Here is a 113189-nt window from a genome sequence, read left to right on the forward strand (position 1 = left end):
GGGGACCCTGTGGGAGAGTAGGACACCGCCGAACAATTTTTATGGAAGAGGCCCGGCCTCGGATCTTAGGATCCGACGCCGGGCCTCTTTTGCGTTCTCCGCCACCCACCGGAAAACCGGTTTTCGAGTCCGCCTATCAGTCGGGCGTCGAGGACAGGAGGAGCGGGAGGGCGAGGAGGACGAGGAGGGCGCTGGTCCAGAAGGGGGCGAGGGGGCCGGCGCTTGTGCGGAGAGTGGCGGCGGCGGTCAGGGGGCCGAGGGTCGCGCCGAGGTTGAGGGCGGCGGTGGCGTATGAGCCGGACATGGTGGGGGCGGCGGCTGCTTCGTAGAGGACGCGGGTGATCAGGGTGCCGCCGAGGAGGAAGGACAGGGCGCCCTGGAGGAAGACGAGGGGGAGCAGGGCGGCCGGACGGTCGGCCAGGAGGGCCAGGGCGAGCCAGCCGAGGAGCAGCAGGGGGCCCGCGGTGGTGAGGACCAGGCCGGGGCGGTGGTCGGCGAGGCGGCCCGCGAGGGTGACTCCGGCGAAGGAACCGGCGCCGAAGAGCATCAGGGCCACCGAGATCCACAGGCGGCCGAGGCCCGCGGTGTCGGTGACGACCGGTGCGAGGAAGGTGAAGCTCGCGAAGGTGGCCGCGTTCACCAGGGCGCCGAGCAGCAGACTCGTCATCAGGCGGGGGGACGTGAGCAGTGCCAGCTCGGTGGGCAGGCCGGGTCCGGCCTTGGACGTACGGGCCGACGGCCGGGCCGGAACGCCCTTGAGGATTCCGGCGGCGGCGGGCAGGCAGAGCGCGGCGACCGCCCAGAAGGTGGCCCGCCATCCCAGCAGGGTGCCGAGCACCGCGCCCGCGGGCACCCCGGCGACCGTGGCCACTGTCGTCCCGGAGAGCAGTACGGCCAGCGCGCGCCCCTTGCGGTCGGGGGAGACGAGGGTGACGGCGGTGGTGAGGGCGACGGCGAGGAAGCCGGCGTTCGCGAGCGCGGCGACGATCCGGGTGGCGAACAGGACCGGGAAGCTGCCGGTGACGGCGCCCGCGGCGTGCGCCGCCGCGAAGGCGACGACGAAGGCGAGCAGGCTGCTGCGGGCGGGCCAGGCGCGGGCGAGGGCGGCCATCAGCGGGGCGCCGACGACCATGCCGATCGCGAAGGCCGAGGTGAGCGTGCCCGCGGTGCCGACCGTCACGTCGAGGTCGGCGGCGATGTCCGGCAGGAGGCCGGCCAGCATGAATTCGGAGGTGCCCATGGCGAAGACGGCCATGGCGAGCAGGTACAGCGGAACAGGGAGACGGAGAGGCATCGGGAAAGGCTCCGAGGTGAGGAGATGCACGAGAGGAAACGTGAAAACGTCGTCTCGTCACCGCGGTCAGCCCCCGGGGTGCGGCAGCCGTCCAGCCATGGCCGCGCGAAGAGCCGCGCGGAGAGTCGCACGAAAGCCCGGAGGGCCACGAAAGCCCGGAGGGCCGCACAAAAGCGCGGAGGGCCGCGAAAGGCCGCGCAAAAGGAGCGTGCGAAAAAGGCGGACGGTGAAAGGGAGCTACGAACTCAGTGGTTCAGGGGGCTGACGGCGTGACCGAAAGCCCCCGCCTTGGATGCCTCGGGGCTCGACATGGCCCGTACGCTACCGGATGCGTGCCCCCAACTACAGTGGCCGTATGCGGTATGACCTGGTCATCTTCGACAACGACGGCGTCCTTGTGGACAGCGAGCCGATATCCAACCGGATTCTCGCCGGGCACCTGACGGAGGTGGGGCATCCGACGACGTACGAGGACTCGATCCGGGACTACATGGGCGCGGCGGTGCACCGGGTGCACGACGTGGTGTGGGAGCGGTCGGGGCGGCGGCTGCCCGAGGGGTTCGACGAGGAGCTGCACGCGCGGGTCTTCGCGGCCTTCGAGCGGGAGCTGGAGCCGGTGGCGGGGGCGGCCGGGGTGCTGGACCGGCTGGTGGCGGAGGGGGTGCCGTACTGCCTGGCGTCGTCGGGGAGCCATGAGCGGATCAGGGTGGCGCTGCGCAGGACCGGGCTGTACGAGCGGTTCGGGGAGGAGCGGATCTTCTCGTCGCAGGACGTGGGGCGGGGGAAGCCGGCGCCGGATCTGTTCCTGCACGCGGCGGCCGTGATGGGGGTGGCCCCCGAGCGGTGCGCGGTGGTCGAGGACAGTCCGTTGGGGGTGCGGGCGGCGGTCGCGGCGGGGATGGACGTGTACGCGTTCACGGCGATGACCCCGGCGGAGAAGGTGGCCGACGCGACGGCCCTGTTCGGTGCGATGGAAGGGCTGCCCGACCTGCTGCTGAGGTGAGCGGGAGCGGTCCGGGGAGCCGTCCGGCGCGGGTTGATCACAATTGTGACCCCCGCCACCTACTCATCCGTAGCTTCCGCGTTTACGCTGCTCGCTCATGGACGAAGCCGCGCAGAGCGCCCCCGGGGGGCCCGCCGCCCCCGTGAAGTACCGGCAGCCGGACGACCGGCTGCGGCACGGGCGGGCCGCGCTCGCGATCAGCTTCTTCGCGCAGGGCGCGCTGTTCGCGCTGCTGGTCACCCGGATTCCGGCGATCCAGGACCGGTACGGCATCAGCGACGGGCTGCTGCCGGTGTTCCTGGCGGCGGTGCCGATCCTCGCGGGCCTGGGCAGCGTGGCGACCGAGTACGTCGTGAAGCGGATCAGGCCGAGTGCGGTGCTGCGCTGGGTGCAGCCGGTGGTGGCCCTGGTCCTGCTGCTGCTCGGCGCGGGCGACCAGTTGTGGATGGCGGCGGTGACGCTGGCGCTGTTCGGGGTGTGCGTCGGCGGTCTGGACGCGTCGATGAACATGCTCGGGGTGAGCCTCCAGCACACCTACGGCCGCAGCATCATGCTCGGCTTCCACGCCTCGTACAGCCTGGGCGGGATCGTCGGGGCGTGTCTGGCGTGGTCGGGGGCGCACTGGCACATCTCGCTGGTGGCGCTGTACGGGCCGGTGGTGGCGCTGCTGATCCCGCTGACGCTGGTGGCGAGCCGCTGGTACGCCGACCAGGAGCAGCCGTCCGTCACCGAGCTGGGGGGCGAGAAGCAGGCCGTCGTGATGCGGCTGCTGATGCCGCTCTGTCTGGTGATGGCCTTCGCGTACATCGGTGACTCGACGGTCTCCAACTGGAGCGCGAAGTACCTCCAGGACACCTTGCACAGCTCGGAGCAGCTCTCCACCGTGCCGTACGCCGTCTACATGGTGACGACGCTGATCGGCCGTTCGGTGGGTGACTTCGGGGTGCGGCGGTACGGTGCCGCGTCCGTCGTCCGGCTGGGGACGGTGCTGGCGATGGCGGGCTTCGCGGTGGTGGCGGTGGCGCCGGGGGCGTGGGTGGGCATGCTGGGCTTCACGCTGCTGGGGCTCGGGCTGTGCGTGATCGTGCCGCAGACGTTCGCGGCGGCCGGGCGGATGTTCCCCGGTGCCTCGGACTCGGCCATCGCGCGGCTGAACATCTTCAACTACGTGGGTTTCCTGGTCGGCTCGCCGCTGGTGGGCGCGCTGGGCGATGTGTGGAGCTACCGCGGGGCGATGCTCGTGCCGATGGTGCTGGTGGGGGCCACGCTGTTGTACGCCAAGTCCTTCGAGGCCGGGCCCGCCGGGTACGGTGTCGGCCATGAGCGGCCGAGCACAGTTGATGTGGGATGAGCGGGTAACCAAGTACGACTTCGGTCCGGGCCACCCGATGGACCCGGTGCGGCTGTCGCTCACGCGCGGGTTGGTGCGGGCCTTCGGGCTCGACCGGGAGCTGTCGGTGGTGGCGGCGCCCGCGGCCGGCGACTCGACGCTGGCGCTGGTGCACCGGGCGGATTACGTGGCGGCGGTGCGGGCGGCGTCCGCCGATCCGGCCGCGGCGGATCTGTCGTACGGGCTCGGTACCGAGGACAATCCGGCGTTCGCGGGGATGCACGAGGCGTCCGCGCTGATCGCGGGGCAGTCGGTGGGCGCGGCCGAGGCGGTGTGGCAGGGCGATGTGCTGCACGCGGTGAACTTCGCGGGCGGGCTGCACCACGCGATGCCGGGCGCGGCGGCGGGTTTCTGCGTCTACAACGACGCGGCGCTCGCGGTGGCCCGGCTGCTGGAGCTGGGCGCGGAGCGGGTGGTGTACGTGGACGTGGACGTACACCACGGCGACGGTGTGCAGACGGCGTTCTGGGACGACCCGCGGGTGCTGACGATCTCGCTGCACGAGCATCCGCGGACGCTGTTCCCGCAGACGGGGTGGCCGGAGGAGACGGGCGGGCCGTCCGCGGAGGGCGGCGCGGTCAATGTGGCGCTTCCCGCGGGGACGGGTGACGCGGGCTGGCTGCGGGCCTTCCACGCGGTGGTGCCGGAGCTGGTGGCGGCGTTCCGGCCGCAGGTGGTCGTCTCGCAGCACGGCGCGGACACCCACTTCGAGGATCCGCTGGCGCATCTGGCGGTGTCGCTGGACGCGCAGCGGCTGGTCGCGGAGGCGTGTCACGCGCTGGCGCACGACCACGCGGAGGGCCGCTGGGTCGCGCTGGGCGGCGGGGGTTACGCGGTGGCCGATGTGGTGCCGCGTACGTGGACGCATCTGGTGGGGATCGCGGCGGGCGCGCCGGTGGCGCCGAAGACGCCGGTTCCCGAGGAGTGGCGGCACGAGGTCTACGCCCGGACCCGGCAGCAGGGGCCGCTGCGGATGACGGACGGCCGTGATCCGCGCTGGGCGGACTTCGCCGACTCCGGTTACGACCCGGCGGACCGGCTCGACCAGGCCGTGATCGCCACCCGCCGCGCGGTCTTCCCGCTCCACGGCCTGCTGCCGTAGGGCCTGTCCGGCGGCACGCCGTAGCGCGTTGTCCCCTTTTCCGGCGAGCGTGGCGCTCCTTCTCCACGGAATCCCCCAATTTCGCACACGCCGTCACCGCGTTGTTCGGTAACCCGTTACAGCGGGACGCGTACGCGTGTGGCGTAGGTCTTCTACGTTCGGAGCGCACCCGGCGCGGGTCACCCGCACGGGGTGTTTTTGGCGGTTTCGTACCCGGCGGGCGGAGGGAGTCGGGACGATCAAGGGGTGCTGAGTGTCGGCGCGCTGCGCGCGCATCTGGTGGCGGCCGGGCTGGCGGGACGGGTCTCGACCCCGAGGGAGAAAAGTCTGCACAGTTACCGGCTCTTCGCGGCGCGGGATCCGCGCCAGACGCTGGGGCTGGATCCGGAAGGGGAGTGGGGCACGGCGGAGTTGCTGCGGCTGATGGCCGACCGCTGCGGTGTGTCGCCGGACCCGGCGGACACCTCGGGGCAGGACACGATCGACCCGGACTGCACGGTGGCGGCGCTGGACGCCTTCGCCGAGCGCCTTGGCAGGGCGGCGCAGGATCGTATCCCCGTTCTGCTGGGGACGGGCCACCCTCATCGGCTGTTGGGCTTCTACGCCTCTTTGGCCGCCGCGCTGTCGGCGGCGGGATGCGTGATTCTCACCCCTGCGTACGGCGGCTACGTCGATATGCCGACACAGTTCGGGGTACGGCGTCACAATCTTTGGTACGTGGGAGGTGTCGCCGTGGTGCGCCCCGTGCCTGGTGCGGAGGGTTCGCAGGAGGGTGCGGGGGCGGGCGAACCGGGTGCTCATACGCACTCCCCGCTGCCCGTCAGAGCGGCCCTCGCGGCTGCCGCGGAGCAGGGCGGAGTGCTGCCGCGGCTGGTGGTCGGGGACCACGGATTCGTATGCGGGGCAGGGCAGTTGGGCATCGAGGCGATCGGTCTCGCCGACTCCGACGACCCCGCGGTGTTCGTCGCGGAAGCGGAGGGCAGGGTGTCGGTCGCGGTACCGCTGGACGACACCGTGCGGTCCGATTACTACCGGCCGCTTACCCGCTACGTACTCCATCGGGCGTGGCTGTCACAGTAATCAACTATTGGCAACTCCTCTTCCCCACTTGCATCATGCGCCCCTAATCTGAGGGGGAGCGCACTTGACTGTTGGAGTCGCCGGAGGGGAAGCCGGTGGCCGTCAGGTGCGGAAAGTTCAGGTGTGTCATGGCTTCAAGCGAAACCAGGCCTCTCAACGAGGTCGTGTTCCTTACCGTGGCCGAAGTTGCCGCGGTCATGCGCGTGTCCAAGATGACGGTGTACCGGCTGGTGCACAGCGGTCATCTGCCGGCGATCCGGGTGGGGAGGTCTTTCCGGGTTCCGGAGCAGGCCGTCCACGACTACCTGCGTGAGTCCTATGTGGGGGTGGGGGTGGGGGAATCTGCCTGATCTCGCCCGCCGAGGGCCGCTGACCGCCTGCGTGGGGCTCGGTTTATGCTCGTCCGCCTCGGGCGGGTAGGCTTGGCCGACGTAGGTCGTGTGGGCTCGGACGCCCCGCACCGAGTGAAAACGAAGCGAGGGTAGTCGTGGGCTCTGTCATCAAGAAGCGGCGTAAGCGTATGGCCAAGAAGAAGCACCGCAAGCTGCTGAAGCGGACGCGCGTTCAGCGTCGCAACAAGAAGTAAGCGGGCTCGACGCAGTACGCCGCTCTTCCTGCCCCCTCCACCGCCCGTAGGCGGTGGAGGGGGCAGTGGCGTTTTCCGGGGCAGGTGTGACGGAGGGGGCAGCGGCGTGACGTCGGCGGCCCGCACAGCGGGCCGTCACTGCGGCGCAACAACGAACGGGTACGGTGCGTACAACCCCGTAGGAAGGCGCTGAACCGTGGGCAAGGTGGTGCTCGTCACCGGAGTCGCGCGACCGATCGGCGGCCGTTTCGTCCGCCGCGTCCTGCGGGAGCCGGAGGTCGACCGGGTGATCGCGGTCGACGCCGTACCGCCCGAGCACGATCTGGGCGCCGCGGAGTTCGTCCGCGCCGACATCCGGCAGCCCATGATCGCCAAGGTCCTCGCGCAGACGTCGGTCGACACCGTCGTGCACCTGGACGTCAGCGCCACCACCACGATGGGCTCCGGCGGCCGGACGCAGGTCAAGGAGACCAACGTCATCGGCACGATGCAGCTCCTGGGCGCCTGCCAGAAGGCCCCGACCGTACGGCGCCTGGTCGTGAAGTCCACCACCAGCGTCTATGGCGCCGCGCCGCGCGACCCGGCCGTCTTCACCGAGACGATGCCCGCCAAGTCGCTGCCGAGCGGCGGCTTCGCGAAGGACGCCGTCGAGGTCGAGGGGTACGTGCGGGGCTTCGCGCGCCGCCGCCCGGACGTCGCGGTCGCGGTGCTGCGGTTCGCGAACATCCTCGGCGCGCACGCCGACACCCCGCTCGCGGAGTTCTTCGCGCTGCCCGTGCTGCCCACCGTCCTCGGCTACGACCCCCGGTTGCAGTTCGTCCACGAGGACGACGTGAACGAGGTGCTGGTACTGGCCGCGCTCGACGCGCGGCGCGGGACGCTCAACAGTGGGACGTTCAACATCGCGGGCGACGGGGTGCTGCTGCTGTCGCAGACCGCGCGGCGGCTCGGCAAGCCGACCGTGCCGGTGCTGCTGCCCGCGGTCACCTGGATCGGGCGGACGCTGAAGGCCGCGGGCGTCACCGACTTCTCGCGCGAACAGATTCGGCTGTTGACGCACGGCAGGGTGGTGGACACCCGGCAGATGCGTGAGACGCTCGGTTTCGTGCCGGCGTACACGACGGCCGAGACGTTCGCCGACTTCGCGCGCAGCCGCGGGCCCGGGCTGCTGCCGCCGGACCGGATGGCGCGCGCCGTCGACCGGCTCGCCGCGGCGGCGCTGGCGCCCGACGCCGCGGACGCCACCGACGCCGACCACGCGTGACCGCACCAGGCAGAAGGAGTCGAACCATGGCAGACGCCAAGGTGATCCCGTTCGGCGACGATTCGCGGGCGCGGCGTACGGGCTCGGGTTCCGGCTCGGGTCCGGGGTCCGGCTCGGGTTCCGGCCGGTCGCGCGGCGGCCGGTCCGCGGGCGCCAGGAAGAAGGACGGCGCCGGGTCGTCCGGCGCGGGCGGGCCGGGCACGCAGCCGCTGGCGGCGGTGCCCGAGGTGCCGGAGCCCCAGGAGACGGCCGAGGCGGGCTCAGAGCCGGGCGGTACGGGCGCAGCGGTCCCCGCGCAGGCAAGCGGCGGCGGGACCGAAGCGGAATCCGCCACGGGGGCGCGTACGGGTTCCGGTTCCGGGTCCGCTTTCGGGTCCGCCTCAGGGTCCGCTTCCGGTTCCGGTTCCGCCGCGGGGGACGAGGGTCCGGGGCTGGCCGCCGCGCTCGGCGGGGTCGCCGACCGGCTGCTCGGCGGGGACTGGGAGCGGAAGGTCGCCTCCGGCCTGTCGTTCCTGCGGCGCCGGGTCACCGGCGAGTACGAGGTCGACGAATTCGGCTACGACGCCGAGTTGACCGAGCAGGTGCTGATGTCGGTGCTGCGGCCGTTCTTCGACACGTACTTCCGGGTCGAGGTGAAGGGCATCGAGAACATCCCCGCCGAGGGCGGGGCGCTGGTGGTCTCCAACCACTCCGGGACGCTGCCGGTCGACGGCCTCATGACGCAGGTCGCCGTGCACGACCACCACCCGGCGGGACGGCACTTGCGGCTGCTCGCCGCCGACCTGGTCTTCATGCTGCCGGTGGTCAACGAATTCGCCCGCAAGGCCGGGCACACGCTGGCGTGCGCGGAGGACGCCGAGGTCCTGCTGGAGCGCGGGGAGGTCGTCGGGGTCATGCCCGAGGGCTTCAAGGGACTCGGCAAGCCGTTCTCGGAGCGCTACAAGCTCCAGCGGTTCGGGCGCGGCGGATTCGTCGCGACGGCGCTGAAGACGAAGGTGCCGATCATTCCGTGCTCGGTGGTCGGCGCCGAGGAGATCTATCCGATGGTCGGCAACTCCCGCACCCTCGCGCGCGTGCTCGGCGTCCCGTACTTCCCCCTCACCCCCACCTTCCCCTGGCTGGGGCCGCTCGGACTCGTCCCCCTCCCCACCAAGTGGACGATCCAGTTCGGCGAGCCCATCCTCACCGACGCCTACCCGCCCGAGGCGGCGGAGGACCCCATGCTCGTCTTCAACCTGACCGACCAGGTCCGCGAGACGATCCAGCACACCCTGTACAAGCTGCTGGTGGACAGGCGGTCCGTCTTCTTCTGAGGGCGGCCCCGCCACGCGTCGGGCGGTGTTCTTCTGAACGTGAAAGGGCGGCCGGTTCTCCTCGCGGGGAGCCGGCCGCCCTTGTGCGTGCGGTGGTGCTAGTCGTTCGAGTCGTCCACGCCGAGGCCGAGGCCGGGGAGGAGACCGGGCAGGAGCGGGGGGAGGGTGACGGAGTGGGGCGGGGTGGCGGAGGTGGACGGGGTGTCCGTGGCGCCGTTGCCGCTGCCGGGAGTGCTGTTCGGCGGTGGCGGGAGCAGCGGGCCGCCGATCAGGCCCTCGTGCTGCGGGGTGGTGGGCGACACCGACGGGTTGCCGCTCGGCGCCTGCCCGGACTTGCTGTCCCCGGACGCGGGCGCGGACGGCGTGCCGGAGCCGGAGCCCGTACCGCTGCCCGTACCGTCGTCGCTTCCGCCGCCGGAACGCCGGTGGCCCCGGGAGCCGGAGGAACTGTCGTCCTTCGGCTTGGGGAGCACGGATTCGAGCGGCTTGACGTCATCGTCTATGGCGGCGAAGACCGACGAGACCTGGTCGGAGACATCGGTGAGCTGGCTGGGCAGCTTGCCCCGCATCTCGGTCCAGCTCTGCCGGTGCGACGCGGCGAAGGTGTTGAGCAGCGCCATCGGCTGGAGCGAGCCGTCCTTCGCGTACGCCTGGGTGAGCAGCCGGTGTCCCTCGGCGGCCTCCTGCCGCATGCCGGACAGCGCCTTGCGCACATCGCCGACGGACTCGTCGTCGAGCTGTCCGCCGCGCTGCCGGTCCATGAGCCGCCGGGCCTCCTGCATGCGCGTGGAGGCCATGTCGAGGTAGACCTTGCCGCGGGAGGCGTCACTGCCCGCCATGTCGAGCTTCAGGTCCTCCATGCCCCGCTTGAGGCCGTAGAGGGTGTCACCTGGCAGCGCGTTCGTACTGGCCGCCGCGACTCCGCCGAAGGCACCGGCGGCGACGCCGACGGACAGGCCGCCGACCGCGAGCCGCCGGGACAGCCGGGAGCGCGGGGTGAGCTTGCGCAGCCGGTGGGCCCCGTGTCCGCCGGTGCCCTCCGAGCGCTGCTCGGGAACCCGGCCGGTGACCTCGAAACTGCCGTCGGCGATGGCCTGTTCCATCGCGGCGATGAGCTGCGCGCGCTGGACGGTCTTCTTCTCGGCGTCCAGTACGGGCGCCGGCCGGTCGCCGATGGCCGCGGCGAGCGACAGCAGCGAGTCCTGTTCGGGATCCGCGTGCCGGGCCGCGGCATGGCTGCCGTGCTGCCCGCTCGCCGGTCCGGCACCGCCGCCACCGCGCTCGCCGGTGGTCTCGTCGAGGACAGCAGCGTCCTCAAGGGCCTGGGCGAAGGCGTTCGCCCGGCGGTGTGCCGTTGCCTGTCCGATCACGGGCGGCACCTCCTCTCGTCATCCACACTCGACTCCCCATGCCGCCCGGAAGGTTGCGTTCCCGGCTGCCGTCCACCCGATCGAGTGAACAGCAACAGGCAGCGCGCGGCACAGATATGTCTGCATGTGATGCAACGAGTGCCGGGCCAGTTGGGTTACGCAGGTCTGATGATCGGGTCGGCTCTGATGATCGGACTGATAGGCCGAATGACGGCCTGCCGGGGTACGGGACAACGCGGACTCACCGGGCGTCTTCCGGTAGCAGCCTGGCCAGGGTGCGGACCGCCCGGTACTGGAGGGTCTTGATCGCCCCCTCGTTCTTGCCCATGATGCGGGCGGTCTCGGCCACCGAGAGACCTTGGAGAAACCGCAGCGTCACGCACTCCTGCTGCTGCGGATTGAGCTTGCGCACGGCCTGGAGCAGCGCCTCGTTCGACAGCGACTCCAGAACGGAGTCCTCGGGGCTGCGCTCGACCTCGTTCGCGTCGAGCATTTCACCGGTGGTCACTTCCAACCGGAACCGGCTCGATTTGAAGTGGTCGGCGACCAGATTGCGGGCGATCGTGACCAGCCACGCGCCGAAGTCACGGCCCTGCCAGGTGAAGGTACCGATTCTGCGCAGGGCGCGCAGGAACGTCTCACTCGTCAGATCCTCGGCCGTGGCTTTGCTGCCGACGCGGTAATAGATGTAGCGGTAGACGGTGTCGGAGTAGTGGTCGTAGAGCCGTCCGAAGGCTTCGGTCTCGCCTTCCTGGGCCCTTTCGACCAGGTCCATCATCCGGCCGCTGTCGGTGTCGGAGGCCGGGCGGCGGGCGGTGGTCGTGGCGGTCGACTGACCGCCGCCGGAGCCGTTGCCCGCGCCGGTGGTGCTGGTGGAGCTGCTGCGGGTGCGTCTGCCTGCGGCTGTGCTGACTTCGGCCAGCGCGTAAGCGTGGCCGGGGACGGTGGGACCGGACGTGGCGAAGGCGGGCACGGCGTACGTGGGGACTGTGCGCATCAGGCGGTCAACCACCAGTGCGCGCAACGCAGCCAGGCCAGAGGTGTCAACCCCGTCGTGTGGGTACACGGGACTCCCAGAGGCAGAACTTCCATCACGTGCAGTACGGGACCGTTCACTCGTCGTGGCGACGTGTGGGTACCGGAATGCGTCTGAGGAGAATAACGCTTCGTACAGGCGACGCTACACCGAGTTGCTCAAATCGCCGTTTCCGCCACTTCCTAAGCGGAATGGTGATCGAGCAATTATCGAACAGGCGCCCTTAGTTGACCACTTCTGCTCGTGAAATGGTCGCGGAGAGAGCGTGTTGTGCTCGTGTTCACGCGTGTCGCTCCCGCCACTTCGGACGCCCCGCGGCGCGGCGGATCCGCGGCGTCACGGGGGTCACAGGCGTCCCGTGACGGCTGCGTCAGGAGTGCCGGCGGCGGCTGATCGCGACGGCGGCCAGGGCGCCGCCCGCCACCGCGCCCATCCCGGCCGCGGCGGGGATGCCGATCTTGGCGGCCTTGCGCCCGGTGCGGTAGTCGCGCAGCCGCCAGCCCTCGGCGCGGGCGTGCTTGCGCAGCCTGCTGTCGGGGTTGATGGCGTAGGGGTGGCCGACCAGGGACAGTATCGGGATGTCGTTGGAGGAGTCGCTGTACGCGGCGCACAGCGACAGGTCCAGGTCCTCGGCGGCGGCCAGGGCGCGTACGGCCTCGGCTTTCGCGGGTCCGTGCAGCGGCTCGCCGACCAGGTGCCCGGTGTAGACGCCGTCGATCGACTCGGCGACCGTGCCGAGCGCGCCGGTCAGGCCGAGGCGGCGGGCGATGATCGTGGCGGTCTCGACGGGTGCGGCGGTCACCAGCCAGACGCGCTGCCCGGCGTCCAGGTGGGCCTGGGCGAGCGCGCGGGTGCCGGGCCAGATCTTGCCCGCCATGTACTCGTCGTAGATCTCCTCGCCGATGGACATCAGTTCCTCGACGCGGTGCCCCTTGATGATGGACAGCGCGCTCTCGCGCACGTCCCGCATGTGCTCGGGGTCCTCGTTGCCCGCCATGCGGAAGTACGTCTGCTGCCAGGCGAAGCGCAGCAGGTCGCGGGTGTCGAAGAACTTCCGCTTGTACAGGCCGCGGCCGAAGTGGAATATCGCGGCGCCCTGCATCACGGTGTTGTCGAGGTCGAAGAAGGCCGCCGCGCGGGGCTGGTCGTGCGCCGGGAACTCAGGTTCGGCGGGCTCGTCCGGCTTCCCCGTCCTGGCGGATCTCGCGGACGCCGCGGATCTCGCGGACGTGACGGTTTCCTCCGGCCCGGCGGAAACCGCGTCCCGCGGCCGGGTCTTGGTGGCCAGGGCGGCCTCCGCGGCCAGTGCCGCGGCCTCGCCTGCCAGCACACTGCGCTCGGTGCCGGCCTGCCTACGGGGGGTGAGCCATCTGCGTGCGGCCATACCGCGAGCATAACCACCCGGCGCGTCAAGCCCTGTTCGCGCACGGTGCGGGGGCGTGAACGCCGCACGACCGGACAGTGACCGGCTGCGGGTCCCGGCCGGGTCAGCCCGCGGTGAGCGCCGCGCGCAGCCGCTTCTCGTCCACGCGCCAGAACGTGTGCTGCTCGCCGTCGATGAGGACGACGGGGATCTGCTCCCAGTACCGCGCGTACAGCGCCTCGTCCCGGGTGATGTCCCGTTCCTCCACGGCCGCGCCGGTCTCGCCCGCCACCTTCTCGATCACGGTGCGCGCGTCGTCGCACAGGTGGCAGCCGGGCTTGCCGATGAGCGTGACCGTGCGCACGGCCGCCGCGGTGTCGTCGTTCGTCATACGGGCCATTGTGCGCCGGACGGTCCGGGCCCCCGTACGACGGGTTCGCGTACAGGGAACGGGCTCTCGTACGACGAAGGGGCTCTCGCACGAGGAACAGGCGCCCGTACGGCGCCGGGTCGCACCACCTGTCACCCGTGACCCTCCGTGCGGCCGTACTGCACCTGTGTCACAGGCGATATGCGGGCGTTACTCGCACTCGCGCACATTCGATTACGATCGAGGTCGTTTTGTACGGCCGGGGGCGATGCGTGAGGAGTGTGACCGCGTGCTCTCGGCTCCGAGCCAGGCTTCGGCGTACGGCTTTGCCGTGGTCGACGTCGAGGCGACCGGTTCGTCGTCGCGGCGGCACCGGGTGGTGGAGCTGGCGGTCGTACTGCTGGACAAGGACCTGACTCCGCAGGGCGAGTTCACGACGCTCGTCGATCCGCACGGTCCGGTCGGCCCGACGCACATCCACGGCATCGAGGGCGGCGACCTCGGCGGGGCGCCCTCGTTCGACGGCATCGCGGCCCGGCTGCTGAGCCTGCTGCGCGGCCGGGTGCTCGTGGGGCACAACGTGGGGTGCGACCGCTCGTTCCTGGCCGCCGAGTACGCCCGCGTCGGGGTGCGGCTGCCGTCTATACCAGAACTTTGCACGATGCGGATGGCCGCCGCCCGCTTGCCCGTTCCGCACGGACTGTCACTGCGCGACTGCGCCGAGGCAGCGGGCGTCACGGAGTGGCACGCGCACACCGCGCTGGGTGACGCCCGTGCGACGGCCGAGCTGTTCTCGCACTACGTTCGGGGTGCGGAATCGGTCGAATTTGCGGAATCCGCCGTTCTGGACGAGCGGCTGGCGCAGGCCGCCGCGGTGGAATGGCCGCAGGCCACTGGCCTACCGGGGGTCGTTGACGCACTCTGGAAGCGCCGCAGCAACGATTCCGCACGGCGAATGGTGCCCAATGTCCGTAATGGGAGCGCGTGATGCCGGTCACGTCCGCCGGGCAAATCGGACACCATCTTTGTGCACGCGTTCACAAAGACATAGCCTGCTGTCCACGGGGCGGCCCCAAAGACCGTGGTCGTCTTCAGCCCAGCTCTACCCGCAGGAGCACCGTGGCAACTGGCCGATCTCACCGACCGGCGACCCGCAGCCGAGGGATTCCCGAGGCCACCGTCGCCAGACTTCCGCTGTACCTGCGGGCACTGACAGCACTCTCCGAGCGCTCGGTGCCCACCGTGTCGTCGGAGGAACTCGCCGCCGCCGCCGGGGTCAACTCGGCCAAGCTGCGCAAGGACTTCTCCTACCTCGGCTCCTACGGGACCCGCGGCGTGGGCTACGACGTCGAGTACCTCGTCTACCAGATCAGCCGTGAGCTGGGCCTCACGCAGGACTGGCCGGTCGTCATCGTCGGTATCGGCAACCTCGGCGCCGCGCTCGCCAACTACGGCGGGTTCGCCTCCCGCGGCTTCCGGGTCGCCGCGCTGCTGGACGCCGACCCCGCCCTCGCGGGCCGTCTGGTCGCCGGGCTCCCGGTCCGCCACATCGACGAGCTGGAGTCGATCGTCGACGACAACCAGGTGTCGATCGGCGTCATCGCCACGCCCGCCGGCGCCGCCCAGGAGGTCACCGACCGCCTCGTGGCCGCCGGTGTGACCTCGATCCTCAACTTCGCGCCGACCGTGCTGACCGTTCCGGACGGCGTCGACGTACGCAAGGTCGACCTCTCCATCGAGCTGCAGATCCTCGCCTTCCACGAGCAGCGCAAGGCGGGCGAGGACCGCCAGGACCCGGACGGTGACGTACCCGCCGTGATGCCCGCATGAGCGTTCTCGTCGTCGGACTCAGCCACCGCAGCGCACCCGTGAGCGTCCTGGAAAGGGCCGCGCTCACCGGGGACGCCCGCGCCAAGCTGCTCCAGGACGCGCTCGCCGCGGAGCCCGCGGCCGAGGCGGTGGTGCTCTCGACGTGCAACCGCATCGAGCTGTACGCGGACGTCGACAAGTTCCACGCCGGGGTCGCCGAACTGTCCACGCTTCTCGCCCAGCACAGCGGCGTCGGCCTCGAAGAGCTGACCCCGCACCTGTACGTGCACTACGAGGACCGGGCCGTCCACCACCTGCTCTCCGTGGCCTGCGGGCTGGACTCCATGGTCGTCGGCGAGGGCCAGATCCTCGGCCAGATCAAGGACGCGCTGGCCGCGGGGCAGGAGCTGCACACCGCGGGGCGGCTGCTCAACGACCTGTTCCAGCAGGCCCTGCGGGTCGGCAAGCGCGCCCACTCCGAGACCGGGATAGACCGGGCGGGCCAGTCCCTGGTCACCTTCGGCCTGGACCAGCTCGCCGTGACGACGGGACCGCTCGCCGGCCGCCGCGCCCTCGTCGTCGGCGCGGGCTCCATGTCCTCCCTGGCCGCCGCCACGCTCGCGCGCGCGGGTGTGCGCGAGCTGGCCATCGCCAACCGCACGGTCGACCGGGCCGAGCGCCTCGCGGCGACCCTGGCCTCCGACAACGGCGCTCTCGACAGCCGCGCGATCACCATGTCCGAGGTGTCCGCCGCGCTGCGCACCGCCGACGTCGTGGTGTCCTGCACCGGCGCGACCGGCCTGGTGCTGAGCGCGGACGACCTGCGCGCCGCCCTCGCCGAGCGCCCGGCGGGCACCGACCTCGCCGTGCTTGACCTCGCCATGCCGCGCGACATCGACTCGGCCGCGCACGCCCTGCTCGGCGTGCACCTGGTCGACATAGAGTCGCTGGCCGCCGCGTCCGCCGACGCGCCCATGGCCGCCGACGTCGACGCCGTGCGCGGCATCGTCTCCGAAGAGGTCGCCGCCTTCGGCGCGGCTCAGCGTGCCGCTCGCATCACGCCCACCGTGGTGGCGCTGCGAGCCATGGCCGCCGACGTCGTGGCGGGTGAACTTTCCCGCCTCGAAGGTAGGCTGCCCGATCTGGACGACAAGCAGCGCGCCGAGATCACCCAGACGGTGCGCCGCGTCGTCGACAAGCTCCTGCACGCGCCCACCGTGCGGGTCAAGCAGCTCGCGGGCGAACCGGGCGGCGCGGGCTACGCCGACGCCCTGCGCGAGCTCTTCGACCTCGACCCGCAGGCCGTAGCCGCCGTCCGCTCCGCGCCGACCCGCACCACCCTGGGCGTCCCAGAACCGAATCGAGGCCGCTGAATGAACGAGACGGGTGCCCCGCACGAGCCCGGGGCTGTGTCTGATCTGGGGCTGCCGCCGGGTGGGCGCGAGGTGCCGGACGCGGCTGGACGTGCCCCGCAGGGGCGCGGGCCTGTGTCTGATGTGCGGCTGCCGCCGGGTGGGCGCGAGGGGTCTGAGGCGGTGCCGGACGCGGCTGGACGTGCCCCGCAGGGGCGCGGGGAACTGCGCGGCCGGCCGGTGACGGCCGGTGGTCCGGGAACAACCGGCCGTGCCCCGCTGGACCCGGCGCAGACGAGCGGCGCCGCCGCGGCTGAGGCCGCGGTGCCCCGCGCCCCCGAGGGGGCACCCTCCGTGCGCGAGGAAGCCGTCGAGGGGGCACCCTCCTCGCACGGGGCGCAGCCCCTTCGGCTGGGGACCCGGCGGAGCAAGCTGGCGATGGCGCAGTCGGGCATGGTCGCCGCCCAGGTGACGGAACTGACCGGCCGCCCGGTCGAGTTGGTCGAGATCACCACGTACGGCGACGTCTCGCGCGAGAATCTGGCCCAGATCGGCGGCACCGGCGTCTTCGTGTCGGCCCTGAGGGACGCCCTCCTGGCCGGCGAGATCGACTTCGCGGTGCACAGCCTCAAAGACCTGCCCACCGCGGCGGCGGACGGCCTGACGCTCGCGGCGATCCCGGTACGGGAGGACCCGCGGGACGCACTCGTGGCCCGCGACGGCCTGACGTTCGAGACGCTGCCCGACGGAGCGCGGGTCGGCACGGGCTCCCCGCGACGGATGGCGCAGCTCAACGCGTGGGCACGGTCACACGGCAGGGCCGTGGAGACGGTGCCGATCCGTGGCAATGTTGACACCCGCATCGGGTACGTTACTTCCGGCACGCTCGACGCGGTCGTACTGGCCGCCGCCGGGCTGAACCGTATCGGCAGGCTCGCGGAGGCGAGCGAGCTGATCGCTGCCGACGCCGTACTGCCCGCTCCCGGCCAGGGAGCGTTGGCGGTCGAATGCGCCGCCTCCAACCAGGAGTTGGCCGCACAGCTCGCCGAGCTCGACGACCCGTTCACCCGGGTCGCCGTGACCGCCGAGCGATCCCTGCTCGCCGCCCTCGAAGCCGGCTGCTCCGCCCCTGTGGGCGCGCTCGCCGACCTCGTGGCCGACGGGCAGACTACCGAGCTGCGCCTGCGCGGTGTCGTCGGCACGACCGACGGCGCCTCACTGGTGCAGATGTCCATCACCGGCCCCGTACCGGCGTCCGACGACGAAGCGCGTGCCCTCGGGCGCGAGTTGGCCGTCGAGATGCTCGCCAAGGGTGCGGCCGGTCTTATGGGGGAGCGCGCACTTTGAACCCCGCCGCCGTCGCTGCAACGACGAACACCGCCGGGACCGCCGGTTCCAACCGACCTTCTTCCGGCCACGTCACCTTCCTCGGTGCCGGGCCCGGAGACCCCGGGCTGCTGACCTTGCGCGCTGTGGAGGCGCTGGCCCGTGCCGACCTGCTGGTCGGCGACGCGCCGGTGCTCGACGTGGTCCGCACGCACGCCCGCGCGGACGTGGGCACGGCCCAACCCGCCGCAGACGGCGAGGTGTTGGACATCTCCGCTGTCTCGGCTGCTGCCACCCAGCTTGTCATGGCGTCCGCGCGGACCGGAAAGCGGGTCGTCCGTGCGGTCGCGGGCGACCCCGGCCTCGACTCGTCCGCGGCCGAGGAGATGCTGGCCTGTGCCCACGCGGGCATCCCCTTCGAGGTCGTGCCTGGCGTGGCCGCCGCCGTCGGCGTACCCGCCTACGCGGGCGTGCACTTGAGCAGTGACGTGCGCTTCGTGGACGCGGCCACCGCGGGCGACCGCTGTTGGAACGAGGTGGGCGCGAGCGACGCGACGCTGGTGGTCTCCACCACGCTCCAGACCGTCGCGATCGCCACCGCGGAACTCATCGCCGCCGGACGCAAGCCCGACACCCCGCTGTCGGTGACCGTCGCCGGGACCACCACCCGGCAGCGCACCTGGACCGCGACGCTGGCCACCATCGCCGCGGAGCTGAAGGCGACCAAGGCGTTGCCGACGCCCGAGGGACCGATCGCCGCGATAGCCGTCGTCGGCGAACGCACCGCCCAGCGCCAGCACTTGTCGTGGTTCGAGACCAAGCCGCTGTTCGGCTGGCGGGTCCTGGTGCCGCGCACGAAGGAGCAGGCGGCGTCGCTGTCCGACCAACTCCGCTCGTACGGCGCCGTGCCGCACGAGGTGCCGACCATCGCGGTCGAACCGCCGCGCACCCCGCAGCAGATGGAGCGGGCCGTCAAGGGCCTGGTCACCGGACGCTACGAGTGGATCGCCTTCACGTCGGTGAACGCCGTCAAGGCGGTGCGCGAGAAGTTCGAGGAGTACGGGCTCGACGCGCGGGCCTTCGCCGGTATCAAGGTCGCCGCGGTCGGCGAGCAGACCGCCCAGTCGCTGGTGGAGTTCGGAGTCAAGCCGGACCTGGTGCCCAGCGGCGAGCAGTCCGCGGCCGGGCTGCTGGAGGACTGGCCGCCGTACGACCCGGTCTTCGACCCGATCGACCGCGTCTTCCTGCCGCGCGCCGACATCGCCACCGAGACGCTGGTGGCCGGACTGGTCGAGCTGGGCTGGGAGGTGGACGACGTGACGGCCTACCGGACCGTGCGCGCCTCGCCGCCGCCCGCCGACACCCGTGAGGCCATCAAGGGCGGCGGATTCGACGCGGTGCTGTTCACCTCGTCCTCGACCGTGCGCAATCTCGTCGGCATCGCGGGCAAGCCGCACAATGTCACCGTGATCGCCTGCATCGGGCCCGCCACCGCCAAGACGGCGGAGGAGCACGGGCTGCGGGTGGACGTCATGTCGCCCGAGCCGTCCGTGCTCGCCCTCGCGCAGGCCCTCGCCGACTTCGGTACGGCCCGCCGGGTCGCGGCCGAGGAGGCGGGCGACCCGGTGACCCGTCCCAGCGAGCGCCGTCCCGGCTCGCGCAGAAGGGCCCGCGTCTAGGGCCCGGATCTGAGGCCCGGATCTGAGGCCCGCGTCCAAAGCCCAGACCCAGGGCCCGGACCCAGGGCCCGCGTCGAGGACCTGGTGGGCCGCACGGGCCCACGACTACCGCAGCGCCGGGGGCAGTTGCTCCCGGTGGACGACGCCCAGGCGCTGCGTGGCGCGGGTGAGCGCCACATACAGGTCGCTCGATCCGAACCGGGCGGGCTCCACGACCAGCACATGGTCGAACTCCAGGCCCTTGGCCTGGCGCGGGGCCAGCAGCACCAACGGCCGGGTCAGGTCGGGCGCTTCGCCCGCCGTGACACCGTCCAGCGCGGCGGCGATCTCCTCGTGCAGCTCGCGCGGCGCGATCACCGCCAGGCGGCCCTGCCCCGGCAGCGGCGTCAGCTCCGCGGCGGCCTTGGCGACCGTCCCCGCCAGGTCCCCGCCCGCGTCCCGCGTCCACGGCCGCTCGCCGGTCGACCGCACCGACACCGGCAGGACGTACCGCGGGTCCTGCGCCCGTACGACCTTGGCCGCCAGCTCCATGATCTCGGCGGGCGTACGGTAGTTGACCTTCAGCGTGACGTGCTCGAAGCGGTCCCCGACGTACGGCCGCAGGATGTTCTCCCACGAGCCGACGCCCGCCGCCTCCGACGTCTGCGCCGGGTCGCCGACCAGCGTCAGCGAACGCGTCGGGGTGCGGCGCATCAGCAGCCGCCACGCCATCGGCGACAGGTCCTGCGCCTCGTCCACGATGATGTGCCCGAACGCCCAGGTGCGGTCGGCGGCGGCGCGTTCGGCCGCGCTGCGGTGGTCGTCCTCCTCGTGCCGCTCCGCCATCCGCTCGGCGTCGATGATGTCGTGCGCGGCCAGGACCTCGGACTCCTCGTCCTCGAACTCGTACGACTCCGAGCCCCGCGACAGCTCCAGCACGCCCTGCGCGTAGGCGATCCGCTCCTGCCGTACGGCCTCCTCGGCCGCCAGCCGGGCGCTGTCGTCCACGCCGAGGAGTTCGGCGGCCTCGTCCAGCAGGGGGACGTCCGCGGGCGTCCACGGGGCGTCGAGGGGGTTGTCGGGGCGCGGGCGCCGGATCGCGTCGGCGTCCTCGGCGGGCAGGTACACCGGCGCGGCCAGATAGTCGGCCAGGAACGCCTCGGGGGTCAGCGGCGGCCACAGCTCGTCGACGGCGGCGTGGACTTCCTTGCTCGCCGCGATGGCCCGGCCGAGCAGCGCGATGTCGTCGGGCCCGAGGAAGTTGGGCCCGCCGTACGGGTCGGCGCCGATGCGCTCGGCGAGCTGCGCGGTGAGCGCGTCGATCACGCGGAAGACGAAGTGCGGGCGGCCGAGGTTGTGCGGCAGCAGGGTGTCGCGGGCCGCCTGCCGGGCCTCGTACGCGATCTCCCAGTCGAGGATGAGGTCGCCGTCGTCGTGCCGGATGATCAACGGGGCGCCGGGCTCGGGCAGTTGCTGCCGGTCGCGGACGGCCGTCGCCAGCGCCTCGGCCATCTCCTCGCCGCCCTTGACGGCGGCGGCGCGCGGCGTGTCGGTGCCGGTGGCGTGGACGCCGGGGAAGAGCTCGGCCTGGGTGGCGAGCAGGACGCCGGTCTCGCCGAGAGCGGGCAGCACCTCTTCGATGTAGCGCAGGAACGCCGGGTTGGGGCCGACGATCAACACCGCGCGCTTGGAGAGCAGTTCGCGCTGCTCGTACAGCAGGAACGCGGCCCGGTGCAGGGCGACGGCGGTCTTGCCGGTGCCGGGGCCGCCCTCCACGACCAGGACGCCCCGGTGCGGGGCGCGGATGATGGTGTCCTGCTCGGCCTGGATGGTCCGCACGATGTCGCCCATCCGGCCGGTGCGCGCGGAGTTGAGCGCCGCGAGCAGCACGCTGTCGCCGTTGGGGTCCTCGAAGCCGGTGCGTTCGCCGTCGGCCAGGTCCAGGATCTCGTCGTGCAGCTCGGTGACGGTGCGGCCCTCGCTGGCGATGTGGCGGCGGCGCCGCAGGCCCATCGGGGTGTGCCCGGTGGCGAGGTAGAAGGGGCGGGCGACGGGCGCGCGCCAGTCGATGAGCAGCGGCGTACGGTCGGCGTCGTCCTCGCGGATGCCGATCCGGCCGATGTGGTGCGTGGCGCCGTCGGAGCGGTCGACGCGGCCGAAGCACAGCGAACCGTCGACCGCGTTCAGCGCCGCGAGCAGGCCGGAGCGCTCCGCGACCCGGATGTCGCGTTCGAGCCGCGCCTGGAGGCCGGTGCCGACCGGCGTCAGCGCGTCCTCGACGCCCCGCGCCGCGACACCGCGCAGCGCGTCGACCCGCGCGTGGACGCGGTCGATGAATTCCTGCTCTTCCCGCAATTCGACGCTTTCCCGATTTGACAAAACGGCTCCCCGTCGGATATGGTTCTTCTTGTTGGCCCCGTGATCGGGGCCTTTCTCATGTGCGCTGAATGCGCGCAGAAGAAACCAATATACGCGTGGCGATCCCCGGTCGGCAATTGCCCACCGGGGATTTCTCGTGCCCCGCGGCCCGTACCCGGTCGTCCTCTGCTCGCCCGGCGCGGGCGATCCGCGCTCGATGGGCACCACGCTCTACGACGACCTCGCCTCGCGCGGCTACGACCGCCCCTCGCACCGCTGCCCGGAGGCGCGCTTCTTCTCCGGGTGAGCCCGGCCCGCATCGGCAAGGCGCATGCACCAGGTTGCGACACCCCCGGGCCGTGACTTCCGCAGGCCGTGGCACCCATAGGCCATTACGCCCGCGGGCCGCGACACCGATGGCCCGTCGGCAACGCCCGAATTTCCGGTGGCCGCCTTTCCGCGGATACGGCGGCGGCCGACGAATTGCGCGGCGCGGAAGCGAACGGATCTTCTTCTCCTCCGCATTGCCGCGGGCCTTTGCGGAGCCGACTGGGCGTCGGGAAAAGCACACCGGGAGCGGGCGTACCGTGGGAGAGAGCCCTCGATCGTGAGGGTGCCTCGATCTCCACGGGTTCGGACCCACGGGAAGGCGGCGCAGCCATGAGCAGCCAATACGGCGAGTTTCCGGGCGCGCGCCCGCGACGTCTGCGGACGACCCCGGCGATGCGCCGCATGGTCGCCGAGACCCGGCTGTCCCCGGCGGAGCTGATCCTGCCGATGTTCGTCCGCGAGGGCATCAGCGCGCCGCAGGAGATCTCCTCCATGCCCGGCGTCGTCCAGCACACCCGCGACTCGCTGCGCAAGGCGGCGGCGGAAGCGGCGGCGGCCGGGGTCGGCGGCATCATGCTCTTCGGTGTGCCCGAGGTGAAGGACGCGGTCGGCAGCCAGGGCACCGAGCCCGACGGCATCCTCCAACTCGGCATCCGCGACGTCGTGTCCGAGGTCGGCGACGCGCTCGTGGTGATGTCCGACCTGTGTCTGGACGAGTACACCGACCACGGTCACTGCGGCGTGCTCGACGCCGAGGGCCGCGTCGACAACGACGCCACGCTGGAGCGCTACGCCGAGATGGCCCAGGTCCAGGCCGACGCGGGCGTCCACGTGGTCGGCCCCTCCGGCATGATGGACGGTCAGGTCGGCGTCGTACGCGACGCGTTGGACGAGATCGGCAAGCAGGACGTGGCGATCCTCGCGTACACCGCGAAGTACGCCTCCGCCTTCTACGGCCCCTTCCGCGAGGCCGTCAACTCCTCGCTCAAGGGCGACCGCAAGACGTATCAGCAGGACCCGGCCAACCTCCGTGAGGCGATGCGCGAGCTGGCGCTGGACCTGGAGGAGGGCGCCGACATGGTGATGGTCAAGCCCGCCCTGCCCTACCTGGACGTGCTGCGCCGCGTCGCCGACGAGGTGAACGTGCCCGTCGCCGCGTACCAGATCTCCGGTGAGTACTCGATGGTCGAGGCCGCCGCCGCGAACGGCTGGATCGACCGCGACCGCGCGATCATGGAGACGCTGACGTCCATCCGCCGGGCGGGCGCGAACATGATCCTCACGTACTGGGCGACCGAGGCCGCCCAGCGGCTCTAGGACCGGACAGGCCCTAGCCCGCCCCTGCCTCCGAGAAGTCCTCGAACTCGCAGTCGGACAGCGCCGCCAGGGCGTCGGCGTACCCCAACTCCTCGGCCCGCAGCAGCCGTTTGCGGTCGGTCTCCGTCCGGCTGGTCAGGACGTCCGGGTCGGACGGGGTGACGCGGTGGATCGGGACGGACCCGAACGAGCCCTGGACCATGATCTGTTCGGAGACCCGCGCCAGCGGGTTGTAGGCGAGCATCAGGCCGCGCACCGGGGCGGATATTCCGGGCGCGGTACGGATGACCAGCGCCTCCTTGCCGCTGAGGTGGTGGCCGAGCGAGCCCGCGCCGACCGTGGAGACGGCGATGACGGCGCTCGGATTGCGCGCCAGCGCGCGCAGCAGCGGCAGCGGGTCGGAGATGCCGCCGTCCACGTACGTCTGGGACCGCAGCCGGACCCGCCGGTGGTAGAGCACCGGGATGGCCATGGTGGCCCGCAGCACCTCGAAGAGTTCGGCGTCCGAGGTGCACCGGCCGAGGTCGAAGTACTCGGCGATGGACGTGACCGCGTTGGTGACGGCGACCTCGAAGGTCAGCGCGTGCTTGGTCAGGCTGGCCACCGAGAGCCCGGTCTGCTCGCGGATGACGGAGACGAGCAGGTCGACGTCGACCATCTTCGTCACGCGCCTGCTGTCGATGAAGTTCCGGCCGCTGAGGTCGTCCAGGAACGTCTTCACCAGCCCGGTGAGGTCCGGCGCGTCGTCGGCCCGCGCCTGCCCGGCGAGCACCGCCCCGGCCACGCACCCGGCGCTGGAGGAGTGCACGGAACCCACCTTGCTGTGGATGCCGAGGTCGACCATGCCGCGGACGACCCCCAGCGCGTAGATGGACCGCATCGCGCCACCTTGAACAGCGACCGAAAGCATCGGGGCTCCTTGACTACGGTGAGTACGGTGATCGCGGGGATGGCGACCACGGCCAGCGGCTACGGCTACGGCTACGGCTACGGCTTGATGAGCTTGATGACCTGGACGGCGATGGCGACCGTCGGCGCGAGGACGGACAACGCGCCCGCGAACAGCAGGCCGTTGCGGATCGGCATGGACGGCAACTTCTGTACGTCGCGCAGGCGTTGCAGCGCCACCAGGTAGCGCACCCCCGCGGACGGATCGGTCGAGTCGGGGTCCGGCATGGCGGCGATGATCTGGTCGATCTGCTCCTTGCGGTCGACCCGCACCTGCCGCCTGATGTGCGTCATCGAGCCGATGAACACATAGAGCACCATGCCCACGAAAGCCGCCAGGCACAACAGCGTCGGATAGGTGCCGATGGCCGGCTGGAGGAAGAAGAACATGGCGAAGGACGTCGCGAAGGTGCAGGTGAGTCCGCCCTGGAGGTTGGACACCGCCTGCCGCAGCTTCGCCCAGCCGTAGAAATTGTCGGGGTTGAGCGGGTTGGTGCCGAATTTGTACTCGTTCTTCAACTGCTTGAGGAATTTGACGTAGTGGATGCCGACGACGCCCTCCGCGTATGCCATGTACATCCCGACCGTGCCCATGAAGATCCACACCACACCGCCGAAGGTGACCGGCGCGGCCCGCCCCCACCACTGGTCGTACAGCGCGTCGGAGCCCAGGAAGTGGAAGAGGTGGCCCTGGAGGCGGAGGTTGATGCCGGTGACGACGGCGACGATGCCGAGCAGCACCAGCCAGGAGTATTTGCCGTGCTTGGCGTATTTGGCGTTGAGGTCGTCCACGGCCGACTTCAGGTGGGCGCGCGCCTGGTCGTCGCAGCGGATGCAGCCGGACTTGTCCAGGCTCTCGTGGAGGGTCTGGAGGCTGCGGAAGATGCCGTAGACCAGCGGGACGGACCAGGCGATCGAGAAGGTCAGGATGCAGGAGGGGTAGTCGCGCAGGAACGGTACGGCGTTCGCGTCCGGGTCCGCGCTCTCGCGCCGCGACAGGAACGACCACACGTCCGAGAGCACGCTGAGGTCCCAGTGCGGCCGGTAGAACGAGTTCATGATCAGCGCCGACCAGGACACGAGCAGGCAGGCGAGGAGCACCGCCCAGATCGCGACGACGTACGGCGACCGCTCGTCCTCGGGGCTGCCGACGGGGCCCGGCGTCACGGACCGTTTCTTCAGCAGCCGCGAGACGAGGATCGGCTCGACGAGGAAGGGCTTGATGTTCAGCGCTTCGGAGGTGATCGGGACGGGCGTGGGAGGCGGGCCAGGGGGCGGTACCGGGGTCGGCCCCCCCGCGCCTCCGGCGCCCCCGGCGGTCGGCGCGGGAATCGGTCCGGTGGTCGGTGCGGTCACAGTTTCCCCCCGTGTCCAGCGGTGTCCTGCGGTGCCGGGTTCTGTCCTGCGGAGTTCTTTCCCGCGCAGTTCTGTCCCGCGCAGTTCTGTCCCGTGCAGTTCTGTCCCGTGCCGCTCTCCGGCACGGAAAGCGCCCGGATGAGCCGGCCGTGCGATTTCACGGCCGCCCACATCGACGGATGCGTCCGTACCGCCATTTCGGTTCCGGCGAGCAGGGCGACGAGACGTTCCGTCGCCGCCGGGAGTTCGGGAAAGGTCAGCGTGGGCGCGAGGTGATGGACGCAGTGATACGTCGTGCCGCCGCTGAGCCAGTACCAGAATCCCCGGCCGCCGCCCACGTCGGTGGACCGGGAGAGCTGAGCGGAAAGCGATTCCGTTCCGTCGACGGAAGGACCGTATTCGGCCAGATCCGTATTGTGCTGCACCTGGGTGATCAGCGAGACGAAGGTCCCGGATATCAGGTGGAACAGCAGATACGTCAGCAGTGCCCGGCGCGTCGGCAGCACCAGGAAGACCGGAATCCAGACAACGGCGTGCGGCAGGTACTTGTCGGCCAGCAGAAACCACGGCCAGCCGCGCCCCCGGGGCCCGACCACCCGCCGGACGACCGCCTGCCGTGTCGTCCACAGCTCGCTCGGCTTGAGCATGTTCAGCGTGGAGAACGGCAGCAGCAGCCACATGTAGAGGTGCTGCGCGCGGTGCAGGGCGTGCCACGGCTGCTCGGCGGTCACCCGCCCGAACCAGCCGAACTGGATGTCCGGATCGAACGCGGGATTTCCCACGTACCGGTGGTGCAACCGCACGTGCTTGTGAAACCACCAGCGCGGCCCGAGGCCGATCGCCGCCGACCCCGCACGCAGTACGGCTTCCGACCTCCACCGGCCGCCGCGCACATTTCCGTGCACCGCGTCGTGGAACCAGGACCCGACCATGGAAACGGACGCCAGTGCGAAAAGCGTGATTCCGCCGAACCACGCGATACCGCCGGGCGAGACGAACGGCGACCGTGCGAAGGCGAGTACCAGAACGTATCCGGCGGACATGAGCGCGACCCGTACCGCGAAGTCCACGGCATAACGCGAAGCGGGCGGTCTGGCCCTTCGGGATAACTCCGACTGCCGAAATCCGCGCAGAAGGTGATCGGACGCAGGCGGGCCCGATTCGAGCGGGGGAGTGGAGGCTAATGGACCTGAGGAGATACGGCTCTGCATTGGTGCTCTCCGGTGCCTGTACGCCCCGAAAGCGGCGGACGATTGGCAGACCGTAGCACCGCCGGTAACCGGCGGTGCGCGGTTTCGTCCAAGGCGATACGCGGAGATACGCCCGAGTCCGGTGGGTTTTCTGGTGCTACCCGGCGGGCGCTTCCGAGTCGGCCCCGGTTGTCGGCGCGGGCACCGGCTTGGCCGGCTTCTTGGGCAGCAGCCAGTTCTTCAGCGCCTTGGCCAGCGGCGTCTCCACGTATGTGTGGACGAGCCAGGCCGCCAGCAGCATCACGGCGACCAGCGCCGGAACCAGGATGCGGGCCGGGAGCACCCCGTGCGTGTGCCGGATGATCTCCCACCCGATGTCTTCGTGCAGCAGATACAACGGATACGTCATCGCACCGGCGACCGTCAGCCAGCGCCAGTTGAAGAAGTTCAGCTTCCCGAGCGCGGCGCCCAGGACGAGACCGTAGAAGATGCTCACGACGGCCAGCGACCACCACCACGACAGATTGGTGTGGGTGGACGCCTCGGCGCTGGCCACCAGATCCGTGAGCTGGTTCTGTGCCATCAGCCAGGACGCCCCCAGCAGCAGCCACAGTATGGGCGTGGGCCCCACCCGGTGCATCAGGTAGATCACGATGCCGCTGACGAAGAAGGCCGCGTACTGGGGAACGATCATCAACTGCAGCAGATCGATCCCCGACTGCGGCGCGATTCCGGCCAGCAGCAGCCAGACGATGCAGAAGGTGACCACTCGCCTGTAGGTCAGCCCCATCATCGCCACGACCATGAACAGCAGGTAGAACCGCAGCTCCACCCAGAGCGACCAGTACACGCCGTCCACGTCCTGCGCGCCCAGCAGCTCCTGGAACATCGTGACATTCGTCAGCACGTCGCTCGCGGCAAGGGTCGTTCCCCCCGGCCGCGTCACCAGCACCGTCGTGGTCACCGCGATGGCGAACCAGTACGCCGGATAGAGCCGGACGAACCGCGACACGGCGAACTGCTTCGGCGTCCGCCCCCAGCACGACATGCAGATGACGAACCCGCTGATCAGGAAGAACAGCTCGACGCCCAGCCATCCGTACCCGGCCACCTCGTGGACGCCGGGGAACACCGCGCGCGAGGACTTCCCCCACGGGGACTCGAACCAGTCGTCGAAGCCCATGTAGTGGTAGGCCACCACCATGAGCGCGGCTATCAGCCGCAGACCGTCCAGCACGTACAGCCGCTTCTTCGGCTGCGGTGCCGCGCTCCCGGCCTTGCCTCCGGCGGCGGGCTCAGGGACCGGTGCGAGGTCGGGCAGCGGCGCGGAGCCGGTGGGGGCGGCATCTCCGCGAACAACGGTGCTCATAGGTGGGGTGTCCTAGAGGTGAACTGAGGCGAATTGGGGATTCCGCCCACCTTACCCCCGGGTAATTTTTAGGAATGTCCTAAAGAAGTGGCGTTTTATCGGTCATATCGGAACCCGGCGCCGCCGTGGCGGTGGCGGTCGCGGCGAAGGTGGCGAAGGCCGCCCATGCGGCCGGGGTGAACGTGAGGCTCGGACCCTGGGGGTCCTTGGAGTCCCGCACGTGCACGGCGGCCGGGTGAGCCGCGACCTCGATGCAGTTGCCGCCGTCGCTTCCGCTGTAACTGGACTTGCGCCAGTCGTAGGCGATCTCGACGCAGTCGCCGCCCTGGCTGCCGCTGTAGCTGGACTTGAACCACTTCAGGGGGTCGTTCATCACTCTCCTAGCAACCGGTCCAACAGACCCTTCGTGTCCTCGGGATCGAGGGCCTGAGCGCGCAGCATCGCATACTTGCGCGCAAGGATGCTCACCCCGTCGGGGTCGTGAATGAACAGGCTGCCGCGCTGAGTTTCAGCGTAGGCGAGGTGATCGTGTTCCGGTGTCTCCAAGAGAACGAAGGGGCCATCAAGGCCCGCGTGTGTGGTCCGGCCCAACTGGATGATCTGGATGCTGATGCCCGGCACATCGGCACACTCGCGGAGGTGTTGCACCTGGTTCAGCCACACGTCGTCACCGCCGATCCGGTCCATGAGCGCGGCCTCGGAGATGATGAAACTCGCGGCCGGCGGGATCTTCCCCTGCAAGATCTCCTGTCGCTTCAGGCGAGCCGTGACGCGGAACTCGATTTCCTCCTCGGTGAGAGCGGGGATGTCGTTACGGAACACCGCCCGCATGTACTCCTCCGTCTGGAGAAGGCCGGGCAGCACCTGGTTCTGGTACGAGTTGTACGTGAGTGCCTCGCGCTCAAGCTCGACGAACTCCGCCGCGAAGGTCGGGATGGCGTCGTCGACCTCCGGCAGGTGACGTACCGCCACCTCCAGTGCTCCCTTGGTGTCCAGCAAGCGGTCCAGCTCCTGTGCCAGGGAAAGAGTCAAGGGGCGACGTCCCTGTTCAATCGACTCCAACTTGGCCAGGCTCACGATAACGATTGGCGCTAACTGGGCCTGCGTGTACCCCGCCGCAGCACGGAACAGAGCCACTTGCGCGCCGAGCGAGTGGAAGGGAGACAGGTTCTTCTTTTCCTTGTTCGGCGGACGCCGTTTGCGAGGTGCCATACGACCGTAACTACCCCACTGCCACTCGACGTGTATCGGTCCTAACCCGTACACGCGGCGTGTACGAGTAACAGGTCTAGTACACCCCGAACACGCTGCGCGACGCTGAGCTTCATGAACGAAGACGTCCAGCACCTGGACCGCCGGGAGCGGTTCTACCGTCGGGAACGGCGCTCGGTCCCCGCCGCGCGGGAGTTCGCGCGGGAAGCCCTCACCGCGTGGGGGTTCGAGAGCCGGGAGGACGAAGTCCTCCTGTGTGTGAGCGAGTTGGCGACCAACGCGCTGCTGCACGGCGTGCCCCCGGGGCGCGGCTTCCTCTTACTGCTGCGCCGCGACCTCGGCACCACCTTGCGGGTCGAGGTGCACGACAGCGGCGGCGGCCGTCCGCACCTGGCCGACCGGCCGGGGCGTGAGCGCGATCAGGAGGAGTCCGGGCGCGGGCTCGTCCTGGTCGACGCGCTGGCCGACAAGTGGGACGTGGGGGAGCGGAACCCCGGCAAGATCGTGTGGTGCGAGTTCGCCGCCCGCTGACCGGGCGTCAGTCCCACCAGAAGGACCACGTGTGGACGTCGAGGACGGCCTTCTCCGCGTACTCGCGCAGCGTCTCGTAGGTGCCCTGGTCGATGTTGTCCGGGCAGAAGGCGTAGTGCTCGGCGGCGACGGCCTCGGCTTCTTCCCGGGTGCTCGGGGGCGCGGCGACGGAGACGGTGAGGCGGTCGAAGGCGAGGGCGATGACGCGTATGCCGAACCGGTCCTCCCACGAGCGGAGCACGGCGCACAGGCGGGCGGGGTCGCTCTCGTAGTTGAGCGGGCCGCTCCAGCCGATCGCTGCGGGTATGTCGGCGCTGCGGCGGGCGTGGACGAGGGCCGCGCGCGGATTCTCCAGCCAGCCGGAGCCGACCATGTCGGCGGTGACCTCGGCGGCCAGGTCGTCGGGGTCGTCCACGGCCTTCGCGGCGGGGGCCAGGCCCGGCCACGCCGCGCCGTACGGCGCGAGGACGTCGTCCTCCTCGACGTCCTCGGCGTCCTCCTCGATCAGGCCCGCCCAGAACTCGGCGAGCACTTCCTCGGCGTCGTGGTCCCCGGCGTACGACGCGTGGTCGGGCATCAACTGCCAGTCCACCGGGCCTTTCGAGTACGGCGCGCTCGCCTCTATCAGCAGCGGTTGCAGGCCCGCCGCCCGCGCGGGCAGCAGGCTCGCCCACGCGTCGTCCGCCGCGGGGCCGTCCGCCATCCACAACAGCGGCTCGTGCCAGCGGCCCTCGAACGTCGTGTCGACCAATGTGCCCGCGGGCAGCCGCAGGTCCAACTCCGCGAGTCGCGGCAGGGGGTTAGGAAGCATCGCCATGCGCCCGACTCTAGGGGCGACCACTGACAGCCGGACAGCCGTGCGTCCCGGACCGTGGGGACGGGATCCGGGACGTACGGTGCGGCCCTGCGGGCCGGGCTTTCCCGGCGGTCAGGCGCCGGGCCCCGGCCCGGCTCCGCGGGGCCTCGTCAGAGGACCGGGCCCGTGCTGTGGCGGTCGGGATACCAGTCCCAGCCGTCCGCGCAGTACCAGACGCCGTGGTGCCGGTAGCACTCGTCGGCCATCGCCGAGGGCCGCCCCTGTCGTGCGGGTCCGGCGGCCGAGGCCGGGCCTGGCACAGAGGCGAGCAAAAGTATTGCCAGCGCCGTGATCGCAGCCGTCCGACCGAGCAACTTCCGCATGCTCAAACTCCTGTTGACCTGGGGGACAGGGACGCCTGATCCCTACCACCCCGGCCTCCTCCCCTACGCGCATATGCCACCTTTCCCCCAAGTAGCCCCACGGTGCCCTTGCGCAGGGCCATGCTTTTAGGGGCGCGGCCCCTGTGCCCTCCCCTTGCGCAGGAGGTTGCCCACCGGGGGCGCGGGGAACTGCGCGCTCAGCCCGCGCGGTGGTGCGCCTTTGAGAACCGGCCCCAGCGGGGCAGACGCTGTTGTTTTCGGGCTGACAGCCCGGTGGGGGCTGGTCGCGCAGTTCCCCGCGCCCCTTAAAAGACCGGCCAGCCGTCCTGGCAGAGGAACCGCCGAGGGGCGCACCCCTGAAAAGATCGGCTAGCCGCCCCGGCAGGGGGACCGGTGAGGGGGTCAGCAGGAGAGGTTGCCGCCGCCGACGTCGGTGCCGAGGAGGCGGGTGAAATTCTTGTAGAGGTTGATGCGGTCGTTGCGCTCGTCCGGATTCTTGCCGTTGCATTCGAGGTCGCCGTTGATGCTGCGGATGGTCTCACCGAAGCCCTTGCCGTTGAGCATCGCGTTGTGCGGGGTCATCCTTCCGGCGCCGCTCTGGGTGTTCCAGAACCACAGCCCGGTCTTCCAGGACACGGCGGCGTCGCGCTGCACCAGGGACGGGTTGTGCAGCAGGTCGATGCCGAGGGCGTCACCGGCGGCCTTGTAGTTGAAGTTCCAGCTCAACTGGAGAGGGCCGCGCCCGTAGTAGGCGGCGGTGCCGGCCGGGCAGCCGTAGGGCTGGCCGCGGTCGCAGTAGTGGGAGTAGTTGGCGGTGTTCTGCTCGACCACGTACCGCAGGCCGCCGGTCTCGTGGCTCACGTTGGCCAGGAAGGCCGCCGCCTCGCGCTTGCGCGCCGAGCCGTCGCCGGAGCGGGCGAAGCCGGGGTAGGCGTCCAGCGCGCGGACCAGGCCCTGGTAGGTGTAGAAGGAGTTCCGCGCCGGGAACATCTGGCCGAACTGGGCCTCGCTGACGACGAACGAACCGGCCGCCGCGGCGGGCGCCGCCGGAACGGCGACCGCGAGCCCGCTCGCGACGGCGGCGGCGCTGAGCACCGCCAGAAGGCGGGACCGGGTGCGGGACACGGCACGGGACAGGGACATCTGCGCTCCTTGGGTGAGGCGGGCACGCGTCGCTCGCCGCCCGGACGGGACGGTCCGGGCGGGGGGAGACGGAGAGCGACGCAACGGCCGCCAGAATTACAGCCGTTCGCCCGAAATGCGCATATGACGCGCCGATATGCCGTCAAGAGTGTGGATCACAAGGCCGCGGCCGGCCGGGGTCAGCGCTCGTACACCCCGGTCAGCCGGCCGCGGGCGAGGACGGGGGAGGCGACGGCGGGCAGGACGGTACGAGGGCGCGCGCGGGTCAGGTCCTTCGTGGTCGGGGCGCCGTCGGTCACGGGGGCGGCGAGGGCGAAGAGCTGGAAGACGTAGCGGTGCGGGCCGTGGCCCTTGATCGGCGCGGGACCGTGGTAGCCGCGGCCGATGGTCGACCGCAGCACCCGTACGCCCGGGGCGGGTTGGCGCGCGGACAGGGCGCCGGTGTCCAGGCGGCCGGCCGTCGCCGGGTCGATCAGGGCGAGGCAGTGCACGGCGGGCCTGGACATGGGGACGTCGATGTCCTCGACGGACAGCAGGAGTTGGGCGGTGCCGTCCGGGAGCGGGGTCCACGCCAGGCGCGGGGAGAGGTCGGCGCCGCCGACGTTCTTCGCGCACTGCTCCAGCGGCAGGGGGCCGCCGTCCGTGAAGTCCTCGCTGGTGAGGGTCAGCAGGTCGGGGCCCTGGAGGTTGGGCAGGTGCCACGCCGCGTAGGCGTCGCCCGACTTGCGGTTGCTGAGGAGTCGGCCGAGCAGGGGCATGTGTCTCTCCTGGGGTGAGGGGCCGTCGGCGGCGTCAGGGAGCCGTGGACGGCTGGTGCTCGCGCTTCCGGCGCTCGCGGCCGGGAGCGGCGGGGTTGGCGCCGCGCAGCATCGAGGCGACGGCGGCGAGGAAGGCGAGGACGGCGCCGAAGGCGAACACGATGACCAGGCCGGAGTGGAAGGGCCCCGAGATCAGGTCGGGGAAGAACTCGTGTCCGGTCAGCGTCTGCCGCTGCGCCGCCGTCAGACGTGCCAGGGTGCCGGTGGGTTCGAGCAGGTGCTGCACCGGGTTGACGCCGAGCTGCGCGGCGAACAGGGACGAGACCGGGGGCAGGCCGCCGACCTGGGCCGCGACGTGCGCCGGTACGCCCTGCTGCTGGAGGCCGCTGGTGAGGGTGTGCGGGAGGCTGCTGGCCAGTCCGGCGATCATCAGGGAGAAGAAGACGCCGATGGACACGGCGGTGCCCGAATTCTGGAAGGTCGCCCGCATGCCGGACGCGACCCCGCGCAGCTCGTCCGGCACGCTGCCCATGATCGAGGAGGAGTTGGGGGAGGCGAACATGCCGCTCGCGATCCCGTTGAGCGCGATCAGCAGCGCGAAGATCCAGTAGCTGAAGTCGATCGGCAGGAGCATCAGGCCGAGGAAGCTGGCGCCGAACAGCAGCGCGCCGCCGGTGGCCAGGCCGCGGGAGCCGATCCGGTCCGACAGATAGCCGGAGACCGGGCCCGCGGCGAGGAAACCGGCGGTCAGCGGCAGCATGAAGATGCCCGCCCACAGGGGGGTGTCGCTGTAGTCGTAGCCGTGCAGCGGCAGCCAGATGCCCTGGAGCCAGATGATCAGCACGAACTGCATGCCGCCGCGGCCGATCGAGATGGCCAGGCCCGCCAGATTGCCGAAGGTGAAGGCCCGCAGCCGGAACAGCCCCAGTTGGATCATCGGCGAGGTGGCGCGTCTCTCGATGACGACGAACGCCGCCAGCAGGGCGAGGCCGCCGACGACCAGGGCGACGACCAGCGGATTCGTCCAGCCCATGGTGTGGCCGCCGTAGGGCTGGAGGCCGAAGGTGACCGCGATCAGCACCGCGCTCAGGCCCACCGCGAAGGTGATGTTGCCCCACCAGTCGATACGGCCGCCGCCGCGCTTTCCGGTGTCGCGCAGGGTGCGGTACGCCCACAGGGTGAAGAAGACGCCGACCGGCACGTTCACCCAGAACACCGCGCGCCAGTCCCACGCGGCGAGCAGGCCGCCCGCGACCAGGCCGATGAACATCCCGGCCAGGGCCGCGACCTGGTTGATCCCGAGCGCGAAGCCGCGCTGTTCCCTGGGGAAGGCGTCGACCAGGATCGCGGCGGAGTTGGCCGTCAGCATTGAGCCGCCCACGGCTTGCAGCACCCGCCAGCCGATCAGCCACATCGCGCCGTGGCCGCCGTCGTACGGGTCGAAGGAGAGCAGGATCGAGGCGAAGGTGAAGACGGCGAAACCGGAGTTGTAGATACGGACCCGGCCGTACATGTCGCCGAGGCGGCCGACGGTGACGACGAGGACGGCCTGGACCAGCCGGTACCCCATGATCATCCACAGCAGGTACGCGATGTTGCCCGGCGCGAGCGGGTCCAGGTGGATGCCGCGGAAGATGGCGGGGAGCGCGATCAGGACGATCGAGCCGTCGAGCGCGGACATGAAGACGGCGGCGGTGGTGTTGGTCAGCGCCGTCCACTTGTACCGGTCGCCCAGCGCCTGGGAGGGATGGGACATCGGCTCGCTTCCTGTCGCGTCCGGGGGCTTCCCGACGTGTCCTCGGGCGGGGTCCGTCGCGTCAGACGGCCTGGGCCAGCCGGTCGAGCAGGGGGGCCGCCGCCGCGAGCTGTGCCAGTTCGGCCGGGGTGAACGCGCCGCTGGTCAGGGCCCGGGTGATCTGCTCGGTGCGCGCGTTGCGCTTGTCCTCCAGCGCCCGCCGGCCCGCCTCGGTCACCGTCAGCACCACGCGCCTGCCGTCGTCCGGGTCCTGGCCGCGGTCGACCAGGCCGCGGTCCCGCAGCCCGGCGAGGGTGGTGCCCATGGCCTGGGCGGTGATCTGCACCTGCCGGGCCAGGGCGGAGGAGGTCGTGGGGCCCGAGCGGTTCAGGAGCGACAACGCCGTCCGCTCGGGCATGGTGAGGCCCCCGCCGGTGGGCACCTGCCGGGCGCGGCGCACCAGTGCGCCGACGCCGGTCAGGAGGGAGGCGGCGACGGCTGCGGGGTCCAGATCCTCGTTCATATGCTAAGGCTACCTTATCAACCTGCCTTATCTGTTTTTCGTCTCACGGAAGTGAGGGCGGGGGCGGGGTGGCGTGCGGGCGGGCGCGTCAACGGCGTCCGCGGCGCGTCAGTGGTGTTCGCCGCCGCGGCCCAGGGTCTGCTCGGCGGTCACGCCGGGACGCGTCCACTGCGGTACGGGCCGGCCAGTCGGGCCCCAGGTCGCGTTCCCGTCCACGTCCGCGCGCCAGTACCAGCACGGACCGTTCCCCTCGGGCCAGCCCTCCGGCGTGTCCTGCCACGCCTCGCGCCGCCCGTACGGCGTCATGTCCAGCAGCGCGAAGCTCCCGCTGGCCGCCTCGGTGCCGCGGCCCGTCGTGTCGTACGTGAGGAACGTACGGTCGCCGTCGCGCAGGTAGGAGGTGAGGTGGCCCATCGCCCCGCCGACCGGCGCGGCCACGTCGCGCACCGAGTACCAGGGCTCGGTGTAGCCCATGAACTCCACGAACGGCGGGACCTCCTCCCAGCGTCCCGTCGTCAGCACGGCCCACGAGATGCCGCGCGCGTTCAGATACGCGGCGTCCTTCATGTGCCACGCCGTGACCGTGCACCCCTCGCACTGGCCCTGGTGCGGCGCCCCGTCGTGCCACATGTGCTTGTAGACCAGCAGCTCGTTCCGCCCCTGGAACAGGTCCCTGAACGGCACCGGGCCCTGCGCGCCCGTCACCTCCACCGATCCGTCGAACTCCACCATCGGCAACCGGCGCCGCGCCGCCGCGATGGCGTCCCCCTCGCGCGTATGGGCCTTCTCCCTGACCAGCAGCTCGTCCCGCGCCGCCTGCCACGTCTCCATGTCCACCACCGGCGGCCGTCCGCCGCCCGCTTCGCCCCGCGTGCTCGTCACGATGTCCTCCGCGCTCTGTCGTGAGTTTTCTCGGCCGTGTCCGGCGCCGGATTTCCGGCGGCGGTCACTACAAGAGACTCGGGGCGGGCCCGGAACTCATCGCGGAGGTGAGGCGGGTCAGGAGGGCGGTGAGGTGGGCGAGGTCTTTCCGGGAGAGGGCGGAGAGGGCCGGCGGGGGGCGGTGGAGGATCGCGTCGGCGGTGGCGATGGCGTCGTGGCCCGCCGGGGTGAGGGTGACGAGCTTGCGGCGGCGGTCGGCGGGGTGGGGGAGGCGTTCGACCAGGCCGTGGGATTCGAGTTTGTCGACGATCAGGGTGGTGTAGGGGGCGTCGGCCCCGATGGACGCGGCGAGTTGGGTGAGGGTCAGGGGCGCGTCGCGCAGGAGGAAGAGGGCCTTGCCGCGTCCGGCGCCGAGCCGGAAGCCGAGGGCTTCGGCCAGCTCGCCGTGGCGGTTGTGGGCCTCGACGAAGCCGTGCATGAGGGCCCAGACGGTCTCGGCGGAGGGGGCGGCGGGTTCCGCGTCCGGGGGCGGGGTCACCATGCGACGGTTTTGCCGAGGTAGTCGACGTAGTGCAGGCCGGGGCTGTCCCGGAGGGAGTCGAGCGTCCTGACGACGTTCGGAATGCTCTCCTCGACGGTCAGCCGCCCGCCGGGTCCGCCGACGCCGATCCGCACCCAGCCGGGCGCCATCAGCACCAGCGGCCGGGACTCGCCCTCGTGCCGCGCCGCGTAGCTGCGCATGAAAGTGTTCAGCGCGGCCTTGCTGCCCCGGTACACCTCGTGCCCGCCGCGCTCGTTGTTGGCCACGCTGCCCTGGCCCGAGGACATGACCCCGATGGTGCCGGTCCCGGTCACGAGGTCCGAGAGCGTTTCGACGACCCGCAGCGGGCTCAGCGCGTTGGTCACCATGACCCGCACGAATTCCTCGGTCGACGTCTCCGCCACCGTCCCCTCGGGCTCGTTCGTGACGCCCGCGTTCACGAAGAGGAGGTCGAAGACGCGCCCCTCCAGCCGCTCGCGCACCGCCGTGACCTGCTCGGGGACCGTGACGTCCACCGTCTCGATCTCGACGCTGTCCGGGTGCGCCTCGGCGAGGTCGTGCAGCTCCGTCCGCCGGGTGCCGCGCACGGTCGCGACGACGTGCCACCCCTCGCGCCGCCACTCCCGCGCGAGGGCGAGGCCGAGGCCGCGGGAGGCGCCGATGAGCAGGACGCGCTTGCCGGATGCCGAATTGGTTGTAGTCATAACAATGATTGTGGGTCGTATAACTACCCGCGTCAAACGGAGCCGGGACTCCCCGAGCCGGGGGTTTCGCGGCGCGCGCGGCCCCGACGACGTACACCGTCAACGTGGCGTGCGCCCGTAACCTCCGGAAAACGGGGCGATCGCGCACGCAGGGGATAAGGTCGGCGGGCGCACGGCGTCCGTCGTCCGTACAACACCCGGCTGAGGGGACGCCATGCGGGTGGCCGCTCGGACAGATCAGCCGCAGGACAAAGGGTGTTGGGCGCTGAGCCGTGATCAGTGACGCGATGGCGGAAGCACTGGTGTCGCTGCGCCGGGGCGAGTGGCCGCAGCGGGCGCGTCTCGCGGCCGTGGCGCTCGGGGTGGACGGCGTGTCGACGGCTCTGGCGGGGGACACCTCGCCGCGGAAGACCCCGGGGAGCCGGGAGGCGGCCGAAGTGCTCTGGTGCTCCGGCCCGTTGAGCCGTGCCTTCGAGGACTTGCAGTACACGGTCGGCGAGGGCCCGGCCGCCGACGCCGTACGTACCGGCCACGCCGTCCTGGCACCCGACCTGCGCCGCGTGCGCGCCGACCGCTGGCCCGCGCTGCTGCCGGAGGCCGAACGGCTGCCGGTCCGCGCGGTGTTCTGCTTCCCGATCGCGCTCGGCGCCATCCGGATCGGCGTGCTGACCGCCGTACGCGCCACGGCCGGGGCGCTCGGCACCGAACAGACCGGCGACGCCCTCGTCCTCGCCGACGCGCTGGCCGCCCGCTACCTGGGGGACGAGGGCGGCGCCGAACTGCCCGGCACGCTGTACAGCGCCGTCGTCCACCAGGCGGCGGGCATGGCGAGCGTGCAACTCGGCCTCCCGCTCGCGGACGCGCTCCTGCGCCTGCGGGCGCACGCCTTCCGGAGCGGGCGGCCCATCCGCGTCGTGGCGCATGATGTGGTGGCCAGACGGCTGCGCCTCGATGTCAACGGCGACGGCACCCTCCCCTCCACCGCAGCAGACAAGGACTGATCCCCATGACGCGTGTGCAACGCCTCACCGAAGTCTTCGTGGAGGTCGCCGACTCGCTCACCGACGACTTCGACATCATCGACTTCCTCCAGCGGCTCGCCCAGCGCTGCGCGGAACTGCTGGACATCGCGACGGTCGGCATCCTGCTCGTGGACGAGCACGGCACGCTGCACCCGCTGGCCGCGTCCGACGAGAGCACCCGGCTGCTGGAACTCTTCGCGTCCCAGCACGACCAGGGCCCGTGCGTGGAGTGCTTCCGCACCGGCGACGCCCGCATCGACGTGGACCTGACCGCGCCGATCACCCGGACCCGCTGGCCGCACTTCACCACGCGGGCCACCGAGGCCGGATTCGTCCGCACCCACGCCTTCCCGATGCGGCTGCGGCAGCGGGTGGTGGGCGCGCTCAGCCTCTTCCAGCGCGAGTCGACGCCGATCAGCGAGGAGGACCGGCTGCTGGCGCAGGCGCTCGCGGACATCGCCACGATCGCGATCCTCCAGCAGCGGACCCTGGAGCGCAGCCAGGTCGAGCGCGTGCAGCTCCAGACCGCGCTGACCAACCGGATCGTGATCGAGCAGGCCAAGGGCGTGCTGGCCGAGCGCTGGGGTCTGTCGGTGGACGACGCCTTCGGCGCCTTCCGCCGCTACGCCCGCGCGCACCACCTGCGGCTCGCGGCGCTCGCCTACGACGTCGTCCAGGGGGACTTCGACACAGCGGCGATCTTCCGCGAGCCGGAGGGGCCCGAGGGGTCCTAGCTCCTAGAGGCGCTCGGGGGTACGGATACCGAGCAGCGTCAGACCCTGCCGCAGGGTGCGGGCGGTGACGTCGCAGAGGAAGAGCCGGTTCTCCACCACGGCGGGGCTGTCCGCCTTGAGGACCGGGCACTGCTCGTAGAACGTCGCGAACGCCGAGGCCACCGAGAAGAGATACGCGGCGAGCTTGTGCGGCTCGTACGTCTCCGCCGTCGAGGCCAGCGCCTCGCCGAACTCGTCGAGCAGCAGCCCCAGCGCGCGCTCGGCGGGTGCCAGCGGCAGCTCGGGGTGGGCCGCGGGCCGCGCGTCGCCCGAGCGCCGGATGATCGACTGGATCCGTGCGTACGCGTACTGGATGTACACGCTCGTGTCGCCGTTGAGCGACACCATCCGGTCCAGGTCGAAGACGTAGTCCCGGCCCAGGGACGTGGACAGGTCCGCGTACTTCACCGCGCCGATGCCGACCTCGGTGCCGCGCTCGGCGACCTCCGCGTCCGACAGCTCGCCCTTGGTGTCCTTCTCCTTGACGACGGCCGTCGCCCGCTCCACCGCCTCGTCCAGCAGGTCCTCCAGCTTGACGCTCTCGCCCGCCCGGGTCTTGAACGGCTTGCCGTCCTTGCCGAGCACCGTGCCGAACGGGATGTGCTTGACGGTGACCTCGTCGGTCAGCCAGCCCGCCCGCCGGGCGGTCTCGAAGACCATCCGGAAGTGCAGCGCCTGCCGGGCGTCCACCACGTACAGCAAGGTGGTGGCGTGCAGATTCTGCGTCCGGTCCCGCACCGCCGACAGGTCGGTGGCCGGGTAGCCGAAGCCGCCGTCGGACTTGCGGACGATGAGCGGGACCGGCTCGCCGTCCTTGCCCTTGATGTCGTCGAAGAACACGCACAGCGCGCCGTCGGACCGGACCGCGACACCGGACTTCTCCAGCAGGTCGCTGGTCTCCACCAGCATGTCGTTGTACCCGGACTCGCCGACGATGTCCTCGTCCTGGATCGCGATGTCGAGCTTGTCGTAGACGGAGTGGAAGTAGATCAGCGACTCGTCGACCAGCCACTGCCAGATCTTCAGCGTCTCCGCGTCGCCCGACTGGAGCTCGACCAGCCGCTTGCGGGACCGGTCCTTGAACGCCTCGTCGGAGTCGAAGAGCGTCCGCGACGACTTGTAGAGCCGGTCGAGCCGGGACATCGACGCCTCACCGGCCACCGCGGAGTCCGCGGTGGTCTGCGTGCTCTCCAACTCGTCCGGGTGCTCCATCAGGTACTGGACGAGCATGCCGAACTGGGTGCCCCAGTCGCCGATGTGGTGCCGCGGGATCACCGTCTCGCCGCTGAACCGCAGAATCCGCACGATCGCGTCGCCGATGACGGAGGACCGCAGGTGCCCGACGTGCATCTCCTTGGCGACATTCGGCTGCGCGTAGTCGATGACGGTGGTGCCGGGGTGCTCGGCCAGGGGTACGCCGAGCCGGTCGTCCGCGGCCCGCAGCGCGAGGTTGGCGGTGATCGCGGTGTCCGTGACCGAGATGTTGAGGAAGCCGGGTCCTGACACCTCGATCTCGCCGATCAGGCCGTCGGGGCCGTCCGCGGGCAGCCCGGCCAGCACGGCGGCGGCCAGCTCCCGGGGATTGGCCTTCGCCTTCTTGGCGAGGCCCAGCACGCCGTTGGCCTGGAAGTCGGCCCGGTCGCTTCGGCGCAGCAGCGGGTCGGCACCGTCGGCCGACGGCACGGCGGCCGCGAGGGCGGCCGAGACACGCTGCTGGAGTGAAGCGGACAGGGAGGTGACCGAGGCCATGGGTGTGCCGTTCCGTGTGTCGTGGATAGCGGACTTCGCCTCGCGGTGAGGCGAGGTCCCAGTGTCCCACGCGAGCCCCGATGGGCCGAGCCGGTTATCCACAGGTGGGGACGGAGCGGGCGAGTTATCCACAGGCCGGGTTATCCGCTGGCGATCGGGGGCCGGATGTCTGGGAGAATCGGAGCCGTCGGAACACCCCCATCGAACCCTCAGGAAGAAGAGGACCGTGGCTGAGAGCAACGAGGCCGACTGGGTCTCCCGTTTCGCGGACGACGTCATCGCCGAGTCGGAGCGCCGCGCACCCGGGAAACCCGTTGTCGTCGCGTCCGGGCTCAGCCCCTCGGGCCCGATCCACCTCGGGAATCTGCGCGAGGTCATGACCCCGCACCTGGTCGCCGACGAGGTGCGCAGGCGCGGGCACGAGGTCAGGCACCTGATCTCCTGGGACGACTACGACCGGTACCGCAAGGTCCCGGTCGGCATCCCCGGGGTCGACGAGTCGTGGGCCGAGCACATCGGCAAGCCGCTGACCTCGGTGCCCGCGCCCGCCGGGTCCTCGTATCCGAACTGGGCGGAGCACTTCAAGGCGCAGATGGCCGCGTCGCTGGCCGAGCTGGGCGTGGAGTACGACGGCATCAGCCAGACCGCCCAGTATCAGGCGGGCGCCTACCGCGTGCAGATCCTGCACGCGGTGCGGCACCGCGCCGACATCGACGCGATCCTCGACCAGTACCGGACGAAGAAGGCCCCGGCCAAGCAGCAGTCGCAGAAGCCGGTGGACGCGGCCGAGCTGGAGGCCGCCGAGGGCTCGGGCGCGGCGGGCGAGGACGACGGCAGCGGCTCCGGCGTGGGCTACTTCCCGTACAAGCCGTACTGCGCGGTCTGCGGCAAGGACCTCACCACGGTCACCGCGTACGACGACGAGACGACCGAGCTGACGTACACCTGCGCCTGCGGGCACGGGGAGACGGTCCGGCTGGAGGAGTTCGACCGCGGCAAGCTGGTGTGGAAGGTCGACTGGCCGATGCGCTGGGCGTACGAGGGCGTGATCTTCGAGCCGTCGGGCGTCGACCACTCCTCGCCGGGCTCGTCGTTCCAGGTCGGCGGGCAGATCGTCGGCCCGATCTTCGGCGGGAAGCAGCCGATCGGCCCGATGTACGCCTTCGTCGGCATCTCCGGCATGGCCAAGATGTCGTCGTCCAAGGGCGGTGTGCCCGTCCCCGCCGACGCGCTGCGGATCATGGAGCCGCAGATCCTGCGCTGGCTCTACGCCCGCCGCCGCCCCAACCAGTCCTTCAAGATCGCCTTCGACCAGGAGATCCAGCGGCTCTACGACGAGTGGGACGCGCTGGAGCGGAAGGTCGCCGAGGGCACCGCGCTCCCGGCCGACGTCGCCGCGCACAGCAGGGCCGCCCGCACCGCCGCCGGTGAGCTGCCGCGTACCGCGCGGCCGTTGCCGTACCGCACGCTGGCGTCCGTCGCCGACATCACCGCGGGCGCCGAGGCCCAGACGCTGCGCATCCTGACCGAGCTGGACCCGGACCGGCCGATCGGCTCGCTGGACGAGGTGCGGCCCCGGCTCGACCGCGCCGAGTCCTGGATCACCACCCAGGTGCCCGCCGAGCAGCGCACCGTGGTGCGCGCCGAGCCCGACACCGCCCGCCTCGCCGCCCTCGGCGACAGCGAGCGCGCCGGGCTCAAGCTCCTGGTGGACGGCCTCGACTCGCACTGGTCGCTGGACGGTCTGACGACCCTCGTCTACGCCGTGCCCAAGGTGCTGGCCGGTCTTGAGCCGGACGCCAAGCCGACTCCTGAGCTGAAGGTCGCCCAGCGGTCGTTCTTCGCCCTGCTCTACGAGCTGCTGGTCGGCCGCGACACCGGTCCGCGCCTTCCGACGCTGCTCCTCGCGGTGGGCGCCGACCGCGTCCGCACGCTGCTGGGCGCGGGCGAGGGCGCGGGCGCGTAAGGGCTCGTACGGCATCGGGGGCGGGACCGCGACCGCGGTTCCGCCCCCGTCGTATGCGTGGCCCCCGGCCTGCGGCCTGTGGTTCACGGCCCCCGGTCTACGGGATGTGCTCGGTGTCCGACTCGGACTGGAAGCGGTAGCGCAGGTCGCGCAGGGACGGGACCAGCTCGCGCTCCTCCGGCGGCGTACCGGTGTACATGTCGGAGAGGTAGCGGGCGAACTGCCGGGCGTTGGGGAAGGTGCCGAATTCGCGGACGTAGCGGCGGTAGGCGCCGAAGAACGCCTCGTCCTGCGAGATGCCGTCGGGGAATTCGAGGCCCGAGACGAATTCCGGCGCCGGAGGCTGCTCCGGCTCGGGTGCGGGCACCGCTTCCGGCTCCGGAGCGGCGTACTGCGGCTCGGGGCCCTGCTGGAAGCGCTGCTGCGCGGCGGCGGCGCTGCCGTTCAGTCCGGAACCGCCCAGCGGGCGCGACCGGTTGGGGCCGGCCGGGACCATGATCTGCGGCTGCTCCGGCTCCGGCTGCTGCTGGATCTGTTGGCCCTGCTGCCCCTGCTGTTGGCCTTGCTGCCCCTGCTGCTGGGCCTGTTGCATCTGCTGCGCCATGAACGCCTGCTGCTCGCGCTGGGCCTGGAGCTGGGCGGCGGCGAACCACGGACTGTCGTGCGCGCCCGGCGTGTCCTGCTGGGGCCACTCCTGCGGGTACGGCTGCTGGTTGTACTGCTGATACTGCTGGAACTGTTCGAACTGCCGCTGCTCGTACGCCTGTTGGTGCTCGAACTCCGACTGCGGCTGGAACTGCCGCCCGTCCTGCTGGCCCGCCTGCTGTCCGCCCGGTTGTCCGCCCGCGAGTCCGTTCTGCTGGGCGCTTTGCTGCTGCCGGGCCGCCTCCGCGAGGGCCGCGGCCGCCTCGGCCGCGAGGTCGGGAACGCCGTTCGGGAGGGCGTGGCCGTTCACATGGCCGTTCACCGCCCCGTTCACGGCTCCGCTCACCGCTCCGTTGACCGTCCCGTTCGCGGCGGCCTTCGACGGCGCCGCCGTCACCGGCTCCGCGGCCTCCGCCGCGATCGGCGCGGCCGACTCGGGCCCGGCCGTCAACTCCTTGGCGGGGCGCGTGATCTCGATGCCCGCCGCTTCGAGTCCGGCGTCGGCCGTCTCCGCCAGCGGCACCCCGTACTTCGCCAGCCGCAGCGGCATGATCGCCTCGACCGGGGCCTTGCGACGCCACGCGACGCCGTACCGCGCCCGCAGCCGCGCCCGGTAGACCAGGCGGTCCTGCTCGCGCCGGATCGTTTCCTCGTACGACCGCAGTTCCCACAGCTTCATCCGGCGCCACAGCCGGAAGGTGGGGATGGGGGCGAGGATCCAGCGCGTGATGCGCACCGACTCCATGTGCTTGTCGGCGGTGATGTCGGCGATCCGCCCGATCGCGTGCCGGGCGGCCTCCACCGAGACCACGAACAGCACCGGGATGATCGCGTGCATGCCGACGCCGAGCGGGTCGGGCCAGGCGGCGGCGCCGTTGAAGGCGATCGTCGCGGCAGTCAGCAGCCACGCGGTCTGCCGCAGCAGCGGGAACGGGATGCGCAGCCAGGTCAGCAGCAGATCGAGCGCGAGCAGGACGACGATGCCCGCGTCCACGCCGATCGGAAAGACGTTCGCGAACCAGCCGAAGCCCTTGTCCAGGGCGAGCGAGCGCACGGCCGCGTACGAACCGGCGAAGCCGATCCCCGCGATCACCACCGCTCCGGTGACGACCACGCCGATCAATATGCGGTGCGTCCGGGTCAAACGTATCGCGGCCACCCGCGACCCCTCCTACCCCTTGGCTCCAGCCTCACTGGCGGACCGGAGCCGTACCGGCTCCGGCGGGCCCCAGACTGCCATACGGGTGAGAAGGAGAGGCGCGGCGTTGACGAACGAACGCCGTACAAACGCGCGAATACCGGGGCGAGGGGAGCGGGAGTTGTTACGCGTTCGCCGCCGCGACCGCCGCGACGGCCTCCTTGGCCGCCCGTTGCGCACCGCTCTGTACGTCGCCGGCCGACGGGTTCTTCTTGCCTTCGAGGCCCGCGCCGTTGAACTCCACCAGGACCACGACATTGCCGCTGCGGACGACCACCGAGTCGTTCTGCGAGGTGACCTTCGCGACGGTGGCCTTGCTGACCACCGAGGCCGCCTGGTCGCCGAGGCCGGTGAGGGTGGCGGAGGCCGCGCCGGGGACCTGGTTCAACGTGCCGACCTGCTCGGTGTACCGCTTCTTCGCCTGGTCCTCGGCCGTGCCGAGCGCGGTGGAGGACGTGAAGCGCTGAAGGGTGACCGACAGCCAGCGGTACTGGTAGCCGTCCTTGCCGTTGCCCGTCCAGGAGCAGCCGGCGCGCGAGGTGATGTCGTCGGACTTCACCGGGGTGCCGCCGGGCGTCTTGGCCTTCGGCACCAGCGCGTTCACGGTGGCCTGCGTGATCGCCTTGCAGGACGCCGGGAGCGCGGCGAACTTCGCGGGCGCGAGGGTCGGGGTGGCCGAGCCGCCGGACGGGCCGGAACCCGTGGGGGAGGAGGCCGAGGACTTCGCGTCGGATGATCCCGAACCGGACGAGCATCCCGCGAGAGCCATCGCGGGGACGGCCGCACAGGCGAGCAGCAGAGCGAGGCGGGAGGCGGTGTGTCGACGTTCCATGGGGGTCACCCTAAAGGGCCGCGCTGTCGGCCCCCGGTCAGTCCTTGACTTTCCTCAGGAGCTGCTCCGCGACCTGCTGGGCGCCTTTTTGCAGGTCAGCACTGTCCGGTGGCGTACTGCCACGGGGTGACGACTCCGCGTAAGTGACGGTCACCAGGACGTTGGCGGTGCGGAAAACCAGTGTCACGTCGCGGCGGGGAGGCTGTGCGTGGGGCTTGAGGACGTCATTGATAAATGCGGCGTTTCCCACATCGGTGAGGCGGCGGGGGAGGAGGTCGGTGCCGCCGCCACCGGCCGTGCCGGAACTCGTCGCGGACCCCGTGCTCGTACCGTTGCCGCCGTTCGTACCGCTGCCGGTGGTGGAATTGTTGCCGCTCGTCGTACCGCCGGTCGGCGTGGCGGTCGTCTGCTGGCCGCTCGGGGTGGCGGAGGACGACAGCGGGGGGATCGAGGCGTCGGCCGCCTCGTTGGAGAAGTCGAGGTCGGCCTGGACCTCGTCGCTGACGGCCGGGTCGTACGACACGACGCGTTCGAGGTCGATCTTCAGAGTGTTCGACGTGCCGTCGGCCCGGGTGCCGCGCCAGGAGCAGCCGACCCGGCGGTCCGTGTCGTACGTGAGCGACTCCGAGCCCGCGACGTCGGGGACGGCGGGAACCAGGGACTTGAGCAGCTCCTGGCCGACGGCCGTGCAGGGGGCGGGCAGCGTCTGGTACTTGCCGGGCGGCGCGGGCGAGACCGTGCTCGCACTGCCGCCGCCCGCGAGCTGCGCCTTCTGGTCCGAGGCGGAATCCGCCGAGTCCCCGCCGCCGGTGCACGCGCCGAGCGTGGCCAGGGCCAGCGCCACCGCGGTCACGGCCGTGCCGACGGCGGCCGGGAGGCCGCGTGCCGCCGGAGCACGTCGCGTCGCCTGGGCACCTCGCGCCGCCGGGACACTTCGCGTGGACCGCACTGGGCGGGCCCCCTTCCCCTCAGGTTCTGCCGCTCCCGCGCGCTAAACCTTTGGCGTGAGCGGGTGCGCCGTGGACACAATGTCTACCGCAAGCTTCACCCAAACCACCTCTTGGGGCGGTTTTATCGCGTGAGGCATCCTTGATTTTGCCGTTTACGGGGGATTGTCATGTCTTATACCGAGGTGCCGGGTGTCCGGGTGCCGATCCGGATGTGGACGGACCCGACCACGGTCGAGGACGTCGCGATGCAGCAGCTCCGCAATGTCTCCTCGCTGCCGTGGATCAAGGGCCTGGCCGTCATGCCGGACGTCCACTACGGCAAGGGCGCCACGGTCGGTTCCGTCATCGCGATGCACGGCGCGGTCTGCCCCGCGGCGGTCGGCGTCGACATCGGGTGCGGTATGAGCGCGGTCAAGACCTCCCTGACGGCGAACGACCTGCCCGGCGACCTCTCCCGGCTGCGCTCCCAGGTGGAGCAGGCGATTCCGGTCGGACGCGGCATGCATGACGACCCGGTCGCGCCCGGCCGCTTCCACGGCATGGCGACCTCCGGCTGGGACTCCTTCTGGGACCGTTTCGACGGGCTCGCGGAGGCCGTGAGGTTCCGCGCCGACCGCGCGACCAAGCAGATGGGCACGCTCGGCGGCGGCAACCACTTCGTGGAGGTCTGCCTCGACGAGTCCGGCGCCGTATGGCTGATGCTGCACTCCGGCTCCCGCAACATCGGCAAGGAGCTGGCCGAGTTCCACATCGGCCAGGCGCAGAAGCTGCCGCACAACCAGGGCCTGGTCGACCGCGACCTCGCGGTCTTCGTCTCGGACACCCCGCAGATGGCCGCGTACCGCAACGACCTGTTCTGGGCGCAGGAGTACGCCAAGAAGAACCGCGCCATCATGATGGCGCTCCTCCAGGACGTCATCCGCAAGGAGTTCAAGAAGGCCCGGCCGACCTTCGACGAGGTCATCTCCTGCCACCACAACTATGTCTCGGAGGAGCGCTACGACGGCATGGACCTCCTGGTCACCCGCAAGGGCGCCATCCGCGCGGGCTCCGGCGACCACGGCATCATCCCCGGCTCCATGGGGACCGGTTCCTACATCGTCCGCGGCCTCGGCAACTCCGCAGCGTTCAACTCCGCCTCCCACGGCGCCGGCCGCCGCATGAGCCGGAACGCGGCCAAGCGCCGCTTCACCACCCGCGATCTGGAGGACCAGACCCGCGGCGTCGAGTGCCGCAAGGACTCCGGCGTCGTCGACGAGATCCCGGCCGCCTACAAGCCCATCGACCAGGTCATCGACCAGCAGCGCGACCTGGTCGAGGTGGTGGCCAAGCTGAAGCAGGTCGTCTGCGTCAAGGGCTGACGCGTCGGGCGCACGGCTCCTGGAGCCGTGCGCCCGTGGCGGGTTCCTTCCTACGGCTTCGGCTTCGGCTTCGGCTACGGCTTCGTGTGCGGGGGCGCGGCTCAGGCCCTGCGGGCGTGCAGGACGGTGCCGTCCAGGGGGAGGGGCGAGCGGCCGAGAAGGGTGAGGCCCGCGTCGGCGAACAGGCGGGCGTAGTGGTCGGCGCGGCGTTCGCGACCGCCGACGTTGCACATCATGTGCAGGTCCCAGGCGGTGGCCAGGGAGGCCGAGCCGTCGTCGGGCAGGACGCGTTCCACGACGAGCAGTTCGGCGGCCGGGGACATCGCGCGGGCGCAGTGCCGCAGGATCTCGCGGCAGCGGTCGTCGTCCCAGTCGTGCAGGACGCGGGACAGAATGTAGACGTCGCCGCCCGCGGGCACGTCGGCGAAGGAGCCCGGGAGGAAGGCGCACCGCCCGGTGTGACCGGCCGCGCCGAGCAGGCGGCGGGCGGTCTCGACGGTGTGCGGGCGCTCCAGCAGGACACCGCGTAGGCGGGGGTGTGCGGAAAGGATTCGGCCGAGCAGTTCGCCGTTGCCGCCCGCGATGTCGACCACGGTGGCTCCTTCGGCTCCCTCGGCTTCTTCGGCCGGCGCTTCGGCCGCCCTTCCGGCCGCCGCTCCGGCCGCCGCGACGAGGACCGGGTGGTCGGGCAGCGGGTCGAACATCCGGGCGCCGGCGGCCATCGACTGGTCGAACAGCCCGGCGAGTTCGGGATCGCGGGCGAAGTGCTCGAAGTGGTTCTCGCCGAAGTGCCGTTCGAAGGCGACCTGTCCGGTGCGCACGGTGTGGTCGAGCCCGGCGAAGGACGCGTAGAACGGCCCCCCGTACATCAGCGCCAGCGACCGCATCGACCCCTCGGCGTCCGCCCGCAGCAGCCCGCCGGTGTCCGTGAGCCGGAAGCCGTCGCGGTCCTCGCTCACCACGCCGAGCATGGTGAGGTACCGCAGCAAGGTGGCCAGGTTGGGTGCCAACGCGCCGACCGTGTGGGCCAGTTCGGCCAGGCCGATGCCCCGCTCCCCGTCCATCGCGTCCGCCGCCTCCAGCCGCGCGAACGCCGCCAGCGCCTGCGTCGTCCACGCCCCGGTCAGCAGCCGCAGCAAGGTCTCGGCGGGCTGCCGCGCCCGGTGCGCCTCCAAGTGCGCGTCGAGCAGGTCGCGGTGGTCGCCCGGCACGTACAACTCCACCCGCCCGTAACCGGCCTTGGCCTCGGCGGGCGCGGCGAAGTAGAACACCGTGCCGTTCTCGTGCGGGTTGTAGCCGCCGCCGTCGGGCGTCGCGCCGTACTGCCCGAAGGCCGCGCACAGACCGCGCAGCACCAGCGGGTCCGGTGCCTCGACCTCGAAGGCGACATGCGTCTCGTGCTGCCGCGCCCGCTCGTACGCCGCGACCTCGCCGAGGCCGGAGCCCGGTGGCACGGTCAGCGCGAACACCTCGACCGTCCGCCGTACCCCGTCCCGGCACTCCACCGCAGGCCGCAGAATCGCGACGTCCAGCTCCGCCGCGCGGCGCTTGTGCCGTACGGCCAGCCGCTCGCGTACGACGACGCTCGGCGTCGGCGCGTCCGCGACCAGCCCGCAGTCGGCGAGCGTGGCCTCCAACTCCGCCCGGCCGGACGGGAAGACGAGCAGCGCCGCGTGCGAGAAGGCGCAGCGCTCCGCCAGCGCCCGCAACTCCGGGCCGTCGAGCCCGGGAAGCAGGAGCCGGAGCAGCGTGGCGGTGTCCTGCTCCCTGACGAAGTCGACCGTCGCGCGCAGGCGGGACGCGTCGGACGTCTCGCCCGACAGTGCCGTGATCATGTGCGGGGGGACCCTCATTCGTTCCGGGGTTCGGTCGTCCGCGTACGGGTGTACGCGGACGGGTGTACGCGAGACGGGTGCGGGGATGCGGCGGTGCGGGGATGCGGCGGTGCGGGATACGGCCGCACGTACGGGGATGCGTGAACGGCGGTGCGCGGGCGGGTGGTTGGGGCGGCGGGCCGGAACGGCTAGACGCCGACGTAGTGCTCGGCGAACCAGTCCTGCTGGCTGCGCGACGTGCGCAATGAGGCGAGGCGGGCGCGGCGCAGGGAGTTGTGGAACAGCGACTCGCCGTCCGCGCCGGTCGGGCCATGCAGCAGCCCGATCATCCAGTGCGAGAACTCCTGCGCCCGCCAGATGTGCGTCAGGCAGCGCGCCGAGTAGGCGTCGAGGCCGCGCGGGTCCCCGGCCGTGAGATCGGCGGCCAGGGCGTCGGCCAGGACCGCCGCTTCGAGTACGGCCAGATTGGCGCCCTTCGCGGCGGACGGGCTGATCAGACCGGCGGCGTCGCCGACGAGGAACAGCGTCCCGTGGCGCAGGGGTTCGAGCACGTCGGACTCCAGGTCGACGACGGACCGCTGGACGAACCGGCCGCGCCGCAGCGGCCCGAACTCCCGCGCCCGCATGCGCAGTTCCAGCTCGTCCCAGATCCGCTCCGCCGACCACGCGTCGGCCGGGGCGCCGCGCTCGTACTGGAGGTAGTAGCGGGTGACCTCGCTGGTCCTGGCCATGTGCCCGGCGAACCCGCGCTCGTGCACCGCGTATCCGACCGCGTCCAGGCTGGGCGGCGCCTCGGCGAGCAGACCGAGCCAGGTCACGCCGTGATCGCGGTGGTGGCGGACGGCGCCGGGCGGCAGCGAACGCCGGGCGGCGCCGTGCCGCCCGTCGCAACCGGCCACGTACCGCGCCCGCCACAGGCCCGGCCGTCCGTCGGCCTCGCGCGCGACGACCTCGGGCCGCTCGCCGTCGACGTCGCGTACGGCCACGGCCTCGGTGCCGAAACGAATCTGCCCGCCGCGTTCCTGGAACCGGGTCAACAGGTCGCTCACCAGGTCCTGTTGGGGGTAGACGGTGTGCGGTTCGCGCTGCCCGAGCGCGCCGTAGTCCAGCCGGAACCGGCCGTCCTCGGTACGGAACTCGCAGGTGCTGTGGGGCTGCCCGCGCCGCCGCAACCCCTCGGCGAGGCCGTGCCGTTCGAGAATCCGCACGGTGTTGGCCGCCAGGAATCCGGCGCGCGCACGGGTCCGCACCCGCGCGGCCCCGGCCCGTTCCAGCACGACGCAGTCGATCCCCCGGTCCACAAGGATGTTGCCGAGCACGAGCCCGGCGGGACCGGCCCCGAGGACGACCACGTCGGTCGCGCTGCCGCCCGCCCCGCTGGTGTGGTCGGCCGGTCGCCGCCGGCTCTTCCCGTCTGTCACGGAACCAGATACTAGGTGGCTGAAAATCGCCCTTCGTACCGGAATCACCTGAATGCGCGGCTCGATACGGCAAAGAGATCGTCGGGCCCGTTGTCAGTGGCGGGGGTTACGGTGGCGGAGACCGACACGGAGCGTGACGCCGGACGTGACGACAGGACGTGACGCAGGACGTGACGCTCTGTGCGACGCAGGGCGTGAGCAGAACGGCGCGTGAGCAAGGGGGAAAGACCATGACCACTCTCAAGAACCGGCCGCACACCGCACTCCTCGTGGTGGACTCGCAGGTGGGCGTGCTCGACGGCTGCCATGAACGGGACGCGGTGGTCGCCAACATCGCCGCGCTGGTCGCGCGGGCGCGGGAGAGACAGGCCCCGGTGGTCTGGGTCCAGGACTCCGGCGAGGACCGGACGAAAGGCAGCGAGCCGTGGCGGATCGCGCCGGAACTGGGCGCGGACGACGCCGAGCCGCACATCGACAAGGTGTACGGCGACTCCTTCGAGGACACCGACCTGGAGGAGGTCCTGGCCGGTCTCGGCGTCGGGCGCCTGATCGTCGTCGGCGGCCAGACCGACGCGTGCGTCCGCTCCACGCTGCACGGCGCGTTCGTGCGGGGATACGACACGACGCTGGTCGGGGACGCCCACACGACGGAGGATCTGACCGAGTGGGGCGCGCCGCCCCCGGCCCAGGTGATCGCCCACACCAATCTCTACTGGAGCTTCCAGGCGGCCCCCGGCCGCACGGCGGGGACGGTCGCGACGAAGGACGTCGAATTCTGAGGCCGCCGCCGCGACGTGCGTACGCGAAGGCCCCCTGCCCGGTGGGGGGTTGAGCGGGCGGGGGCCTTCGGCCGGGTCGGGGCGGGCGTCAGTCGTTGGCGTTGAGCACCGGCAGGTAGCCGCTGGAGTGGCCGGTCGCGGTCGGGTGGTACGACTCCCAGCTCGGCGAGATGACCAGCGAGTGGAGGTAGGCGTCGCCCGAGCACAGCTCATGGCCCTTGAACGTCGAGCGGACGTCGCCGAAGGAGAAGCCGTGCGCGGCGGCGCGGGCCGCGGTGGTGGTGTCGAGCACGTCGGCGGCCTCGTCGATCTTGGCGTGCTTGGTGGCGCTGAGGCCGACGCAGAAGGTGTTGAGGGTGTACATGTCGGGGTAGCCCAGGACGACGACGTGCGCCGAGGGGGCCTTGGCGTGGATCGCGTTGTAGACCGCGTCGAGACGGGCGGGCAGCGTGTTCCTGACGAAGTTCTCCGCCGTGTTCACCCGGTTGACGCAGTCGCTGTCGGAGCCGGTCACGCAGGCGGTCATGACGTCGGAGAAGCCCGCGTCATTGCCGCCGATGGTGATGGTGACCAGGCCGGTGGAGGAGTTGAGCGGGCCGAGCTGGTTGTTCAGCACGTCCGAGGTCACCGCGCCGGAACAGGCGGTGTCGGCGAAGGAGGACGGGGCGTGCGCGTTCTTCCACAGGTATGGGTAGGCGCTGAAGCTGCGGTGACAGTCGCCGCTGGCGCTGTCGTAGTTTCCCGCGCCGTTTCCGGCCGAGTACGAGTCGCCCAGGGCGACATAGGCGGGGCCTGCGGCGTGGGCCGGGCTGACGCCCACGAGGGCCAGGGCGGCGCCCATGGCCAACGTGGCCAGCATGGAGAGGGACTTGGTGCGGTTCACGGAACCTCCATCGGCGGGACGATCGCTTCAGCGATCACTTCAGCAACGAGTTGCGCCGGGGCGCGCTGAGGTGGGCATGTCAAGATGGCTCTGAGCGGTAGACCGCGATGGCGGTGACGGTGGGGGGTGAGTGGGGGGACGGGGTAACGCTCTGATTTCTGGCTGCACAGGGTGTTGCATCAAGCGGCTCCAGCGTCAACGGCCCTGCTGTCGTAAGGATCTACGCGCGAAGAACGCCGCGGGAATCATCCCCAATGATGTGGCTCCGCCAAACATGCTCACGTCAACCCACACCACATCAGCACCATCCCGCCATCCGGCGACGGTTCCGTGTCCACCCTGTGCAACCCCGCCCCGGCCGGGCGCGTCCGCCGAAGGCGGGGGGTTGCCGAGGGGTCGGCGGTGGCTCGTCGGGCGGGGGCCCGTGCCCGCCCTGTGCAACCCCGCCCCGGCCGGGTGTGTCCGCCGGAGGCGGGTGGTTGCCGAGGGGTCGGCGGTGGCTCGTCGGGCGGGGGCCCGTGCCCGCCCTGTGCGATCCCGCCCCGGCCGGGTGCGTCCGCCGAAGGCGGGGGGGTGCCGAGGGGTCGGCGGTGGCTCGTCGGGCGGGGGCCCGTGTCCACCCTGTGCAACCCCGCCCCGGCCGGGTGTGTCCGCCGGAGGCGGGTGGGGGGTAGAAGGGGGGGTGTTGGGTTGGTGCGGGTGGATGAGGGAGTGGTGGGTGTGGCGGGTCGTGGGCTGGTGGTCTGGGGGCAGCGGTGGGTGGTGAATCCGGTGGCGCGGCGGACGGCGGCGTTCACGCCGGGGGCGGCGGTGGTGGAGACGACCGGGCGGGTCAGCGGGAAGCCGCGGCGGACGCCGGTGGGGGGTGCGTTGGAGGGGACCACCTTCTGGTGGGTCAGCGAATTCGGCCGGCAGTCGCAGTACGTGCGGAACATCGAGGCGGACCCGCGCGTACGCGTACAGATCAAGGGCAAGTGGCACGCCGGTACGGCCACCCTCGTGGACGACGACGACCCGCGTGAGCGGCTGAAGCGGCTGCCGAAGTTCAACAGCGCGGCGGTCCGGGCGTTCGGGACCAACCTGCTCACGATGTGCGTCGACCTCGACCCGGAGGACTGAGTCCGCCACGGACCGGCCGGGTCACTCGCCGCGCGGTTCGACCCGGGCCAGCCACTTCGTCAGCAGGACTTCGAGCTGGGCGGCCTCGTCGCCGGTCAGGGCGCCCAGCAGGCGGCGCTCATTGGCCATGTGGGCCGTGAAGGCGCGGTCGATGACCTCGCGGCCGTGCGCGGTGAGCGCGACCACCCGGCCACGGCCGTCGAGTTCGCTGGGGCGCCGGGTCGCCAGACCCGCGCGCTCCAGGCGGTCGATCCGTTTGGTCATCGCGCCGGTCGTGACCATGGTGTGCTCGGCCAGCTCCGAGGGCGCCCGCTCGAAGGGGGCGCCCGCGCGGCGCAGCGCGGCCAGGACGTCGAAGTCGCCTTCGCCGAGGCCGTGTTCGCGGTAGACGACGCACAGCTCCTCGGTGAGGCGGCCCGCGAGCCGGTGCAGCCGGCCGATGACGCCCTGCGGCCGTACGTCCACGTCCGGCCGTTCGCGGGCCCACTCCCGCTGGATCCGGGCGACGTGATCGAGCGGTTCGGGCGAGTCCAGCGATCTGCGTGCGCTCATGCCCTCCACAATACCTTCCGAGGAAGCTACATTAGCTTCCATGGAAGCTAATGTGCGGTGGTCCCTCGTCACCGCCGTCGCCCCGGTCGCCTGGGGCACGACGTACTACGTCACCCGCGAGGCACTGCCCGCCGACTACCCGCTGTACGGCGCGGTGCTGCGCGCCCTGCCCGCCGGGCTGCTCCTGCTGGCGGTCCGCAGGCGGGCGCCGCGCGGCGCGTGGTGGTGGAAGTCGCTGGTGCTCGGCACGCTCAACATGGGCGCGTTCTTCGCGCTCGTGTACGTCGCCGCGCAGCTCCTGCCGACCAGCGTCGCGTCCACCGTCATGGCCACCTCGCCCGTCGTGATGACGCTGCTCGCCTGGCCGCTGCTGTCCGAGCGCCCGCGCGCGCTGCCGCTGCTCGGCGCCTGCGTCGGCATCGCGGGCGTGTGCCTGATGGTGCTCGACGGCTCGGACGGCATCGACCCGCTCGGCCTGCTCGCCTCCGTCGCCGCCATGACGATGTCCTCGATCGGCTACATCCTGGCCAAGCGCTGGGGCGGCGCCGTGGACGTCCTGTCCTCCACGGCCTGGCAGCTCGTCGCGGGCGCGCTCGTCCTGCTGCCGGTCGCCGCCGCGGCCGAGGGCGCGCCGCCCGCCCTGGACGGCCGCGCGCTGCTGGGCTTCGGCTACGTCACCACGGTCGGTACGGCCGTCGCCTTCGCCGCCTGGTTCACCGGGCTGCGGCACCTCACGGCGGCCGGGGTCGGGCTGATCGGCCTGCTCAACCCGGTCACCGGCGTCCTGCTCGGGACGCTGGTCGCGGCCGAGACGCTGGGCGCGCAGCAGTGGGGCGGCCTGGCGCTCGTCCTGGCCGGTGTCCTGATCGGGCAGCCGGTGACGGCGCGGGCGGTACGGCTCGCGCGCCGCGTACGCCGTGCCCGCAGGCAACGTCATGAGGGCGACACGCGGCCCGCGGCTACTTCCGGAGCACGCCCATGATGTTCCGCGCCGTCTCGATCAGCGCGGGCTGGTACTGGACGAGGTCGGGGGAGAGCGGATAGCCGCCCCCGTCGAGGCCGTTGATGGTGTCCTCGGAGACGTTGACGTCGCTGTAGGCGTTGAGGGTGAGCGAGATGACCGCGCCGCCGTGCAGGATCTTCAGCTCCTGGCCCTCGTCGCTGCGCGTGAGGAAGTACGCCTGGTCGCCGAGTCCCGGCACCGACGAGACCTCGCTCGCGGCCTGGAGGCTGCCGGTCATCATCCGCACCTGGTCCTCGAACTCGACGCGGGGATCGGTCTTTTTGTGCAGGTCGACGGCGACGGCGACGATGTAGGACATCGTGGCGCCCCGCGCGTACGGCGCCTGGGTGGAGAAGTCGCAGGCGACCTGGTCGAGGGCGGGGCCGAGGTGCTGCATCGCGGGCGACGACGTCTCGGGCGTCTCCACCGAGAGCTTCCCCGGGCTGTTGGCCCGGACGGCGGCGGTCAGCGGCTGGAGGGTCGGGCCCTCGCAGGGGCTGTCGGCGATGTGGTAACCGTGCAGGTCCGGCAGGTCGCTGTGGCCCCGGTCGTACACGAACAGGCCGCCCGCCCACAGCGCGGAGGTGACGACGGCCGCGCCGAGCACCCACACCCACGGCGGTCGTACGCGGGAGGCGGCGGCCGGAGGCGGGGGCGGGCCGCCCTCGAAGTCCACGACGAGGTCGGCCGTGCGGCCCGAGGCGCCGGGACCGTCGGCCGTATCGGCGGCGTCGGGCGTGCCGAGCACCCCGTAGTCCGGCTCGCCGCGCTCGTGGGGTCCGCCGCCCGTCAGCTCCGGCTCGGATATCACTGCGGCTCCTCGCGGTGCACCTTGTAGTTGCTGGCCTGCGCGCGCGGGCGCAGCACCAGGAGGTCGACGTTCACGTGCGCGGGCCGGGTCACCGCCCAGGAGACGGTGTCGGCCACGTCGTCGGCGGTCAGCGGCTCGGCGACGCCCGCGTAGACGGCGGCGGCGCGGTCGGCGTCACCGCGGAAGCGGGTCAGGGCGAACTCGTCGGTACGCACCATGCCGGGCGCGATCTCGATGACGCGCACCGGCTTGCCGTTCAGTTCCAGGCGCAGCGTCTCGGCGATCACGTGCGCGCCGTGCTTGGCGGCCACGTAACCGCCGCCGCCCTCGTACGTGGCCAGGCCCGCGGTCGAGGACAGCACGACGACGGTGCCGTCGCCGGAGGCGGTCAGCGCGGGCAGCAGCGCCTGCGTCACGTTGAGCACGCCCAGCACGTTGACCTCGAACATCGCCCGCCAGTCGGCCGGGTCCGCGGTGGCCACCGGCTCGGTGCCGACGGCGCCGCCCGCGTTGTTCACCAGGACGTGCACCGGCGGGTACTGGTCCAGACCCGCCGCGAACGCGTCCACGGCCGCCCGGTCGGTGACGTCCAGCCCGTACACGGACGCCGAACTCCCCTGCTCCGTCAGTTCCTTGGCCAGCGCTTCCAGCCGGTCCGCGCGGCGCGCGGTGAGCACGACATGGAAGCCCGCCTCGGCGAGCTTGCGCGCGGTGGCGGCTCCGATGCCGCTGCTCGCGCCGGTGACCACTGCGGTACGGGGGCTCATGTGGTGCTGCCTTCCACGGACGGTGCCTGCTCGGTTCTGCTCCGGGGCCCCGGGCTCTGCTGTGGCCAGAGCCCTGCTGGGTGTTTTCCCTGGGCAGCAGCAGCATAAGCGGCCGGTTGTCCGGTACCGGGCGGCGCGGGTCGGCGGCGGTACGCGCCGGGCAGAGTCGGATCGCGGCGGGTCGGATCGGGGTGGGGCGGATCGAGGTGGGTGGGGGCCGCCGGGGGTGCGGGGGGTCGGCGGGTGGCGCTGTGCGGTCGGGCGGGTACGTCACGTGTTTTCGGCCAGCGCCGCCGCGTTGTGGCTCATCTCACGTGGAGCGCCGCCAACTGCGGAATTCATGCTTCGCGGCAGTCGCGTCAGGCTGCTTTGAGCCATGTCGTCCTGGCCGCCTTGAATGCGCGGTGAGCGACCTCCTAAAGTTCAACCATCGACCTCACCCAGCGTTTCCGGAAATAATCCGCGCTGGCCGGTTCTCTCAATGTCGAGTGTTTCCGGCAGTTTGCCTGAGGTACCTCCTTCGTTACCCCTGTGCTACATCGGTACGGTGTCGGCGTCATGCCTTCGCCGGTCAACTGCGCTGCTCAGAGGCTTGCTTGCTGACACGGACTCCCTCGGTGAACCGGACAGTGCGACGAAAGGACCCGGCACAGTCATGTCCAATGCGCCGCGATTACGCGAGGCTTCGGAAAATCCCGCCGCCGACGAGAACGTCCGCAATATCGCGCACCTGCTGCTGCGCGCCGCGGAAAAGCACCAGGACTCGGGCATCCGCTACTGTCACGGAATGGCCGGTGAATCCACCCGGCTCCAGACCTACCCGCAATTAGTGGACGACGCGCGCCGGTCGCTCACCGGACTGCGCGCACACGGGCTGCGCGCGGGCGACAAGGTCGCGCTGCTGGTGGAGCGCCCGCACGAATTCCTCACTGTCTTCTGGGCCTGCCTGCTGGGCGGCCTCGTGCCCTGCCCGCTGGTGCCGCTGCGCGGCGACCCGGAGCGCTGGGCGGCCCAACTGGCGCACGTCGACCAGTTGCTCGACAAGCCGCTGCTGATCGCCGACGAGGCGCTGGCCGCCGAACTCCCGCGCGTGCCGGGCCTGTCGGCCGTACCGCTGGAAGGGCTGCGCGGGCACGAGCCCGCCGTAGAGCTGTACGACGCGGAGCCCGGTGAGCTGGCGCTGCTGGTGCTGACCTCGGGCTCGACCGGCAACTCCAAGGCCGTGATGCTCACCCACGCCAACCTGCTGGCGTCGATGGCGGGCAAGAACGGCTTCCACCGCCTCACCCCCGCCGACACCTCGCTGAACTGGGTGTCCTTCGACCATGTCGCGGCGCTGCTGGAGTGCCACCTGCTGCCGCTGTACGCGGGGGCGCTCCAACTCCACGTCGAGCCGCAGGTGGTGCTCAAGGAGCCGCTGGACTTCCTGCGGCTGCTCTCCCGCCACCGGGTCACCATGACCTTCACGCCCAACTTCCTGCTGGGCCTGGTCAACGCGGCCGTGAGCGGGGCGTCCTCGGTCACCGAGGGCGCGAGCGGCGGCGAACCGCTCGACCTGTCCCGCCTGCGCCACATCATCAGCGGCGGCGAGGCCATCGTATGCGCCACCGGCCGTACCTTTCTCGACGAGCTGGCCCCGTACGGCCTGTCGTCCTTCGCGCTGTGGCCCGCCTTCGGGATGACCGAGACGTGCGCGGGCAGCGTCTACTCCACCGGCTTCCCCGAGCTGGACGCCGGGCAGGAGTTCGCCAACCTCGGGCTGCCCGTGGAGGGCCTGGCCATCCGGGTGGCGGACGAGGAGACCCACCGGCCGCTGGCGGAGGGGCAGGTCGGTGAACTCCAGCTCCGCGGGCCGATGATCACCGGCGGCTACTACAACAACGGCCAGGCCACCGCCGACGCGTTCACCCCCGACGGCTGGTTCCGCAGCGGCGACCTCGGCCGGATCGACAGCGGACGGCTCACCCTGGTGGGCCGCAGCAAGGACAGCGTCATCGTCAACGGCGTCAACTACTACAGCCACGACATCGAGACCGCCCTGGAGCAACTGGACGGCGTCGCCCGCTCGTTCGTCGCCGCCTTCCCCACCCGCGTGCCCGGCGCCGACACCGAACAGCTCGTCGTCGCCTTCCACCCCGAGATCCCCGCGGCCGACGAAGCCGGACTCTTCCGGCTGCTCACCGCCGTCCGCTCCACCGTCGTCATGCACTGGGGCTTCCGCCCCGCGCTGCTGCTGCCGCTGCCCGAGAGCGCCTTCCCCAAGACCAGCCTCGGCAAGATCCAGCGCTCCCTGCTGCGCAAGCGCCTGGAGAACGGCGACTTCGCCACCGCCACCGCGGCCGTACAGGAACTGACCTCGCGTCAACTCGGCGGCTACACCGCGCCCGAGGGCGAGACCGAGTGGCAACTGGCCGCGATCTACGCCGAGATGTTCGACACCACCGCCGACCGGATCAGCGCCACCGCCAGCTTCTTCGACCTCGGCGGCACCTCGCTCGACATCCTGCGGCTGCGGCTCAGTGTCGCCCGGCGCCTCGGCGTCGCCGACCTCCAGATCATCACCGTGCTGACCGCCCCCACCGTCCGCGACCTGGCCGCCAGGATCACCGCCGACCTCGCCGCCGGGGACACCACGACCGGCGAGCGGCCGTACGACCCGATCGTCCCCATGCAGCTCAGCGGCGGCAAGACCCCGCTGTTCTGCGTGCACCCCGGCGTCGGCGAAGTCCTCGTCTTCGTCAACCTCGCCAAGTACTTCGTGGCCGACCGGCCCTTCTACGCGCTGCGCGCCCGCGGCTTCAACCGCGGCGAGAAGCCCTTCGCCACCTTCGCGGAGATGGTCGCCGCCTACGTGGACGCGATCCGCGCCAAGCAGCCGCACGGGCCGTACGCGGTCGCGGGCTACTCCTACGGCGGCGCGGTCGCCTTCGAGATCGCCAAGGTCCTTGAGGCGCAGGGCGAACGCGTCGACTTCGTCGGCAGCTTCAACCTCCCGCCGCACATCAAGTACCGCATGGAGGAACTGGACTTCGTCGAGACCGCCGCCAACCTCGCCTTCTTCCTGGCCCTGATCAACAAGAAGCAGTCGCTGGAGATCCCCGGCACCCTGCGCGGGCTGCCCCGCGAACGGCAGCTCCAGCACTTCATCGACATCGCCCCCGCCGACCGGCTCGCCGAACTCGACCTGACGGCCGAGAAGTTCGCCGCCTGGGCCGAACTCGCCGACGGCCTCACGGACCTGGGCCGCGGTTACCAGCCGAGCGGCACCGTCCGCTCGATGAAGGTCTTCTACGCCGTCCCGCTGCGCGGCACCAAGCAGGACTGGCTGGAGAACGAACTGCGCCGCTGGGACGACTACACCACCGGGCCCAACGACTACATCGACGTACCGGGCGAGCACTACACGCTGATGGGCCCGCAGCACGTCGCCGCCTTCCAGGCCATCCTGCGCCGGGAGTTGGACCGCGCCATGGGTGACGCAGACGCAGACGCGGACGCAGGCGCGGACGCAGACGCAGACGCAGACGCGGACGTGGAAACCGACACCGACACCGACACCGACACCGGGGACGTGACAGCGTGAAGGGCAAGAAGATCCTGGTCACCGGCGGCACGGGGCAGGTCGCCAGGCCCGTCGCCGAAGCGCTCGCCGCCGACAACGACGTCTGGTGTCTCGGCCGCTTCGGGACCCCCGGCGTCGCCGCCGAACTCACCGCGAGCGGCATCACCACCTTCCGCTGGGACATGGACGACCTCGGCCCCGACACCCTCAAGGGCCTCCCCGACGACTTCACCCACGTCGTCCACTCCGCCGTCCGGCGCGGCGAGGACGGCGACTTCGACGCGGCCGTCGCCGTCAACTCCATCGCCGCCGGGCGGCTGATGACCCACTGCCGCAGCGCCGACGCCTTCCTGTACGTGTCCACCGGCGCGCTCTACGCCCGCCAGACCCTCGACCACCGCTACACCGAGACCGACCCCGTGGACGGCAAGGCCGACTGGCTGCCCGCGTACCCGGTAGGGAAGATCGCCGCCGAGGGCACCGTCCGCGCCTTCGGCCAGGTGCTCGGCCTGCCGACCACCATCGCGCGGCTCAACATCGCCTACGGGCCCGGCGGTTACGGCGGCGTCCCGATGCTCTACTTCAAGCGGATGCTGGCCGGCGAGCCGATCCCCGTGCCGGTCGAGGGCCAGAACTGGTGCTCGCTCCTCTACACCGACGACCTCGTACGCCAGGTCCCGCGCCTGTGGGAGGCCGCCGCCGTCCCCACCACGCTCGTCAACTGGGGCGGCGACGAGGCGGTCGGCATCACCGACTGCGTGCGGTACCTGGAGGAGCTGACCGGGGTCACCGCCACGCTCGTACCGTCCGAAGTCACCCGCGAGACCTACCAGTTCGACCCGGCGCTGCGCCGCGAGCTGACCGGCCCCTGCGAGGTCGGCTGGCGCGACGGCATCCGCCGCACCCTGGCCGCGATGTACCCCGGGCACCTGCGCGAGCACAGCGCCGGGGAGGTGGGCGCCGGTGTCCGGGCGTAGCAACTCCGAGGCGGTCCGGGCCGCTTACCGCGCCTTCGCGGAACGCGACGTCGAAGGGCTGCTCGCGATCCTGCACCCGGACGTCGACTGGGTGCACCCGGACGGGATGGACACCTACGGGCTCGGCGGTACGAAGAAGGGGCACGCGGGCGTGAAGGAGTTCCTCGCCCACGTCCCCACCGTGCTGGGCGGAATGCGCCTGGAGCCGCTGGAGTTCATCGAGTCCGGCGACCGGATCGTGGTCTTCGGCATCCGGCAGGTCACCTCGCTGACCGGGCACACCGAGACCCTCCAGTTCGTCCACTCCTGGACGATGCGCGACGGCCGGGCCACCGCCATGGAGGACATCTTCGACACCGTCCTCTTCCACCGCCTCATCGAGAGCTGAGGGAGCGGCCCTCATGAGGTACGCCTATCTGGGGCCCGAGGGCACCTTCACGGAGGCGGCGCTGCGCTCCGCGCTCGGCACGCGGGTGCCGGGACCGGGACCGGGGTCGGGGTCGGGGCCGGTGCCGGTGCCGGTGTGCGAGCCGTACCCGACCGTCGCCGACGCCCTGGAGGCCGTACGGCGCGGCCACTGCGCCGCCGCGATGGTGCCGGTGGAGAACTCCCTGAAGGGCGTGGTCCCCGCCACCCTCGACGGCTTCGCCGCCACCGACGACCTGCACATCGTCGGCGAGACCGAACTGCGCGTCAGCTTCGCGCTGTTGGGCCTGCCCGGCGCCACTCTCGACGGCGTCGAGCGGGTCCGCAGCCACCCGCACGCGCTCGCCCAGTGCGGGCGCTGGCTCGGCCTGAGGCTCCCGAACGCCGTGACGGAGGCGGCCGGTTCGACGGCGGGCGCCGCCCGCGACCTGGCCGGGTCCGGCGACCCGCGCGACGCGGCCGTCGCGGCGCCCGCCGTCGCCGAGCGGTACGGGCTGCGCGTGCTCGCCACCGACATCGGCGAGCGCGAGAACGCCGTGACCCGCTTCGTCATGGTCCGCCGCGCCGGGGTGCCGCCCGCCCGCACCGGCCGGGACCGTACCTCCCTGCTGGTGTCGGCAGGCGACGGCACACCGGCCGCGCTGCCCGGAATCCTGTCCGTCTTCACGGCGGGACGCGTCAGCCTCGCGTGGGTCCAGGCGTGGCCGACCGGGCTGCGCCTGGGCGATTACCGCTTCTTCGTGGACGTCGAGGGCCACATCGACGACCAGCGGGTCCGCCACGCCGTCGCCGCGCTCTCCGACGTCGGGGCGCGGGCCAGCTTCCTCGGGAGCTATCCGCGCGCGGGGGCTCGCGCCACCGCCGTTACGGCTGCCACGGCCTTCAGGCGCCGGGTGCCGCTGCCGTCACCGCCCTTCCCCGCCGTCGTGCTGTGACCCCTGTGACCCCTGTGGCCCTGTGACCCACCCGCCCGCGCCCCGTACCCCACCCCAGGAAGGACACGCCGTGAGCACTGCGTCCCGCCCGCCCGTCGGCAACCCCCAGGACCGACTGGTCCAACTCGGCCTCGGATTCTGGCAGTCCAAGGTGCTGCTGACCGCCGTGGAGCTGGGGGTGTACTCGGACCTCGCCGCCCACGGCCCGGCCGACGCGTCCGCGCTCGCCGCCCGCCTCGGTCTGCACCCGCGCGGCGCCCGCGACTTCTTCGACAGCCAGGTCGCGCTCGGCCTGCTGGAGCGGACGGACGGGGTGTACGCGAACACGCCCGACACGGCGGCCTTCCTCGACCGCGCCCAGGACACGTACATCGGGGGCCTGTTGGAGATGGCGCAGGAGCAGTGGTACCAGTCCTGGGGGCACTTGACCGAGGCGCTGCGGACCGGTGAGCCGCAGAACAACGTCGGGGGAGCGGACGGCAATCCCTTCGATGTCCTGTACGCCGACCCGGAGTTGACCAGCCGCTTCCAGAAGGCGATGACCGGCGGTTCGCTCGCCGCCTCGCAGGCGCTGGCCGCCGCCTTCGCCTGGGCGGACGTCACGAGCGTCGTCGACATCGGCTGCTCCGAGGGCATCCTGCTCAACACCGTACTGACCGCGCACCCGCACCTGCGCGGCACCGGTTTCGACCTCCCGGCCGTCGCGCCCACCTTCCACGAGACGGTACGGCGCGCCGGGCTCGGCGACCGGCTCCGGTTCGAGCCCGGCAGCTTCCTCACCGACGCCCTGCCCACCGCCGACGTCGTCGTCTTCGGCCGCGTCCTGCACGACTGGGACCTCGACACCAAGCGGATGCTCCTGAAGAAGGCGTACGAGGCCCTGCCGGACGGCGGCTCCGTCGTCGTCTACGAGTCGATGATCGACGACGACCGCCGCGTCAACGCCTTCGGCCTCCTCACCAGCCTCCACATGCTCCTCGAAAGCCCCGGCGGCTTCGACTACACCGGCGCCGACTGCGTCCGCTGGCTGGAGGAAACCGGCTTCACCTCCTGCTCCGCCCAACCCCTCGACGGCCCTGTCGCCCTGGTAACCGGCCGCAAATAGCCCTCCGGCCGGGCGTGCGCCGTCCGACCCGCAGCCACATCGGCCCCCGCGCCGCGCGCGGCCCGCGACCGGCCTCAGCGGGCCCCTGCGGGCCGCTCCGCCCGCGCGGGCGCGCTGAGGCGCCGGCCTCGATGGCCGCCCTGGCCTGGCCGGACTCGGGGCGGACGGCTGACCGGGCCGGGCACGTGCGGCCTGCGGGGGGGGCGTCGAGGTGCCGGGCTCGGTCTCGTCGGCCGGGGCGGCGGTCAGTGGGGGGTGGGGGCTGAGGGGGCCGGGGGGCGGGTGTTGACCAGGGACCTCACGGCAGTGAGCACGGCCGAGATCGAGGGGCAGGCGATCGTGCCGGTGCGGGCCACGAGGGTGACGTGGCGGGTGAGGGTGAGGGCGGCGGGGGTGACGCGGACGACGGGGAAGCCGGGGCGGTCGGGGACCAGGTCGGGGACGAGGGCGACGCCCCAGCCGTGGGAGACCAGGCCGAGGACGGCCTGCATGTCGTCGGTCTCGGCCACGGCGTCCGGGGCGAACCCGGCGCCGTGGCAGGCGTGCAGGGTCAGCCGGCCGAGCGCCGAGCCCTCGTCGTAGATCCAGGGGTCACGGGCGAAGTCGGCCAGCGGCAGAGGCTTCCCGGCCCCGCCCTGTTCCGCGAGCGGGTGGCCCGGCGGCACCGCGAGCCGGATGCGGTCGCCCGCGACCGGCTCCTCGGTCAGCCCCGGCACGTCCGGCTCGGGGATCTGGTCGTAGCGGGAGGCGACGACCAGATCGAGCTGATTGAGCCGCACGGCCTGCCGGGCCTCGCTCCTGCGGACGTCGTGCAGGGTGATCCGGAGGTTGGGATGGTCGCGCCGCAGCCCGGCCAGCACCGGCACGAGCAGCGCCGGGCCCTCGTGGAAGGGCATCCCGACCCGCAGGTCGCCGTAGACCTGTCCGCTGAATTCCAGCAACTCCGATTCAGCGGTCTCCAGTTGGGACAGGATGTCCTCGCCGTGCCTGACCAGCAACCGGCCGACGGCGGTCAGCGTCGCCTTGCCGTTCGTCCGGTCGAGCAGCGGCACCCCGGTCTCCGCTTCGAGCGCCGACAGGTGCTGGGAGACCGCCGACCGCGTGTAGTTGAGCGCCTGCGCGGCCCCGGCGATCGAGCCCCGGGCCTCCACCTCGCGCAGCAGCAGCAGTTTCCGTACGTCCAGCACGCCGCAGTCCCCCCGCCCCGTGGCACCGTCAGTTTTCCTGACGCCCAGCGTCAATTACCGTCACGCCAACGGTACAGCGGGGGCCCGCGGCCGACGGCTTTAATGACAACGACTTCACGCCGAACCCCCGGAGAGACCACTCATGTCCGAGCCCGTGACCGCACCCGCCCCGACGACCGCCGAGCGCGTCCATCCGCTGGAGTTCGGCATCGCGCTGAACCCGGAGGCCGCCCGGATCGACGAGCTGATCCGGCTCGCCGAACTCGCCGACCGCCGCGGCTTCGAATTACTCGGCCTCATGGACCACCCCTACATGGGCGCCGCCCTGGAGGCGTGGACGCTGCTGTCCGTGCTCGCCGCCCGCACCGAGCGCATCCGGCTCTTCCCCGACGTGGCGAATCTCCCGCTGCGCCCGCCGGCCATGCTCGCCAAGGCCGCCGCCTCGCTCGACCTGATCAGCGGCGGCCGGGTGGAACTCGGCCTCGGCGCCGGAGCCGCGGCCGACCACGGCGGAGGCGGCATGGGCGGCCCGCGCCGCTCGCCCAAGGTCGCCATCGACGCCCTGGAGGAGGCCGTCGCGGTCATCCGCCGGGTGTGGGCGGCCGGGGACACCCCCGCCGCGTACGAGGGCGAGCACTACCGGCTGGAGGGCGTCGTCCCCGGACCCGCGCCCGCGCACCCGATCGGCATCTGGCTCGGCGCGTACCGGCCCCGGATGCTGGAGGTCACCGCGCGCCTCGGCGACGGCTGGCTGCCGAGCTTCCCCTACCTCGACCCGGCCGCGGTCATCGCGCTCAACCACCGCATGGACGAGGCCGCTTCGGCCGCGGGCCGCGCCCCGTCCGACGTCCGGCGGCTCTACAACATCATCGGCCGGATCGACGGAAACGGCGGCGCGCCCTTCAACGAGGGCAGCGCCGCGTGGACGGAACGGCTCACCGAACTGGTCCTCGACGGCGGCGTCAGCGCCTTCGTCCTGACCCCGATGGCCGACCACGCCCGGCAGATCGAGACCTTCCACGCCGAGGTCGTCCCGGCGGTCCGCGAAGCGGTGAGCAAGGAAGGCGCGAACCGATGAGCACGCCCCAGACCCCGGGTACGGGCGGCGGCGGCGGTACGGCCACCACGCCCGCGGGCCGCGCCATGGTCAGTACGCTGCTCGGCGCGCACGCCGCCCTGCGCCGCGACCTGGACTCGCTCGGCCAGGCCCTGCGGCTGCTCGCCGCGAAGGATCCGGCCGCGCTCGGCGAAGTCCACGCCCGGATGGACGACTTGACGCTGCGTCAGGCCGCCTGGCAGCTCAAGTCGTTCTGCGACATGTACTGCCAGACGGTGCACGCGCACCACTCCATCGAGGACTTCCGGATCTTCCCCGCCGTGCTGCGCATCGCCCCCGAGCTGCGCCCGGTGGTCGACAGGCTCACCGCGGACCACCTGGCGCTCGGCTCGCTGCTCGACGCGATGATCACGTCGGTCGGCGCGCTGCCCGACGCCGACTGGGCCACCGCGCAGGACGCCGTGCAGGCGCTCGCCGACCACCTCGCGGCCCACCTGGACCTCGAGGAAGCGCACATCATCCCCCAGCTCGGCCGGCTGTCGAGCTGGATCTGACGGCCGTACGCGTCCCCGTAAGCCTTCCCCTCACCCCGGAGCCCCGATGTTCGCCGTCACCGTCGTGCTGTCCCTCGTCCTGGCGCTGGTCTTCGCCGCGCTCGGCACCTTCAAGGTGATCAACCACCCGAAGGCCGCCGAGACCGCGGAGCACCTGGGCCTGTCCCTGTCCCTCTCCCGCGCCATCGGCCTGCTCGAAATCGCCGCCTGCGGTGGCCTGTTGATCGGTCTGGCCTGGGCCCCGCTCGGCGTCGCCGCCGCGGCCGGCGCCGTCCTGCTGCTGATCGGCGCCACCGGCACCCACCTCAAGGTCCACGACCCGGCACAGGTCGCCGCCTTCCCCGCCTTCCTCGCGGTGCTGTCGGTGATCACCCTGATCCTCCGCCTCAAGACGGCGTGACCCGAGACGGCGTGACCGAACACGGCGTGACCCGAGACGGCGTGACCGAACACGGCGTGACCGAACACGGCGTGATCAAGACGCTGAAGACGGCCTGATTACGGTGCCGCCGCCCCCGCGGGGTACGGTCGCCGCGACGGTACGGCGTCCGCCTCCGCGGGCGCAGCCGTAGTGGCGCAGGAGGTGTCATATGGGTCTACGTCCGCGTACCGCGCATGAACTGAGCCTTGAGCCCCATCCCGGAGGCGGCTGGTACGGCCGGGTCTACACCTCACCGGTCGAGGTGCCCGTGCCGGGTCTCGACGGTGTCCGGCCGACCGCCGTACTGATCCACTACCTGCTCAGCCCGGGGGAGCGGTCGTCCTGGCACCGGGTGAGCTCGGACGAGCTGTGGCTGTGGCGGCGCGGCGGCCAGCTCCGGCTGCGCCAGGGCGGCACCGGCGGGGCCCCGGTGGAGAACGGCTCGGCGGAGGCTTCAACGACCTTGCTGGGACCGGGACATGACTATCCCGTCACCCATCTCCAGATGCTCGTCCCCGCGGGCACCTGGCAGTGCGCCGAGCCCGCGCAGAAGCACGAGGTTCTCGTGAGCTGTCTGGTGACGCCCGGCTCGGGCCTGGCCGACATCGAGCTGTACGAGGAGTCGGCGGCGCGCGCGGGAAATTGAGCGCTTGAGGGTGCGATATCCCGTATTGCGGGGGGTATTTGGCGCATGCAAGCCGTTGCGGTGATCCGCCAGTCACCAGTTGGCCGGAAACGCGCAATCCGGGCGGCCCGGAGAAGGCGCGCGGTGGCGCGGAGTCGGGCGCGAGTGTGCGGCGTAGGTCCGCGAAGGCGGGGAAGAACGAGGAAGACGCGAGAGGAAGGGGCGGCCGGTCAGGGCCAGACGAGACAGTAGAGCTGGTGACCGGACTCCTCGCAGCGGCGGGCGAAATCCTGCCATTCATGGAGCATCTGGTAGATCACGAACGCGTCTCTCGGACCGCGTCGGTCCGGCACGGTGGACCATATGAAGGCGGCGGCGCCCAGCGATTCCTCGTTGGCGGTGCGCAGCGGCTCGACGACCGAGTGCGGCAGCCGTACCACCGCGTAGTCCGGGTGCAGCACCACCAGTTCGAGCGGCGGGACCTTGGCGGGGGGTATGCCCTCGATGCCGGTGAGGACCATCGCGGCCATCGTCTCCGGCTTGACCTTGGTGTACATGCCGTGGCCGAGTTCGTCGCCGCCGAGTTCCTCGGGGCGCATGGAGATCGGGACGCGTGCGGCGGTGGCGCCGTCGGGCGCACCGAAATACTTGTAGGTCACCCCCACTCGGCCACCCCTGCTCCTGCCCTCGCTCGCGGTTGAACGGTTTTCCGGTACACGGTCGGCGGGGTTCGCGGGACGGCGTCGCCTGCCGGTGGGACGGGCGCGTTCGGGCTCGTGCTCGCCCGGTCCTTCACCCGGTCCGCCACCGCGCTGCTGCATTCCACTACCCGACCATCCGCAGACCCAACCACGCAACCCGATCATCGTCTCAGATGCAGGGTTGAGACGTTGCCGCGCAACGCCAGGCATTTGAGAGCATGTGCGTGTGAGCTATCCGTACGAAGCACCAGTGTCCCAGGAACTCTTCGACCGCGCGGCGGCCGTGACACCAGGCGGTGTGAACTCCCCGGTGCGGGCGTTCCGCGCCGTGGGCGGCACGCCCCGGTTCATGGTGTCCGGCACGGGCCCCTATCTCACCGACGCCGACGGCCGCGAGTACGTCGACCTCGTCTGCTCGTGGGGACCGATGATTCTCGGCCACGCGCACCCCGAGGTGATCGCCGCCGTCCAGGCCGCGGTCACGCGCGGTACGTCCTTCGGCACACCCGGTGAGGGCGAGGTCGCGCTCGGCGAGGAGATGGTCGCGCGGGTCGAACCGCTGGAGCAGGTACGGCTGGTGTCGTCCGGCACCGAGGCCACGATGTCGGCGATCCGGCTCGCGCGCGGCTTCACCGGCCGGGCGAAGATCGTCAAATTCGCGGGCTGCTACCACGGCCATGTGGACGCGCTGCTGGCAGCCGCGGGATCGGGCGTGGCCACCTTCGGCCTGCCCGACACCCCCGGGGTGACCGGCGCGCAGGCCGGGGACACCATCGTGCTGCCGTACAACGACCTGGACGCCGTACGCGCCGCCTTCGCCGCGCACCCCGGCGAGATCGCCTGCGTGATCACCGAGGCGTCGCCCGGCAACATGGGCGTCGTCCCGCCGCTGCCCGGCTTCAACGCCGGACTCAAGCAGCTCTGCGCCGACGACGGCGCGCTCTACATCTCCGACGAGGTGATGACCGGCTTCCGCGTCAGCCGCTCCGGCTGGTACGGGCTCGACGGGGTGCGCCCCGACCTGATGACCTTCGGCAAGGTCATGGGCGGCGGTTTCCCCGCCGCGGCCTTCGGCGGCCGGGCCGACGTGATGAGCCGCCTCGCGCCCGCGGGCCCCGTCTACCAGGCGGGCACGCTCTCCGGGAACCCGGTCGCGACCGCCGCGGGCCTCGCGCAGCTCAGGCTGCTCGACGAGGCCGCGTACGCGCGCGTCGACGCGGTGTCGGTCGAGATCCGGGAGCTGGTCAGTGCCGCGCTGAGCAAGGAGGGGGTCGCGCACCGCGTGCAGACCGCGGGCAGCATGTTCTCCGTCTTCTTCACGGACGACGAGGTCCGTGACTTCGAGGACGCGAAGAAGCAGGAGGCATTCCGCTTCACCGGCTTCTTCCACTCGATGCTGGCGCAGGGCGTCTATCTGCCGCCCTCCGCCTTCGAGTCCTGGTTCGTGTCGACCACCCACGACGAGCGGGCCGTGGAGCGGATCGCCGCCGCGCTGCCCGCCGCCGCACGCGCCGCCGCGGAGGCCCACGCATGAGCGAGATGACCGTTGTCCACGTGATGCGGCACGGCGAGGTGCACAACCCCGACGGCATCCTGTACGGGCGCGCCCCCGGCTTCCACCTGTCCGAGCTGGGCCGCAAGATGGCCGACCGGGTCGCCGAGCACCTGGCCTCGCGCGACATCACCTACGTCGTGGCCTCCCCGCTGGAGCGCGCCCAGGAGACCGCCGCGCCCATCGCCGCCGCCCACGAGCTGGAGGTCGGCACCGACGAGCGGCTGATCGAGGCGGCGAACGTCTTCGCGGGGAAGACCTTCGGCGTCGGCGACGGGGCGCTGCGCAAGCCCGCGAACTGGAAGTACCTCACCAATCCCTTCCGGCCGAGCTGGGGCGAGCCGTACGTCGACCAGGTCGTCCGGATGACGGCCGCGCTGGCCGCCGCCCGCGACGCCGCCCGTGGGCACGAGGCCGTCTGCGTCTCCCACCAGCTCCCCATCTGGATCGCCCGCAGCTACGCCGAGCGGCGCCGCCTGTGGCACGACCCGCGCCGCCGTCAGTGCACGCTGGCGTCCCTGACCTCCTTCACCTACGACGGCGACCGCATCGTCTCCGTCGGCTACAGCGAGCCCGCGCGGGACCTGGTCCCCGCCCGGCTTCTCTAGGACTCGCCGCCCCGCGCCCCGGCCGGGGCGGACCCGTCCACTGGGCGAGTGAAGAACCGGAGCCACCCGAGGGAACCTCGGCAAGTTTTGCCGCATGCCGCGTAACCGCGAGGAACTTGTGAACGTCATGGTGGGTGACCACTTTTCTGCCCACTCGGCCGTCAGGCCGGAGAAGCCGAGAGACGGGACCGTTCCACGATGTGCGCCATGAGCCGCAGGACCCTGTTGACCACTAGCGCTGGGGCGGCGGCGGCCGGGCTCGGCGTCGCCGGCTGCGGCACGGGGAAGGGGGTGAGCGGCGGCGGAGCGACGCCGGTGGCGAGCAAGACCGGCGAGAAGTCGGGGGCGAGCGGCCGCCAGGCCCCGAAGAAGACCGTGACCCTCATCGGCGACGGATCGACGGCGTACACCGGGACGCAGCCCAACCAGCCCAGGCCCGAGCGGCTGGAGCCCGGCCAGGCGCCGCCGCAGTTCGTGATCTTCTCCTGGGACGGCGCGGGCGAGGTCGGCAACGGCCTCTTCCCCCGCTTCCGCAAGCTCGCCGAGAACCACGGCGCGTCCATGACCTTCTTCCTGTCCGGGCTCTACCTGCTGCCGGAGGGCAAGAAGCTCCAGTACGCGCCGCCGAACAACCGGCAGGGCGCCTCGGACATCGGCTACCTCACCGACCAGCACGTCCGGATGACGCTGGACAACATCCGGCAGGCGTGGCTGGACGGCCACGAGATCGGCACGCACTTCAACGGTCACTTCTGCGGCGGCAGCGGCACCGTCGGCCGCTGGACGTCGACCGACTGGAAGAGCGAGATCGACCAGGCCAAGTCGTTCGTGAAGAGCTGGAAGACCAGCACGGGCTGGCACGACCAGGACCCGCTGCCCTTCGACTACGAGAAGGAGCTGGTCGGCGGCCGGACCCCGTGCCTGCTCGGCCAGGACAATCTGCTGCCGACCGCGAAGGCGCTCGGCTGGCGGTACGACGCCAGCTCGCCGGGCGGCAACCAGGTGTGGCCCTCCAAGCGCGGCGGCCTGTGGGACCTGCCGCTCCAGCTCATCCCCTTCCCCGGACACTCCTTCGAGGTGCTGTCCATGGACTACAACATGCTCGCCAACCAGTCGCACGCGGCCACCAAGTCCGACCCGGCCAACTACCCGGGCTGGCGCCGGCAGGCCACCGCCTCGTACATCGCGGGCTTCGAGCGGGCGTACTCGACCAACCGCGCGCCGTTCTACATCGGCAACCACTTCGAGCAGTGGAACGGCGGGATCTACATGGACGCCGTTGAAGAAGCGTTCAAGCACGTCGCCGCGGCCCGCGACAAGGCGAACAACGGCGACATCCGCATGGTGTCCTTCCGGCAGTACGTGGACTGGCTGGACGCGCAGGACCCGGCCGTCCTGGACAAGCTCAGGACGCTGGAGGTCGGGCAGTCGCCCGCCGGCGGCTGGCGGGAATTCCTCGCCGCCCCCGCCGTGAGCAGCGGCGGGACCAGCAGCTCGGGCAAGGCGCCGGTCGGCGCCGGAACCGCGACTACCTGATCCTTACTTGGGGCAATTGCCGTTTTTGGGGTTGGCGTCGGGGGCGTGGAAGATCGCGCGAAGGCCCATGCGAAACTTTTCACATGAGTCCTACGCGCGCCCTCCGACGCCGCTTTCCCCGCAGTGCCGCGGCACTCGTCGGGGCCGCCGCGCTCGCGATGACGACGGCCGCCTGCTCGTCGACCTCGACCTCGGGGACCGACAACACCAACTTCATGGGCGGCACCGGCGAGATCAACGTCCTCAAGGCCGCCGACCGCAAACCCGCCCCCGACATCTCGGGCAAGACGGTTACCGGCGGCACGGACAGCCTGGCCGCGTACAAGGGCAAGGTCGTCGTCGTCAACATCTGGGGCTCGTGGTGCGCGCCCTGCCGCGCGGAGGCGCCGAACCTCGCCGAGGTCGCCAACGCCGACAAGGACAAGGGCGTGCAGTTCCTCGGCATCAACACCCGGGACCTGGACGTCTCCAACGCCGAACGCTTCGACAAGCGCTTCGAGATCCCGTACCCCAGCCTGTACGACCCCTACGGCTCGCTGATCCTGCGCTTCCCCAAGGGCAGCCTCAACCCGCAGAGCCTGCCCGCCACCCTCGTCATCGACCGGCAGGGCAAGCTCGCCGTCCGCGCGCTGAAGCCGCTCAGCGTCGAGGACCTGCACCGGATCATCGACCCGCTCATCGCGGAGAAGTGACGTGCAGGCAAGCGCCGCCGCCGCGGTCGTCACCCTGAGCGCCGCGACCGACCCCAACCAGACGGTGCTCACCGGGGCGCTGCTGGCCGCCATCCCGATCGCCATGTTCGCCGGGCTGATCTCCTTCTTCTCGCCCTGCGTCCTGCCGCTGGTCCCCGGCTATCTGTCGTACGTGACCGGCGTCACCGGCACCGACCTCGCCGAGGCCAAGCGGGGCCGGATGCTGCTGGGCTCGTCGCTGTTCGTGCTCGGCTTCAGCGCCCTGTTCGTCTCCGGCGGCGCCCTGTTCGGCAACTTCGGCGCGCAACTGCTCGTGCACCGGCAGATCCTCTCCAAGATCTTCGGCGGCCTCACCATCGTCCTCGGCCTGGCCTTCATGGGCATCGTCGGCGGCCTGACCCAGCGCGAATTCCGCTTCCACTACCGGCCCGCGCTGGGCCTGGCCGGGGCGCCGGTGCTCGGTCTGCTCTTCGGCCTCGGCTGGGCGCCCTGCGTCGGCCCCACCCTCGGCGCCGTCAACGCGCTGGCCTTCAACGACGCCAGCGCGGGCCGCGGGGCGCTGCTGATGGCGTTCTACTGCGCGGGCCTCGGTGTGCCGTTCATCGTGGCCGCCATAGCTTTCCGTCGTACGCTCGGCGCGTTCGCGTGGGTCAAACGCCACTACGTGTGGGTGATGCGCGCCGGCGGCGCGATGCTCGTCGCGGTCGGCGTCCTCCTCGTCACCGGCGTCTGGGACCACATCACCTACCAGATGCAGATCTGGTCGAGCAGCTTCACCCCAGGGGTCTGACCCATGAGCGTCACGGAGAAAACCGAGCGCGAGCCGCGCGAGGGCAACGACAAGGGCACGGGCGGCGAAGCGCCCCAGGAGCGCGACGGGCTGGGCGCCGCGGGCGCGCAGCTCAGCACCCAGCCCGTCGACACCCTGCGCAGCGCGCCCGCGATCGGCACCCTCGCCCTGCTGCGCTGGATGTGGCGGCAGCTCACCTCGATGCGGATCGCCCTGGTCTTGCTCTTCCTGCTGTCGCTGGCCGCCATCCCCGGCTCGCTGATCCCGCAGCACTCCGACGCGCTCAAGGTCGAGGCGTTCAAGAAGACCCACCCCGGCATCAGCCCGCTGTACGACCGGCTCGGGATGTTCCACGTCTACAGCTCGCCGTGGTTCGCGGCGATCTACATCCTGCTGTTCGTCTCCCTCGCGGGCTGCATCGTCCCGCGCACCTGGCAGTTCGTCGGCCAGCTCCGGGCCAGGCCGCCGGCCGCGCCGCGCCACCTCACGCGGCTGCCCGCGTACTCGACCTGGCGCACCGACGCCGAGCCCGAGCAGGTGCTGCACGCCGCGCACAAGGCGCTGCGCGGACGCCGGTTCCGTACCGCGCTGAGCGACGGCACCGGCAAGGACGGCAAGGGCGGCGGCGGTTCGGTCGCCGCGGAGAAGGGCTACCTGCGCGAGACCGGCAATCTGCTCTTCCACATCGCGCTCTTCGGCCTGCTGATCTCCTTCGCCGTCACCTCGCTGAACAAGGCCGAGGGCGGCAAGCTGATCGTCGAGGGCGACGGCTTCACCAACAACCTCACGCAGTACGACGACTTCTCGCCGTCCACCCTCTACACCGCGGACGACCTCAAGCCGTTCGGCTTCAAGCTCGACAGCTTCGACTCCGCGTACGAGACCAGCGGGCCCGACATCGGCAGCCCGCGGGTGTTCAAGGCCAACATCCACTACTGGGACGGCGCCGACGGCAAGCCCGTCAAGGGCACGATCGACACCAACCACCCGCTGAGCATCGGCGGCGAGAAGGTCTATCTGATCGGCCACGGCTACGCGCCGATCGTCACCGTCAAGGACGCCAAGGGCAATGTGGCCTTCCGGGGCCCGGTGCCGTTCCTGCCGCAGGACAGCAACATCACGTCCACCGGCACGATCAAGGTGCCCGACGCGGTCGGCAAGGACGGCAAGCCGCAGCAGCTCGCCTTCACCGGCTACTTCACCCCGACCGGTGACGCGGGCCAGGGCCCGCGCTCGTTCTTCCCCGGCCTGGAGAGCCCGCTGCTGTTCCTCAACGCCTACCACGGCGACCTCGGCATCGACGGGGGCGTCTCCAAGAACGTCTACCAGCTCGACACGACGAAGATGAAGCAGTTCAAGCTGGAGACCTCGACGCCCGGCATCAACGCCGTCGCGCTCAAGCCCGGCGAGGCCATCACCCTGCCGGACGGTGCGGGCAGCCTCACCTTCACCGGGGTCAAGACCTGGGCCAGTTTCCAGGTCTCCCACCAGTCGGGCAACGAGACCGCGCTGATCAGCGGTGTCGCCGCGATCCTCGGCCTGATGGGCTCGCTGTTCATCCAGCGCCGCAGGATCTGGGTGCGCGCCGTGCCCGGCCCCGACGGCACCACCGTGGTCGAGATGGGCGGCCTCGGCCGCAGCGAGTCGGTGCGGATCGCCGAGGAGATCGGCGACATCGCGCTCCAGCTCCAGCCGGAGGCCCCGGCCCTCCCGGACGAGGACGAGGACGAGGACCCGGTCGGGAGTTCCGCCGGGAACGCCGAGACGGCCAGGAAGGCCGATAACGCCGATAACGCCGATAACGCAGCGAACGCTGAGAACACGGTCGAGAGCCCCGGCGAGGGCACCGGCCAACCGGACAATCCGGTCCCCGTAGAGTCAACCCCCCGGACAGACGACGAAGGAGCCCGCGCGTGAATATCGCGTCCGCGGTCAACGAGAACTTCGCGAACTACAGCAACTACCTGATCCGCTCGGCGATGTTCGTGTACGCGCTGGCCTTCCTCGCGCACCTCGCGGAGTGGGTCTTCGGCAGCCGCAGCAAGGTCGCGGTGCAGTCCGCGGCCCTCGCCGCGGAGACGCGCGAGGCCGAGGCGGCCAAGGCGGCGGCCCCCGCGGTCACCGTCAAGGTCGCCCAGCGCGGCGGCGCCACCACCACCCTGGAGCGCCCGCGCCCGAGCATCGTCCCCAAGGTCATCACCCGCGCCTCCGCCAGCGACCGCGGCATCGCCGACGGCCCCGGCGCCGCGGGCGACGACGAGAAGGGCGACCTCTACGGGCGGATCGCGGTGGCCTTCACCGCCCTCGCCTGGCTGCTGCACTTCGGCGGCGTCCTCTTCCGCGCCATCTCCGTACAGCGCCCCCCGTGGGGCAACATGTACGAGTTCTCCACCACCTTCGGCATGGTCGCCGTCGGCGCGTACCTGCTGCTGCTCGTGCTGAAGAAGAACGTCCGCTGGATCGGTCTGTTCCTCACCACGACGGTCCTGCTCGACCTGGGCCTGGCCCTGTCGGTGCTCTACACCTCCAGCGACCAGCTGGTGCCCGCGCTGCACTCGTACTGGCTGTGGATCCACGTGTCGTGCGCGATCATCTCCGGCGCGATCTTCTACCTCGCCGCGGTCGGCACGCTGCTCTACCTGTTCCGCGACCGCTACGAGACGGCGCTGGCCGCCAACCGCACGCAGAACAGCCGCTGGGCCGACGTCATGTCCCGGCTGCCCGCGGCGGCGAGCCTCGACAAGTTCGCGTACCGCATGAACGCGCTGGTCTTCCCGCTGTGGACGTTCACCATCATCGCGGGCGCGATCTGGGCGCAGGCCGCCTGGGGCCGCTACTGGGGCTGGGACCCGAAGGAGACCTGGGCGTTCATCACCTGGGTCGCGTACGCCTGCTACCTGCACGCGCGCGCCACCGCCGGGTGGAAGGGCCGCAAGGCCGCGTATCTGGCGCTGATCGCCTTCGCGTGCTTCCTGTTCAACTACTACGGCGTGAACATCTTCGTCACCGGCAAGCACTCGTACGCCGGGGTCTGATTCCCCGGGGCCGGATTCCTCACCGGTCGCCCGCGGGGTCCTCCTGGTCGCCCTCGGACGGGGCCGCGCCGCCGTCCTTGCCTTCCCTGTTCTGCTTGTTCAGTTCGCTGAGCGAGCGCAGGAACTCCGGATTGTCGTCCGGGGCGACCCACACCTGGCGGGTACGCGGCCGCGGCTCGTCGACCTCGCGCGGGTCCTCGTGCCGCCCGCGGGTCCCTTCGTGGTCCCGGTGCCACTCCGAGGGCGTGGCGCCCTCGGAGGTGCGCACCCGGACCGGGCCGCGCCGCCGGCCGATCAGCAGCCAGGCCACCGGTCCGATCAGCACCTCGCCGAAGAACAGGATGATCAGCACCCACACCAGCTTCGGCAGCCCGCGCACCTCCCGCTCGGGAGTGCCGAGGCAGTCCACGAAGGCGTAGATCCACAGCGCGATCACCATCAGGTACGGCAGGTACTTCAGCACAGAGGCCCCCCACGGAACATTGCTCAGGACGCCCAGCCTAACGAGGCGGCGCGTCCGACGCCGGAGCGGGATGGAAGACTGGGGCCCATGGCTTACGACGATCTCCGCTCGTTCCTGCGGGCCCTGGAGAAGGACGGCGACCTCCGGCGGATCAAGGCCGAGGTCGACCCGTATCTGGAGGTCGGCGAGATCACCGACCGGGTCAACAAGGCGGGCGGCCCCGCGCTGCTCTTCGAGAACGTCCGCGGCTCGGTCGCCCCGCTGGCGATGAACGTGTACGGCACCGACCGGCGGCTGCTGAAGGCGCTCGGCCTGAGCGCGTACTCCGACATCAGCGACAAGATCGCCGGGCTGCTCAAGCCGGAACTGCCGCAGGGCTTCGTCGGGATGCGGGAGGCGTTCGGCAAGCTCGCCGGGATGACGCACGTGCCGCCGAAGAAGATCAAGGACGGGCCCGTACAGGAAGTCGTCCTCACCGGCGACGACGTCGACCTCGACGCGCTGCCCGCCCTGTTCACCTGGCCGCAGGACGGCGGCTCCTTCTTCAACCTCGGCCTGACGCACACCAAGGACCCCGAGTCCGGGGTCCGCAACCTCGGCCTCTACCGGCTCCAGCGGCACGACCGGCGCACCATCGGCATGCACTGGCAGATCCACAAGGACAGCCGCAACCACTACCAGGTCGCCCAGCGCCGCGGCGAACGCCTCCCCGTCGCCATCGCCTTCGGCTGCCCGCCCGCCGTCACGTACGCCTCCACCGCGCCGCTCCCCGGCGACATCGACGAGTACCTGTTCGCGGGCTTCGTGCAGAACAAGCGGGTGGAGATGGTCGACTGCAAGACGGTGCCGCTCCAGGTGCCCGCGCACGCCGAGGTCGTGCTGGAGGGCTGGCTGGAGCCGGGGAAGACGCTGCCGGAGGGGCCGTTCGGCGACCACACCGGCTTCTACACCCCGCAGGAACCGTTCCCCGCGCTGACCGTCGACTGCGTCACGATGCGCAAGCGCCCGCTGTTCCAGTCCATCGTCGTCGGCCGCCCGCCGACCGAGGACGGACCGCTGGGCCGCGCCACCGAGCGGTTCTTCCTGCCGCTGCTGAAGGTCATCATTCCGGACATCGTGGACTACCACCTGCCGGAGGCGGGCGGCTTCCACAACTGCGCGATCGTCTCGATCGACAAGAAGTACCCGAAGCACGCGCAGAAGACGATGCACGCCGTGTGGGGCGCGCACATGATGTCCCTCACCAAGCTCGTGATCGTCGTGGACGCCGACTGTGACGTCCACGACCTGCACGAAGTCGCCTGGCGGGCGCTCGGCAACACCGACTACGCCCGTGACCTCACCGTCGTCGAGGGCCCGGTCGACCACCTCGACCACTCCTCGTACCAGCAGTTCTGGGGCGGCAAGGCGGGCATCGACGCGACCCGTAAGCTGCCGGAGGAGGGCTACACCCGCGACGGCGGCTGGCCGGAAATGGTGCTCTCCGACCCGGAGACCGCGGAACGGGTGACCAAGCGTTGGAAGGAGTACGGGCTGTGAGCGGCGAGGCGATCCTGGACGGAGGCAGCGCGAAGGCCGGGCCTCCCCGCGCGAGCGGCGGCGAACCGGTGCGGGCGTTCCTGCGGCTGGTGATGATCGAGCACTCGGTCTTCGCGCTGCCCTTCGCCTACACCGCGGCGCTGACCGCGATGTTCCTCGACGACGGCTCGGTGCACTGGCTGGAGCTGCTGCTGGTCACCGTCGCGATGGTGGGCCTGCGGACCTTCGCCATGGCGTGCAACCGGATCATCGACCGCGAGATCGACGCACGTAATCCGCGGACCGCCGGGCGCGAACTGGTCACCGGCGCGGTCTCCGTACGGTCCGCGTGGACCGGCGCGCTGATCGCCGTCGCGGTCTTCCTCGGCGCCGCCGCGCTGCTCAACCCGCTGTGCCTGGCGCTCGCGCCGATCGCGGTGGTGCCGATGGTGGTCTACCCGTACGGGAAACGGTTCACCAACTTCCCGCACGCCATCCTGGGCGTCGCGCAGGCGATGGGCCCGATCGGCGCCTGGCTCGCGGTGACCGGCGCCTGGTCGTGGGACGCGGTGATCCTGGGGCTCGCGGTGGGCGTCTGGATCGGCGGCTTCGACCTGATCTTCGGCTGCCAGGACGTGGCGGCCGACCGCGCCGAGGGCGTGAAGTCCGTCCCCGCCCGCTTCGGCATCCCGGCCGCGCTGTACGGCGCGCGCGTCTGCCACGCCGTGACCACGGGCCTGCTGGTCTGGTACGGACTCGCCACCCACGCGGGCGTCTTCTGGTGGATCGGCCTGGCGGTCGTCGGCGCGGCGTTCCTCTACGAGCACTCGATCGTCCGGCCGCACGACCTGAGCCGCCTCAACCGGGCGTTCTTCCAGGTGAACGGTTTCATCGGGATCGCGCTCTTCGTGTGCGCGCTGCTCGACCTGAGCGTGCGCGGCCTCGGTCTGTAGAACCGCCGTCCTGGTGACCGGGCCGCGCACGTGAGGCGATGCGCGGGGCCGTAGGTCGTACCGCCCCGCGCGGGTGCTTACGACTCCAGGCCGGAGTCGTCCGCCGAGCTGTCGTCGTCGTGGCCGAAGGCGAACATGAACAGGCCCATCAGGTCCTGCGGGTTGAGGACCTTGGCGCCGGAGGGGGCGCCGACCGGGTCGGCGCCGCTGTTGACGTCGACCACCAGGGGCAGCTTGCCCTTGGCCTTGGTGTCGAACTGGGCCACGTCCAGGCTGATCCCGGCGAGCTTGCCGCCCTTGACGGCGACGTCCACGGCCACCGTCTTGTTCGGCACCTTCTCCAGGTCCGACGGCTTGAAGTCGGGGATCTGCTTGGTCAGCGAACCGAGGCTGCCTTCCAGCTCCTTGGCGACCTGCCGCGCGGGCACGGTGACCTCGACGTGGTCGGCGCCGTCGTGGTTGCCCAGCTCCTTGAACTTGGCGTTGTTCACCAGCGCCTTGCGCAGCGCGTCCACGACCTGCTGCTGCGTCTTGGCGTCCAGGCCCTTGCTGGTGTCGGGGAGCGCGCCGAGCGGCGAGTCGCCGTCCTTGGACATGGACTTGGCGAAGGACTCGAAGGACTTCAGGTCCAGGCTGATCCAGTCGCCCTTGAGGGCGGACTTCACCGAGGCGAGCGAGGCGGGCAGTTCGTCGGCCATGCCGAGGAATTCGTTGAGCTGCGCCGCGTCCTTGCTGGAGGAGCCGATCAGCGTCTCGAAGCCCTTGAGGTCCAGGCGCAGGTACACCTTGTCGTTCACGGCCCGGACGTCGACCAGGCTCTTCTTGCCGGAGCCGTCGGCGCCGAGCTGGAAGGCGAAGGAGCTCTTGTCGCCGTCCTTGAGGTCCTTGAACGCCTTGTCGGCGCTGAGGGCGACCGCCACCCGCAGGTCGGCCAGCGTCTTGGCCGTCTCCTTGGTGAAGTCCTCCTCACCCTGGAGCGCGGTGTAGATCTGGTCCGCCGAGGCGTCGAAGCGCACCCCGAGGGTCAGCGACTTCTCGCCGTTGAGCTTCTCGAAAGCGTTCTTGACCTTCGTGTCCGGGCTGGAGGCCGCGGCCGTCCCGCAGGCTGCGGAACCGGCGGCGATCATGGCCACGACTCCGGCGGCGGCAAGGCCCTTGCGCATGGTGATGATGACGGACTCCTTGGACGTGACGGAAGAAAGTATGACTAGAAGGATAACTGTGCGGAGGCTGTGACTCGCGGGAGTTTCCGCCCGGCACGGGGCTGTTGGCGGGGGATCGGCGCACTTCAGCGCGTGATCACGGTCACGGGGTCGCGGGTGTCGCGGTGACCCGGTGTAGCGGTGACCCGGTGACGCGGACTGACGGCGTGACACCGTCCCGTCCCGACGCGGCCGTCGTGCCGTGGCCGTCACGCCGTGACGGCCACCGTCCGTTCGCGGAACAGGAACGCGGCCACCACGCCGCCGATCAGCCCGAACAGGTGCCCCTGCCAGGAGACTCCGCTCGCGGTCGGCAGCACCCCCCACAGGATGGAGCCGTAGACCGCGCCGACGACGACGCCGACCACGATGTCCAGCGCCCTGCGGTCCACGAAGCCGCGCACCAGCAGATAGCTGAACAGCCCGAAGACCAGCCCGGAGGCGCCCGCGGTGTTGGTGTGGGCCGGGGCTATCAGCCACACGCCGAGGCCGCCGATCACGATGACGGTGAAGGCGACGGCCAGATAGCGGCCGATGCCGCGCAGCGCGGCGATGAAGCCCAGGACGAGCAGTGGCAGGCTGTTGGAGGCCACGTGCCCGAAGCCGAAGTGGATGAAGGCGGACGGGACGACGTCGATCAGCTCGGCCGGCTTGCGGGGCACGATGCCGAGCGAGTCGAGACGGTGCCCGGCGATCACGTCGACCGCCTCGATCACCCACAGCAGCCCGACCCAGCCCAGCATGAGGACGCCGGCGGCCGTCACCCGGCCGCCCGCGCGCAGCGGTGCGAGCAGCGAGTCGGCGCGCCCTCCCGTACCGGCTGATCGTCCCGCGGTCTGTCCGTACGTCACCGAAGCCCCCCTCAGGTCCAGTGCTCTCCCGTCTGCACAACGTCCGCGCACGCCTCCCGGGTTCCCGCTCGCGCGGGTCGATCGCGGGGTCGTTAGGGTCGACCGTATGGACGACACCGAGCGCAGGCCGTGGGTGGTGGGCGTGTCCGGGGCCTCCGGGACGCCGTACGCCGCGGCCGTGCTGCGCGCGCTGCTGTCGGCGGGCGAGGCGGTGGACCTGGTGGTCAGCCGGGCCGCCCGGCTGACGCTGCTGGACGAGACCGGCGAGCCGTTCAGGGACGCGCACTGGCGCGAGGACCTGGCCCGCTGGCTGGCCCGCGGCGCCGACGGCACCACCGACATCACCCGTGACACCGGCCTCGCGGACCTGTCGGCCGTACGGTACTGGCCCGCGGGCGACCTGGCGGCGGGTCCCTCCTCCGGCTCGTACCCGGCCAAGGGGATGCTGATCGTGCCCGCGAGCACCGCGTGCGTGGCCGGGGTGGCGCTCGGCCTGTCCAAGGACCTGCTCCAGCGCGCGGCGAGCGTCACGCTCAAGGAGCGCCGCCCGCTGGTGGTCGCCGTCCGCGAGACACCGCTCGGCGGCCAGACGCTCCGTCACCTGGTGGCGCTGGACGACGCGGGCGCCGTGGTGCTCCCGGCCTCGCCCGCCTTCTACGCGGGCGCCACGCACATCCAGGACCTGGTGGACTTCGTGGCGGGGCGGGCGCTGGACGCGGCGGGGGTGCCGCACAAGCTGTACCGCCGCTGGCGCGGCGAGCTGGGCGGGGGCCTGGGCGAGGGATCGGGCGGCTGAGCCGCGCGGCGCGCGATTCCTGCGGGCCGGATGGTCCGGACCTGGGTGATTCGGGCATCGGAAGAGCAGATGCGCAGGGCGCACACCCGTTGATGCCTTAGATTCTTGTCCGGACAGCGCAGTCGCGGCACGAACGGGAGGGTCCATTCTGATGGACGCGGTGGACAGGCAGCTCATCCAGGCGTTGCGCGAGAACGGCCGGGCGTCGTACGCGGAGCTGGGCCGACTCGTGGGTCTCTCCGGTCCGAGCGTCACCGACCGCATCAACCGCCTCGAACAGGCCGGGGTGATCACCGGCTACCGCGCCACCGTCGCGCCCACCGCGCTCGGCCTCGGCGTGACCGCGCTCGTCGGCCTCCAGTTGAGTGACGCCGCCGACCACGAAGAGGTCGCCACCCGGCTGCGCGACCTGGACGAGATCGAGGACTGCTGGTTCATCGCGGGCGACGACTCGTACATGCTCAAGGTCAGGGTCGGCGACGTCGACGGCCTGGAGCGCACCATCCGGCGGCTGTCCGGCACCAAGGGCGTGGCCAGGACGCGTACCACGATCGTGCTGTCCACCAAGTGGGAGAACCGCGTCGGGGCGCTTCCCGAAGAGGCGTGAACGGGGGTGCCTCCCGGCCGATGGCCGGGGGAGTAGCCTCGGTGAGGTCGACTTGGTAGGAGGAGCAGATGGACGCTGGGCTCAAGCGCGAGCTGGAGGAGAAGGTCTACGCCGGTGAGCGGCTGACCCGCGAGGACGGCATCGCGCTCTACGCGTCCGACGACCTCGCGTGGCTGGGCGGCCTCGCCCACCACGTGCGCACGCGGAAGAACGGTGACGTCGTCCACTTCAACGTCAACCGGCACCTCAACATGACGAACGTGTGCACCGCGTCGTGCGCGTACTGCTCCTTCCAGCGCAAGCCGGGGGAGAAGGACGCGTACACGATGCGGATCGAGGAGGCGGTCAAGCTCGCCAAGGCGATGGAGGGCGACAACCTCACCGAGCTGCACATCGTCAACGGCCTGCACCCGTCGCTGCCGTGGCGCTACTACCCGCGCTCGCTGAAGGCGCTCAAGGAAGCCCTGCCGCAGGTGTCGCTCAAGGCGTTCACCGCCACGGAGATCCACCACTTCGAGACGATCTCCGGCATGTCGGCCTCCGACATCCTGGACGAGCTCATCGAGGCGGGCCTGGAGTCGCTGACCGGCGGCGGCGCCGAGATCTTCGACTGGGAGATCCGCCAGCACATCGTGGACCACCGCACCCACTGGGAGGACTGGTCCCGGATCCACCGCCTCGCGCACTCCAAGGGCCTCAAGACCCCCTCGACGATGCTCTACGGCCACATCGAGGAGCCGAAGCACCGCGTCGACCACGTCCTGCGGCTGCGTGAACTCCAGGACGAGACCGGCGGCTTCCAGGTCTTCATCCCGCTGCGCTACCAGCACGACTTCGTGGACATGAAGGACGGCAAGGTCCGCAACACCCTCCAGGCCCGTACGACGATGGCCTCCGGCGCGGAAGCGCTCAAGACCTTCGCGGTCTCCCGGCTGCTCTTCGACAACGTGCCGCACGTCAAGGTCTTCTGGGTCATGCACGGCCTGTCCACCGCGCAGCTCGCCCTCAACCACGGCGCGGACGACATGGACGGCTCGGTCGTCGAGTACAAGATCACGCACGACGCCGACGACTACGGCACGCCCAACAAGCTCACGCGGGACGACATCCTGGACCTCATCCGCGACGCGGGCTTCCGGCCGGTCGAGCGGAACACCCGCTACGAGATCATCCGGGAGTACCCGGGCCCCGACGAGTCGCGCCGGGAGTCGCCGCAGCCGATGCGGGTGTGACGCCGGTGACAGCGCTCCGCATTAGTAATGGGTAAGCTGCCCTTATGGGTCTTACCTGTGAGCTCGATCCGCTCATCGACGACGAACTGACCGACGGCATCCTCGCCCTGTGGACCGATGTGTCCAACGCGGGGGGTGCCGTCGGTTTCGTGCCTCCCGTCACCCCGGACGACGTCCGTCCCGACATGGACCGGTCGCTGGCCGCCGTCCGCGCCGGCGAACGCCGCCTGCTCGTCGGCCGCGACGAGGACGGGCGCGTCGCCGCCACCGCCTTCCTCGCGTACAACAGCCACCGGCTCATGACGCACTGGATCTGGCTCTACACGCTCATGGTCCACCCCTCCCACCAGGGCCGCGGCCACGGCCGTACGCTCATGGCCGCCGTCGAGGAAGCGGCCCGCGGCTTCCACGGCATCGAGGCCGTCCGCCTCACCTGCCGCGGCGGCACCGGCGTCGACCTCTTCTACGCCGCCTGCGGCTACAAGGAGGTCGGCCGCATTCCGGCCGCCATCCGGGTCGCCCCCGGTGACGACCGCGACGACATCGTGATGCTCCTGACGCTGTGACGTCGGCGCGACGCTCCGAGGGGCGGCCGGTGCTCCGGGTCGCACACCCTCTTCCTCCGGCGCGGAGGCGGCGTGCTTCACTGAAGGCATGTTCCGTTACACCGCACTGCGCTTCGGCCTCATCGTCGCCTCCTTCGGCGTCATCTGGGGGCTGGTCCGGCTGCATGTCCTGCCAGCGGGGCTGGGGGACTCGAACTACCTGTGGGTGGTCCTGCTCGCGCTGATCGTGTCGGCGCCCCTGAGCTGGGTGCTCCTGCGCGGAGCCCGCGAGCAGGCGGCCCGTCAGGTGTCCGACCGGGTGGAGCGCACGCGGCTGAACCTCGCCGCGAACATCACCATGGAGGACGAGGCGGACGACGCCGCGCGTGACTCCGCCCGCGAGACCGCGCGCGACGCCGAGCCGCACACCGCCTGACGCCTGCCCCTTAGGCTTGCCCCGGGGTGGCCCTCGGGGTGTCCCCCCGGGGGGAGTCGCAAGGGGAGAGGTGGGGCCGGTGGCTGTGCGGGGCAAGAGGGTGCCGCGAGCCGTACGCGAGCAGCAGATGCTGGACGCGGCGGTGGCGACCTTCGCGCGGCGCGGGTACCGCGCCGCGTCCATGGACGAGATCGCCGAGGCGGCCGGGGTCAGCAAGCCGCTCGTGTACCTCTACCTCAACTCCAAGGACGACCTCTTCACGGCCTGCATCCGCCGCGAGGCCGAGGCGCTGAAGGCGGCCGTGCGCGCCGCCGTGGAGCCCGGCGCCGCGGCCGACCGGCAGCTCTGGAGCGGGCTGCTCGGCTTCTTCGAGCACACCGAGGCCCATCCGGACGGCTGGACCGTCCTCTACAGCCAGGCCCGTACGGTCGGTGAGCCCTTCGCGGCCGAAGTGGCCGTGATGCGGGCGGAGATCGTCGCCTTCGTCACCGAGCTGATCGCTGCCGCGGCGCGGGACGGTGGGGCGTCCTGTGACGAGGCTCTTGCCGACCGCGAGGTCGCGGGTCTGGCGCACGCGCTGGTCGGCGCGGCCGAGTCGTTGGCGGGGTGGGGGGCGGCGCATCGGGGGGGCGTCTCGGGCAAGGAGTCCGCCGCCACGCTGATGAATTTCGCGTGGGCCGGGCTGTCCAACCTCATGGCTGGGCGGCGTTGGGTTCCCGGCCCGTAGGGCTTTGTCTTGTCTTGCCCGCCCACCCGTGCGGGCAAGGCAAGACAACGAACCTACGGGCCGGAGACGACCCCGGTGAGATGGAGACGCCCGGGCGAGCGGACCTCGAAGGCCCCGCCGGCAGCCCCGTACGTGACAGTCCCAGGCAAGAGCACCGGCGCGTGAAAGACGGCCTCAAGCCCCCCCGCCTCCGGAACCTCGGCAGCGCACCGCGCAACCGTCCACATGCCGTGCGCGATAGCCCGCGGAAACCCCAGCATCCGCGCCGTCACCGGATAAAGGTGAATCGGGTTGTAGTCCCGCGACACCCTGGCATGCCGCCGCCCGAGATCGGCGGCCAACCGCCACTCGCCCACCACGGGCAACGGCGCCCGGTCGCCGCCCCCGCCCCCGCCGACACCCCCAGAAGCCGAACCGCCCCCCGCCCCGCCCCCATGCCGGGCCAGATACGTGCTGCGGTCCTCCCACACCACCTCCCCGTCCACCCGCGCCTCCGTCACCAGCTCCACCTCCGTACCCCGCCGGTGCCCGCGCAGCCCGGCCGCGTAGGCCGTGATGTCGGGCCGGTCGGCGGCGGTCAGCGGCGCGCGGGAGACCAGCGAGATCGAGGTGTGGACGAGGCCCAGCATCGGCAGCGGAAAGGCGCGGGAGGCCATGATCCGCGCGGCCAGCGGAAAGCCGAGGACGTGCGGGTACGTGAGCGGGAGCGGGCCCGCGCCGGAGGCGGGGAAGCCGCAGACCGAGGCGTAGGCGGCGAGCCGCGCCGGGTCGACGCGTACGGCAGGCGCGGTGAGCCGCACCGGCGGCACGGGGGCGGTCGCGGAGGGCCGTTTGCCGATGCCGGTCACCACGCCCCGGCCGAGGGTCAGCATGAGGGCCATGGTCAGGCCCCCAGCAGGGACTGCCCGCAGACGCGGACGACCTGCCCGGTGATCCCCCCGGAGGCCGCGGCCGAGAGCCAGGCGACGGTCTCGGCGACGTCGACGGGAAGGCCGCCCTGGCCGAGGGAGTTCATCCGGCGGCCCGCCTCGCGGATGACGAGGGGAACGGCGGCGGTCATCCGCGTCTCGATGAAGCCGGGGGCGACGGCGTTGACGGTGATGCCGCGCTCGCGCACCTCGGGGACGGCGGCCAGGGCGCGGACGAAGCCGATGACGCCCGCCTTGGACGCGGCGTAGTTGGTCTGGCCCGCGTTGCCCGCGATGCCGCTGATGGAGGCGGTGGCCACGATCCGGCCGTGGGCGTTGAGGGCGCCGGACTTCAGCAGGTGGTCGGTGGTGCGCAGCACGCTGCCGAGGTTGACGTCCAGGACCGGGTCCCAGCGGTCGGCGGCCATGTTGGCGAGCTTGCGGTCACGGGTGATGCCCGCGTTGTGGACGAGTACGTCGAGGCCGTCGGGGGCCGCGGCGGCGATCCGTTCGCCCGCGTCCGGCGCCGTGATGTCCAGCGGCAGCGCGCTGCCGCCGAGCCGGGCGGCGACGGCGGCCAGCGCGTCCGCGGCCTGCGGCACGTCGAGGCAGACGACGTGCGCGCCGTCCCTGGCCAGCGTCGCGGCGACCTGTTCCCCGATGCCGCGGGCCGCGCCGGTGACGAGCGCGACGCGGGCGCCCTCGCGCGCGGCGGCCTGCGTCCCGGACAGCGCCGGGCCGACCTCGATGACCTGCCCGCTGACGTACGCCGACTTCGGCGACAGCAGGAACCCCAGCGCGGCCTCGGCGTCGGCACCGGGCGCCAGTCGTACGAGCTGTACGGTCCTGCCCCGGCCGACCTCCTTGCCGAGGGAGCGGGTGAAGCCTTCGAGCGCCTGCTGGGCGGCGGCCTGGTGCGGGTCGGCGGGGTCGATACGCGCGCCGAGTACGACGATCCGACCGCAGACGGCGAGCGACCGTACGAGCGGGTGCAGGGCGGCGTGCACGGCGCCGAGCCCGGCCGGCTCGGCGATCCCGGTGGCGTCGAGGACGACGGCGGCGTACGGAGCGGCGGACGCGGGAGCCGGAGCGGGTACGGCCTCGCCCGCCGTCAACCGCAGCACGGGACCGTCGAGTCGGGGGTGCTCGGCGGACCAGCGCAGCAGCGGGGTCGGCTGGGGCAGGCCGAGGCGGCGGGTGAGGAAGCGGCCGGGGGCCGTGCCGGTCAGACGAAGGTAGCGATCGGCCATTGGCCTTCTCCTTACTCTGGAGTAAGTTTACCGGCGGTAAGGCTACTGGTGAGTCACCGTTCCAGCAAAGAGTTCTGAGGTCCAGCACAGAGTTCTGAGGTCCAGCACAGAGCCCTGGGTTCCGGCAAGGAGCCCGGGGCTTCGGCAAAGAGCCCCGAGCCGCCCTCGGGGAGCCCTGGGAGATCGCATGCAGACCCTCCGCCGTGTCGCCGTCGTCGCGGGCAACCGCGTCCCCTTCGCGCGCTCAGACGGCCCGTACGCCACCGCCTCCAACCAGGACATGCTCACGGCCGCCCTCGACGGCCTCGCCGACCGCACCGGCCTGCGCGGCCAGCGCGTCGGCGAGTTCGCGGCGGGCGCCGTCCTCAAGCACAGCCGCGACTTCAACCTCGCGCGCGAGACCGTGCTCGGCAGCGTCCTCGACCCGACGACCCCCGCGTACGACATCCAGCAGGCGTGCGGCACCGGCCTCCAGGCCGTCTTCGCGGTCGCGGCCAAGATCGCCCTCGGCGTCGTCGACTCCGGCATCGCGGGCGGCGCCGACACCACCAGCGACGCGCCGCTCGGCGTCAACGACGACCTGCGCCGCATCCTGCTCGCCGCCCGCCGCGCCAAGTCCGCCGGCGCCAGGGCCCGCGCGCTGACCGCCGTACGGCCCCGGCACCTCGCGCCCGACATCCCGCGCAACGCCGAACCCCGCACCGGCCTGTCCATGGGCGACCACGCCGCGCTCACCGCCGAGCGCTGGGGCATCACCCGCCAGGCGCAGGACGAACTGGCCGCCGCCAGCCACCGCAACCTCGCCGCCGCGTACGACCGCGGCTTCCTCGACCCGTACGTCACCCCGTACCGCGGCCTGGACCGCGACCAGAACCTCAGGCCCGACTCCACCGTCGAGAAACTGGCCGGGCTCCGCCCGGTGTACGGCGGCCCGGACGGCACCATGACCGCGGGCAACTCCACGCCCCTCACCGACGGCGCGGCCGTCGTCCTGCTCGCCACCGAGGAGTGGGCGCGCGAGCGCGGGCTCGAACCGCTCGCCTACCTCACCGCGTACGAGACCGCGGCCGTCGATTACGTCGGCGGCGAGGAGGGGCTGCTGATGGCCCCCGCCTACGCCGTGCCCCGCATGCTCGCCCGCGCCGGGCTCGGCCTCGCCGACTTCGACTTCTACGAGATCCACGAGGCGTTCGCCTCCCAGGTCCTCGCCACGCTCGCCGCCTGGGAGGACAAGGACTACTGCGCGGAGCGGCTCGGACTCGACGGCCCCCTCGGCGCGGTCGACCGCGCCCGCCTCAACGTCGCCGGGTCCTCCCTCGCCACCGGGCATCCCTTCGCCGCCACCGGCGCCCGGATCGTCGCCACCCTCGCCGGGCTCCTCGCGGAGCGCGGGGGGACGGGCCGCGGCCTCATCTCCGTCTGCGCCGCCGGCGGCCAGGGCGTGACGGCCGTCCTGGAGCGCCCCTGACCCGCGGTCCGCTGACGAAAGACGGTTCCGCCGGCACAGCGCCTTGCTCACCCCCCCGGCAGGGGGAAACCCTCACCACGTCTGGAGCCGCAGCATGCCGACACGTACCAGCGGGGAACCCGAAACCCTCAAGGACGGCGACCGAGTCGTCCAGGCCGGGGTCCCGCCCCTCGTACCGCCGCCGCAGAAGGGAAGCCTGGCCGACATCCCGTTCACGAACGCGGCGGAGGCCCCGAACGACCCCGTGCTGAGCAGGAAGGACGTCCGGGCCCAGTGGCACGACGTCACGGCACGGGAGTTCAGGGACCAGGTGGTGGCCGTCGCGAAGGGCCTGATCGCGGCGGGGCTGAAGCCGGGCGACCGGCTGGCGATCATGGCGCGGACGACGTACGAGTGGACGCTGACGGACTTCGCGGCCTGGGCGGCGGGCCTGATCACGGTGCCGATCTACCCGACGTCGTCCGCGTCCCAGACGGCGTGGATCCTGGCGGACTCGGGCGCGGCGGCGTGCGTCGTGGAGAACGTGGAGCAGAGCCGCCTGGTGAGCGGGGAGCGGCGCGGGCTGCCGGACCTGCTGCATCTGTGGCAGCTCGACGCGGGCGGGCTGGCGCAGCTCACGGCGGAGGGCCGGACGCTGCCGGACGCGCTGGTGGAGGGGCGGCGGGCGACCCTGACGCCCGGGTCGGTGGCGACGCTGATCTACACCTCGGGCACCACCGGCCGCCCGAAGGGCTGCGTCCTGACGCACGGCAACTTCTTCGCCGAGGTCGACAACGCGATCGAGCTGCTGCACCCGGTGTTCACCTCGGTGAGCGAGGAGCCCGCCTCGACGCTGCTGTTCCTGCCGCTCTCGCACGTCTTCGGGCGGATGGTCGCGATCGGCTGCCTGCGCGCCCGGGTACGCCTCGGGCACGCGCCGAGCATCGCGACCGAGGACCTGCTCGCCGACCTGGCCGGGTTCCGTCCGACGTTCCTGCTGGCGATCCCGTACGTCCTGGAGAAGGTCTACAACACCGGCCGCGCCACCGCGGAGAAGATCGGCCGGGCGGCGTCCTTCGACCGGGCCGCCGGGATCGCGCAGCGGTACGGCGAGGCCGTCGTCGCCCGGCAGGCCGGTGCGGGCGGCGGACCCTCGCTCGGACTGCGGCTGGCGCACGCGCTGTACGACCCGCTGGTCTACCGGCGGATACGCGCCGCGCTCGGCGGCAAGGTGCGGTACGCGATCTGCGGCGGCTCACCGCTGGGCAAGCGGCTCGCCGCCTTCTACGCGGGCGCGGGCGTGATGGTCTTCGAGGGGTACGGCCTGACGGAGACGACGGCGGCGGCCACCGTGACCCCGCCGTTGCGCCCCCGGCTCGGCACGGTCGGCTGGCCGCTGCCCGGCACGGCGGTACGGATCGCGCCGGACGGCGAGGTGCTGCTGCGCGGCGGCCAGATCTTCGCCGGGTACTGGAACGCGCCCGGCGGCGTACCGGGGGCGGCCGTGGCAGCTCCCGGACAGGACTCCGGGGGCGGCTGGTTCCCGACCGGGGACATCGGGGCGCTGGACGAGGCCGGTTATCTGACGATCACCGGCCGGAAGAAGGAGATCCTCATCACGGCGGGCGGCAAGAACGTCGCCCCGGCGCCGCTGGAGGACCGGCTGCGGGCGCATCCGCTGGTCGGCCAGTGCATGGTCGTCGGCGACAACCGGTCCTTCGTGGCGGCGCTGCTGACCCTGGAGGCGGACGGCCTCGGGCACTGGCAGCGGATGCACCACAAGGAGGGGCTGCGGCCCGCCCAGCTCGTCGACGATCCGGAGCTGCTGGCGGAACTCCAGAAGGCGGTGGACGACGCGAACTCCTCGGTGTCACAAGCCGAGTCGATCCGGAAATTCCGGGTGCTTCCGGTGGAATTCACCGAAGAGGGCGGACATCTCACGCCGTCGATGAAGTTGAAGCGTTCAAAGGTGGCGCGGGACTTCGCGGAGGAGATCGAGGAGCTGTACCGGAAGCGGCCTCGCTGACCCGTAAAAGGCAGGGGCCCCGCACGGAAGTGCGGGGCCCCTTGGTACTGCAGGTTCGGGCGATGTGATCTCTACCCTTGAGCTAGTCCAAGGACTAGCTGGGGGTGACGTTCTCCGCCTGAGGACCCTTCGGGCCCTGCGTGACGTCGAAAGTCACCGGCTGGTTCTCCTCGAGGGAGCGGAAGCCGGAGGCGTTGATCGCGGAGTAGTGAACGAAGACATCCGGGCCGCCGCCGTCCTGGGCGATGAAGCCGAAGCCCTTTTCAGCGTTGAACCACTTCACGGTTCCGGTAGCCATAAAGCCCTCCTTGGGCCCAAAGGGTTGCCCTGCTCCAGAACCTGCAACTGCGAAGTCTGAAAACTACAAAAGCCTGCGGGTTACATGCTCCGCAGGCTCTGTACTGCAAGGGAAACCAAACTGCAACTTGCGATGAGCGTAGCACGCAGGGTCGAGGCCGGGGAAGGGTCTCAAGATCGGTCTTTTCGAGCCCGTGGAAGGGGTCGCGGAGGGGGTGCCGGGGGAGGGCCGAGGGCGGCCCGTAAGGCGGTCCCACGGCGGTTCCCCGACCGTCTCGCGGCGCTCGGCGCGGGACGGTTCGCCGACCGCTTCGGGGCGGTCGGCGCGGGCGTCCCGCGACCGTCACCGCGAGGACACCCCGAAGCCCCCCGGCGCGGTACGGCCCCGACCCAGGAGTAGCGTCCGACAGGTGGACACTTCTGAGCGTGACGCCGAAAGCGGCCGGACCCGCCCCCGGGTCGGCCACATCCAGTTCCTCAACTGCGTCCCCCTCTACTGGGGCCTGGCCAGAACGGGCGCGCTGCTCGACCTGGAGCTGACCAAGGACACCCCGGAGAAGCTGAGCGCCCAGCTCGTCGAGGGCGACCTCGACATCGGCCCGGTCACCCTCATGGAGTACCTGAAGCACGCCGACCAGCTCGTCGCCCTCCCGGACATCGCGGTCGGCTGCGACGGCCCCGTCATGTCCTGCGTGATCGTCAGCCAGCTCCCGCTCGACCGCCTCGACGGCCAGCGCGTCGCCCTCGGCTCCACCAGCCGCACCTCGGTCCGCCTCGCCGAACTCCTGCTCACCGAGCGGTACGGCGTCACGCCCGACTACTACCGCTGCCCGCCCGACCTCTCGCTGATGATGCAGGAGGCCCAGGCCGCCGTCCTCATCGGCGACGCCGCCCTGCGCGCCTCCCTCCACGACGCGCCCCGCCTCGGCCTTGAGGTCCACGACCTCGGCCAGATGTGGAAGGACTGGACGGGACTGCCCTTCGTCTTCGCCATCTGGGCCGCCCGCCGCGACTACTTCACCGCGCGCCCCGACACCGTCCGCGATGTCCACCGCGCCTTCCTCGCCTCCCGCGACCTCTCCCTCGAAGAGGTCGAGAAGGTCGCGGAACAGGCCGCCCGCTGGGAGTCCTTCGACCAGGACCTGCTCCGCCGCTACTTCACCACTCTCGACTTCTCCCTCGGCCGCGACCAGCTCACCGGCATCGCCGAATTCGCCCGCCGCGTCGGCTTCCCGCCCAGCGCCAAGGTCGACCTCATCTGACCCCGCTCCCCGGGCCCCCGGGAACCGGCCCCCTTGCGCGCACCGTCCCAGTGGGCATGATGCGTTGAGTCGAGGTTGTCGTACGGGGGCGGGGGTGTCTGGCGATGGCTCGTCCGACGGATTGGGATGTGCTGGATCTGGACCGGGATCCGGTGCCGGGTGATCCGTTCGAGGTGAAGGAACTCGCGCGGAAGCTGGGGGATTTCGCCGATGATGTCGCCTCGGCGCTGCGGTCGGTGCGGGGTCTGAGCGGTGACACCGTGGTGCAGGAGTGGGCGGGGCTGTCGGGTGACGCGTACCGGCAGCAGTTCGGGGATCTGCCGGGTGAGCTGGACAAGCTGGAGCGGTCCTACCGCCTCGCGTCGGGGGCTCTGGATGACTACTGGCCGAAGCTGGAGACGGCGCAGGGTGACGCGGACCGGGCGCTGGCGCAGGGGCGCACCGCCCGCCAGGAGCTGGACACTGCGCAAAGCCAGTTGACGAACGCCGATGCGTGGGTGAAGCGGGCGCAGGACAAGTCGAAGTCCTACCAGGAGGACCCGAAGCCGGACGTGCCGCCGCCGTCGGCGGAGGAGGTGCGGGCTGCGGCCCGTAATGCCACGGACGCTCAGAGCGCCCACACCACCGCCTCCACCGCCGTCCACAGTGCGCAGGCGAAGCTGGACGCGGCCAAGCAACTGGCCGCCGACGCGGCCCAGTTGCGGGACGACGCGGCGTCCACGGCGCAGCACGCGCTGCATGAGGCGTCGGATGCGGGGATCAGGAACAAGCACTGGTGGGAGAAGGCGGTCGACTGGGTCGCGGACCACTGGGACGACATCATCGCGGTCTGCAAGGTGATCGTCGCGGTGCTGGGCATCGTCGTGCTGATCATCGGCGGCCCGCTGGCGTGGCTGGTCCTGGCCGCCGCTGTCCTGGTCCTGGCCGACACGGTCATGAAATATCTCAAGGGCCAGGCCAGTTTGTGGGACGTGCTGTTCGCGGCGCTGGACTGCATCCCGATGTTCAAGGGCCTCACCACCGCCGGCGGCCTGTTGAAGATGGCCCGCGAACTCCCCGCGCTGCTGAAGTCGGGGCGGGCGCTGGAGAACATCGCCAACAGCATCCGCAAGGGCGCGGCGAGTCTCGGTGAGACCAGCCGGATGCTGAAGAAGCTGTTCACGTGCGGTGACCCCATCGACATGGCGACCGGTGAGATGGTGATGTCCGCCACCGACGCCGAACTGCCCGGTGTCCTCCCGCTGGTCATCGAGCGCACCCACCGCACGAACTTCCGCGGCGGCCGGTGGTTCGGGCCGACCTGGGCCTCCACGCTGGACCAGCGGCTGGTCCTGGACGACCAGGGCGTGCGGTTCACCACCGCCGACGGCATGACCCTGGACTACCCCATACCCGGGCCCGGCCTTCCGGTCATGCCCGTCACCGGCCCGCGCTGGCCCCTGACCTGGGACGGCACCCCCGGCGGCACCATGACCGTCGCCCAGCCCGACACCGGCCAGGCCCTGCACTTCCGCCCGCTGCCCGGCCGCAGCCCCGCCGACCTGCCCCTGCACACCCTCACCGACCGCAACGACAACCGCGTCACCGTCACCTACGACCCGGCCGGCGCCCCCGCCCGGATGACCCACGACGCCGGATACCAGATCGGCGTCACCACCGCCGACGGCCGCGTCACCGCCCTGCACCTGACATCCGCCGACCACCGGCCCGCCCTGACCCGGTACGCCTACACCGGCGGCCACCTCACCGCCGTCACCAACTCCTCCGGCCTCCCCCTGACCTTCACCTACGACCCCGAAGGCCGCATCACCGGCTGGCAGGACCGCAACACCACCTGGTACCGCTACACCTACGACGGCCAGGGCCGCTGCGTCCGCACCACCGGCACCGACGACATCCTCGCCTACACCTACCGCTACGACCCCCACACCCACACCACCCACGCCGTCAACTCCCTCGGCCACACCACCACCTACGAATTCAACGACCGCTACCAGCTCCTCCGCGAAACCGACCCCCTCCACCACACCACCCACCGCACCTGGGACCCCCACGACAACCTCCTCACCCACACCGACCCCCTCGGCCACACCACCACCTACACCTACGACACCCACGGCAACCCCACCCACATCACCCACCCCAACGGCACAGTCGCCACGGTCGAGTACGAGGGCGTCAGGCTGCCCGTCGCCGTGACACAGCCGGACGGCGGACGGTGGCGGTACACGTACGACGAGCGGGGCAACCAGCGGACCGTCACCGATCCGACCGGTGCCACGACGGTGTTCGAGCGGGACGGCCGTGGCGCCCTGGCGTCGGTCACGGACGCGCTCGGCGTCGAGCAGCAGCGCATCGAGAACGACGCGGCGGGCATCCCGGTGGTCCTCACCGACGCGGTGGGGGCCGTGGTGCGGCTGGACCGCGACCCCTTCGGGCGAATCCGGGCCGTCACGTCCCCCGCGGGGGAGGTCACCGAACTGGCCTGGACGGTGGAGGGGCTGCTCAGCCGACGGGTGCTGCCCGACGGCTCCACCGACCAGTGGGCGTACGACGGCGAGGGGAACACGGTCGAGCACCGCGGCCCCGACGGGCGGGTCACGCGCTACGAGATCTCCGGGATGGACTCCGCCACCGGGCGCACGGGCACGGACGGCGCCGGATACACGTATGCCTACGACACCGAGCGGCAGCTGACCTCGGTGACCAATCCGCTCGGGCTGACCTGGACCTACGAGCGCGACCCGGTGGGCCGGGTGATCCGGGAGACGGACTTCGACGGGCGGACCATCGGATACGTCCACGACGCGGCCGGTCGGCTGGTCGAGCGGGTCAACGGCGCGGGTGAGCGCACCCGTTACGAGCGGGACGCCATGGGCCAGGCGATCGAGGTGCGCGCCGGGACGTCCGTGTCCACGTACGCCTTCGACGCCGTGGGCCGTACGGTGCGGGCCGTCAACGAGGACAGCGACCTGGTCCTGGCGCGGGACGCGGCCGGACGCGTGGTGGCCGAGACGGGGAACGGCCGTACGGTCGCCGTCGAGTACGACGCGCTCGGCCGCCGGGTGGGGCGCGTCACGCCGTCCGGGGCGCGGTCCCGCTGGGAGTACGACCGGTCGAACAGCCCCGTCGTGCTGCACGGCGCGGCCGGAACCGTGTCGTTCGGCTACGACCGGGCCGGGCGGGAGACCGAACGCCGCACCGGGGACCGCCCGTTCCTGACGCAGGAGTGGGACGGCGCGGGACGCCTGGTCGCACAGACCGTGCTCGGCCCCGAGGACCCTTCCGGCGCCCTCGCGCACCGCCGTGCCTACGGATTCGGCGCCGACGGCTACCTCGCGACGATCGGCGAGGCGTCGGCGGAACGCAGGCTGACCACCGACGCTGCGGGTCGCATCGTCGCGGTGGACGGCGACGGCTGGTCGCAGCGGTACACCTACGACGGCGCGGGCAACCTCACGTCCGGCGGGCCGTCGGACTCCGCAGGACAGGCGGGCGGGGAGCGGACGGAGGACGCCGGCGAGTACATGGGCATGCTGCCGCGCCGCCTCGGCCGTACCCGGTACACCTACGACGCTCAGGGCCGGTTGGCCGGCCGCACCCGCGCCCTGCTGTCCGGCGGCAGCAAGCGGTGGACGTACACCTGGGACGCCGAGGACCGCCTCACCGGGGTCACGACGCCGGACGGTTCGGTCTGGCGCTACCGGTACGACGCGCTCGGCCGCCGGATCGCCAAGGAACGGCTGGGCCCGGACGGGCGGGTGCGGGAGCGCACCGACTTCACCTGGTACGAGACGGAGTTGGTCGAGGAGCGCACGACGGCGGGCGACACGGTCACCACCACGACGTGGGACTGGACGCCGGACGGCGACGCCCCGGTCGCGCAGACCGAACGCAGCGCGCTGCGGGACGCTCCCGACGAGGAGATCGACCGGCGGTTCTACGCGATCGTCACCGATCTGATCGGCACCCCCACCGAACTGATCGGCGACGACGGGCGGGTGCACCGGCAGGGCCGGGCGACGGTCTGGGGAGCGCCGCTGGCCCCGCCGGACGAGGGCGCGTACTGCCCGTTACGTTTTCCCGGTCAGTACGCCGACCCGGAGACCGGGCTCCACTACAACCACTACCGCTACTACGACCCCGAGTCCGCGCGGTACCTCAGCCCCGACCCGCTGGGCCTGGCCCCGGCGCCCAACAACTACGCCTACGTCCACAACCCGACGCTCTGGTCCGACCCGCTGGGCCTGGGCCCGTGCATCTCCGAGATCGCCTACGCCTCCACCGATCTCGCGAAGGCGGCCTTCGAGGCACGGTTCAAGAACGGCGTGCAGTTCTTCCCCGCGGGACGCAATGTGGCCGCGGCCCGTGTGGAGGGTCTTGACGAGATCGTCATCGGATTCAGCAAGGGCAAGAAGCTGCACGCCGAGATCGACATCATCAACCAGCTCAAGGCCAAGGGCATCAGCATGGACAAGATCACGCACCTGTACACCGAGCGGTACCCGTGCTCGAAGATCTGCCTGCCCGCACTCAAGGGCGGCCTCAGCGACCTCGCGAAGATCACGTACACGGTTCCTTATGCTGAGGACCACGCTTTGGCCGGGGCCGCCCGCGACATGCTCCGGGGGCTGATCAACACCGAGGCCCGCAACCACGGCTGGACCTCCCTGCCGTTCTGACCAGGAGAGCGAGGACATCGCGATGACCGGTCCCAGTGACCAGACGATGGCGGCCATGCGGCGGCTCGCCGCGCAGGTGCGGGACGAGTTGGAGCTGGCCGGGCTGCCGGTCGCGGCCGGGGGGCACCGGCTGGTGGCGCGGGGGGCGCAGGTGGAGATCGACGCGCTGGACGACGACGACCCCGGCGTCGTCGTGTCCTGGCGCCCGCACCCCAGCCTCGCCGTGGCCGCGGACCGGGCGGTCGCGGCGCGGGACGAGGCCGCGGGCACGATGCAGCGCTTCGGAGAGATCGAGCAGGCCATGAGCCCGGCGCTCGCGGCCGTGCTGACGTCGGCGGGCTTCGTCCTCGACCCCGAGGACGACCTGCTGCGGGTCACGGCCGCGCCGCCCGGCGGCGGAACAGTGGGATTGTTGGAGCGGACGACCTGACGTGGGGAGGGGGATCGGATGGGTGGGGCTCCGGATCGGCTCGCGGTCGATCTGACCGGACTTGAGGACTTCGCGCGGACGTTGGACTCCGTGCGGACGACCATGAACGGGACGCGGAAACTCTTCAACTCGTACGAGGCCAAGCTGGGCTCGGACAAGGTGTCGGGGGCGCTCGACAGCTTCGAGCACAATTGGAAGGACGGCCGCAAGGAGATCGACAGCCAGTTGGAGGGGCTGTCGAAGATGGCCGACACCGCGGTGCGCGAGATCAAGAAGGCGGACAAGGACCTCGCGGACCAACTCGCCAAGTCCGCCAAGGGAGACGGCAAGTGACGACCCCCGGCGCGGACGCCGACGACAGCGGACAGCCGCGGCCCGTACGGGTGATGCCCGTCGAGCGGGAGGGCTTCTCCCTCACGGTGCCCATGACGTGGTGGGAGTTCGACCTGCACCCGGCGACCCGCGACGAGAGCGTGCGCCGCACCATCGCGCAGCGCGTCAAGGAGAATCCGGCGCTGGCCGAACACCGCGACGTGCTGGCGCGGTTCCTGCGCAAGGCGGCGCGGGACGCGTACGAGAGCGGCGCGGTGTACGTCGGCTGCATGGCGCAGAACTTCGGCGCGCTGCCGCTCACCGCGTCGGTGACGGTCTCGCTGATCGGCGCGCGGACGCCGGAGGGTGAACTGCTGGCTGCGGACCCGGCGTCGATCGTGGCCGGGCTGCGCGCGCGGGAGGCGGCCAAGGACGGCGACCCGTGGCGCAAGGTGACCACCGTCGACATCCCGGAGACGGGCCTGGCGGCGCGGACGTACGGCATCGAGGACGTCACCGTGCCGGGCGACTCGCGGACGGTGCGGACCGTGCTGATGCAGACGTTCATCCCGCTGCCGGGGCACTCCGACAAGGTCGCGCTCGTGGCGGGCAGCAGCGCCGTACTCGACCTGGCGGACTCGTTCTTCGACATCTTCGACGCCGTCACGTCGACGTTTCGGTACCGGGAACCAGGGGCTGCACCCCTCACGTCCTCCCCTGTAAGTTGAGGCATCAGCAGACCATCAGACAAATCTGCGATCAGGAGCCACGGGGGTCGGCCCTGCGGCACGTTCGACGAGAGGTAAGCCGCTATGGCTAATGTCAACGTTACGTACCAGGACATGCGGGATGCGGCCACCAAGCTGCGCACCGGTCAGCACGAGATCACCGAGAAGCTGAACACGCTGCACAAGTTCGTTCAGGATCTCGTCAACGGCGGCTACGTCACGGACCGTTCCTCGAAGCAGTTCGACCAGTCCTACAGCGAGTTCAACACCGGTGCCACCAAGACCATCGAGGGTCTGGACGGCATGGGCAAGTTCCTGGAGAGCGCGGCCGACGCGTTCCAGCAGGCGGACGAGCAGCTCGCCAAGGGTCTGAACGGCTGACGGTCCCCCCGACCGTCCGGCACGACCCGCGAGACCCGGCGTGTGCGCCGCGGCGACATGATCCGCCGCGGCGCACACGCGCGTCCGGCACCCCCGCGCGTTCGGCACACCCGCCGTACGTCCGGCACACCCGCCGCGCGTCCGGCACACCCGTCCGTGGGGGCCGTGGGTCGTCCGGGACGCTGGCGTACGCTGGGCTGGTCCGTCCGCACTCCACGTCCGCACTCCTCCGAAAGGACCTCCCGGTGAGCGATACCGCAGCCGTCCTCGACCGTGCCGCCGCCGGTGGCCGGATCACGCCGGAGGAGGCGCTGGACCTCTACCGCTCGGCGCCCCTGCACGCGCTGGGCTCGGCCGCCGACGCCGTACGCCGCCGCCGGTACGCGGGCACCGAGCACATCGCGACGTACATCATCGAGCGGAACATCAACTACACGAACGTCTGCGTGACGGCGTGCAAGTTCTGCGCCTTCTACGCGGCCCCCAAGGACACCGACAAGGGCTGGTCGCGCGGGCTCGACGACATCCTGCGGCGCTGCGCGGAGACCGTGGAGCTGGGCGGCACCCAGATCATGTTCCAGGGCGGCCACCACCCGGACTACGGGGTCGAGTACTACGAGGAGCACTTCTCCGCGATCAAGGCCGCGTACCCGCAGCTCGTCATCCACTCCCTCGGCGCGTCCGAGGTCGAGCACATGGCGAGGATCTCCGGGGTCAGCGCCGAGGAGGCGATCCGCCGGATCCACGCGGCGGGCCTGGACTCCTTCGCGGGCGCCGGGGCCGAGCTGCTGCCCGCCCGGCCGCGCAAGGCCATCGCGCCGCTGAAGGAGTCCGGCGAGCGCTGGCTGGAGATCATGGAGACCGCCCACAACCTGGGCGTGGAGTCCACCTCCACCATGCTGATGGGCACCGGTGAGACCAACGCCGAGCGGATCGAGCACCTGCGGATGATCCGCGACGTGCAGGACCGTACCGGCGGCTTCCGGGCCTTCATCCCGTACACCTACCAGCCGGAGAACAACCACCTGAAGGGGCAGACGCAGGCGACCCTCTTCGAGTACCTGCGGATGATCGCCATCGCGCGGCTCTTCCTCGACAACGTGGCGCACATCCAGGGGTCCTGGCTCACCACCGGCAAGGAGGTCGGCCAGCTCTCGCTGCACTACGGCGCCGACGACCTCGGCTCGGTGATGCTGGAGGAGAACGTGGTGTCGTCGGCCGGCGCCAAGCACCGCTCCAACCGGATGGAGCTGATCCACCTCATCCGGTCCGCGGGCCGCGTCCCGGCGCAGCGCGCCACCACGTACGAGCACCTGGTCATCCACGACGACCCGGCGAACGACCCGGTCAACGACCACGTCGTCTCGCACCTGTCGTCCACGGCGATCGAGGGCGGTACGGCGCACCCGGAGCTGAAGCTGCTGGACGCCTCGCGCTGAGGCGACCGGGGGCGGACTGCCCCCGGAGGCCCGGCGTGCTGGATCATGGACCCATGCTGACCCTTCACGTCGCCCCGCTGCTCCGGCTCACCGCGGGCGGCGAGGCCGTCCCGGACGGCGCCGTCCTCGTCGACGGCGGCCGGGTCGTCGCCGTCGGGCCGATGGACGAGGTCGCCGCCGCGCACCCGGACGCCCGGGTGCGGCGCTGGCGCGGCACCATTGGCCCAGGACTCGTCGCCGACGGCGTGCGCGTCTTCCTCGAAGAGACCTACCACGAGGACCCGCAGGACCCCGACCGGCCGCACGACCGCGCCGAGTCGGTGCGGCGCGGCATCCACGAGCTCCTCTCCCGGGGGGTGACCGGGGTGGTGGACGACCTCACCGACGCCGCCGTCCGCTCCGCCGTCGACCACACCGGCCTGCTCCGGCTCTGGCCCGGCACCACCTCGCCCGGCCTCGCCCCCGGCGGCCGGGCCGACCTCGCCGTCCTCGCCACCGACGGCTCCTGCGTCGCCACCGTCCTGGCCGGCCGCCTCGTCCACCGCCGCGCGTAGGTCCCCCGACGGGGCAGCGGCCTTGGCGGCGCGCGATGCGAATAGGGTGGGGGCGTGACGCGAGCATCGCTGGACAAGCAACCGCACGAAGTCGCCGCCATGTTCGATGACGTGGCGGCCAAGTACGACGTGACGAACGACGTGCTGTCGCTCGGCCAGACGCGGCTGTGGCGGAAGGCCGTCGCGCAGGCCCTGGAGGTGGGGCCGGGCGAGCGGGTGCTGGACCTGGGGGCGGGGACGGGCACGTCCTCGCTGCGCTTCGCCGCCGCGGGAGCCGACGTCGTGCCGTGCGACTTCTCGATCGGGATGCTGCGCGAGGGCAAGAAGCGGCACCCGGAGCTGGCGCTGACGGCGGGGGACGCGACCCGGCTGCCGTTCGCGGACGGCGTCTTCGACGCGGTCACCATCTCCTTCGCGCTGCGCAACGTCCACGACACCGCCGCCGCGCTGCGCGAGATGCGGCGGGTGGCCAAGCCCGGGGGACGGCTGGTCATCTGTGAGTTCAGCCACCCCACGTACCGGCCGTTCAGGACCGTCTACACCGAGTACCTGATGCGGGCGCTGCCGCCGGTCGCGACGGCCGTCAGCAGCAATCCCGACGCGTACGTCTACCTCGCCGAGTCCATCCGCGCCTGGCCCGACCAGAAGGGGCTCGCCACCCGGCTCCAGGAGGCCGGTTGGAACGCGGTGGCCTGGCGCAATCTCACCGGGGGCATCGTCGCCCTGCACCGGGCGACGGCTCCGTCCACGGCTCCCTCCGCGTAGGACCGCGCGCTCGCGTCAACGCGCCGCGCCGCCGCGAACCGCGGTTCAGGCGGGCCCCGCTGTGTCCCGTCGCCGGGCCTCATAGACTCGGTACCGGCCGGGCAGCTCTCGGCCGAGCAGCGCCCGGCCGATAACGACCGTCGCCGACACCGACACTCGCCGAAACGGGAGAGCCCACCGTGACCGACACCGCCCTGTCCGAGCGCAGCGCCGATGCGATCGTCGTCGGCGCCGGGCCCGCCGGTTCGACGACCGCGTACTACCTGGCCAAGTCGGGACTGAACGTCCTGCTGCTGGAGAAGACCGCGTTCCCGCGCGAGAAGGTGTGCGGCGACGGCCTGACACCGCGCGCCACCAAGCAGCTCGTGTCGATGGGAATCGACATCTCGCAGGAGGCGGGCTGGCTGCGCAACAAGGGCCTGCGCATCATCAGCGGCGGCGTGCGCCTCCAGATGGACTGGCCCGAGCTGGCCGCGTACCCGAACTACGGACTGGTCCGCAAGCGCGACGACTTCGACGACATCCTCGCCCAGCAGGCGGTGAAGGCGGGCGCGACGCTGTACGAGCGGTGCAACGTCGGCGCCCCGATCACCGACGCGCGCACCGGGCGGATCACCGGCGTCGAGGCCAAACTCGGCGAGGAGAAGCGGCCGGTGACCTTCCACGCGCCGCTGGTGGTCGCCGCCGACGGCAACTCCACCCGGCTGTCCCTGGCGATGGGCCTGCACCGCCGCGAGGACCGGCCGATGGGCGTCGCGGTCCGCACGTACTTCACCTCGCCGCGGCACGAGGACGACTACCTGGAGTCGTGGCTCGAACTGTGGGACCGGCGCGGTCCGCAGGACCGGCAACTGCCCGGTTACGGCTGGGTGTTCGGCCTCGGTGACGGCACGTCGAACGTCGGTCTCGGCATCCTCAACTCCTCCTCCGCGTACCGCGAGCTGGACTGGCGCGAGGTGCTCAAGGCGTGGTGCGCCTCGATGCCGGAGGAGTGGGGCTACACCCCGGACAACATGACGCAGCCGATCCGCGGCGCCGCGCTCCCGATGGCCTTCAACCGCAAGCCGCACTACACCAAGGGCCTGGTCCTGGTGGGCGACGCGGGCGGCCTGGTCAACCCGTTCAACGGCGAGGGCATCGCCTACGCGATGGAGTCCGGCCAGATCGCCGCCGACGTCATCACCCAGGCGCACGCCCGCGCCACCTCCGCCCAGCGCGAGCTGGCCCTCCAGAACTACCCGCGCATCCTCCAGGACACCTACGGCGGTTACTACACGCTGGGCCGCGCCTTCGTGAAGCTCATCGGCAACCCGAAGGTGCTCCAGATCGCCACGCAGCGCGGTCTCACCCACCCGATGCTGATGCGCTTCTGCCTCAAGCTGCTCGCCAACCTCACCGACCCGACCGGCGGTGACGCGATGGACCGCGTGATCAACGGCCTGACCAAGATCACGCCGAGCGCGTGACGCTCTCCGCGTCCTGACCCGCCCGCCGGTACGTCCGACCGTCCGGCGTGCGGGTGTCTGCGTCGGTCATACCCCCGACCCTTCCCCGCCCGCGCGTCAGCGCACAACGGGCAGCGGACCGCCGTGACGTCCCGGCGAGGGGGTCACGGCGGTCTTATGGTGCCAAGCGTACGAAAAGGGGGAAACGGGTCAGAGGACCCGAACCGCCCAGTCCGGCATGTAGTCGGCCATCTGGTGAATGGCCACGGGGGTCGAGGGGTTGGCCGCGTCCAGGTACTGGCCGTCGCCGATGTAGACGCCGACGTGGTAGGCGCTGCCCTGGCCGCCCCAGAAGATGATGTCGCCGGCCTGCACATTGCTGACCGAGACGGGGGTGCCGACGTTGGACTGCTCCTGGGAGGTGCGCGGCAGGTCGACGCCGACTGTGGCGTAGGCGACCTGGGTGAGGCCGGAGCAGTCGTACGAGTCGGGACCGGCGGCGCCGTACACGTACGGCTTGCCGATCTGCGACTTCAGGAAGCTGATCAGCTTCGCGACGCTGCCGGTCGCCGTGGTGGCGGACGGGCTGGCCGTCGAGGTGGTCGTACCGGAGTCGGACGAACCGGACGAACCAGAAGAATCAGAAGAACCGGACGAGTTGGCCGACGCGGTCGGTGTGGCCAGCGCGGTGCGCTCGGCCGAGCGGGAGGCGGCCTGGGTGGCGGCGCGCTCCTTGGCGGCCTCGGCGGCCTTCGCCTCGGCCTCGGCCTTCGCCTTCGCGGCGGCCTTGGCGTCGGCGCTCTTCTTCGTGGCGGCGGCCTCCTTGGCGGCCTCGGCCACGGAGGCGTCCTTGGCGGCCTGGAGCTGCATCGCGATGGCGGCCTGGTCGATCGCCTGCGCGGCCTGCGCCGCGGTCACCTCGGTGGTCAGCGTGGACGCCTGGGCGGCCGCCTCGGCGGCGTTCGCGAGATCGGACGGCGTGAGGGCCGGAGTGCCGTGCGCGGGGGTGGAGTCGGTGTTGTCGGCCAGGGCCGGGGCGGCGGAGCCGCCGAGAGCGATCGCGCTGACGACGCCGCCGACGAGTCCTGCCCTGCGTACCCAGTTGGGGCGGCCGGGGGCGGCGTGCCGTCGGCGGCCGGTATGCGATTCGGTCGGATGCGAGCCGGACGCGGAGGTCCGGTCGGACGCGGAGGTCCGTATCTGGTTCGGGGACATGCGGTCCTGGCTATCAGGAATGCTTGGTTCCGTTCAACAAAGGTGGGATGCGACACAGTTGACGTGCTCACGGCTCAAATGCCCCGTTTGTGATCTTGGCGCGCGAGCACTTTCGCCCGGTTTCGGATAAGCGGTCACCTATGCGCTCGTGCGCGCTTTCACGCGGGTGAATCACGTGTGAATGCCGGGCTCCGGGGCCGTCGCCGCTCGACCGCCGCGCGCTATCACGTGGAGGCGTCCAGCGCCAATTTGCCTCTGCCGAGCGCGCCTTGATAATGCGCGCACCGCTCTGACCAGCGACAACGCTTCCGCTTGTGACGTGAAGTGATCCTTTGCGGCCGTTCCGCACCATGATCACCGCTCATCCGACTTCATGATCGTTCGTCAGGTGGTGGAGATCACAAAGGTCTTGGCGTACCCCGTGTCGCAGATCACAGACCGGCAGGCATAGGATGCAGGCGGCTCAGGCTTGTGAACTGCCTCACATAGAAGCGATCTTCGTCGTTTCGGTGACGCGGACCACGGGCAGGGGCCGGCTCCTCCGCCCACCTCGGCGGGGGGACACCCACGCAGTCACTGGCGACTGAAAAGGAAGGAGCGGGGGACGGTGAATGCCTACGCGCCCATCCTCGTGCTGGGAGGCCTTGCGGCCGGCTTCGCGATCTTCTCCGTTTTCATGGCCTCGATCATCGGGCCAAAACGGTACAACAGGGCCAAACTGGAAGCGTATGAGTGCGGCATCGAGCCCACCCCGCAGCCGGTCGGCGGGGGACGCTTCCCGATCAAGTACTACCTGACGGCGATGCTCTTCATCGTCTTCGACATCGAGATCGTCTTCCTCTATCCCTGGGCCGTCACCTTCGACCGGCTGGGGATGTTCGGCCTGGTGGAGATGCTCCTCTTCGTGCTCACCGTCTTCGTCGCCTACGCGTACGTGTGGCGGCGCGGCGGCCTGGAGTGGGACTAGGGAACGCCGAGAGGACCAGGGGACCAGGGGACAGAAGGGGACCAGGAGCCAACGCATGGGTATCGAAGAGAAACTGCCGAGCGGATTCCTGCTCACGACCGTGGAGACCGCCGCGGGCTGGGTACGTAAGGCGTCGGTCTTCCCGGCCACCTTCGGCCTGGCCTGCTGCGCCATCGAGATGATGACCGCGGGCGCCGGGCGCTACGACATGGCCAGGTTCGGCATGGAGGTCTTCCGCGGCTCGCCGCGCCAGGCCGACCTGATGATCGTGGCCGGCCGGGTGAGCCAGAAGATGGCCCCGGTGCTGCGCCAGGTCTACGACCAGATGCCGAACCCCAAGTGGGTCATCTCGATGGGTGTCTGCGCCTCCAGCGGCGGGATGTTCAACAACTACGCGATCGTGCAGGGCGTCGACCACGTCGTGCCGGTCGACATCTACCTGCCCGGCTGCCCGCCGCGCCCCGAGATGCTGCTGGACGCGATCCTCAAGCTGCACGAGAAGATCCAGCACTCCAAGCTCGGCGTGAACCGCGAAGAGGCGGCCCGCGAGGCGGAGGAAGCGGCCCGCAAGGCGCTCCCGACGATCGAGATGAAGGGCCTGCTGCGGTGACCAGCAACACTCCCGAGACCCCGGAGAACCTGCCGGGACAGCGCGCCGACGCCGGTGAGGTCATCGGCGTCCGCAAGGGCATGTTCGGTGCCAACAACGGCGGCGACACCAGCGGTTACGGCGGCCTGGTCCGTACCGTCCGGCTGCCCGGCGCGAGCAACAGGCCCTACGGCGGAGCCGACGGCGTCTTCGACGAGATCGCCGACGAGCTGGAAGGCGCGTTGGAGGAGCAGGGCCTGCCCCCGGCCGAGGCGATCGAGAAGACCGTCGTGGACCGCGGCGAGCTGACCTTCCACATCGCCCGCGAACACCTGGTCACCGTCGCCAGGACGCTCCGCGACGACCCGGCGCTCCGCTTCGAGCTGTGCCTCGGCGTCAGCGGCGTGCACTACCTCGGCGACGAGGGCCGCGAGCTGCACGCCGTCTACCACCTGCGCTCGATCACCCACGCGCGGCTGATCCGCCTGGAGGTCAGCGCCCCCGACGCCGACCCGCACATCCCGTCGCTGGTCTCGGTCTACCCGACCAACGACTGGCACGAGCGCGAGACGTGGGACTTCTTCGGCATCGTCTTCGACGGCCACCCGGCGCTCACCCGGATCATGATGCCGGACGACTGGCCCGGTCACCCGCAGCGCAAGGACTACCCGCTCGGCGGCATCCCCGTCGAGTACAAGGGTGCCCAGATCCCGGCTCCCGACCAGCGGAGGTCGTACAGCTAATGAGTACTCACCACGCCCCGCAGCAGGCCGACGAGCGGGAGACCACCGAAGGCCGGGTCTTCACCGTCACCGGCGGTGACTGGGACGAGCTGGCCGAGACCGTCAGCAAGGCCGACGACGAGCGCATCATCGTCAACATGGGCCCGCAGCACCCGTCCACCCACGGTGTGCTCCGGCTGATGCTGGAGATCGACGGCGAGACGGTCACCGAGGCCAGGTCGGGCATCGGCTACCTGCACACCGGCATCGAGAAGAACATGGAGTTCCGGACGTGGACCCAGGGGTCCACCTTCGTGACGCGCATGGACTACCTGACGCCGCTGTTCAACGAGACGGCGTACTGCCTCGCCGTCGAGAAGCTGCTCGGCATCACCGAGCAGGTGCCGCAGCGCGCCACCGACATCCGCGTGCTCATGATGGAGCTCAACCGGATCGCGTCCCACCTGGTCTGCATCGCCACCGGCGGCATGGAGCTGGGCGCGACCACGATCATGATCTACGGGTTCCGCGACCGCGAGTACATCCTCGACATCTTCGAGCTGATCACCGGCCTGCGGATGAACCACGCGTACGTCCGCGTCGGCGGCCTCGCGCAGGACCTGCCGCCCGGCGCGATCGACCTCGTCCGCGAGTTCGTGAAGACGTTCCGCAAGAATCTGCCCGAGTACGACAAGCTCGCCACCGGCAACCCGATCTTCAAGGGCCGCATGGTGGACGTCGGTTACCTGGACCTCGCCGGGTGCATGGCGCTCGGCGCCACAGGACCGATCCTGCGCGCCGCCGGACTCCCGCACGACCTGCGCAAGTCCGACCCGTACTGCGGTTACGAGAACTACGACTTCGAGGTGCCGACCGCCGACACCTGCGACTCCTACGGCCGCTTCCGGGTCCGCCTGGAGGAGATGCACCAGAGCCTGCGGATCGTCGAGCAGGTGCTCGACCGGCTCGCGCCGGGCCCGGTGATGGTCGAGGACAAGAAGATCGCCTGGCCCGCGCAGCTCGCGCTCGGCCCCGACGGCCTCGGCAACTCGCTCGACCACATCAAGAAGATCATGGGCACCTCGATGGAGGCCCTGATCCACCACTTCAAGCTGGTGACCGAGGGCTTCCGGGTCCCGGCAGGACAGTCCTACGCGGCGATCGAGTCGGCCAAGGGCGAGCTGGGGGTGCACGCGGTCAGCGACGGCGGCACCCGCCCGTTCCGGGTGCACTTCCGCGACCCGTCCTTCACCAATCTCCAGTCCATGGCGGCGATGTGCGAGGGCGGCCAGGTCGCCGACGTCATCGTCGCGGTGGCGTCCATCGACCCCGTGATGGGAGGCGTCGACCGATGACAGACGTGGCCATGGGTGCCACCGGGGGAGTGTCCCTGGGCATCCCGCAGATGCCCGCCCCGGACTTCCCGGCCGATGTGCGCGCCCGGCTGGAGGCCGACGCCAAGGAAGTGATCGCCCGCTACCCCGGATCGCGCAGCGCCCTGCTGCCGCTGCTGCACCTCGTGCAGTCCGAGGAGGGGTACGTCACCAGGACCGGCATCCGGTTCTGCGCCGAGGTACTCGACCTGACCACCGCCGAGGTCACCGCGGTGGCGACCTTCTACACGATGTACCGGCGCAAGCCGTCCGGCGACTACCAGGTCGGCGTGTGCACCAACACGCTGTGCGCGGTCATGGGCGGCGACGCGATCTTCGACGAGCTGAAGCAGCACCTCGGCGTCGGCAACGACGAGACGACCGAGGACGGCAAGGTCACGCTGGAGCACATCGAGTGCAACGCGGCCTGCGACTTCGCGCCCGTCGTGATGATCAACTGGGAGTTCTTCGACAACCAGACGCCGGAGTCGGCCAAGCAGCTCGTGGACGACCTGATCGCCGGACGCGAGGTCCGGCCGACCCGCGGCGCGCCCCTGTGCACGTACAAGGAGACCGCCCGCATCCTGGCCGGTTTCCCCGACGAGCGCCCCGGCGCGGTCGAGGCCAGCGGCGGCGCGGGCCCCGCGTCCCTCACCGGTCTGCGGCTGCACAAGGGCGAGACCCCCTCGCGGGTCGTCACCCAGCGCGCCGACTCGCCGCGTGACACACCGGCCGGGCCGCGGGACACCCCGTCGCCCGCCCAGCACGCCAGCTCGCACGACGCGCCCAACAAGACCGCCGAGTCCGACCCGGCCAACGCCGCGGACCCGGTGGCCGACAACGCCAGGCAGGAGGAGGGCGAGTGATGACCGTGGACTCGGCGGAGAAGCTGCTCGCCCCCGTGCTGTCGGCCTTCTGGGACGAGCCGGAGTCCTGGACCCTGGCCACCTACCGCAGGCACGACGGCTACCAGGGCCTGGACAAGGCGCTCGCCATGGCGCCGGACGACGTGATCGCGTACGTGAAGGACTCGGGACTGCGCGGCCGTGGCGGCGCGGGCTTCCCGACCGGCATGAAGTGGCAGTTCATCCCGCAGGGCGACGGCAAGCCGCACTACCTCGTGGTCAACGCGGACGAGTCGGAGCCGGGCACCTGCAAGGACATCCCGCTGCTCTTCGCGAACCCGCACTCCCTCATCGAGGGCATGATCATCGCGTGTTACGCGATCCGCTCCAGCCACGCCTTCATCTACCTGCGCGGCGAGACGGTCCCCGTGCTGCGCAGGCTGCACGAGGCGGTGCGCGAGGCGTACGCGGCCGGTTACCTCGGCCGTGACATCCAAGGCAGCGGATTCGACCTGGAGTTGACCGTCCACGCCGGCGCGGGCGCGTACATCTGCGGTGAGGAGACGGCGCTGCTGGACTCCCTGGAGGGCCGTCGCGGCCAGCCCAGGCTCCGCCCGCCCTTCCCCGCCGTGGAGGGCCTGTACGCCTGTCCCACCGTGGTGAACAACGTGGAGTCGATCGCCTCGGTTCCCGCGATCATGCAGCGCGGCAAGGACTGGTTCAAGGCGATGGGCAGCGAGAAGTCCCCCGGCTTCACGCTGTACTCGCTCTCCGGGCACGTCGCCAAACCCGGGCAGTACGAGGCGCCGCTCGGCATCACGCTGCGGCAGCTCCTCGACCTCGGCGGCGGCATGCGGCCGGGACACCGGCTCAAGTTCTGGACGCCCGGCGGCTCCTCGACCCCGATGTTCACCGACGAGCACCTGGACGTCGCGCTGGACTACGAGGGCGTCGGCGCCGCCGGATCGATGCTCGGCACCAAGGCGCTCCAGTGCTTCGACGAGACGACCTGCGTGGTGCGGGCCGTCACCCGCTGGACCGAGTTCTACGCCCACGAGTCCTGCGGAAAGTGCACGCCGTGCCGCGAAGGCACGTACTGGCTCGTCCAGTTGCTGCGTGACATCGAGGCGGGCAAGGGCCGGCCCGAGGACCTGGACAAGCTCAACGACATCGCCGACAACATCAACGGCAAGTCCTTCTGCGCGCTCGGCGACGGCGCCGCCGCCCCGATCTTCTCCTCTCTGAAGCACTTCCGCGCGGAGTACGAGGAGCACATCGAGCGCAAGGGCTGCCCCTTCGACCCGGCCCGCTCCACCGCCTGGGCCGACAAGTCCCGTACGGAGGCCCACGCGTGACCGTCACTACCAACGCACCCTCCGGAGGGGGTCAGGCGGCGGTGCCGCCGGAAGATCTCATCTCCGTGCAGATCGACGGCATCGCGGTGTCCGTCCCCAAGGGGACGCTGGTCATCCGGGCCGCGGAACTGCTCGGCATCGAGATCCCCCGGTTCTGCGACCACCCGCTGCTCGACCCGGCCGGGGCCTGCCGCCAGTGCATCGTCGAGGTCGAGGGCCAGCGCAAGCCGGTCGCGTCCTGCACGATCACCTGTACCGACGGGATGGTCGTCAAGACGCAGCTCTCGTCGCCGGTCGCCGAGAAGGCGCAGCGCGGCGTGATGGAGCTGCTGCTGATCAACCACCCGCTGGACTGCCCGGTCTGCGACAAGGGCGGCGAATGCCCCTTGCAGAACCAGGCGATGCAGGTCGGCGACACCGACTCGCGCTTCGAGGGCAAGAAGCGGACGTACGAGAAGCCGGTGCCGATCTCCACCCAGGTGCTGCTGGACCGCGAGCGGTGCGTGCTGTGCGCGCGCTGCACCCGGTTCAGCAACCAGGTGGCGGGCGACCCGATGATCGAGATGCTGGAACGCGGCGCGCTCCAGCAGATCGGCACCGGGGTCGGCGACCCCTTCGAGTCGTACTTCTCCGGCAACACCATCCAGATCTGCCCGGTCGGCGCGCTCACCTCGGCCGCGTACCGCTTCCGCTCCCGGCCGTTCGACCTCGTGTCGTCGCCGTCGGTGTGCGAGCACTGCGCGGGCGGCTGCGCGACCCGTACCGACCACCGCCGCGGCAAGGTCATGCGGCGGCTGGCGGCCGACGACCCGCAGGTCAACGAGGAGTGGATCTGCGACAAGGGCCGCTTCGGCTTCCGCTACGCGCAGCGCCCCGACCGGCTGAGCCACCCCCTGGTCCGCAACGCCGAGGGCGAACTCGTCCCCGCGTCCTGGCCCGAGGCGCTGGCCGCCGCCGCGGCCGGGCTCAGCGCGGCGCACGGCCGCGCCGCGGTGCTGCCCGGCGGACGCGTCACCGTCGAGGACGCGTACGCGTACGCCAAGTTCGCCCGCGTCGTGCTCGGCACCAACGACGTGGACTTCAGGGCCCGCGCGCACTCCGCCGAGGAGGCCGACTTCCTGGCCGCCACGGTCGCCGGGCGCGGCCTCGACCTGTCCGGCACCGGCATCACGTACACGGCGCTGGAGAAGGCACCGGCCGTACTGCTGGCGGGACTCGAGGCCGAGGAGGAGGCCCCCGGGGTCTTCCTGCGGCTCCGCAAGGCGCACCGCAAGCGCAAGCAGCAGACGTACGCCCTGGCCACGCACGCCACCCGCGGCCTGGAGAAGGCGGGCGGCGTCCTGCTGCCCGCCGCCCCCGGCACGGAACCCGAGTGGCTGGACGCGCTCGCGGGCGGTGTCGGCCTGGACGAGACCGGGCAGGCCGCGGCCGAGGCGCTGCGCGCCGCGGGCGCCGTCATCCTGGTCGGCGAGCGGCTGGCCGCCGTGCCCGGCGGGCTGACCGCCGTGGTCCGGCTGGCCACGGCCACCGGCGCCGCGCTGGCGTGGATTCCGCGCAGGGCCGGTGAGCGCGGCGCCGTCGAGGCGGGCGCGCTGCCCGGACTGCTGCCCGGCGGCCGTCCGGTCACCGACCCGCGGGCCCGCGCCGAGGTCGCCTCGGTGTGGGGTCTGCCGGAGCTGCCGCACCGCTTCGGCCGCGACACCGGCCAGATCGTCGAGGCCGCCGCCGCGGGCGAGCTGGCGGCCCTGGTCGTCGGCGGCGTCGAGGTCGCGGACCTGCCGGACCCGGCCCGCGCCCGCGAGGCGCTGGACGCGGTCGGCTTCCTGGTCAGCCTGGAGCAGCGGCCCAGCGAGGTCACCGACCGCGCCGACGTCGTCCTCCCGGTCGCCGCGGTCGCCGAGAAGACCGGCACCTTCCTCAACTGGGAGGGCAGGGCCCGGATGTTCGACGCGGCCATCAAGCCCGACCAGGCCACCAACCGGCACCAGCTCCCGGACGCCCGCGTCCTGACGATGCTGGCCGACGCGCTCGACGTCCGGCTCGGCC

General features: G+C 71.3%; 105 protein-coding genes (1 of these 105 running past the window's edge). 66 read left to right on the forward strand and 39 right to left on the reverse strand.

Features of this window, described 5'->3' with window-relative positions; all coding sequences use genetic code 11:
- Window positions 1-136 precede the first annotated feature (136 nt).
- The gene (locus tag ACIO6U_RS27345; protein ID WP_401723126.1) at window positions 137-1294 is read right to left on the reverse strand and encodes a Cmx/CmrA family chloramphenicol efflux MFS transporter; all 1158 of its coding nucleotides are present in this window, start codon (window positions 1292-1294) and stop codon (window positions 137-139) included.
- A gap of 355 nt (window positions 1295-1649) precedes the next feature.
- Here ACIO6U_RS27345 and ACIO6U_RS27350 point away from each other — a divergent pair, with 355 nt between their 5' ends.
- The 8 genes from ACIO6U_RS27350 (at window position 1650) to ACIO6U_RS27385 (ending at window position 9032) form a co-directional block, all read left to right on the forward strand.
- Window positions 1650-2297, forward strand: coding sequence for an HAD family hydrolase (locus tag ACIO6U_RS27350; RefSeq protein ID WP_355340706.1), 648 nt, complete (start codon window positions 1650-1652; stop codon window positions 2295-2297).
- Between the two features lie 169 nt (window positions 2298-2466).
- Window positions 2467-3648 carry an MFS transporter gene (locus tag ACIO6U_RS27355; protein WP_355340745.1) on the forward strand — a complete coding sequence of 394 codons (1182 nt, stop codon included), beginning with the start codon at window positions 2467-2469 and terminating at the stop codon, window positions 3646-3648.
- The gene (locus ACIO6U_RS27360; RefSeq protein WP_401723129.1) at window positions 3617-4789 is read left to right on the forward strand and encodes an acetoin utilization protein AcuC; all 1173 of its coding nucleotides are present in this window, start codon (window positions 3617-3619) and stop codon (window positions 4787-4789) included. Before ACIO6U_RS27355 ends, ACIO6U_RS27360 begins: the two co-directional genes overlap by 32 nt.
- 246 nt (window positions 4790-5035) lie before the next feature.
- Window positions 5036-5869, forward strand: a complete 834-nt coding sequence (locus ACIO6U_RS27365; RefSeq protein ID WP_391052069.1) for a phosphatase — start codon at window positions 5036-5038, stop codon at window positions 5867-5869.
- A gap of 128 nt (window positions 5870-5997) precedes the next feature.
- Window positions 5998-6219 carry a helix-turn-helix domain-containing protein gene (locus tag ACIO6U_RS27370; protein WP_188281714.1) on the forward strand — a complete coding sequence of 74 codons (222 nt, stop codon included), beginning with the start codon at window positions 5998-6000 and terminating at the stop codon, window positions 6217-6219.
- A 137-nt stretch (window positions 6220-6356) separates the two neighbouring features.
- A complete protein-coding gene (locus tag ACIO6U_RS27375; RefSeq protein WP_003948845.1) occupies window positions 6357-6455 on the forward strand; it encodes a 30S ribosomal protein bS22 in 99 nt (32 codons plus the stop codon).
- A 196-nt stretch (window positions 6456-6651) separates the two neighbouring features.
- Window positions 6652-7719, forward strand: coding sequence for an NAD-dependent epimerase/dehydratase family protein (locus tag ACIO6U_RS27380; RefSeq protein ID WP_355340696.1), 1068 nt, complete (start codon window positions 6652-6654; stop codon window positions 7717-7719).
- A gap of 26 nt (window positions 7720-7745) precedes the next feature.
- A complete protein-coding gene (locus ACIO6U_RS27385; RefSeq protein WP_401723133.1) occupies window positions 7746-9032 on the forward strand; it encodes a lysophospholipid acyltransferase family protein in 1287 nt (428 codons plus the stop codon).
- Between the two features lie 98 nt (window positions 9033-9130).
- Here ACIO6U_RS27385 and ACIO6U_RS27390 read toward each other — a convergent pair whose 3' ends face one another.
- The 4 genes from ACIO6U_RS27390 to ACIO6U_RS27405 form a co-directional block, all read right to left on the reverse strand.
- Window positions 9131-10402, reverse strand: a complete 1272-nt coding sequence (locus ACIO6U_RS27390) for a DUF5667 domain-containing protein (protein ID WP_401723136.1) — start codon at window positions 10400-10402, stop codon at window positions 9131-9133.
- Between the two features lie 241 nt (window positions 10403-10643).
- Window positions 10644-11468, reverse strand: a complete 825-nt coding sequence (locus tag ACIO6U_RS27395; protein ID WP_391052059.1) for an ECF subfamily RNA polymerase sigma factor, BldN family — start codon at window positions 11466-11468, stop codon at window positions 10644-10646.
- Between the two features lie 340 nt (window positions 11469-11808).
- Window positions 11809-12822 carry an HAD family hydrolase gene (locus ACIO6U_RS27400; RefSeq protein WP_401723139.1) on the reverse strand — a complete coding sequence of 338 codons (1014 nt, stop codon included), beginning with the start codon at window positions 12820-12822 and terminating at the stop codon, window positions 11809-11811.
- Window positions 12823-12925: 103 nt separating this feature from the next.
- Window positions 12926-13192, reverse strand: coding sequence for a glutaredoxin family protein (locus ACIO6U_RS27405; protein WP_355340682.1), 267 nt, complete (start codon window positions 13190-13192; stop codon window positions 12926-12928).
- Between the two features lie 310 nt (window positions 13193-13502).
- Here ACIO6U_RS27405 and ACIO6U_RS27410 point away from each other — a divergent pair, with 310 nt between their 5' ends.
- The 5 genes from ACIO6U_RS27410 (at window position 13503) to ACIO6U_RS27430 (ending at window position 19337) form a co-directional block, all read left to right on the forward strand.
- Complete coding sequence (locus tag ACIO6U_RS27410; protein ID WP_401723144.1) at window positions 13503-14159, forward strand: exonuclease domain-containing protein; 657 nt, start codon at window positions 13503-13505, stop codon at window positions 14157-14159.
- A 131-nt stretch (window positions 14160-14290) separates the two neighbouring features.
- Entirely contained in the window at window positions 14291-15001 is a 711-nt protein-coding gene (locus ACIO6U_RS27415; RefSeq protein ID WP_188281706.1) for a redox-sensing transcriptional repressor Rex, read from the forward strand.
- Window positions 14998-16353: a glutamyl-tRNA reductase gene (locus ACIO6U_RS27420; RefSeq protein ID WP_355340676.1), complete on the forward strand. Its 1356-nt coding sequence runs from the start codon at window positions 14998-15000 to the stop codon at window positions 16351-16353. Before ACIO6U_RS27415 ends, ACIO6U_RS27420 begins: the two co-directional genes overlap by 4 nt.
- 333 nt (window positions 16354-16686) lie before the next feature.
- Window positions 16687-17679: a hydroxymethylbilane synthase gene (gene hemC, locus ACIO6U_RS27425; RefSeq protein ID WP_355340673.1), complete on the forward strand. Its 993-nt coding sequence runs from the start codon at window positions 16687-16689 to the stop codon at window positions 17677-17679.
- Window positions 17676-19337: a bifunctional uroporphyrinogen-III C-methyltransferase/uroporphyrinogen-III synthase gene (locus ACIO6U_RS27430; protein WP_355340670.1), complete on the forward strand. Its 1662-nt coding sequence runs from the start codon at window positions 17676-17678 to the stop codon at window positions 19335-19337. Before hemC ends, ACIO6U_RS27430 begins: the two co-directional genes overlap by 4 nt.
- A 105-nt stretch (window positions 19338-19442) precedes the next feature.
- On the opposite strand, the gene ACIO6U_RS27435 is transcribed toward ACIO6U_RS27430, so the two are convergent.
- Window positions 19443-21671 carry a HelD family protein gene (locus ACIO6U_RS27435; protein WP_401723477.1) on the reverse strand — a complete coding sequence of 743 codons (2229 nt, stop codon included), beginning with the start codon at window positions 21669-21671 and terminating at the stop codon, window positions 19443-19445.
- A 160-nt stretch (window positions 21672-21831) separates the two neighbouring features.
- On the opposite strand from ACIO6U_RS27435, the gene ACIO6U_RS27440 reads away from it, so the two are divergent.
- Both ACIO6U_RS27440 and hemB read left to right on the forward strand, forming a co-directional pair.
- A complete protein-coding gene (locus tag ACIO6U_RS27440; RefSeq protein WP_401723149.1) occupies window positions 21832-21981 on the forward strand; it encodes a hypothetical protein in 150 nt (49 codons plus the stop codon).
- Window positions 21982-22334: 353 nt separating this feature from the next.
- Entirely contained in the window at window positions 22335-23321 is a 987-nt protein-coding gene (gene hemB, locus ACIO6U_RS27445; protein WP_401723152.1) for a porphobilinogen synthase, read from the forward strand.
- A 13-nt stretch (window positions 23322-23334) separates the two neighbouring features.
- Here the strand turns inward: hemB and ACIO6U_RS27450 are convergent, their stop codons facing one another.
- The 6 genes from ACIO6U_RS27450 to ACIO6U_RS27475 all read right to left on the reverse strand — a co-directional run bounded on the left by ACIO6U_RS27450 (window position 23335) and on the right by ACIO6U_RS27475 (window position 29396).
- Window positions 23335-24231: a patatin-like phospholipase family protein gene (locus tag ACIO6U_RS27450; RefSeq protein WP_355340662.1), complete on the reverse strand. Its 897-nt coding sequence runs from the start codon at window positions 24229-24231 to the stop codon at window positions 23335-23337.
- 77 nt (window positions 24232-24308) lie between these two features.
- On the reverse strand, window positions 24309-25625 hold the full coding sequence (locus tag ACIO6U_RS27455; RefSeq protein ID WP_401723155.1) for a hypothetical protein: 1317 nt from the start codon (window positions 25623-25625) through the stop codon (window positions 24309-24311).
- Window positions 25622-26695, reverse strand: a complete 1074-nt coding sequence (locus ACIO6U_RS27460) for a fatty acid desaturase family protein (protein ID WP_401723158.1) — start codon at window positions 26693-26695, stop codon at window positions 25622-25624. Before ACIO6U_RS27460 ends, ACIO6U_RS27455 begins: the two co-directional genes overlap by 4 nt.
- 277 nt (window positions 26696-26972) lie before the next feature.
- Window positions 26973-28184 carry an acyltransferase family protein gene (locus tag ACIO6U_RS27465; RefSeq protein ID WP_401723161.1) on the reverse strand — a complete coding sequence of 404 codons (1212 nt, stop codon included), beginning with the start codon at window positions 28182-28184 and terminating at the stop codon, window positions 26973-26975.
- A gap of 79 nt (window positions 28185-28263) precedes the next feature.
- Window positions 28264-28557 carry a DUF397 domain-containing protein gene (locus tag ACIO6U_RS27470; protein ID WP_391052033.1) on the reverse strand — a complete coding sequence of 98 codons (294 nt, stop codon included), beginning with the start codon at window positions 28555-28557 and terminating at the stop codon, window positions 28264-28266.
- Window positions 28557-29396: a Scr1 family TA system antitoxin-like transcriptional regulator gene (locus tag ACIO6U_RS27475; RefSeq protein ID WP_391052030.1), complete on the reverse strand. Its 840-nt coding sequence runs from the start codon at window positions 29394-29396 to the stop codon at window positions 28557-28559. Before ACIO6U_RS27475 ends, ACIO6U_RS27470 begins: the two co-directional genes overlap by 1 nt.
- 114 nt (window positions 29397-29510) lie before the next feature.
- Here ACIO6U_RS27475 and ACIO6U_RS27480 point away from each other — a divergent pair, with 114 nt between their 5' ends.
- Entirely contained in the window at window positions 29511-29927 is a 417-nt protein-coding gene (locus ACIO6U_RS27480; protein WP_355340645.1) for an ATP-binding protein, read from the forward strand.
- 7 nt (window positions 29928-29934) lie between these two features.
- Here ACIO6U_RS27480 and ACIO6U_RS27485 read toward each other — a convergent pair whose 3' ends face one another.
- The 8 genes from ACIO6U_RS27485 to ACIO6U_RS27520 all read right to left on the reverse strand — a co-directional run bounded on the left by ACIO6U_RS27485 (window position 29935) and on the right by ACIO6U_RS27520 (window position 37392).
- Window positions 29935-30744 (reverse strand): DUF4253 domain-containing protein, encoded by an 810-nt coding sequence (locus tag ACIO6U_RS27485; protein ID WP_401723166.1) that lies wholly within the window; start codon window positions 30742-30744, stop codon window positions 29935-29937.
- 764 nt (window positions 30745-31508) lie between these two features.
- A complete protein-coding gene (locus tag ACIO6U_RS27490) occupies window positions 31509-32249 on the reverse strand; it encodes a chitinase (RefSeq protein WP_401723169.1) in 741 nt (246 codons plus the stop codon).
- A gap of 179 nt (window positions 32250-32428) precedes the next feature.
- Window positions 32429-33007 (reverse strand): YbhB/YbcL family Raf kinase inhibitor-like protein, encoded by a 579-nt coding sequence (locus ACIO6U_RS27495; RefSeq protein WP_401723172.1) that lies wholly within the window; start codon window positions 33005-33007, stop codon window positions 32429-32431.
- A 34-nt stretch (window positions 33008-33041) separates the two neighbouring features.
- Window positions 33042-34763, reverse strand: coding sequence for an MFS transporter (locus ACIO6U_RS27500; protein WP_401723175.1), 1722 nt, complete (start codon window positions 34761-34763; stop codon window positions 33042-33044).
- A gap of 61 nt (window positions 34764-34824) precedes the next feature.
- Window positions 34825-35265 carry a MarR family transcriptional regulator gene (locus tag ACIO6U_RS27505; protein ID WP_391163538.1) on the reverse strand — a complete coding sequence of 147 codons (441 nt, stop codon included), beginning with the start codon at window positions 35263-35265 and terminating at the stop codon, window positions 34825-34827.
- A 108-nt stretch (window positions 35266-35373) separates the two neighbouring features.
- A complete protein-coding gene (locus tag ACIO6U_RS27510) occupies window positions 35374-36147 on the reverse strand; it encodes a DUF899 family protein (protein WP_401723178.1) in 774 nt (257 codons plus the stop codon).
- A 67-nt stretch (window positions 36148-36214) separates the two neighbouring features.
- The gene (locus ACIO6U_RS27515; RefSeq protein WP_401308977.1) at window positions 36215-36688 is read right to left on the reverse strand and encodes a MarR family winged helix-turn-helix transcriptional regulator; all 474 of its coding nucleotides are present in this window, start codon (window positions 36686-36688) and stop codon (window positions 36215-36217) included.
- Complete coding sequence (locus tag ACIO6U_RS27520) at window positions 36682-37392, reverse strand: SDR family oxidoreductase (RefSeq protein ID WP_401723182.1); 711 nt, start codon at window positions 37390-37392, stop codon at window positions 36682-36684. The genes ACIO6U_RS27515 and ACIO6U_RS27520 overlap by 7 nt, the downstream gene beginning before the upstream one ends.
- Window positions 37393-37679: 287 nt before the next feature.
- Here ACIO6U_RS27520 and ACIO6U_RS27525 point away from each other — a divergent pair, with 287 nt between their 5' ends.
- Window positions 37680-38393, forward strand: a complete 714-nt coding sequence (locus tag ACIO6U_RS27525) for a GAF and ANTAR domain-containing protein (RefSeq protein ID WP_401723185.1) — start codon at window positions 37680-37682, stop codon at window positions 38391-38393.
- 5 nt (window positions 38394-38398) lie between these two features.
- On the forward strand, window positions 38399-39148 hold the full coding sequence (locus ACIO6U_RS27530; protein WP_355340616.1) for a GAF and ANTAR domain-containing protein: 750 nt from the start codon (window positions 38399-38401) through the stop codon (window positions 39146-39148).
- A gap of 3 nt (window positions 39149-39151) precedes the next feature.
- On the opposite strand, the gene argS is transcribed toward ACIO6U_RS27530, so the two are convergent.
- On the reverse strand, window positions 39152-40936 hold the full coding sequence (gene argS / locus ACIO6U_RS27535) for an arginine--tRNA ligase (RefSeq protein ID WP_355340613.1): 1785 nt from the start codon (window positions 40934-40936) through the stop codon (window positions 39152-39154).
- Window positions 40937-41162: 226 nt separating this feature from the next.
- On the opposite strand from argS, the gene lysS reads away from it, so the two are divergent.
- On the forward strand, window positions 41163-42902 hold the full coding sequence (gene lysS / locus ACIO6U_RS27540) for a lysine--tRNA ligase (RefSeq protein ID WP_401723189.1): 1740 nt from the start codon (window positions 41163-41165) through the stop codon (window positions 42900-42902).
- Window positions 42903-42999: 97 nt separating this feature from the next.
- Here lysS and ACIO6U_RS27545 read toward each other — a convergent pair whose 3' ends face one another.
- The 3 genes from ACIO6U_RS27545 to ACIO6U_RS27555 all read right to left on the reverse strand — a co-directional run bounded on the left by ACIO6U_RS27545 (window position 43000) and on the right by ACIO6U_RS27555 (window position 46526).
- Window positions 43000-44706 (reverse strand): DUF2637 domain-containing protein, encoded by a 1707-nt coding sequence (locus ACIO6U_RS27545; RefSeq protein ID WP_401723192.1) that lies wholly within the window; start codon window positions 44704-44706, stop codon window positions 43000-43002.
- Window positions 44707-44869: 163 nt separating this feature from the next.
- Window positions 44870-45577 (reverse strand): DUF3558 domain-containing protein, encoded by a 708-nt coding sequence (locus ACIO6U_RS27550; RefSeq protein WP_391052000.1) that lies wholly within the window; start codon window positions 45575-45577, stop codon window positions 44870-44872.
- Window positions 45578-45614: 37 nt separating this feature from the next.
- Window positions 45615-46526 (reverse strand): hypothetical protein, encoded by a 912-nt coding sequence (locus tag ACIO6U_RS27555; protein ID WP_401723196.1) that lies wholly within the window; start codon window positions 46524-46526, stop codon window positions 45615-45617.
- 168 nt (window positions 46527-46694) lie between these two features.
- Between ACIO6U_RS27555 and ACIO6U_RS27560 the strand changes: the two genes are divergently transcribed.
- The gene (locus ACIO6U_RS27560; protein ID WP_355340599.1) at window positions 46695-47888 is read left to right on the forward strand and encodes an RtcB family protein; all 1194 of its coding nucleotides are present in this window, start codon (window positions 46695-46697) and stop codon (window positions 47886-47888) included.
- A gap of 101 nt (window positions 47889-47989) precedes the next feature.
- Here ACIO6U_RS27560 and ACIO6U_RS27565 read toward each other — a convergent pair whose 3' ends face one another.
- Window positions 47990-49723: a methyltransferase gene (locus tag ACIO6U_RS27565; RefSeq protein WP_401723199.1), complete on the reverse strand. Its 1734-nt coding sequence runs from the start codon at window positions 49721-49723 to the stop codon at window positions 47990-47992.
- A 188-nt stretch (window positions 49724-49911) separates the two neighbouring features.
- Complete coding sequence (locus ACIO6U_RS27570; RefSeq protein ID WP_401723479.1) at window positions 49912-51075, reverse strand: 4-hydroxybenzoate 3-monooxygenase; 1164 nt, start codon at window positions 51073-51075, stop codon at window positions 49912-49914.
- 299 nt (window positions 51076-51374) lie between these two features.
- Here ACIO6U_RS27570 and ACIO6U_RS27575 point away from each other — a divergent pair, with 299 nt between their 5' ends.
- Entirely contained in the window at window positions 51375-51923 is a 549-nt protein-coding gene (locus ACIO6U_RS27575) for an isochorismatase family protein (RefSeq protein ID WP_391051992.1), read from the forward strand.
- A gap of 88 nt (window positions 51924-52011) precedes the next feature.
- Here ACIO6U_RS27575 and ACIO6U_RS27580 read toward each other — a convergent pair whose 3' ends face one another.
- Window positions 52012-52782, reverse strand: coding sequence for a GDSL-type esterase/lipase family protein (locus tag ACIO6U_RS27580; RefSeq protein WP_391052081.1), 771 nt, complete (start codon window positions 52780-52782; stop codon window positions 52012-52014).
- Between the two features lie 735 nt (window positions 52783-53517).
- Here ACIO6U_RS27580 and ACIO6U_RS27585 point away from each other — a divergent pair.
- Window positions 53518-53925, forward strand: a complete 408-nt coding sequence (locus tag ACIO6U_RS27585) for a nitroreductase/quinone reductase family protein (protein WP_401723482.1) — start codon at window positions 53518-53520, stop codon at window positions 53923-53925.
- A gap of 21 nt (window positions 53926-53946) precedes the next feature.
- On the opposite strand, the gene ACIO6U_RS27590 is transcribed toward ACIO6U_RS27585, so the two are convergent.
- Window positions 53947-54477 carry a MarR family winged helix-turn-helix transcriptional regulator gene (locus ACIO6U_RS27590; RefSeq protein ID WP_401723203.1) on the reverse strand — a complete coding sequence of 177 codons (531 nt, stop codon included), beginning with the start codon at window positions 54475-54477 and terminating at the stop codon, window positions 53947-53949.
- 40 nt (window positions 54478-54517) lie between these two features.
- Between ACIO6U_RS27590 and ACIO6U_RS27595 the strand changes: the two genes are divergently transcribed.
- On the forward strand, window positions 54518-55459 hold the full coding sequence (locus tag ACIO6U_RS27595; protein WP_401723206.1) for an EamA family transporter: 942 nt from the start codon (window positions 54518-54520) through the stop codon (window positions 55457-55459).
- Here the strand turns inward: ACIO6U_RS27595 and ACIO6U_RS27600 are convergent.
- Entirely contained in the window at window positions 55437-56291 is an 855-nt protein-coding gene (locus tag ACIO6U_RS27600; protein ID WP_355340581.1) for a hypothetical protein, read from the reverse strand. The two genes, ACIO6U_RS27595 and ACIO6U_RS27600, sit on opposite strands and share 23 nt — an antisense overlap.
- Complete coding sequence (locus ACIO6U_RS27605; RefSeq protein WP_355340578.1) at window positions 56288-57058, reverse strand: SDR family oxidoreductase; 771 nt, start codon at window positions 57056-57058, stop codon at window positions 56288-56290. The genes ACIO6U_RS27600 and ACIO6U_RS27605 overlap by 4 nt, the downstream gene beginning before the upstream one ends.
- 655 nt (window positions 57059-57713) lie before the next feature.
- Here ACIO6U_RS27605 and ACIO6U_RS27610 point away from each other — a divergent pair.
- The 5 genes from ACIO6U_RS27610 (at window position 57714) to ACIO6U_RS27630 (ending at window position 64063) form a co-directional block, all read left to right on the forward strand.
- The gene (locus ACIO6U_RS27610; RefSeq protein ID WP_401723211.1) at window positions 57714-60641 is read left to right on the forward strand and encodes an alpha/beta fold hydrolase; all 2928 of its coding nucleotides are present in this window, start codon (window positions 57714-57716) and stop codon (window positions 60639-60641) included.
- Entirely contained in the window at window positions 60638-61597 is a 960-nt protein-coding gene (locus ACIO6U_RS27615) for an NAD-dependent epimerase/dehydratase family protein (protein ID WP_401723214.1), read from the forward strand. The genes ACIO6U_RS27610 and ACIO6U_RS27615 overlap by 4 nt, the downstream gene beginning before the upstream one ends.
- Window positions 61584-61985 (forward strand): nuclear transport factor 2 family protein, encoded by a 402-nt coding sequence (locus ACIO6U_RS27620; protein WP_355340569.1) that lies wholly within the window; start codon window positions 61584-61586, stop codon window positions 61983-61985. The genes ACIO6U_RS27615 and ACIO6U_RS27620 overlap by 14 nt, the downstream gene beginning before the upstream one ends.
- Window positions 61986-61998: 13 nt before the next feature.
- Complete coding sequence (gene pheA / locus ACIO6U_RS27625; protein WP_401723217.1) at window positions 61999-62958, forward strand: prephenate dehydratase; 960 nt, start codon at window positions 61999-62001, stop codon at window positions 62956-62958.
- Between the two features lie 70 nt (window positions 62959-63028).
- Window positions 63029-64063 (forward strand): methyltransferase, encoded by a 1035-nt coding sequence (locus ACIO6U_RS27630; protein WP_401723219.1) that lies wholly within the window; start codon window positions 63029-63031, stop codon window positions 64061-64063.
- 245 nt (window positions 64064-64308) lie between these two features.
- Here ACIO6U_RS27630 and ACIO6U_RS27635 read toward each other — a convergent pair whose 3' ends face one another.
- Complete coding sequence (locus tag ACIO6U_RS27635) at window positions 64309-65250, reverse strand: LysR family transcriptional regulator (RefSeq protein WP_401723222.1); 942 nt, start codon at window positions 65248-65250, stop codon at window positions 64309-64311.
- 142 nt (window positions 65251-65392) lie between these two features.
- Between ACIO6U_RS27635 and ACIO6U_RS27640 the strand changes: the two genes are divergently transcribed.
- From ACIO6U_RS27640 to ACIO6U_RS27655, 4 genes are all read left to right on the forward strand, one after another.
- Window positions 65393-66328, forward strand: coding sequence for an LLM class flavin-dependent oxidoreductase (locus ACIO6U_RS27640; RefSeq protein WP_401723225.1), 936 nt, complete (start codon window positions 65393-65395; stop codon window positions 66326-66328).
- On the forward strand, window positions 66325-66861 hold the full coding sequence (locus tag ACIO6U_RS27645; protein WP_391051965.1) for a hemerythrin domain-containing protein: 537 nt from the start codon (window positions 66325-66327) through the stop codon (window positions 66859-66861). Before ACIO6U_RS27640 ends, ACIO6U_RS27645 begins: the two co-directional genes overlap by 4 nt.
- A gap of 46 nt (window positions 66862-66907) precedes the next feature.
- Window positions 66908-67261, forward strand: a complete 354-nt coding sequence (locus ACIO6U_RS27650) for a DoxX family protein (protein WP_355340552.1) — start codon at window positions 66908-66910, stop codon at window positions 67259-67261.
- A gap of 190 nt (window positions 67262-67451) precedes the next feature.
- Complete coding sequence (locus ACIO6U_RS27655) at window positions 67452-67928, forward strand: cupin domain-containing protein (protein ID WP_355340549.1); 477 nt, start codon at window positions 67452-67454, stop codon at window positions 67926-67928.
- A gap of 209 nt (window positions 67929-68137) precedes the next feature.
- Here ACIO6U_RS27655 and ACIO6U_RS27660 read toward each other — a convergent pair whose 3' ends face one another.
- The gene (locus ACIO6U_RS27660) at window positions 68138-68728 is read right to left on the reverse strand and encodes a hypothetical protein (protein WP_223186742.1); all 591 of its coding nucleotides are present in this window, start codon (window positions 68726-68728) and stop codon (window positions 68138-68140) included.
- 106 nt (window positions 68729-68834) lie between these two features.
- Here ACIO6U_RS27660 and hemL point away from each other — a divergent pair, with 106 nt between their 5' ends.
- The 7 genes from hemL (at window position 68835) to ccsB (ending at window position 76821) form a co-directional block, all read left to right on the forward strand.
- Window positions 68835-70142: a glutamate-1-semialdehyde 2,1-aminomutase gene (gene hemL / locus ACIO6U_RS27665; protein WP_355340546.1), complete on the forward strand. Its 1308-nt coding sequence runs from the start codon at window positions 68835-68837 to the stop codon at window positions 70140-70142.
- Window positions 70139-70768, forward strand: a complete 630-nt coding sequence (locus ACIO6U_RS27670; RefSeq protein WP_355340543.1) for a histidine phosphatase family protein — start codon at window positions 70139-70141, stop codon at window positions 70766-70768. The genes hemL and ACIO6U_RS27670 overlap by 4 nt, the downstream gene beginning before the upstream one ends.
- 198 nt (window positions 70769-70966) lie before the next feature.
- Window positions 70967-72304, forward strand: a complete 1338-nt coding sequence (locus ACIO6U_RS27675) for a hypothetical protein (RefSeq protein WP_355340540.1) — start codon at window positions 70967-70969, stop codon at window positions 72302-72304.
- An 83-nt stretch (window positions 72305-72387) separates the two neighbouring features.
- On the forward strand, window positions 72388-72996 hold the full coding sequence (locus tag ACIO6U_RS27680; protein ID WP_391051954.1) for a redoxin domain-containing protein: 609 nt from the start codon (window positions 72388-72390) through the stop codon (window positions 72994-72996).
- A 1-nt stretch (window position 72997) separates the two neighbouring features.
- On the forward strand, window positions 72998-73786 hold the full coding sequence (locus tag ACIO6U_RS27685) for a cytochrome c biogenesis protein CcdA (protein ID WP_355340534.1): 789 nt from the start codon (window positions 72998-73000) through the stop codon (window positions 73784-73786).
- Between the two features lie 3 nt (window positions 73787-73789).
- Complete coding sequence (locus tag ACIO6U_RS27690) at window positions 73790-75703, forward strand: cytochrome c biogenesis protein ResB (protein WP_401723232.1); 1914 nt, start codon at window positions 73790-73792, stop codon at window positions 75701-75703.
- Window positions 75700-76821: a c-type cytochrome biogenesis protein CcsB gene (gene ccsB, locus ACIO6U_RS27695; RefSeq protein ID WP_355340528.1), complete on the forward strand. Its 1122-nt coding sequence runs from the start codon at window positions 75700-75702 to the stop codon at window positions 76819-76821. The genes ACIO6U_RS27690 and ccsB overlap by 4 nt, the downstream gene beginning before the upstream one ends.
- Before the next feature lie 19 nt (window positions 76822-76840).
- On the opposite strand, the gene ACIO6U_RS27700 is transcribed toward ccsB, so the two are convergent.
- Window positions 76841-77284, reverse strand: a complete 444-nt coding sequence (locus ACIO6U_RS27700; protein WP_355340526.1) for a PLD nuclease N-terminal domain-containing protein — start codon at window positions 77282-77284, stop codon at window positions 76841-76843.
- A gap of 87 nt (window positions 77285-77371) precedes the next feature.
- On the opposite strand from ACIO6U_RS27700, the gene ACIO6U_RS27705 reads away from it, so the two are divergent.
- Window positions 77372-78823, forward strand: coding sequence for a menaquinone biosynthesis decarboxylase (locus tag ACIO6U_RS27705; RefSeq protein ID WP_355340524.1), 1452 nt, complete (start codon window positions 77372-77374; stop codon window positions 78821-78823).
- A 14-nt stretch (window positions 78824-78837) separates the two neighbouring features.
- Window positions 78838-79755 carry a menaquinone biosynthesis prenyltransferase MqnP gene (mqnP, locus tag ACIO6U_RS27710; RefSeq protein WP_355340734.1) on the forward strand — a complete coding sequence of 306 codons (918 nt, stop codon included), beginning with the start codon at window positions 78838-78840 and terminating at the stop codon, window positions 79753-79755.
- Between the two features lie 77 nt (window positions 79756-79832).
- Here mqnP and ACIO6U_RS27715 read toward each other — a convergent pair whose 3' ends face one another.
- Both ACIO6U_RS27715 and ACIO6U_RS27720 read right to left on the reverse strand, forming a co-directional pair.
- A complete protein-coding gene (locus ACIO6U_RS27715) occupies window positions 79833-80918 on the reverse strand; it encodes a hypothetical protein (protein WP_401723237.1) in 1086 nt (361 codons plus the stop codon).
- Between the two features lie 248 nt (window positions 80919-81166).
- A complete protein-coding gene (locus tag ACIO6U_RS27720) occupies window positions 81167-81700 on the reverse strand; it encodes a rhomboid family intramembrane serine protease (RefSeq protein ID WP_355340731.1) in 534 nt (177 codons plus the stop codon).
- A 214-nt stretch (window positions 81701-81914) separates the two neighbouring features.
- Here ACIO6U_RS27720 and ACIO6U_RS27725 point away from each other — a divergent pair, with 214 nt between their 5' ends.
- The 6 genes from ACIO6U_RS27725 to ACIO6U_RS27750 all read left to right on the forward strand — a co-directional run bounded on the left by ACIO6U_RS27725 (window position 81915) and on the right by ACIO6U_RS27750 (window position 86151).
- On the forward strand, window positions 81915-82604 hold the full coding sequence (locus ACIO6U_RS27725) for a UbiX family flavin prenyltransferase (protein ID WP_355340518.1): 690 nt from the start codon (window positions 81915-81917) through the stop codon (window positions 82602-82604).
- 151 nt (window positions 82605-82755) lie between these two features.
- Window positions 82756-83211: an Lrp/AsnC family transcriptional regulator gene (locus tag ACIO6U_RS27730; RefSeq protein ID WP_188281655.1), complete on the forward strand. Its 456-nt coding sequence runs from the start codon at window positions 82756-82758 to the stop codon at window positions 83209-83211.
- 68 nt (window positions 83212-83279) lie between these two features.
- On the forward strand, window positions 83280-84443 hold the full coding sequence (gene mqnE, locus ACIO6U_RS27735; RefSeq protein ID WP_355340515.1) for an aminofutalosine synthase MqnE: 1164 nt from the start codon (window positions 83280-83282) through the stop codon (window positions 84441-84443).
- A gap of 44 nt (window positions 84444-84487) precedes the next feature.
- A complete protein-coding gene (locus ACIO6U_RS27740) occupies window positions 84488-85009 on the forward strand; it encodes a GNAT family N-acetyltransferase (RefSeq protein ID WP_401723241.1) in 522 nt (173 codons plus the stop codon).
- An 88-nt stretch (window positions 85010-85097) separates the two neighbouring features.
- Complete coding sequence (locus tag ACIO6U_RS27745; RefSeq protein WP_391051930.1) at window positions 85098-85424, forward strand: DUF4229 domain-containing protein; 327 nt, start codon at window positions 85098-85100, stop codon at window positions 85422-85424.
- Window positions 85425-85551: 127 nt separating this feature from the next.
- Complete coding sequence (locus tag ACIO6U_RS27750; RefSeq protein WP_401723487.1) at window positions 85552-86151, forward strand: TetR/AcrR family transcriptional regulator; 600 nt, start codon at window positions 85552-85554, stop codon at window positions 86149-86151.
- 53 nt (window positions 86152-86204) lie between these two features.
- On the opposite strand, the gene ACIO6U_RS27755 is transcribed toward ACIO6U_RS27750, so the two are convergent.
- The gene (locus ACIO6U_RS27755; RefSeq protein ID WP_401723244.1) at window positions 86205-87023 is read right to left on the reverse strand and encodes a MaoC family dehydratase; all 819 of its coding nucleotides are present in this window, start codon (window positions 87021-87023) and stop codon (window positions 86205-86207) included.
- An 11-nt stretch (window positions 87024-87034) separates the two neighbouring features.
- Entirely contained in the window at window positions 87035-88309 is a 1275-nt protein-coding gene (locus ACIO6U_RS27760; RefSeq protein WP_401723246.1) for a 3-oxoacyl-ACP reductase, read from the reverse strand.
- A 187-nt stretch (window positions 88310-88496) separates the two neighbouring features.
- On the opposite strand from ACIO6U_RS27760, the gene ACIO6U_RS27765 reads away from it, so the two are divergent.
- Both ACIO6U_RS27765 and ACIO6U_RS27770 read left to right on the forward strand, forming a co-directional pair.
- Window positions 88497-89777 carry an acetyl-CoA C-acetyltransferase gene (locus ACIO6U_RS27765; protein WP_401723249.1) on the forward strand — a complete coding sequence of 427 codons (1281 nt, stop codon included), beginning with the start codon at window positions 88497-88499 and terminating at the stop codon, window positions 89775-89777.
- Between the two features lie 94 nt (window positions 89778-89871).
- Entirely contained in the window at window positions 89872-91782 is a 1911-nt protein-coding gene (locus tag ACIO6U_RS27770; protein ID WP_401723252.1) for an AMP-dependent synthetase/ligase, read from the forward strand.
- A gap of 94 nt (window positions 91783-91876) precedes the next feature.
- On the opposite strand, the gene ACIO6U_RS27775 is transcribed toward ACIO6U_RS27770, so the two are convergent.
- Window positions 91877-92080 (reverse strand): cold-shock protein, encoded by a 204-nt coding sequence (locus ACIO6U_RS27775; RefSeq protein ID WP_330793863.1) that lies wholly within the window; start codon window positions 92078-92080, stop codon window positions 91877-91879.
- A gap of 409 nt (window positions 92081-92489) precedes the next feature.
- Between ACIO6U_RS27775 and ACIO6U_RS27780 the strand changes: the two genes are divergently transcribed.
- From ACIO6U_RS27780 to ACIO6U_RS27825, 10 genes are all read left to right on the forward strand, one after another.
- The gene (locus ACIO6U_RS27780; protein ID WP_355340492.1) at window positions 92490-93341 is read left to right on the forward strand and encodes a menaquinone biosynthesis protein; all 852 of its coding nucleotides are present in this window, start codon (window positions 92490-92492) and stop codon (window positions 93339-93341) included.
- A 128-nt stretch (window positions 93342-93469) separates the two neighbouring features.
- A complete protein-coding gene (locus tag ACIO6U_RS27785; RefSeq protein ID WP_401723255.1) occupies window positions 93470-98023 on the forward strand; it encodes an RHS repeat-associated core domain-containing protein in 4554 nt (1517 codons plus the stop codon).
- A 22-nt stretch (window positions 98024-98045) separates the two neighbouring features.
- Window positions 98046-98453 carry a hypothetical protein gene (locus tag ACIO6U_RS27790; protein WP_391050385.1) on the forward strand — a complete coding sequence of 136 codons (408 nt, stop codon included), beginning with the start codon at window positions 98046-98048 and terminating at the stop codon, window positions 98451-98453.
- An 18-nt stretch (window positions 98454-98471) separates the two neighbouring features.
- On the forward strand, window positions 98472-98786 hold the full coding sequence (locus ACIO6U_RS27795; RefSeq protein ID WP_355340480.1) for a hypothetical protein: 315 nt from the start codon (window positions 98472-98474) through the stop codon (window positions 98784-98786).
- Between the two features lie 53 nt (window positions 98787-98839).
- On the forward strand, window positions 98840-99493 hold the full coding sequence (locus ACIO6U_RS27800; protein ID WP_391050442.1) for a hypothetical protein: 654 nt from the start codon (window positions 98840-98842) through the stop codon (window positions 99491-99493).
- 84 nt (window positions 99494-99577) lie between these two features.
- Entirely contained in the window at window positions 99578-99874 is a 297-nt protein-coding gene (locus ACIO6U_RS27805; protein WP_188281644.1) for a WXG100 family type VII secretion target, read from the forward strand.
- 245 nt (window positions 99875-100119) lie between these two features.
- Window positions 100120-101313, forward strand: a complete 1194-nt coding sequence (gene mqnC / locus ACIO6U_RS27810) for a cyclic dehypoxanthinyl futalosine synthase (protein ID WP_355340477.1) — start codon at window positions 100120-100122, stop codon at window positions 101311-101313.
- Between the two features lie 53 nt (window positions 101314-101366).
- The gene (locus tag ACIO6U_RS27815; protein WP_391050386.1) at window positions 101367-101867 is read left to right on the forward strand and encodes an imidazolonepropionase-like domain-containing protein; all 501 of its coding nucleotides are present in this window, start codon (window positions 101367-101369) and stop codon (window positions 101865-101867) included.
- A gap of 54 nt (window positions 101868-101921) precedes the next feature.
- Window positions 101922-102632 carry a demethylmenaquinone methyltransferase gene (locus tag ACIO6U_RS27820; RefSeq protein WP_355340471.1) on the forward strand — a complete coding sequence of 237 codons (711 nt, stop codon included), beginning with the start codon at window positions 101922-101924 and terminating at the stop codon, window positions 102630-102632.
- A 179-nt stretch (window positions 102633-102811) separates the two neighbouring features.
- The gene (locus tag ACIO6U_RS27825) at window positions 102812-104098 is read left to right on the forward strand and encodes a geranylgeranyl reductase family protein (RefSeq protein ID WP_401723259.1); all 1287 of its coding nucleotides are present in this window, start codon (window positions 102812-102814) and stop codon (window positions 104096-104098) included.
- 189 nt (window positions 104099-104287) lie between these two features.
- Here ACIO6U_RS27825 and ACIO6U_RS27830 read toward each other — a convergent pair whose 3' ends face one another.
- Window positions 104288-105292, reverse strand: coding sequence for an NlpC/P60 family protein (locus tag ACIO6U_RS27830; protein WP_391050387.1), 1005 nt, complete (start codon window positions 105290-105292; stop codon window positions 104288-104290).
- Between the two features lie 607 nt (window positions 105293-105899).
- Here ACIO6U_RS27830 and ACIO6U_RS27835 point away from each other — a divergent pair.
- The 7 genes in view from ACIO6U_RS27835 to ACIO6U_RS27865 are tightly spaced (at most 55 nt apart) and all read left to right on the forward strand, a layout consistent with a single transcriptional unit that may run on beyond the window.
- Window positions 105900-106259 carry an NADH-quinone oxidoreductase subunit A gene (locus ACIO6U_RS27835; RefSeq protein WP_355340462.1) on the forward strand — a complete coding sequence of 120 codons (360 nt, stop codon included), beginning with the start codon at window positions 105900-105902 and terminating at the stop codon, window positions 106257-106259.
- Window positions 106260-106314: 55 nt separating this feature from the next.
- Window positions 106315-106869, forward strand: a complete 555-nt coding sequence (locus ACIO6U_RS27840; protein WP_355340459.1) for an NADH-quinone oxidoreductase subunit B family protein — start codon at window positions 106315-106317, stop codon at window positions 106867-106869.
- Window positions 106866-107591: an NADH-quinone oxidoreductase subunit C gene (locus tag ACIO6U_RS27845; RefSeq protein ID WP_401309063.1), complete on the forward strand. Its 726-nt coding sequence runs from the start codon at window positions 106866-106868 to the stop codon at window positions 107589-107591. Before ACIO6U_RS27840 ends, ACIO6U_RS27845 begins: the two co-directional genes overlap by 4 nt.
- The gene (locus tag ACIO6U_RS27850) at window positions 107591-108925 is read left to right on the forward strand and encodes an NADH-quinone oxidoreductase subunit D (RefSeq protein WP_355340453.1); all 1335 of its coding nucleotides are present in this window, start codon (window positions 107591-107593) and stop codon (window positions 108923-108925) included. Before ACIO6U_RS27845 ends, ACIO6U_RS27850 begins: the two co-directional genes overlap by 1 nt.
- Window positions 108922-109809, forward strand: a complete 888-nt coding sequence (gene nuoE, locus ACIO6U_RS27855; protein WP_355340450.1) for an NADH-quinone oxidoreductase subunit NuoE — start codon at window positions 108922-108924, stop codon at window positions 109807-109809. The genes ACIO6U_RS27850 and nuoE overlap by 4 nt, the downstream gene beginning before the upstream one ends.
- Complete coding sequence (nuoF, locus tag ACIO6U_RS27860; protein ID WP_355340447.1) at window positions 109809-111143, forward strand: NADH-quinone oxidoreductase subunit NuoF; 1335 nt, start codon at window positions 109809-109811, stop codon at window positions 111141-111143. Before nuoE ends, nuoF begins: the two co-directional genes overlap by 1 nt.
- Window positions 111140-113189: the 5' portion of an NADH-quinone oxidoreductase subunit G gene (locus tag ACIO6U_RS27865; protein ID WP_401309068.1), read on the forward strand. The gene runs 449 nt beyond the window's last position; the window shows 2050 of its 2499 coding nt (coding positions 1-2050); its start codon is at window positions 111140-111142; its stop codon lies beyond the right edge, outside the window. Before nuoF ends, ACIO6U_RS27865 begins: the two co-directional genes overlap by 4 nt.

It is taken from the genome of Streptomyces sp. NPDC087422, from assembly GCF_044744145.1.
In the GTDB taxonomy this organism is placed as follows: Bacteria; Actinomycetota; Actinomycetes; order Streptomycetales; family Streptomycetaceae; genus Actinacidiphila.

What these genes read in the sequence shown, in the direction of transcription:
- ACIO6U_RS27645 (WP_391051965.1), top strand. Translation starts at nt 66,325, where the DNA reads ATGAGCACGCCCCAGACCCCGGGTACGGGCGGCGGCGGCGGTACGGCC.
- ACIO6U_RS27720 (WP_355340731.1), bottom strand. Translation starts at nt 81,700, where the DNA reads ATGCTGGGCTGGGTCGGGCTGCTGTGGGTGATCGAGGCGGTCGACGTG.
- ACIO6U_RS27800 (WP_391050442.1), top strand. Translation starts at nt 98,840, where the DNA reads ATGCCCGTCGAGCGGGAGGGCTTCTCCCTCACGGTGCCCATGACGTGG.
- ACIO6U_RS27530 (WP_355340616.1), top strand. Translation starts at nt 38,399, where the DNA reads ATGACGCGTGTGCAACGCCTCACCGAAGTCTTCGTGGAGGTCGCCGAC.
- ACIO6U_RS27420 (WP_355340676.1), top strand. Translation starts at nt 14,998, where the DNA reads ATGAGCGTTCTCGTCGTCGGACTCAGCCACCGCAGCGCACCCGTGAGC.
- ACIO6U_RS27660 (WP_223186742.1), bottom strand. Translation starts at nt 68,728, where the DNA reads ATGCAGCAGCGCGGTGGCGGACCGGGTGAAGGACCGGGCGAGCACGAG.
- ACIO6U_RS27505 (WP_391163538.1), bottom strand. Translation starts at nt 35,265, where the DNA reads ATGAACGAGGATCTGGACCCCGCAGCCGTCGCCGCCTCCCTCCTGACC.
- ACIO6U_RS27705 (WP_355340524.1), top strand. Translation starts at nt 77,372, where the DNA reads ATGGCTTACGACGATCTCCGCTCGTTCCTGCGGGCCCTGGAGAAGGAC.
- ACIO6U_RS27655 (WP_355340549.1), top strand. Translation starts at nt 67,452, where the DNA reads ATGGGTCTACGTCCGCGTACCGCGCATGAACTGAGCCTTGAGCCCCAT.
- ACIO6U_RS27755 (WP_401723244.1), bottom strand. Translation starts at nt 87,023, where the DNA reads ATGCTGACCCTCGGCCGGGGCGTGGTGACCGGCATCGGCAAACGGCCC.
- ACIO6U_RS27575 (WP_391051992.1), top strand. Translation starts at nt 51,375, where the DNA reads ATGACCACTCTCAAGAACCGGCCGCACACCGCACTCCTCGTGGTGGAC.
- ACIO6U_RS27670 (WP_355340543.1), top strand. Translation starts at nt 70,139, where the DNA reads ATGAGCGAGATGACCGTTGTCCACGTGATGCGGCACGGCGAGGTGCAC.
- ACIO6U_RS27805 (WP_188281644.1), top strand. Translation starts at nt 99,578, where the DNA reads ATGGCTAATGTCAACGTTACGTACCAGGACATGCGGGATGCGGCCACC.
- ACIO6U_RS27515 (WP_401308977.1), bottom strand. Translation starts at nt 36,688, where the DNA reads ATGGTGACCCCGCCCCCGGACGCGGAACCCGCCGCCCCCTCCGCCGAG.
- ACIO6U_RS27405 (WP_355340682.1), bottom strand. Translation starts at nt 13,192, where the DNA reads ATGACGAACGACGACACCGCGGCGGCCGTGCGCACGGTCACGCTCATC.
- ACIO6U_RS27360 (WP_401723129.1), top strand. Translation starts at nt 3,617, where the DNA reads ATGAGCGGCCGAGCACAGTTGATGTGGGATGAGCGGGTAACCAAGTAC.
- ACIO6U_RS27610 (WP_401723211.1), top strand. Translation starts at nt 57,714, where the DNA reads ATGTCCAATGCGCCGCGATTACGCGAGGCTTCGGAAAATCCCGCCGCC.
- ACIO6U_RS27795 (WP_355340480.1), top strand. Translation starts at nt 98,472, where the DNA reads ATGGGTGGGGCTCCGGATCGGCTCGCGGTCGATCTGACCGGACTTGAG.
- ACIO6U_RS27345 (WP_401723126.1), bottom strand. Translation starts at nt 1,294, where the DNA reads ATGCCTCTCCGTCTCCCTGTTCCGCTGTACCTGCTCGCCATGGCCGTC.
- ACIO6U_RS27450 (WP_355340662.1), bottom strand. Translation starts at nt 24,231, where the DNA reads ATGCTTTCGGTCGCTGTTCAAGGTGGCGCGATGCGGTCCATCTACGCG.
- ACIO6U_RS27760 (WP_401723246.1), bottom strand. Translation starts at nt 88,309, where the DNA reads ATGGCCGATCGCTACCTTCGTCTGACCGGCACGGCCCCCGGCCGCTTC.
- ACIO6U_RS27580 (WP_391052081.1), bottom strand. Translation starts at nt 52,782, where the DNA reads ATGCTGGCCACGTTGGCCATGGGCGCCGCCCTGGCCCTCGTGGGCGTC.
- ACIO6U_RS27730 (WP_188281655.1), top strand. Translation starts at nt 82,756, where the DNA reads ATGGACGCGGTGGACAGGCAGCTCATCCAGGCGTTGCGCGAGAACGGC.
- ACIO6U_RS27565 (WP_401723199.1), bottom strand. Translation starts at nt 49,723, where the DNA reads ATGATCACGGCACTGTCGGGCGAGACGTCCGACGCGTCCCGCCTGCGC.
- nuoF (WP_355340447.1), top strand. Translation starts at nt 109,809, where the DNA reads ATGACCGTGGACTCGGCGGAGAAGCTGCTCGCCCCCGTGCTGTCGGCC.
- ACIO6U_RS27815 (WP_391050386.1), top strand. Translation starts at nt 101,367, where the DNA reads ATGCTGACCCTTCACGTCGCCCCGCTGCTCCGGCTCACCGCGGGCGGC.
- ACIO6U_RS27770 (WP_401723252.1), top strand. Translation starts at nt 89,872, where the DNA reads ATGCCGACACGTACCAGCGGGGAACCCGAAACCCTCAAGGACGGCGAC.
- ACIO6U_RS27590 (WP_401723203.1), bottom strand. Translation starts at nt 54,477, where the DNA reads ATGAGCGCACGCAGATCGCTGGACTCGCCCGAACCGCTCGATCACGTC.
- ACIO6U_RS27595 (WP_401723206.1), top strand. Translation starts at nt 54,518, where the DNA reads ATGGAAGCTAATGTGCGGTGGTCCCTCGTCACCGCCGTCGCCCCGGTC.
- nuoE (WP_355340450.1), top strand. Translation starts at nt 108,922, where the DNA reads ATGACAGACGTGGCCATGGGTGCCACCGGGGGAGTGTCCCTGGGCATC.
- ACIO6U_RS27350 (WP_355340706.1), top strand. Translation starts at nt 1,650, where the DNA reads ATGCGGTATGACCTGGTCATCTTCGACAACGACGGCGTCCTTGTGGAC.
- ACIO6U_RS27725 (WP_355340518.1), top strand. Translation starts at nt 81,915, where the DNA reads ATGGACGACACCGAGCGCAGGCCGTGGGTGGTGGGCGTGTCCGGGGCC.
- ACIO6U_RS27485 (WP_401723166.1), bottom strand. Translation starts at nt 30,744, where the DNA reads ATGGCGATGCTTCCTAACCCCCTGCCGCGACTCGCGGAGTTGGACCTG.
- hemB (WP_401723152.1), top strand. Translation starts at nt 22,335, where the DNA reads ATGAGCAGCCAATACGGCGAGTTTCCGGGCGCGCGCCCGCGACGTCTG.
- mqnE (WP_355340515.1), top strand. Translation starts at nt 83,280, where the DNA reads ATGGACGCTGGGCTCAAGCGCGAGCTGGAGGAGAAGGTCTACGCCGGT.
- ACIO6U_RS27680 (WP_391051954.1), top strand. Translation starts at nt 72,388, where the DNA reads ATGAGTCCTACGCGCGCCCTCCGACGCCGCTTTCCCCGCAGTGCCGCG.
- pheA (WP_401723217.1), top strand. Translation starts at nt 61,999, where the DNA reads ATGAGGTACGCCTATCTGGGGCCCGAGGGCACCTTCACGGAGGCGGCG.
- ACIO6U_RS27675 (WP_355340540.1), top strand. Translation starts at nt 70,967, where the DNA reads ATGTGCGCCATGAGCCGCAGGACCCTGTTGACCACTAGCGCTGGGGCG.
- ACIO6U_RS27525 (WP_401723185.1), top strand. Translation starts at nt 37,680, where the DNA reads ATGGCGGAAGCACTGGTGTCGCTGCGCCGGGGCGAGTGGCCGCAGCGG.
- ACIO6U_RS27740 (WP_401723241.1), top strand. Translation starts at nt 84,488, where the DNA reads ATGGGTCTTACCTGTGAGCTCGATCCGCTCATCGACGACGAACTGACC.
- ACIO6U_RS27850 (WP_355340453.1), top strand. Translation starts at nt 107,591, where the DNA reads ATGAGTACTCACCACGCCCCGCAGCAGGCCGACGAGCGGGAGACCACC.
- ACIO6U_RS27550 (WP_391052000.1), bottom strand. Translation starts at nt 45,577, where the DNA reads ATGGAACGTCGACACACCGCCTCCCGCCTCGCTCTGCTGCTCGCCTGT.
- ACIO6U_RS27500 (WP_401723175.1), bottom strand. Translation starts at nt 34,763, where the DNA reads ATGTCCCATCCCTCCCAGGCGCTGGGCGACCGGTACAAGTGGACGGCG.
- ACIO6U_RS27400 (WP_401723139.1), bottom strand. Translation starts at nt 12,822, where the DNA reads ATGGCCGCACGCAGATGGCTCACCCCCCGTAGGCAGGCCGGCACCGAG.
- ACIO6U_RS27715 (WP_401723237.1), bottom strand. Translation starts at nt 80,918, where the DNA reads ATGCGCAAGGGCCTTGCCGCCGCCGGAGTCGTGGCCATGATCGCCGCC.
- ACIO6U_RS27560 (WP_355340599.1), top strand. Translation starts at nt 46,695, where the DNA reads ATGTCTTATACCGAGGTGCCGGGTGTCCGGGTGCCGATCCGGATGTGG.
- ACIO6U_RS27750 (WP_401723487.1), top strand. Translation starts at nt 85,552, where the DNA reads ATGCTGGACGCGGCGGTGGCGACCTTCGCGCGGCGCGGGTACCGCGCC.
- ACIO6U_RS27520 (WP_401723182.1), bottom strand. Translation starts at nt 37,392, where the DNA reads ATGACTACAACCAATTCGGCATCCGGCAAGCGCGTCCTGCTCATCGGC.
- ACIO6U_RS27465 (WP_401723161.1), bottom strand. Translation starts at nt 28,184, where the DNA reads ATGAGCACCGTTGTTCGCGGAGATGCCGCCCCCACCGGCTCCGCGCCG.
- ACIO6U_RS27475 (WP_391052030.1), bottom strand. Translation starts at nt 29,396, where the DNA reads ATGGCACCTCGCAAACGGCGTCCGCCGAACAAGGAAAAGAAGAACCTG.
- ACIO6U_RS27745 (WP_391051930.1), top strand. Translation starts at nt 85,098, where the DNA reads ATGTTCCGTTACACCGCACTGCGCTTCGGCCTCATCGTCGCCTCCTTC.
- ACIO6U_RS27840 (WP_355340459.1), top strand. Translation starts at nt 106,315, where the DNA reads ATGGGTATCGAAGAGAAACTGCCGAGCGGATTCCTGCTCACGACCGTG.
- ACIO6U_RS27480 (WP_355340645.1), top strand. Translation starts at nt 29,511, where the DNA reads ATGAACGAAGACGTCCAGCACCTGGACCGCCGGGAGCGGTTCTACCGT.
- ACIO6U_RS27690 (WP_401723232.1), top strand. Translation starts at nt 73,790, where the DNA reads ATGAGCGTCACGGAGAAAACCGAGCGCGAGCCGCGCGAGGGCAACGAC.
- argS (WP_355340613.1), bottom strand. Translation starts at nt 40,936, where the DNA reads ATGGCCTCGGTCACCTCCCTGTCCGCTTCACTCCAGCAGCGTGTCTCG.
- ACIO6U_RS27605 (WP_355340578.1), bottom strand. Translation starts at nt 57,058, where the DNA reads ATGAGCCCCCGTACCGCAGTGGTCACCGGCGCGAGCAGCGGCATCGGA.
- ACIO6U_RS27765 (WP_401723249.1), top strand. Translation starts at nt 88,497, where the DNA reads ATGCAGACCCTCCGCCGTGTCGCCGTCGTCGCGGGCAACCGCGTCCCC.
- ACIO6U_RS27385 (WP_401723133.1), top strand. Translation starts at nt 7,746, where the DNA reads ATGGCAGACGCCAAGGTGATCCCGTTCGGCGACGATTCGCGGGCGCGG.
- ACIO6U_RS27370 (WP_188281714.1), top strand. Translation starts at nt 5,998, where the DNA reads ATGGCTTCAAGCGAAACCAGGCCTCTCAACGAGGTCGTGTTCCTTACC.
- ACIO6U_RS27640 (WP_401723225.1), top strand. Translation starts at nt 65,393, where the DNA reads ATGTCCGAGCCCGTGACCGCACCCGCCCCGACGACCGCCGAGCGCGTC.
- ACIO6U_RS27495 (WP_401723172.1), bottom strand. Translation starts at nt 33,007, where the DNA reads ATGCCCCTGCTCGGCCGACTCCTCAGCAACCGCAAGTCGGGCGACGCC.
- ACIO6U_RS27490 (WP_401723169.1), bottom strand. Translation starts at nt 32,249, where the DNA reads ATGTCCCTGTCCCGTGCCGTGTCCCGCACCCGGTCCCGCCTTCTGGCG.
- ACIO6U_RS27790 (WP_391050385.1), top strand. Translation starts at nt 98,046, where the DNA reads ATGACCGGTCCCAGTGACCAGACGATGGCGGCCATGCGGCGGCTCGCC.
- ACIO6U_RS27775 (WP_330793863.1), bottom strand. Translation starts at nt 92,080, where the DNA reads ATGGCTACCGGAACCGTGAAGTGGTTCAACGCTGAAAAGGGCTTCGGC.
- ACIO6U_RS27830 (WP_391050387.1), bottom strand. Translation starts at nt 105,292, where the DNA reads ATGTCCCCGAACCAGATACGGACCTCCGCGTCCGACCGGACCTCCGCG.
- ACIO6U_RS27650 (WP_355340552.1), top strand. Translation starts at nt 66,908, where the DNA reads ATGTTCGCCGTCACCGTCGTGCTGTCCCTCGTCCTGGCGCTGGTCTTC.
- ACIO6U_RS27470 (WP_391052033.1), bottom strand. Translation starts at nt 28,557, where the DNA reads ATGAACGACCCCCTGAAGTGGTTCAAGTCCAGCTACAGCGGCAGCCAG.